This is a genomic window from Paenibacillus wynnii, from assembly GCF_000757885.1.
Taxonomy (GTDB): Bacteria; Bacillota; Bacilli; order Paenibacillales; family Paenibacillaceae; genus Paenibacillus_AQ; species Paenibacillus_AQ wynnii.
Genome location: NZ_JQCR01000001.1, coordinates 1 through 112281, shown reverse-complemented (window position 1 = coordinate 112281; position 112281 = coordinate 1). Strand labels below are relative to the sequence as shown.

Here is a 112281-nt window from a genome sequence, read left to right as displayed (position 1 = left end):
TAAGCTGGCCGAAGGGGCAGTTGGCTCATTCCAGCTTGCACCTGGCAGTGTGTATGGAGGTCATCTGGCGGCGGAGTCGGTCGACAGCCGCCACGTTCGTTCGGGGGGCATTAAGCTTAATCATCTAGCGTCAGAGGTAAGGACACCTGATTTACTCCCGGACGGTAGTATTACCGGAAATAAGCTGGCGGAGGGAGCCATCGGCTCGTTCCAGCTTGCGCCGGGAAGTGTATATGGCGGCCATCTGACACCTAAGGCTGTAGGCAGCCGTCATATCAGCACTGGAAGTATTACCTTTGAACATCTTGCTGAAGATACCAAGACCTCGGAACTGCTTCCGGACGGTAGTATTACCGGTTCGAAGCTGGCGGAAGGATCTGTACGTTCGGAACATCTGCTGTCTGAGAGTGTCCAGGGTGAACATTTAGCCGATGAATCCGTAGCAAGCCATCATTTGCAGCATGGAATCATTACCTTGGATCATCTTGCTAAAGAGACCCGTACCTCGGAACTGCTGCCGGACGGTAGTATTACCGGTGTGAAGCTGGCGGAAGGATCTGTACATTCGGAACATCTGCTGTCTGAGAGTGTCCAGGGTGAACATTTAGCCGATGAATCCGTAGCAAGCCATCATTTGCAGCATGGAATCATTACCTTGGATCATCTTGCTAAAGAGACACGTACCGCTGAATTGTTACCGGAAGGCAGTATTACCAGCGATAAGCTATCACCCGGATGTGTGCGTATGGAACATCTCTTTACTGGAGCAGTGGGAAATGCAGAACTCCAAGACGAAGCCGTAGATTCATCCAAAATCGCCTCATTCTCCATACAATCCCACCATTTGGAGGAAGAGAGTGTCCAAAACTTCCATATCGCTCCAGCAGCTGTTTGCAGAGAGCATTTGGCACTCGGTTCAGTGGATAGGGAGCATTTAGCTTTTAGTCCGGTCCAAAGTGCCGGGAATAGAGAGGCGCTGCAGCAGTTCGGGATGATGGCATTTATGTTCAATGGTGATGCTGAAAGTGTGGAGGTAACCGTAACATTCGATGAAAGCTTCGGTCATACAGGTTATGTACTTGTTGCTATGACTAACCAGCCTTTCTTCCATGCTTCATTAAAAAGCAGGGGGAACGGGAGCGCCGTTATAGAGGTTGTAAGATTGCTTGAAACGCAGCATTTCTACGGTGTGATCTCATGGATTGCCATTGGTACACCTCAATTTAAATTACCTGTAGATGATAGAGTATTTGACTAGAACCACTTTTCTTATATTTTAAATTAAGCGCAGCCTGAGGCTGCGCTCTTTTTTTGCGAATACGGCCATTTGTCCCATTTTCTATGAGAAGGAGACATTGGCCGTTACCCTGCTTGGCGAATTACATAAACTGTGGTGTACCCTCAGCCTGGGAAACATGCCCTGTAAGGAAGGTGGATGAGCTTGAAAACAAAAAGATCTCTTGCCCGCCGCACGGGGCGGCGGCTTTCCCGTAAATTAAGGCGCCCCGCTCGTCCTGCGCGAGAAACCGCAGCACTGGTGAATCACCCTGAGCCCTTGGTGTCCGTTATTATTCCGGCCATGAATGAAGCTGGGACCATAGCCAGAGCGATTGCCGGGGCAAGAGGTGTTCACCCTCGATGTGAGGTAATCGTAGTAGCTAACGGTTCTGCGGATAGGACAGTGGAAATTGCCCAATCCTGCGGAGCTCGGGTGATTTCCTATGCGGAACCGCTCGGACATGATGTCGGCCGCAGCATCGGGGCTGAAGTAGCAAAGGGTGAAATTCTGTTGTTTACCGATGGTGATCTTGTACTTTCCTCAGCCCAACTCCGTCCCTTTGTGATGGCTGTGAGCGGCGGGGTTGATGTAGCCTTGAATAATTATTCCGGACCGGTCCATCGATCCCGCCCACATCCAGTTGTACTCTCCAAGCATGTGCTGAATATTATTCTTCAACGTCCCGATTTGAAGGGCTGTTCTATGACTGCAGTTCCGCATGCTTTAAGCCGAAGGGCATTTCAAGTTCTAGGGAGTGACTTGCTGTCCAGACCCCCTGTTGCCTATGTTCATGCCGTCATGGAGGGGCTTCGGGTGGAACCTGTGCATATTGTGCCTGTAGGAAAAATAAATGCTGTCCGCCGCAAGAAGGGTGGAAGAGATCCCTTGCAGCAGCTTGTGATCGCTGATCATCTGGAGGCAATTGCTTTGTTGCTTAAAAGGCGGGGGAGTCGGGCCGGTTTCACTGACGGAATCCGGCGCCGCGAGATGGTGAGGTGATAATACGATGAGTAACAGCTCCAAGCTTTTCAAGCCTAGAATCGGGAAGGGTTCCTCTAAATCCGGCAAGTCGGCTAAATCCTCATCCTCTGCACCTCGTCGGTCGTCGCGAAAACCTAAGTCAGGTCGATCCCTTCGCTTGATTCCTGGCTTTCGCAGCAGCTTATCCGTCATAATCTCGGCGCGGGACGAAGAAGAGACGTTATTCCAAGTGCTTAAGCAGGTAATGCGTCTCCGACCGGTAGAGATTATTGTCGTTCTCAACGGATGCAAGGACAGAAGCTTTCAACGTGCCAGATTGTGCAAACAGGCGGTGGTTGTTCATTGTCCGGAATCTGCCGGGCATGATGTAGGCCGGGCTATAGGTGCGAAGCTGAGTCGCGGTGATATCCTGCTTTTTCTCGATGGTGATATGGTTATTCCTGCGCCTCAACTGATTTCGTTTCCGGCGGCGATAGATCGGGGAGGAGATGTAGCGCTTAATGATATAGATCCACTACTCCCAAATTTTGCTCACTGGGACGAAGTGACACGCTGCAAGCTTTTCCTAAATTCAGTTCTTGGGCGGACAGATTTGGGCACGAGTTCTATAACTGCAGTTCCGCATGCTCTTTCGCGGAGGGCGGTGGAGACGATTGGCTGTCAGTATTTGATGGTTCCTCCGAAAGCTCATGCCGTTGCGATAATGGAAAAGTTGAAGGTGGAAAAAGCAGGCACTGTGAATGTGATAAACCAAAATCGGCAGCGTAAAGCCAATACAGGTGAGGGTAATGCTATGGCGAGGCTGATATCCGGTGATCATGCCGAAGCTCTTCATGAGGTACTGGCGCGGGGAGGAAGCAAGGGGCTTGAGGGGAGCAACGGCGCTGAGAGCCGCCGGCAAACGGCAGTATGGAGGAATGGCATATGACGATGACCAGCATCATTATCCCAAACTATAATGGTCTTCATCAGCTTCGGGCCTGTGTGGATTCAATCAGAGAATATACGGCAAGTCCTTATGAGATCATTGTTGTAGATAACGGTTCCGAGGATGGCACAACAACCTATTGCCGCTCTGAAAAAATAACCTTCATCTCTTTGCCAGCCAATGCCGGTTTCCCGGTAGCCTGTAATTTGGGATTACAGTTAGCTTGCGGAGACGAGCTGCTGCTCCTGAATAATGATGTTATTGTATCCCGGAACTGGTTGACCAATCTAAAACGGGCCTTGTATAGCGCTCCTGACATCGGCATTGTTGGACCCATTACGAATTATGCCAGTGGAAGGCAGCAGGTGAAAACTTATTATGAGGATATCCCGGCTTTTCATAAAATTACGGAAACATCCAATGTTCCCGACCCGTCCAAATGGAGAGAGACTCACAGACTTGTGGGGATGTGCTTTCTCTTCAAGCGAGAAGTATTAGACGTTGTAGGCTTGCTTGACGAGCGATTCTCTCCCGGGCATTACGAGGATGATGATTATTGCTTCCGCGTACGATTGTTCGGATATCGGCTGCTTATTGCCGGCGATGCTCTGGTACACCATGAAGGAAGCGTAAGCTTCAAGCAGGTATACCATGGAGGATGGCAAGAGCTGGTTGAGCGGAATCGCAAGCTTTTTATAGAGAAGTGGAATACCGATCCTGCAGCTTTTATATAGCTTGAATTTATAACCCTCAGGCGGGTAGTGCAGGAGTCTGTGTTTGAAGTCAGTTTTACTAAATTAATTTGCTGGGAGCCCTAGGTTCCACAAAAGGTTGAGGAGGAAAGGTTGTGAAAGGAGTCATACTGGCGGGCGGAACAGGATCTAGGCTATATCCGCTGACCCGGCTTATGAACAAACATTTGCTTCCGGTCGGCAAATATCCAATGGTGTGCTACGGTATTGACCGGCTGCGCCGGTGTGGTATAACCGATATTCTTCTCGTCATCAGCAAACAGTCAGCTGGACTGTATATGGATTTTTTGGGTAGTGGTGCTTCATTCGGAGTAACGCTTACTTATAAAATCCAGGAGGCAGCCGGTGGGATTGCGGAGGCACTGGAACTGGCAAAAGGATTTGTACCCTCGGGTGAACGCTTCCTGGTACTGCTGGGAGACAACCTTTTTCTGGATGACTTAACGCCTTATGTCGATAGTTACCTTCGGCAGCCTGCGGGTACGGCTAAGGTGCTGCTCAAACCGGTTAATGACGCACGACGATACGGTGTCCCGGTGTTCGATAGTCAAAATTCTGCTTGGATCGCCTACATTGAAGAAAAGCCGCAGCATCCGAAGACGGGGTATTGTGTGACTGGCATTTATATGTACGATGAGGCTGTGTTCGACATTATTAGGCGGGTGTCTCCTTCCAATAGAGGAGAGCTCGAAATCACCGATGTGAATAATATCTATGCCGCAGACCGCAAGCTCAGCTATGATATCTTGAAAGAGTGGTGGAGCGATGCGGGAACGTTTCAGTCTCTGCGTGAGGCTGGGGAGAAACTGAGAGATGCGCTGCCTTAAGGGCAGCGTATTTTTTTATTGTAAATTTCTTGCATCAGGTATATTACCCTTTTCGGTATCGACAAGTACATAGAGAGTTCCAGGCTGCTTAAACATCCATTGAGTAATGGCTTGAAGCTTAATCCTATTGAAAAAAACGGTAATCATTCTCTCCAAATTTCTTTCCTCTACATATTCTCCGAACGTTATCACCAGCACCGTACAGGCTTATGCCGCATATGCTGTAGCAGGGCGTTTGAGCAAAGGAGACATGAAGGTGCAGAATAAAATAACAAAAGTGCTGCAGCACATGGCCCATACGCATGAGCAGATGGCAAGAATTCTGGATGCCGAACGCCACGTGGCTGTCCGGATGTCGCAAATTGTTCACGATCTGCCGGATGCGGACCCGGATTTGGGTGATACCAGCGGTTTGATCGAAAGCTCGAGTCAGGTTAACAAGAGCATTATTGCTTACTTGAACGCACTTGCCGATCTGGAGGAAGCTATGGCTGAAGGGGTAGGCAGGGTGATCAAGGAATTAAACGGGCAGGAAGAAGAGTAACGCTTAAGAAGCAGGAGGTGGATGATGAGCAGAGAAAAGGCTTATCTGCAAATGCTGGAGTCGACCGCCGCCATCCAGTGGAACATCGCAATGATTCTGGAAGCCAAGGCGGTGGAAGCGGAGAAGGTGAAGCAGTGGACACAGCACCATATCCACGCAAAAGCGTTCGATAATCACGAAGAGCAGCTGAAGGAATCCCTTTCCATACATGAACAAATCGTTGAGTTGGTGGAGGGGCTGACTAAGCTGGAAAACGGTCTATACAGTAACCTTAAGGCTGTGCTTGGTAGCGGTGAAGAAGAGGGGGGCGGGGAAGGTTTTGGCGGAATGGGCGACGGGTTTGGAGAGGGAAGCTAATGAGTCCCCGGAATCTTTCGGAACGAGCCGTCAAGCTGGAAATGATCCGCTCTATTGCCCGTAGTCAAGCGGCTTTAGCTACCATTCTGGAGAGTATCGCTGAATTAACAGGTCATTCTGAGCTGACTGCCCGCAAGCTATGTGACAATGTCAGGATATTAAGCCAATACCAGAGCTCGATGTGCCGGATGATGTCCGGTATTTCACTTCACCGGCACAAGACAGGAACTCCGGCTGCACCCTGGCTGAGCAAAACCTGTGTCGGAGGGAGCCGTAAGAGTCATGGAGTACAGGAGGAGTAGAGTGATGAAGAGAAAGAAGATCCGTAGAGCGCTGCGTTTAGGGAAATCCTCGAGAACAAGAATTCTGTTGCGCTCGCGGAAAGCCAAGGTTCGCAGAGGCCTTGTTCGCAGAGGTCTTGTTCGTAAAGTCCGCAGAGGACTTACTCGGAAGGCAGTTCGATATGGTAAGAGCAAGAAAGGGCTTCTGTTGCGTCGAAAGAGAAGACTTCGCCGCCGGATTGTCCGAAGAGCACGAGTCGTTCATCCACCGGTAAATGTAATTCCCGCAGCTGTACCGCTCCCGGTAGCTGAGGTTGTTGCGCTCCCCCCGGATCTCGGCGTCCCGCCGGAAACTCCGCCGGCAGACGCCTTTCAGCAGGGATACACCGAAGCATACAACGTGGGATTCGATGCCGGTTTCGCCAAGGGCTTCGAGGACGGGCATAAACTGGAGTTCGGCTGAGGCATCATACGCCAATTAACAGCGTAGGAGACAGAGAATTTATAATAGGCAAAACGGGAGAGTGTCTCAGTCTTATAAGAATGAGACACTCTCTTTTGTATGGGTAAAATTAAGGATGTATTTCTGCTTTACCTGTTCATATGATAGACTTCTTACAGAAATGATAGGGGTTCAAAATATGATGATGAAAGCAGGTGCACAGGGTGACAAGTACTATTCGAGCAGGACGCCAAGTTGAGAGTGAACAGATTATGGAACTGATTGCCCGGTGCGTCCAGGTGATGCAGGACGGTGGAAGTGATCAGTGGGATGAAAGCTATCCTAATAGGGAAGTGATCCAGGAGGATCTGGAGCAGAGTAATTTGTATGTATGTGAAGTAGAAGGTGCCATCGCAGGCATAGTCGTATTGGATGAAAATCAGGCAGAAGAGTATGGGGCTATCCACTGGGTGCAGAATCAAGGGCCTCATCTAAGCATGCACAGACTGGCTGTGCATCCGGAAGCTCAGGGTAAGGGGATCGCTCGCAGACTGATCGCTTTCGCGGAAGATCATGCCGTACGCGGCGGTTATACCAGCATCCGTCTAGATACTTATGCGAAGAATTCTTCTGCATTGAGGTTATATAAAAGCTTGGAATATGACCTTAGGGGGGAAGTGAACTTCCCGGGAAGAACAGCGAGCTTTCCGGTGTTTGAGAAAGTAATAGGTTAGGTAGAAGAGTCTGATTGATAGAGATTAATCTAGTGATGTTATTATATATTACGCATAAGAGTCAAATACAGGTGAAGAGGGGTATTTACGCTCTTGTATTGTTAAGTTGTGTTATTTTATATAACTTTTATTGACAAGTAAGCTGTCCTTGAATTAAAATTTGACTATTCAATCGAAAATTGAATAGTCCTTTTTTCGTATATCCTTAATAATTGGTTTAAGGGTCTCTACCGGGAACCGTAAATTTCTGGCTACGAAAATATGCTCAGGCATATTTTTGTGGCCTTTTTGTGCTATACAAATTGAACTTTAAATTAGAGAAAAGGGAACGGAGTGACGAAGGGGAATTTTGGAACTGTAGGAGCGATAGCGACCGCCCGAAAGCTTTCCGTAGGAAAGCTCGCTTCGAAAGCATAAGCTGTATCCGGATTTCAACCGCTAAAAGCGGGTTAAATCAAAGAAAGTCTTACTACAACAGCGGCCGGAAGTCCAAACATTCACCGCAGTGCGACTAATCCTTTATTCTAAAATCTTAAGTTCAATTTATATAGAGGAAACATAAAGATGATCTACGATAAAGGGGGAGAAGGCCATGAGAAATATACTGATCAAGAATGCGGAAATCATAACGATGAATAAGCAGGAGGAAATCATTCAGGGTGACATTAGAATCAAGGACGGCATAATCATTGAAATAGGTAGCGGGCTGACTCCCCGTGGTGACGAGAAGATCATAGACGCTACCAACCGTACGGTCATTCCGGGTTTTATACAAACGCACATCCATTTATGCCAAACGTTGTTCAGAGGCAAAGGGGATGATCTGGAGCTTATGGATTGGCTGCGCAATCGGATCTGGCCCCTGGAGGCTGCGCATGATGAGGAGTCCATCTATTATTCCGCTATGCTGGGAATTGGAGAGCTAATTACCAGCGGAACTACAACAATTGTTGATATGGAGACGGTACATCATACAGATTATGCCTTTCAGGCTATTGCCCAGAGCGGGATAAGAGCCTTGTCAGGAAAGGTGATGATGGATCAAAAGAATACAGATATTCCTCAAGCCCTTCAGGAGGATACCTTATCCTCTCTGCAAGAGAGTGTAGATTTGCTGGAAAAGTGGAACGGCTACGGGGAGGGCCGCATTCAATACGCATTTTCACCGCGGTTTGTAATCTCCTGTACGGAACCCTTGCTAACGGAAGTGAGGGATTTGTCAGCCCGTTATGGAGTGAAGGTTCATACTCATGCTTCCGAGAATCTGGGGGAAATTGAAATTGTAAAGGCTATGACCGGTATGCGCAATGTGGTCTATCTAGATCATTTGGGGTTGGCCAATGACCGTTTGATTCTGGCTCACTGTGTCTGGCTGGATGAGGAGGAACATCGAATTCTACATGACCGGGGTGTTCATGTGAGCCACTGCCCAGGTTCCAATCTGAAGCTGGCTTCAGGTGTGGCAGACATACCTGGAATGCTGCATGAGCATATTTCATTAAGTCTTGGTGCGGATGGAGCACCTTGCAACAATAATCTGGATATGTTTAACGAAATGAGGCTGGCGGCACTCATCCAAAAGCCGTTGCACGGACCAACAACGATGGATGCGAGAAGCGTATTCCGTATGGCGACGATAGGCGGAGCGCGGGCAGTGGGCATGGAGGACCTAATTGGTAGTATTGAAGTGGGCAAGAAGGCAGATCTTGCTATTCTTAATCTATATAATTTCCACACCTTTCCTTCCTATGATGTTGACCCTATCTCCCGTATTGTCTATTCAGCCACTCGGGCGGATGTGGAGACAACCATCGTCGACGGCAAGATCTTAATGGAGAGAGGGATACATCAAACGGTTGATAAAGAGATTGTTCTCCGTGAAGCAAATCGTTCTATCAAAAGACTGCTAAGAACCACATCTTTGGTTTAAAAGGGTATCTATTATGAAATATAAGACACAGCTGATGTAGTAAATGCTGTGTTCTTTTTTTTCAATTTTTGATAAAAAAATAAAGTATTGATATACTAGAAAGATGTGATATTTCACAAAAGACAAGGATGGTTTTTACAAATGAGGGATATAGAGGGAGGAAGCATGAGAAATAAAATGCTTGGGCTCGGTAGAGTTCAATTTTATAGGGTTACGTGTTTACTATTCCTTAAGCTGCTATTGCTCAGAATGTTATTCTTTAATCGCATTGCCTTGGGGTGGGTCGCATCGGATGCGGCATCTATACTGCTATTGATGGGGATTTTATATCTCATTACCCCGCACCGGATGAAAACTGCGGTATTCTGGGGATTTAATGCACTGCTGTCTCTGGTACTCTTCGCGGCTAGTGTTTATTTTAATCATTTCGGATCTGTTCCGACCTACCTAGCGCTGTCTGAATTGGATCAGGTCTTCGAGATCAGGGAAAGTGTGGGTTCCACGATAGAGCTTGTTGATTATTTGTTTTTCGCAGATATTGTAATTTTCCTTGGAGCTGCCATGTATCGTAAATGGAGCCGGGGTTCGGGCCTAAGCCGGAATGCTTATGTCTCACCCACTGCACACCGAGTTCATCTCGTAGTACTTATGATAGCTATCGTTGGAGGGCTTTCCTTATCTACCTACTCTATTCATTCAACGAAAGGAATTACGAATGAGTTGGTTCAGGCAGAAAGCACCGGTTTCTTGAATTATGAGTTCGTTGCTGCGGTAGAAAGTAAAGAGGATAAAAGCCTTATCGGTACCGGCGACATTAGTGAGACAGTTGCGAAGGTTGCAGCGTTGGAGACTACGTTCAACTATAAGGATGAAACTGCAGCAGGAGCGGCTCCGGCCTATTTTGGATCGCAAAAAGGTAAAAATGTAATTGTAATCCAGATGGAAGCCCTTCAAAATTTCGCTATGTTTCAATCTCTTGGGGGTCAGGAATTAACACCGGTGCTGAACAAGCTTGCCAAAGAGAGCATGTACTTTCCTCATGTCTTTCAACAGATTGGTCCGGGTAATACCTCAGATGCAGAATTTATGAGTAATACGTCTATATATCCCATCGGATCACAGGCTATGTCTACCTCATTTGGAGACAGGGTGCTTCCGAGTCTGCCGCGTTTACTTCGAGATAAAGGCTATGAGGCCTATACTTTCCACGTGAACAAAGTAGGGTTCTGGAACCGCAAGGAGCTCTATCCTGCCTTGGGGTTTACCAGTTATTTTGATCAGCCTTACTTCACTAATGACCACTTGAATGCATTTGGAGCTTCAGATGAGCAGCTGTACATCACGGGTTTAAACAAACTTTCCGAGCTGAAGAAGCAAGAAAAACCTTTTTATGCTCAGTTTATTACCGTTTCTGGCCACCACCCTTTCAAGATTCCTAAATCCTTCAAAAAAATAACGGTTCCTGAGAATATGAAGGGAGGGGTACTAGGTGATTATCTGACGGCGGTCAACTATACGGACTATGCTGTTGGCACATTGATTGAAGGTTTGAAGAAAAATGGATTATGGGATAACTCTGTAGTTGTGTTGTATGGAGACCACTTCGGCTTACAGCCCAAGGTTGTAAGTTCGGAACAAATTCATGAAGCCCTCGGCATCAAGTATGATAACCGGATCAGTCGCTACAACATTCCGCTGATTGTACATGCGCCCGGCATGAAGCAAGGTAGGGTCGTAGATACAACAGGCGGACAGGTCGATATTATGCCGACCATATCCAACCTGCTAGGCGTTTCACTTCAACAGGAGGGTTTTACAGCCTTCGGTCATGATCTCCTTAACATTGACCGCAATATTATCGGTATGCGATATTATTTGCCGACAGGATCTTTTTTTAATAATGATATCCTGTTTGTTCCTGGCAAGGCCTTTAATGATGGAGTGGCGATGTCGCTGAAAACACTTGAGCCTGTAGGGGACTTCTCCAAATATGAAGATGATTACAAATATATAATGAAGCTAATGCGTTTGTCGGACGAATATGTGAAACGGTTGCCGCAGCGTTAAGAAAGGGAGGAATAATGAAAAAGCTTTTAAAACCAGAAATAATTATAGTGCTTGCTGGACTGGGGCTCGCCCTTTATCTCCTGTTCGGCTCACCGTTTGTTGGAGTCGCCGATAACGGCGACTTCCTGCGGATGATGAATACGATAGGACTGAATTACTACAATGCCGCCGAGTCGTATGCAGACCGGTTTTTCAGTTTCAGCCATTCCAGATTTGCTTATGACACTCTATTCAAGGGGTTCTATCCTTCAAGTCAAATCTTTCTTGTGCTGCTGCCGAGACTGATCGGGGGATTGTTCCACGGAAGTTATTTTGATATCCGTTTACTCGCTGCAGTGTATATATCCCTGCTATTGGCGGCTACTTGGCTGCTTGTTAGGACTAATGCTCGCGGTTCCTATGTGACAGGTTTGCTGCTGGGCGGGAGCTTGTTGTTTATTTTTTATGACATCGGATACTTGGCTTATTTCAATTCCTTGTTCGGAGAACCGGTATCCATGGTGTTTATGCTGCTGACCTTCGCGCTGGGACTTCGTTTAACAGGCCAGGAAAGACCGACTGTGAAGGGGCTTATCTTGTTTTTTATATCGGTGCTCTTTCTCACTTCTTCCAAAATTCAGAATGCGCCAATTGGTATTGCCTTTGCTCTAATTTTTTTGCGCTTTGCAGCCTTGAAAGGTCAAGGAAGTTGGAAGAAGGTTTCTCTATGGTTTTCAGCCGCTATATTCTTAATATCTGTCCTTCTGTACGCAACGGCCCCCAAGGATCTCAAGCATATCAATTTGTATCAGACCGTTTTTTTCGGAATTCTGAATCAATCCCCCGATGTGAGGGGAGATTTGAAGCAGCTTGGCCTGCCTGATAGGCTGGAAGTTTTAGCAGGGACGAATTTTTTTCAGGGGAATACAGTCATTAAGCAGAATGATCCTTCACTTCAACCTGACTTCTATGCTCGTATATCTCATAAGGATGTATTGTTCTTTTATATTAAGAATCCAGATCGTTTGATAGATAACATGAAGTATGCGGCTGCGAACGGTATGTCTATCCGTCCCTATTATCTAGGAAACTATGAAATCGGGGAGGGTAATCCGAAAGTGGCCTTATCCTATACATACAGTACATGGAGCCAGTTCAAGAACAAGCATATCCCGCACAGTCTGGGCTTCCTGAGTATATTTTATCTGCTGTATTTTACAGGAATATTGTTTCAGTATTTCCGCAGTAAGAACATACGGGAGAGAGTGACCGGAGAACTGCTGATGCTGGTTGGACTCATCGGAATCTTCTCGTTTTTGGTACCCATACTGGGGGATGGACGAGCCGATATCGGCAAGCATTTGTTCATGTTCAATGTCAGCTTTGATATGATGGTGGTTGTTATGTTCGGTTGGATAGTCCACAAGCTGGTGGGTTTAAAAAATCGATAGACTCTTCACGGACGGAATGTTGCGTAAGTAACTGTTGGTGTTGTGTAAGGACGCTCCGCGAACGGAACGTTGTGTAAGTAAAGTAGCTGGTTGTCTCCAGATGTATTGACTTACACTTAGCGGTGTACATCTGGAGAAAGCTTATGCTTCGGATCTAGTTTTCCTTCGGAAAAATTTCGGGCTAACGTTGCCGCTTTTTCGCAATCGTCCTGTCCTCTACACTGGTATTAACGGGAAAATGGACTTAAAGTCTACTTTAAAACCACAAACTAGAATCGCTCTTTGGTAAATGGAAGAATCAGCAGCCATTTCCATAGGAGCGATTTTTTTGTGCATCGGAGATGGATTTCCATGCATTATATTCGTCCTAAACGAGATGTTTGATGCGCGATGTCTGGTGCAGGAAGGGCAGGAGGACTCCATAATTAGGGGGTCCAACCGTTTACACATACTTCTTGACCCAGTCAGTGAAATAGATGTATTTTATACACTTATTTCTAGCTTTTGGCGCTGTGATGTATGGATAGATGTACTTTGTGCAACTAAAAACACGAATAAGCCGCTTAAACCCCGGAATACCCAAAAATAAGTGTATAAAGTGCAATTAAACCCCCTAAAGTGTGCTAAGGGAGAACTATAAGTGTAAGTTGTGCAACTATATATATGGAAACCTATGTAGGTAGACGATTTGATTGCTATACTTATCGGGGATACTTGGGGAGATACTTATACCCTCATACACAAACTTCTTGACGCTACCTGTAACACAGACTTGCAGCCGCAAACTGGAACCCAAACAAACTTGTGATTTATCGGTTACTGGAGCGTAATCAATCGAAGCTAATAGTTACTGGAAATAATTAAAAACGTTCGAGTGGTTCAGTCTATCAATAAATCTAAGGTACAATTCAAATAGCCAGTCTCCCAATCACCCGGAGACTGGCTATTGTTGTGTCTGCGGGTAACCGTACTTACTCCGGGCTCAGCAGCTCGTTCAGCATGCCTTCGCGGTCATTCATAAATGCTTTGGTAACGGTGTAATGCTCGGTTTCTTCCAGAGCAACTTGGCGGATGCCTTCACCCTCCAGCAGAAGTATATCCGCATTCGGATAGGACATCAGAATGGGGGAATGAGTAGCGATAATAAACTGCGAGTTCTGCTGAACGAGTTCATGTAAACGCACCAGCAGTGACATTTGCCGAAGGGGAGAAAGAGCGGCTTCAGGTTCATCAAGGATGTATAGGCCCCGTCCTCTGAAGCGATGAATGAACGCAGCGAAGAAAGATTCACCATGGGATTGCTCGTGCAAGGACTTGCCTCCGTAGGAGTTCCTGATAGGGGGACCCCCGGGCTCCTCATCCAACTGATCAATATAGGATGCCACATTATAGTAACTTGCCGCCCTTAGAAAAAAGCCGTCCTTAGGTCGCTGAGTCCCTCTGGCAATTCTTATGAACTCATGCAGGATTGAATGAGAGGGTCGGGTGTTAAACGAGAAATTAAGTGTTCCACCTTCAGGGTTAAAGCCCCAGGCGGCAGCGATGCTCTCCAGCAGGGTTGATTTCCCTGTCCCGTTTTCTCCTACTAAAAAGGTGACCTGCTTCTCAAAAACGAGTCGCTCCAGTGTACGCACCGCAGGCAAATGGAATGGATAGTTATGAAATGATGAGACCTTATCACGGAGCAGTTCCGCATGACGCAGGTACAGCAAGCTGTTATTCATGGGTTTCCTCCCTGTTATTTCTTGGAACAACGGCAAGATTACTATTGTCCGAGAAAGTAGATGTACTGAAATTATAACAGCTTATTGCTTGCCAAAACACTTCGATCACTCGAGTGACGGACCGGGCGAAAGACAGGGGACAGGTGCCAATTTCCTCGTCCTACAGACAAATGACCATGAGGCGAGTGCTGACTCCGCATATAGTTATATTGTCTTGAACAGATGACAGGGCCAAGTGAAGGGCGTGAAGTTTAAATGAAAAAAGAGCACAAGCGGGAATACCGCAGTGGCTATCAGGAAGGGTACCATCTCGGAATGTGCGAGGCAGTGCGCAAGCTTAATCCTGGTCAGGTAGAGCCATGCAGGCCATTTAAGCTAATGTATGTTCCCCAAGGGTTCGAAGCGATTGATACGGGGGTAACGGAGGCGTTGAGTCTTCTGGTAAGCGAGCTAATACTTAGCACCCCGGAAGCAATGCTGGAGACTGCGGCAAGGGAACGGCCGGGGGCCGTACTCGTGATGAATGGACTGCATGTATTTCCAGAGAATCATCTAGATCAAATCACAGAGATACGCAATCTGGGTATCCCTACTGCAATATGGTTTGTCGATGATCCTTATTTCACGGAGGATACCTCAGTCATTTGCAGATTTTATGATCATGTGTTTACGCACGAACTGGGTTGTGTCGATTTCTACCGCTCTCTCGGTGTAGCTTCGGTTCATTACTTACCGCTATGTGTTAACACGAAAATGTTCTACCCCCGACGGACGGGGCCCAAATACCAATATGACATTGTATTTATTGGGAATGCCTTCTTTAATCGAACGGAGCTGTTTGATCGGCTGGCTCCTTATTTAAGTCGTAAAAAGACGCTAATAGCCGGCGGGTTTTGGGAGAGGTTAACCACCTATGACAAGCTGTCTCCTTTTATTAGTCATGGATTTATCCCTCCGGAGGAAACAGCCAATTACTACAGCGGAGCGAAGCTTGTCATCAATATTCACCGGCCGTGGGAAGCGGGGCAGGATAACCGGAATACATTTCAGCTGCCCTCGAGGTCGATTAATCCCCGCACCTATGAGATTAACGCATGCGGAACCATGCAGCTTACAGATATTCGGGATGATCTGGGTAATTTCTACCGTCCCGGCTATGACCTCGATACCTTCGGTTCTGCCGAAGAGCTGCAAGCTAAAATGGAACACTATTTGACCCATGAAAAGGAACGTCGACAGTTCGCCTTAAGAGGCCTGCATACAACGCTGAGGAGGCATACCTTCACTTCGCGTATGCCGCAGCTTCTCGATGTTATTGCCAAGCGCGTGTAAGTAAAAGATTCGTACAAAAGGAGCGACAACCCATGGATAACAACTTTATTATGCCTATTCCACCGTACCCGCTGACGGTTGCGGAAGAAGAAAAACTTAGAGGAAGATTGACTGGCTTCAAAGGCGGTTACGATGAGGGTTACCTCAGAGGAAGATTAGCTATACTGAATGGCCGTGTAGAAGAACCGCTTCCTGTGCGAAATATTCATGTCATGTATGTAGCATCCGGTAAAGGTTATCCTTATTCTCCTTTGGATGACGCTGTTCTTTCATCGTTGCAAAGCCTGACGACGGAAGTAACGGTAACGGATGTACGTCAGAATCTGGTTGAGCTTGCAGCTGTTAAACGGCCGGACTTAGTGCTTGTACTGGATGGTATGGATTTGCCCTTAGATCAGATTGCTACCCTCCGGGAATCCGGTATCCGTACCGCCATATGGCTCACGGATGATCCGTATTATACGGATTTTACGGTGAAAATTGTAAACCACTATGATTATGTGTTCACGCTGGAACGGAATTGTATCGATTTTTACAAAGGTTTGGGCTGTGCGGAGGTACACTATTTGCCTTTTGGCGCTCACCGGGATCACTATCGCCCAACGATAACACGTTCACCTGTGGTCCGTGATATCAGTTTTATTGGCTCCGCTTATTGGAACAGAGTGGATTTCTTCCGTCCCCTTATGCCGGAGTTGATGGAATTCAATACCGTCATTAACGGGATTTGGTGGGATCGTCTTCCTGAAGCGCCGATGTATGGTGAACGGATCGAGATTGGTAAATGGATGACTCCTCAAGAAACTGCAACAGCGTACAGCGGATCCAAGATCGTAATTAACCTGCACAGATCCCATATTGATGATGTCGTTAATAACAATACCCTTCTAATCCCAGCGGCTTCGCCCAATCCGCGGACCTTCGAGATTGCTGCCTCTGGAACGTTGCAGTTATGCGATGCCAGAGAAGATTTGGGATCCTTCTATAAGCCGGGTGAAGAAATTGAGACCTTCAGCAACCCGCAGGAATTGATGGATAAAATCCGTTTTTATCTGTCTCATGAGGAGGAACGTCGAGCTATTGCGCTGCGTGCCTTGGAGCGTACGATTAAGGATCATACGTATAATAAACGCCTGAATCAGCTTTTGACCGTTATCTTTGGATAGATTTGTGCGAATACCGGGGGGACAGGTGTCGTGCCAGCATCTGTTCCCTGTGCAATATACTGTAGTACCGGTTGGTGTACGAAGTGCTTTCGAAGTTAGTTTTGCTTCGCAAAACGTTAAGGAGGTGAATGGCGGCTCCGAATCCCTTATTGGGAGCGCCAAGAATTCATGGCTGACAAAGCTACGATAGTCCTCTTTTCTCATGTATCCAATACACGGAGTATTACCGGCGCTGAGAAGCTGCTGCTTTTCTTCGCCCGGGAGCTCTCCCTATACTTTAACTGTCTGCTTGTTGCTCCCCATGAGGGTAAGCTGACGCGTCAGGCTCGTCATTACGGTATTGGGGTTCAAGTGCTGGCTATTCCGCTCTTATACGGAATGTATACCCCGTATGCAGGTCTAGAAGCGGATGCCCGAACACTCCAAGAAAGCAAGGAATTTACGGATTTGGCGCAGTGGCTGTGGAATCTTAAACCAGCCTTTATCATTACGAGCACTTGTGTACATGTACTTCCGGCGATGGCAGCGAAATTGTTAGGCATCCCAGTAGTTTGGAAAATCTCCGAGACGATTACAGACAATGAATTTACCTCCATCAGCGTGGACCTGATCCACCGTTACAGTGATGAAATTCTGGCTATCTCTCAGACGGCAGCTGCCCCATTTCCGGAAGGGATTCGCGAAGCGAAGATAACGCTGCTCCCTCCATCCTGGAATGATGCGGAGATGATGCCGGAGGCTTGGAGCAAGCTGCGGGGTGAACGGCGGAGGGAACTGCGTGTCGCACCAGAAAAACCGCTGATCGGCTATGTTTCATCTTTTATTAATAAGGAAAAGGGTCTGGAGCATTTTGTGAATATGGCCGTGTTAGTGTCGGCTCGACATCCTTCCAGTCATTTTCTAGTGGTAGGCATTCCAGGCGATAAAAGCTTCTATGATCGTTGTGTACGTAAGGTGAAGCTGGAGGGATTAACTTCCCGTTTCCGGTTTGTAGGTTATGAGGAGTGCATGCCCGCTGCTTACTGTGCGCTCGATATATTGGTCATTCCGAGCTTGATCCGCGAGGGGTTTGGAATGACCGCCCTGGAGGGGATGGCTTTCGGTAAGCCCGTAGTCGCCTACAATTCAGGAGGTCTGGGAGAAATTCTTCATACCGCGGACTGCAGCAACTATCTTGTTCCAGTGGAGGATATCGACGCGTTGGCGGAAGCGGTTTGTGCTCTGCTGGCGGAGCCGGTAGTGGCCGCAGGAGTTGGTGCTCAGGCGCGTGAGCGCGTGGGTATCGTATACGGACCAGCCGCCTACCGCGCACGCCTGCTGGGACTTGCGGAGGTGTGGAACCTCCGCTATGCCTTGCCGAGCGCGGCGCGTTACGCCGCCGCGCTGCTGGAGCCGCCTGCGCCGGGTACGCCCGTGCCCGTGCCCGAGCCGCAGGCCGGCCCCGCAGCGGCGTCAGCACCGCGCCGCACGGGCCGTAAGCGCCGCGCCCGGCTCCGGCGCGGCAAGGTCCGGCGCGGCAGGCTGCGCCGCGCCAACAAGACCCGGGCGCGCAGACGTACGCGCCCGGCAGTGAAGCCGCGCCGCACCGGGCGGAAGCGGCGCGCTGGCTCTGCCCGGCGGCATTCAGCCGGGCTTCGCAAGAGTAAGAAGCGCAGCCGCAGCCGCCGTAAAACGGCCTAAGATCTAGATCACATACAAAAAATAGGCAGGGGAGTGAACCCATGAAGATCATGACGATTTTGGGCACAAGGCCCGAGATCATCCGTTTAAGTGTGATCATCCCGCTTCTCGATCAGCATGCGGACCGACATGTACTTGTGCACACAGGACAGAATTTCACCGCTAGTCTAAGCGGCATCTTTTTTGCCGAATTGGGTCTGCGGGCTCCGGATTATGTCCTGCAGGAGAGGCAGTCAGGACTGGGAGGTCAGCTTGCCGCCATGTTTGGCGGACTGGAGCCCATCCTGCAGAAAGAACAACCGGACCGAATTCTGCTGCTAGGCGATACGAACAGCGCACTCTGCGCCGTTCTTGCCGAGCGCATGGGTATTCCTGTCATGCATATGGAGGCCGGGAACCGATGTTATGATCTGTTGGTGCCGGAGGAGAAAAACCGCCGGGTTATAGATGCCGTCTCTACGATTAATATGCCCTACACTCAGCAGAGCAAAAGGCATTTGCTCAGCGAAGGATTTCCTTCAGCACGTATTATCCTGACGGGGAATCCAATCCATGAGGTGATGTCCCATTATAAGCCTCAAATACAGGCCAGCCATATTCTAGACCAGCTTCAGCTGACTCCGGGTCAATACTTTCTAGTAACGGCACACCGGGCCGAGAATGTAGATGATCCGCAATCCCTTATGCAAATTATGTCCGGTCTGAATGCAGTGGCTGAACATTTTGGAATCCGCTTGATCTGCAGCACTCATCCTCGTACACGCTCCAAACTTACGGAGCAACTCTCCCTGCAAATGAACCCGCTTGTTGAATTCCATGAGCCCTTTGGATTTTTTGACTTTGTAGCCTTAGAGCAGCATGCCTTTTGCGCGATTACGGACAGCGGTACGGTTCAGGAGGAATGCTGCCTGATGGGCGTACCTACTGTGACCATACGAAGAACAACTGAACGGCCGGAAACAGTGGATTGCGGCAGCAATGTGGTATCCGGGGTGGATGCTGACAGCATTATGCGCTGCGTTAAACTGATGACGGCGTTAAGCCGAGAATGGGAGATCCCTGAAGGTTACTTGACCCCGGATGTCTCGATAAAAGTAGCTAAATTTCTACTTGGAGGGAACCTGCATGTTTAATAATCAACGGATATTGGTCACAGGCGGCACCGGTTCCTGGGGGCATGAATTGATCAGGCAGCTTCTGCCGCAAGGCCCTAAGGAAATTATTATATTCTCGCGCAGTGAGTCAGCCCAGGTGGCCATGAGCCGGGAATTCGAGGATAACCGTCTTAGCTTCATCATCGGGGATATCCGCGACAAGGACGCCTTGACTGCGACTTGCCGGGGTGTGGATTATGTCTTTCATTTAGCGGCATTAAAGCATGTTCCTGTCTGTGAAGATCAGCCCTATGAAGCATTGAAAACAAATGTTGTCGGGACGCAAAACGTAATTGAAGCCTCTATTGCCTGCAATGTTAAAAAGGTAATTTATATTTCAACCGACAAAGCAGCCAACCCATCCAACTTTTACGGCATGACCAAGGCTATCGGTGAAAAACTGATCGTGTACGCTAATTTGCTGGGGTCCAATACCCGCTTTGTCACTGTACGCGGAGGTAATGTGCTCGGAACCAACGGCAGCGTGGTCCATTTGTTCATGAAGCAGATTAAGGATAAAGGCCAAGTACGTATTACGGATATGAAAATGACTCGCTTTTTCCTGACCCTTCGCGATGCCATTACGCTGCTGTTCAAGGCCTCTGAGGTTAGCATTGGCGGGGAGATCTTTGTTATGACCATGCCTACCTGCAAAATAGTCGATCTGGCCGAGGTGTTGATCGAGGCTTCAGGAAAAGAGCATGTAAGTATTGTGGAAGCAGGTATCCGTCCCGGAGAAAAGATCCACGAAATCCTGATGAGTGACTTCGAAAGCCAAACTACCGTTGTATACGATGAACAGTATTTAGTGATATTGCCCACCTTGGATATGCCTGAACTGAAGGAGCATTACAGTCAGTACATCCCGGTTTCCTTCAACAGCTTCAGCTCCGAGACCAACCTTATGAACCAGAAGGAAATCAAGGATATTCTGATTCGAGGAGGTTTTCTGGAATGAAGCTTCTTATCCTCGGAGGGAACGGAATGGCAGGTCATATGCTGGTGGATTACTTTCGCCGCCAGGGCAAGCATCACGTTTTCTATACAACCCGGGATAAGAGCGATCTCGGAGGGCTGCATGTTGACGCAGATGATATTGCCGGGATGGAAAAGCTGGTTGATATCGTCTCCCCCGGTTGCATCATTAACGCGATGGGTGTTCTGAATCATTTTGCGGAGCATGACAAAATAGGTGCCTACCATATAAACGGGTTTCTACCCCATCGGCTTCGGCGGGCCGCAGACACGATCCATGCCCGGTTGATTCATATCAGCACCGACTGCGTGTTCGAAGGAACACGCGGCGGTTACACCGAGGAGGATACACCGGACGGAACCACCGTCTATTCCATTACGAAATGTCTAGGAGAAGTAAGAGATCCGGGACATTTAACGATTCGCACCTCAATCATCGGTCCTGAAATTCGCACCGGTGGCATTGGCCTGATGGAGTGGTTTCTGGGGCAAACGGGAAAAGTATCCGGTTACCGCAGCGTAATGTGGAATGGGGTAACTACGCTTGAACTGGCTAAAGCGGTGGATGCCATGCTGGAATCCTCTGTCGATGGGCTGATTCATTTGGCGCATCCCCAGCCTGTAAGTAAATATGAGCTGCTGCAATATATTCAAACCTCCTTCGACAAAAATGATGTCGAGGTTGTCCCGGAGGAGCAACCTGTGCAGGATCGAACACTAACCAACACTCGCCCGGATGTCCACTTTCAGTTGCCATCCTATCCGGTTATGCTGGCGGAGTTGGCAGAATGGATGAAGCATTCTGAGTTTACCCTATGAGCCGGCGTAGGATATTGATCACCGGTGCTGCCGGATTTACTGGAAGGCATGCTGTGAATTATTTTGCGGCACAAGGGGCAGAGGTTATCGCAGTTCTGCGTAATCCGGTTGCTATGAAGTCCCCTGCCTTTGATTTTCCTCAGGGTATACAGACTTATGTCTGCGACCTCAGCGACCGAAAGGCTGTTGCAGAGATGATCAAAACGGTTATACCGGAGGACGTGCTGCATCTGGCTGGTAAAAACTCTGTACCGGAGTCTTGGCAGAACCCGTTGCTTTATATGGAAACCAATGTAATGGCTACTCTATATTTGTTGGAGGCTTTACGCATTTTACCGTCCTGCCGCATACTGGTTGCAGGCTCCCGGTTGAAGTACAGGATTGGAGCTGTACTCCCGCCTCATCCTTATAGTCTAAGCAAGACATTAGAGGAGCTGGTGTCTCTGGCTTGGAGAACATTGTTCCAGCAACAGGTTCTTCTGGCGGAACCCTGCAACCTGATGGGTCCGGGATCTTCAACCGGATTCTGCTCACTGCTGGCAGGCCATATTGCGCGCAGTGAGAACGGGGTGCAACAAGCTCCGTTCAAAGTATCTTCCCGCTCTGCCCTGCGTGACTTCCTGGATGTACGTGATGCAGTAAGAGCTTACGAATATATTTTAGACAAGGGTGCTAACGGCACCATCTACCGTATTGAATCAGGTAAGGAACGCAAGCTTGGAGATATTGCAGAGCAGCTGTTGAAGCTGACCCAAGCCGCTGTTCCCATGGTTTGGGGAAGTGAGACTGCGGAGAAACCGGTGGTTTATTCGGAGCCTCCTTTTACACCTGAAGAAGAAGCGACGGCGTTGGGGTGGAGTGCGGATATTTCGTTCGAACAGTCACTGTCAGATATTATGGACTATTTTCGTGTGGGCAGGGAAGGTGGATGGGCATGAATCCTAAAGTATCGATAGTTATTCCTTTTTATAATGACCCCTATATTGGGCACGCGCTGCAAAGTGCCGTGACTCAATCCATGAAAGCCCATGAAATTATTGTGGTTGATGATGGCTCCAGCGTATTTTCGGAACGACTCACGCCGTATCATTCCCAGATTCATTATTTAGGTAAAACGAACGGAGGCACAGCAACCGCGTTAAATCACGGTATTCGGCATGCCTCAGGGGATTACATTGCTTGGCTAAGTTCGGACGATATCTTTTATCATGACAAAATTAATAATCAGGCGCTGTTCATGGAACAGAATAACCTGCTGATTTCCTATACAAATTTCAACTACATTAACGGGTTTTCTCAGTTAACAGAGCTTAATGCAGCTGTGGTATTTCCTAGCCAACTTGAATTTTTACGATGCTTTCTGCAAGGTAACCCTATAAATGGATGCACCGTTATGTTTAAGAAGGAGGTGTTCGGAGCCATCGGGCTTTTTGATGAGCAACTTCCCTACACACATGACTTTGACTTGTGGTTCCGGGCCATTCTTAACGGTTATATCCCCGTTATGTTGAATCAGTCGCTGACAGGGTACCGTCGTCATGATGGAATGGGGACACTCAAACACTACGACCAAATTATGACTGAAGCGGCCGCAACAGCGAACCGGTATCAGGCTTCGTTACGCAGTCTGATTTCATCAATGGGAGGGTGAAATGAGAAATGGTTCAGGAAATCTCAGTGAAAGACTTCCTCCCCGTATTACTCGAGCAATTAAGATTTGTTGACAGTATTCTGGATATCGGCTGCGGTATCGGTACGTTGCTCGATTCTTACGAGGCGGGGCTTGTAGTAGGCCTTGAGATCCATCGCCCCTATCTCCTTCACCGTGATGTGAAGTCGCCTCATATTATTCCTATCAATGCAGATGCAAGGCAAATGGATAAACTCTTTTTACCTGAGTCATTCTCAGCCGTCACTTTCATTGACTCTCTGGAGCACTTCTCCATGGAGGAAGGGAAGAAGTTATTAGAAGCGGCTGAGAAAATTGCCATAAACCGAGTGGTTGTATTTACACCAAGAGGTTTTTTTCCGCAGTCAGGTATTGATCATTACCATTTAAACGGGGAGCTGTTCCAAAAACACAGGAGCGGATGGGAGCCCGAGGATTTTCTGGAAATGGGTTATGAAGTGTTGGTGCTCAAGGGGTTTCATCATGCGGAGAATCCATCCTTTCGTGAATCATTTGGTGAAGACCACCCCCCTTTGGATGCAATCATGGCATGCAAAATCGTATAAGAACCGGTCATTGCTTGAGGAGGTGAGACCATGTATGTGAGGTCTAAGGTATCGATAGTTATTCCATTCTACAACTGTCAATTCGTCCATTTGGCCGTAGAAAGTGCTCTGGCACAGAGCTATAAAGACATTGAAATTATCGTTGTGGATGACGGCTCCACCAGACATATAGAAAAGCTAACACCCTATATGAAAGATATTATCTATATTCGAAAAACTAACGGTGGGACCGCCTCAGCATTGAATTGTGGAATCATGGCCGCTACCGGTTCTTATTTTGCCTGGTTAAGCTCTGATGATCAATTCCATCCGGATAAAATCAAACGGCAGATAGAGCTTATCCAAAACGCGGGTACGTTTTTTTGCCATACGGCCTTCTTTTATATAAATGAATTTGGGGAACGGTTATCCGAAGTAGTGGCTGCACCTTTAGATAGAATTCAGCTTATTGAGACCCTGATGAAGGGCTGTCCAGTGAATGGCAGCTCTGTTCTGCTGGACATGAACATTTTTTACAAAGTAGGCATTTTTGATGAGTCGTTTTTATACACACATGATTATGAGTTGTGGCTGCGAATTCTACCGCACTATGAATGGTCTTATATTAAGGAACCCCTTCTTGATTATAGAGTGCATGAGGCTATGGGCTCCGTAATTCATGGCAAGGAGCAGACGCAGGAAATTAAAAAGGTTCAGGCCAAACACTTCCAAGCCCTTTCACGTTTGCTTCGAAAGGAGCCGAGATCATGAAAATAACATTTCCAGTTCTAACGTTGTGCCGGGGGGGAGCACAGCGAATGCTTGCTGAGCTTGCCAACCGTCTGTCGGCCATGGGGCACGAAATCACTATCATTATGCCATTGGGCGGTACTGTGGAATATGAGATGGGATGTAATATATTTTTAACGGGCAAGAAGAAACTTGAAGAGAGCGATTTTCCGGTTGCTGACGTGATTGTTTCCAACTATTATACGACCGTGGCGGTTTCCCAGCAGGCCAGTGAAAGAGGGAAAGGGATTCATATCCGACTGGCGTTATGTTACGAGCCGAGCTTCTTACCGGATAACAACCAGTCCTTCGCTTCGTATCATAGCTCCCGAAATTTGTTTGTTCTGTCACGTTGGCAGCAGGAGATTGTTCGTCTAAACCATGGGGTTAAAGGGCGTATTGTACCCATTGGCGTGAACCCGGATTTCTATAACCAGAGGCTTCGTGAGAGGGAGGGGCGCAGGCTCGTCGTTTCTGCAATTATGCGTAAGCCGGAAGGCGGGTTTTCTGGGCATCGGGAACAGGATTATCTGCTTCAGCAGCTGAATCATGTGAAGGAGGTTCACCCGGAGGTAGATATTTATCTGATGACTCCGCCGGGAGAGTTCTCAGAATCCATCATTCTCCAAGAACTTCAAAACGACGGGAAATACCATATCAGGACGCCTGGAAATGATACCGAGCTCTGTTTCCACTATAATGAAAGTGATATATTCGTAAGCTCCAGTACGTATGATACCGGTTCTTTGCCGGGACTGGAGGCCATGCGCTGCGGGGCGGCTCTGGTTACCACTTATGCAGGTGGAAATATGGAATACTGTGTGCATGGGCATAACTGCTTAATGTCTTATCGGCATGAGAATCGTCTGGCGGTAGATATTATTCGGCTGATTGAGGACCGTGAGCTGCGGCTCCGACTTGCCAGTAGAGGGGAGATCGATTCGCTGCCTTTTACGTGGGTGAGAAGTACAGCAATATTTCAGAAGGAATTATTCAACATTGTATCGAGACAAAAAAATTAGATTTCATAAGTGAAGAACCTTCAATGCCACAGCTAAGGTGGGTTGAAGGTTCTTAGATATTTGTTATTAACTATTTTCTAAAAGATAGCAAAGGAGTTCAGCATTTCCCGAAAAGATCGGGCATAAGGACCCGTTCCGAAGTTAGCAACCATATGTGCCCTTCCTTGCTGCCGAATATTGCTCCTGACAGCTGGATTGTCCATTACCTCCAGGCCTTCTGCTACAGCAGCCTCAATATTTCCGAGCGGATAAAATTTACCTGAACCATTATGAATGATGAAGGACCGAACGCCGTCGGAGTCGGTACTGACCACAGGACAAGTGCAGCATAGAGCCTCAGCAACAGCATACCCGAAACCTTCTGTAACGGAGGTGGAAAGAAGAAATCCGCCGGAACTGGCAATAGATGAATAATAAACGGGCATCACTTCATTTGGAATATTAGTGAATACATTCAAGCGGTCATGTAATCCTAATCTGTGGAGTGAAATATTAAATTGTTCCGCTTCACCTTCTGCTGCCAAATCCGGATCATGGAACATCCAAAGATGAAGATTAGGCTTACTCCTACGGATACGTGCTGCAATTTCCAAATACTCGGGCCAGTTCTTATTGCGTTCAAGACGGCCCACCCACGCTATCACCGGATCTTTGGGAGGTTCAGCAGGAATATACCGGAAGGAATTCACATCAACGATATTGGGTATTACATAACGGTGCAGCCAGGGGCACATGGTAATAAACAATTCCAGTAAATGATCTGTAGGCGGAATCAGTACTGCATTACAGTAAGTTTGCAGATAGGGAATTGCATCTTTTATAAGTTTTTCGGCGTAATCACGTGTGCCGAGTCCCTGTGATTCATATAGAAGAATTCCGTTGTAGCCGAGTTCACGTAAATGCTCCAGCATTAAATAATCTGACGTAACGATGATTGCGTCATATTGTTCATTCATTAATATTTCTTTGATTTTATGATCCTCTGATGTAATGAACACCGGAAAGTTTGCTTGATTATGGCCACCAGAACCCGGTTTGAGATACAGGACATGGCATTCAATGCCGTTCTGTTGCAGACTTTCGCATCGCAGCCTGTTCAATGTTTCTACACCGCCGCTCGGCAGATAAAATGTGAATAAGACCTTCATTCTTACCCCTCCTGAGAAATTTCACGGAGCAAAACCGGCTTCGGAAATTGTTGCTTATTGTTAACATGATACGCCAATATACATGAACCGGTGACGGTGCAGAAGTCCGATTGCCAAATCCTTTCAAGGATAGCTTGCCTGATGATAACACAGTCTAATTAGTGTTACCGATCAAACATCACAACTTTAGAGACGGAGGATGAATACATGTTGCGATCTACAATCAGCAGGTCCCTTGCAGTGGCGCTTCTACTCGGTATGGTTGGGGTTACAGGCTGCGGGACTAATGATGCGGCTGGAAATAATGATGTCCGTACAAACAATGTTCAGAATGCCAAAAACGGTCGATTGAATGCAAACTCAGTTAACGGTAGAACTGGAACACATAACGTCACCAGACTCCAAATGAGTCAGGACTTGGCTGACCGAATTACAGCAATGAAAGATGTTCGTTCAGCTAATGTTTTGGTATCCGGGAATAGAGCGTATGTTGCTTTAACACTGGACGAGGCCGGTACCGGTACGCATAGCGGAGGAACAACAAATACTTCGCCGCGAACCTTGGCAACGGGTAGAAACAGTGGCGGCATGCTGGGAACCGGTGGTGGAACATTGACTGGTAGAGGTGGCACAACATCCGGTATGGATGGAACAACTTACGGCATGGACGGAACAATGACCGGTAGAAGTGGAACAATGACAGGAATTGGTGGATCTATGCCGGGTACCGGCGGAGGAATGAACGGTACTGCAGGCGGTAGCGGTGCTGCCGGCAATATGGGTATGGGTATGGGTAGTACGGGAGCTAGAGGTTTCGGTGCCGGTGGGCTGGGAACGGGGACCACAGGAACTGGCGGTACGGGTACTGACGGCATGGGAACCGGCAGCGTAGGGAATGGCGGTATGGGTACCTATGGTATGGGAACCGGCGGCATGGGTACGAGAGGTATGGGTACTGGCGGCATGGGAACCAATGGTACGGGAACCGGCGGCATGGGATCTAGAGGTATGGGTACGGGCGGAATGGGAACCGGTATGGGAACTGGTGGCCTAGGAACCTATGGTGCGGGAACCGGCGGTATGGGAACTCGAGGTATGGGAACCAACGGAATGGGCACTGGAGGCGGAATGGGAACTGGTGGTACTGGAACTGGCGGCATGGGGAACATGGGCGCTGGTAATGCCGATACTTTGCCTAGAGAAATTAAGGATAAAGTTACCGCGGAGATTAAAAGAAATGCACCGCAAATTCAAACGGTGTATGTTTCTGACAATCCAGAATTCGTACAACGTGTAAACGGCTATGCAGATAATGCTCGTGGAGGATACCCTCTTCAAGGTTTTGTACAAGAATTCGGATCGATGGTGGAGCGTATTTTCCCTGGTAACAACACAAACCGCTAACAGTTTTAATTCTTGGAAATAAATCTTTAAATCATATGGAATTTATCGTTTATATCGGATAACACTAATAACGCAGCCACTTTAACGCCTTAGGCGTATGGCTGCGTTATTTTTAATGAAATATGGCTTATCCTAAATCTGAATAAAGTACACTGACGCTTCATGCGGACACGGATGACTCTAATGAGCAGAAAATTGGCTAAAACAACCCCTATATCCACGAATAGGGGCACCTGAGTCCGTTTGTGCTTTCATTTTAACATTTGCACGTTAATAAGGGCTCTGTAGTCCGTATAGCTATTCACTTTTTTCACAACACTATGTTTTGTCAAGTACTGATGACTGAAATGGGCGAACAAAGCGGAGGATCGGGTTGGGGGATTCTGGAGAAATGGTAGTGATCGCTAGAACACTCTGAGAACCCTTAGTGGCTTGTTTCCAAACGGCTAACCAATGATTTTGGTTTGAGCCCATTTAAAAGGCAACTTTTTTCCCCTGAACCCAAACGTCACGTAGATTAAGCTCGGCGTCGAGAAGGAGAATATCTCCCTGCTTACCAGCTTCCAAAGACCCGATGGTCCGTTCAAGGCCTAAGGAAACAGCAGGTGTAAGACTTGCAGCCCGAGATGCAGCTTCAAGGGATAAACCGACTTCTTGAACCAGGAAGCGAAAGCCCTTTATCATGGTCAAAGTGCTACCTGCGAGGGATTCGGGATGATCTTTAAGAGTAGCTATACCTTGTTGCACTAAAACAGGCAAATCCCCAATCTTATACTCGCCATCACTTAGTCCTGCAGCCGACATGGCATCTGTAATAAGCAGCAGTTGATCACCCTTCAATCGGGCCAGTAAAGAGACCACAGCCGGATGTACGTGGATACCGTCTCCGATAATTTCCGCACGTATGCGATGGTCACCCAGTACCGCTCCGACTGTACCCGGTTTACGGTGGTGCAGTGCCGTCATTGCATTGAATGCATGTACTGCTTGATTTAACCCGGCCTCTGCTGCTGTAATGACCTCATCATAGGTGGCGTCAGTATGCCCAAGGGCCGCAGTAATGCTGTGTCTGCGCAGCCATGAAATCGCGGTCAATGCGCCTTCACGTTCAGGAGCAAGAGTGACCTGACGAATGAGTCCGGGATATTGGGTCTCCCACTCCTCCAGCCATTCGATATTAGCCAGAACAATGTGCTCGGGATTTTGAGCTCCAGGCCACTTGGGACTAATAAAGGGTCCTTCCAGATGGACACCTGCCAACTGGGCATAAGGCATAGTTCGAGATCTATAGGCGTCAACCTCGGATAATACTCGATCAATTTCAGCTTTCGGAGCGGTCATAGTCGTAGCAAGCATGGTTGTAGTTCCTTGCGAGCAATGAAATTTGGTGATGGAGTTCAGCGCCTCAGAGTTGCTATACATGAAGTCATGACCGGCTCCGCCATGAACATGCACGTCAACAAAGCCGGGAATGAACAGACCCTTTTTTTCCAAAGTGGAAGGCCACTCTGCATAGGCAGCCGGTAGCCATTCTGCTTCGCCGACATAATGAATCTGCTCTGCAGATACTGCAATTACTCCATGCTCTAATATCCCGCCGGGAGTAAGCACTTTTCCGAATAACAGCTCACCTGTAAGGGTATTTATTTCAGCCATTTTCCTGCTCCTTTATCCAGCAGCACAACAACATTGGGATGGCTTTGCAGCAGGGATGCGGGGCATTGGGTAGTGATAGGGCCTTCAAGTGCGTTTTTAACAGCCTCAGCCTTTTCTTCACCGCGTACGAGCAGAACAATTTGTTTAGCTTTTAGAATACTGGCAATACCCATGGTTACGGCTTGACGAGGTACTTCAGCAAGAGTAGGGAAGAATCGGGCATTAGCTTCGAGCGTTTCTTCCAGCAAATCTACCACATGTGTACCGCTGCTAAGACTGGCATCAGGCTCATTAAACCCAATATGTCCATTGCTTCCTATGCCCAAAATCTGCAGATCGACAGGCCCGTGTTCCTCCAGCATTTTATCGTAAGCAAGACATTCAGCATCTAGATCATCTGCGTTTCCGTTAGGAACATGTGTCCGGCTGAGGTCGATATCCACGTGATTAAACAGATGTTCGTTCATAAAACTACGGTAGCTTTGAGGATGGTCTACAGGTAACCCAACATATTCATCAAGGTTGTAAGATGAAGCTTTGGAGAAGCTTACGAGGCCTTTATTGTACATTTCAACCACACGCGCATACACACCTACAGGTGAGCTGCCGGTAGCCAGACCTAGTACAGCTTTTGGGTTGCTTTGCAGCAGGCTGACAATTAGGTTAGCCCCGGTTTGTACGAAATCCTCGTCATTTTGAAATTTGAAAATATTCATTTCGTTTGACCTCCTCGTTTATGGCGATACTGTTGAACATTCAGATAAGATTGTTCGAGCTTCGGAATGTAATCTTTAAAGCGTGTGCTGACCATTCCAGTAAATAAAATATCAATAATGTGAAGCTGGGCAATTCGTGAAGCCATATCACCTCGACGCATACCCTGCTCAAGTGATGAGGAAAAGAGCGGAATATCGGCTTTTGTGGCTAACGTACTGCTTCCATAAGAAGTAAGGGCAATGGTGCTCGCTCCGCTAGCCCCGGCGCAGGCCAGAGCATCAATCGTTTCCGGTGTTTCTCCCGAATAGGATATGGCAAAAGCTACATCCCCTTTAGACAAAGTGGAGGCTGAGGTAATCTGCATATGTGAGTCTGCAAAAGCGGTGCAGTTCACACCGATGCGAATTAGCTTTTGGTAGAAGTCCTGAGCTACAATCGATGAAGTCGCCATCCCGTATAGGTCGATCCGTCTGGCTTTACATAACAAATCTACGACTCCTTCAAGTCTTTCAATATTCAGCAGTGACGTAGTATCTCTTATGGAAGCCAGATGGTTCGCCTGCATAGCCTCCACAATAACCGAGAGGGGATTGCCTGCCACGATATCCTGATAGGACGAACTGCCGTCCTGAAGTCCATGATCACTTTGGGCAATTTCAGCAGCAAGTTTCACTTTGAAATCGGGAAAGCCTTTGAAATGAAAAACCTTGCAGAAACGTGTGACTGTAGCCGGGCTGGTACCGCATTGCTCTGCCAGCTCTCGTATTCCCATATGAATAACCTCACCGGGGGAGGCTAAAATGCGTTCCGCCAGCTTACGTTCCATATGTGAAAGCTTGGACATTTCATGGTCCAGCGCATTTAGGATCGGAGCCATAACTCACCTCATCTTGAAAATAATAAGTGGATGTAAATTAACGGTACTGAAATTATTTTTATTATTATGAACTAAAACAAGAAAATTATTTTCATACTTAGAATAAAATAAAATCACTACAGATGCAATAGCAAATTTATCCGGGATGATCAATATTTGCGAAAAATTAATTAGAATTAAGAAGATAGACAAACGAATGCGTTAAAAACTGATGGGAGATGGGGAGATGCTGAAAGGTGAGTGGCGGATGGGGTGAGGGATGTATACTCTCGGCTAGCTTCTGATTTTCATTACTGCTCTATCCGACTTCACTGTGCTTTCACTCCGTTTTTATTCATTCTTTACTCAATTGCTCATTCTTAACATGATTACTCATTCTTTACTCGATTTTCACACATTTTCTACTCTAGAAAATGCCTGTTTCGAACGATGCGGTAATCAGAAATCCTGCGTGTTGTGCAGGAATTAGAGTGAGAGGGGCTGGATACGGTTGAAATCCTGCACGTTGTGCAGGAATTTAGAGTGAGAGGGGCTGGATACGGTTGAAATCCTGCACGTTGTGCAGGAATTTAGAGTGAAAGGGGTTGAATACGGTTGAAATCCTGCACGTTGTGCAGGAATTTAGAGTGAAAGGGGCTGGATATGGCTGAAATCCTGCACGTTGTGCAGGAATTTAGAGTGAAAGGGGCTGGATACGGTTGAAATCCTGCACGTTGTGCAGGAATTTAGAGTGAAAAGAGCTGGATATGGCTGAAATCCTGCACGTTGTGCAGGAATTTAGAGTGAAAGGAGCTCTAAAAAAGGCAAGTATCCAATACAGGAGACTTGCCCGAATTATAGTTTTACTTTAATGAACGGTTTGTGATTTACTGGGTGTTTTTCGACGCAGCAGCTCCCATCCGATGAAGAGCAGCAGAAGCAGCTGAGGTAGGACAGTTTCCAGAGTTGGATACAACCCAAGCCAGCTTACCGAGGGCCAACCGCTCTGCACATGTGCCGGTAATTTACCTGCGACTTGCAGAGAGTGAAGGCTTTCACCCAGAAAACGAAATACCAAGTAGTAAATCAGAACTGTAGCCGTGCGGAAAAATGCCGCAATCGGAAGTCGCGCACTAAGCGCAATAATGGCATAGCCCATAATGATTAGAACAAACAGTGCGCCTGCAATGCCAATCAGAAGCTGTGAAGTTTCAATAGAAGGGGCCATTCCGACGTAAAAAATAGTCGTCTCCGCTCCCTCTCGTAAAATAGCTAAGGCAGAGATAGAGAATAATGACCATAGACTACCCTTGGCTAAAGCTCCATCGACCTGGCGACCCACGTAGCTGTTCCATGCGGCGGTGTTCGACTTTTCATGAAGCCAGCGACCGATGGTCAGCATCATAACAACAGCCATTAGGCCTGTAATTCCCTCAATCATTTCTCGTGCTCCACCGGAGGCCGCGCGTGAGATGCTATAGGTTAGAACAACGGCTAGCCCAATACTTCCGATCAGACCGGAAGCGGCACCGGACCATACCCATTTTTGGGCATTGCGGCTATCGTTCCGCTTCAGATAAGCGAGGAGGGCAGCCAAGACGAGGATAGCTTCTAAACCCTCACGCAGTAGAATAAGTGCGGCATCCCAAGCTGTATAACTGGACTCCCCAGCCAAAGGTGTTAATTCTGAAAGCATATTATCCAGAGCAGCCAAGGCTTGATCCAGTTTCGGCGGGTCAGATAATAGGTAACCGCTGACGGCTGAACTCTCGTTTTCAATATTGTTATAGACCGTAGGGGAAGCAATTTGAACCTGTCCTTCGGCAGAAGGCCACGCGATAATAAATTGCTCCATAACCCCTGCGGCTGTCGCACTGTCACCGTTAGCCGCATTGGTACGCGCTTCCTTCAGGTAACGGATTAGTCCTTCTATTGAAACGGATTCATCGATCGCCGCTGGTGTAGTTTGGTTGACTTTACCTGTGCTGTAATCAGCTAGAAGTGTATACAGAGCCTCGGCTTCTGACTTCGCCGATTCCTCGCGGAGCGGCTCTGCCTGCAGCGCAATGCGCAACAGGCTCAGCTTCGTCTCCAGCTGGCCGTAGACGGCGGAATTGTCTTGGCGGATGGCGCTTTCGGCAGGCTTCCAGCCATTTATAATGGCGCTGTATGCCTCTTTTGCCGCCGCCCAATCGGCGCGAAGCGCCGCATCCCGCGTGCGTTCCACCGCGGGCAGCAGCTGCGCCGCCGTTTCACGGCCGGCGGCAGCGCCCTTGCCTTCGCCGCCCGTGCTGGAGGCGGCGCTGACGTACGCGTCCACGGCTCTGGCGAGCGTGGACAGCGCGGACTTGGCGGGCGCGGGCGTATCGCCGCCCGCCGCAAGCTTGGCCGCCGCGTCTGCGAGCGCGGCGTCAACGGCAGCAGCCGGACCGGCGAATGCCGGGTCCGGAGTGCCAGCCTGCGCGGCGCGCCATAGCGCCGCGAACGTCTCTACATCCGCGGCTGCGGCGTCCCACTGGCTCTGGCCGGCTTCGACGAGCGCGCTGCCAAGAGGCGGCAGCAGCTCATCATGCCGGCTCGCCCCCTCCGCCGCAAGCACTGGCGCGCACAGTAGAAGCGCGCAGAGAAAACCAAGCAGCGCTGTAGCTTTCAGCGTACGAAATCTATTTTGTCGCATCCGGTAATCCTCCTTCAATAATAAGCATGTTGCAAATACAGCAATCAACCAAGCAAAGATTGGCCGATATAACCGCCTTCCCGGGCCCCCGGGAAACAGGCAAAAACAGCGCTGCCCGTGTGGGTCATATACTCGTTCAGCTTATCGTTCTTGGATAGGCGCTGTTGAATGGATACGAACTGCTTAACCAGATCACGCTGGAAGCTGATGAAAAGAAGGCCGGCGTCCAACTGCCCGGTCTTTAGATTCATACCGCTTGAATAAGAGTACGCTCGGCGCAGCATTTTAACGGTTCCATCCCCGTGTGCAAGTGCGGAATGAGAATTTTCTGGAATAATAAGTTTCCCGGATGCGTCTGTTGCTTTCAAATCAAGGTCGTCGAACTCATCCTTAGATCCGATCGGAGCACCAGTTTGGCGATGCCGTCCAAAGGTCGCTTCCTGATCACTTAAGTTAGAACGGTCCCACACCTCGATGCGAAGCATTACACGGCGTACAGCCATATAGGTGCCGCCGTTCATCCAAGAAGGGCCATCCCCGTTATTATTCCATACCACGGTGTCCATCTCTTTGCGGTCAGTGACATCCGGATTTCCTGTACCGTCTTTGAAGCCAAGCAGGTTGCGCGGGGTTGCTCCCTTAGGGTCAGCTCCGCTTGAACGCTGGAAGCCTTCCTGAGTCCAGCGGAGAACAGCGGTCCCACGGGCGATCCTCGCCAGATTGCGGATGGCATGAAAAGCCACCTGCATATCATCGGCACACGCCTGCACACAGAGATCTCCACCACACCATTGAGGTTCAAGATTGTCTCCAGTGAATACCGGCAGGTCTTGGAATGAAGCAGGCCGCTGTGAGCCTAAACCTAATCTTCCGTCAAAAAAGGACGGCCCAACTCCGAAGGTAAGTGTACAGCGGGAAGGAGATAATCCGTCTGCTTCACCTGTGTCTGTGGGCGGTAGATTGGGGTTGTCATTTACATTTCCAATCAATTGGCCGGAAGTGAGAGAGGCTGCGGTACTTGTCCACGCCTGAAAGAGCTTCTTAACATCTGACAGCTTGGTAGTTGTTAAATCAAAGGCGGCAAAGCATAAGAAATTTTGTGCAGGAGTAAGAATTCCTGCCTGATGCTCACCGAAGAATGGAATGGAGTCGGCAAGCGCCGAAGAGGCTTGGGCTGCACGGCTTGGTGCTGCTGCGCTTCTTGCAGCAATAATACTTCCAATGCCGCCTCCCCCTAGCAGGAGACCCAATCCGCCGACACCAGTAAGCCGCAGCATTTCGCGGCGGCTTAGTTTTTTTCCTATAAATCCAGTCGAAGAATCATCTTCTTTGCTATTGAGTTTAGGAGAATTAGACTCTTGCTTTGACAGGTTTTCATCTTTCATGTCGATCACACTCCTAAAATAGTTCCCATATTGGATAAAGGCTCAGCCAATGCATCCAAGTTTTGGCTTAATTTGCGCACTTCTTCTTCTTTGAGCTCTTCATAGGAAACGTAACCTTCCCCGGCTTTGAACGGTGCAAGCTCAGCCTTTAATGCAGCAAATCTTTCACCGATCGTTTGCTCAAGCGTGGGATCTATTTTGGCCAGCTCGGGTTTGAGCAGCTCGTATATTTTTTCGGCACCTTCAACATTAGCAACAAAATCGTACAGATCGGTGTGTGAATAACGTTCTTCTTCACCGGTTACCTTAGAGGAGGATACCTCATTAAGGAGTTCCACAGCTCCGGTTACAAGCAGGTTCGCATCTATATCTGCCGTTTCAACTTTGGCCCGAAGCAGCTGAGCATCCTTTAATAAAATGTCGGCCGTAGCTTCCATCCCTTTTGTTGTTTTGTCCTCCCAAAGTGATTTTTCAATCCGGTGGAACCCGCGCCATTCGGCCGCATCTACATCATTCTCTCGGGCATCAATGTTGGGATCCAGATCGCCCAAAGCCTCTGCAATTGGCTCGATTCGCTCATAATACATGCGTGCGGGAGCGTAAAGGGCTTTGGCTTCCTCCAGTTTTCCTTCCTTTACAGCGTTGGTGAAGTTTTCTGTTTCCTTCACAAATGCATCACATTGCTCAATTACATAAGTCCGATATTTATCGATCGCTGATGTAAAATCAGCTGCAGTCCCTGTAGTTCCGGCGTCCGTTGTAGCAACCTGAGCATCTGCTGTAGTGTTACTGTTAGAGGTAATGTTGCCATTTACAGCTTCGGCAGTATTGCCGTTATTTCCATTACTGCTACAACCTGCAAATAGAATGGATGCCGCCAGCAGACCAGTGGGAACAACATAACTAAATTTCAAAATAAACACCCCTTTTATATGTATAGTTGATAATGATTATCAATTACGCTGAATTCATCATAAGTGCCTAGTCTTTTACTGTCAATATAAAAATGTGATATTTCTCACATTTCCAATCAGAGGTGCAAGAATCATCATGCAGTAAGCCATTCTAGAGTTGTGTGTTTTAGGCGATAAGGAGGATCGGGGATGGTGTAAAAACAGCATAAGGCGAGGCTCAACTGTAGGCAGTTGCTATTATTTCAATGGATAAAGAAGGCGGTGTTCCAATCCGGGGCCTTCTCCTTTGGAAAGTTAGTTTTTTAATTGCACAATGTGCAGTTATTTGGAGCGTAGGAGGTACCCTATGAGGAATAACTGCAGTTTGTGCAACTAAAAACAGCAGAGAAGCCTCATTTGGCAGATAAACGGCTTTTTAGTTGCAGAATATGCACTTAAATCGCTGCAACTCGGCTAAAAGTCCACTATAGTTGCACTTTCTACAATTAAACTTAGGGTGATCCTCACATTTCCCAATGGATAATGAAGTTTGACCTATCCTATCCCCATTGGGATATTTTTTTCTCTGCTTGCAGACACTATACCTAAATAAAACGGTAAGGGAGCCCTAAGTCAAAATGGAAATCAAAAAATTAACGCCAGCGGAGACAGCAAGTCTGTGGAGTTCATATTTAACAAACTCAATGGCAATGTGGGTTACCAGGTATTTCATCGGAAAAACACAAGATAAAGAACTACACGATATCCTTAAGTATGCTGAAGAGATTGCAACGATTGAAACGGAAAAATCGAAAGCTTTTTTAGAGAATGCCAACCATCCCTTACCCCAAAAGTTCGATAATTCAGATGTGGATCTAAATGCACCGGCAATCTGTACCGATAACTTTACCCTATTGATCAAATTGGGATTGGTGCAAGCAGCACAAGTTGTATATTCAATGGCTTTAAACACTTCCATTCGTAAAGATATCCGCTTGTTTTATCAAGAATGTCAAAAAAACACAACGGAGCTATTTATCAGATTATCAGACTTGTCCATAAAAAAAGGACTGAACCTGCCTGATCTCCATATCCCCATTCCCAATCATGTGGAGAAGGTAAGCAAACAAAGTTTCTTAGCAGGGTGGTTTGCAGATCGCCGGCCAATCAATGCGATTGAAATTGCCTTGCTGGAATTTAATTTCAGATCCACTGAATTTCATAAAACGTTTTTAAAAAGCTTCGCTCAAATTACGAATACCCCTGAGTTGAAGGAACATTTCGTTCGCGGTGCTGATATATATGAGAAACATTTGGAGATTTTCCAATCTATACTCACAGAAAATGACCTGCCTAAATTACCGACCTGGGAGAGTGAACTAACGGATACCACCATATCTCCATTCTCGGAGAGACTGATGTTATTTAAAATGTCTTTACTAGTTGCGTCTTCATCGGGTCAATATGGAAGCAGTCTTTCCAGTATTCAAAGGAGGGATTTAGGCGTACACTTTATGCGATTAATGGCGGAAACTCTAAAATACGGGGAAGACAGTATCAATCTTATGATTGATTACGGGTTTCTGGATCAACTTCCAATGGCTAAAGAAAATCCAACAGTACCAACCTCCATGTGATGCATTATGGATAAATCAAGTCCGTGGGAGAAAGCGCTTTGGTGTATTGCCTTGCCAGGGTTTGGGCAGCTGTTAAATCAAAAATATATTAAAGGGATTACGTTTATTATTTTAGAAATCCTAGTGAATGTTCAGGCGAATTTTAATACAGTAATCATTTTGAGCTTTCAGGGTCAAATCCATAAATCTATTGAACAAACCAACTATCAATACTTGATGTTTTATCCCTGCCTTTATTTTTTTGCGATATGGGATGCCTACAGAGATGCGGGTGGGGGGAGAAAACCCTTTGCTTTTCTTCCTTTTGTAACCAGCGCTTATATGGTGACGGTTGGATTGATTTATTCCAACACCCTTCGGATTTTTGGAGTATTGCTTGGTCCTGTATGGTTGCCTATGGCTTTTACCATTCCGGGGATATTAGTGGGTTTAATTGCTCGTAAAGCCCTTAGTCATGGCATTAAAGTGTCGCAATAATGAAGGAGCGTGCGGTTAGCAGGCTCCTTTTCACTTGTTATCTTTTTACACTGTAGTGCGCTCTATAATGCGGTAACTGAGCTTTTGGTACACAGGCTCGGTGCTAACGTCCCCGTTAATCTGTCCAAGGATAATCCGAAAAGCAGCGGCACCCATCTCAAAGAGTTGATTATCTATGGTGGTCAGACCCAGCAGTCTGCCGATCGGCTGATTATCGAATCCGATAATCGCTAAATCCTCAGGAATCCGGATGTTGTATTTTCCAGCTTCTATAATAAGACCCGCAGCAACATGGTCCCCTGTAATAATGAGGGCATCAGGCCGTTCCTTCATGTTCAGCAGTCTGTGGAGTACAGCCGCTCCGTCTTCTTCGGTCAAACAATCAAATAACATCCATTCACTATGAACAGCAAGTCCTCTCTCTGTAAAAAAATCTTTGTATGCAGATTGTCTGATAGATCCGCTGCTGCCATTCCTTCTGCCCTCACAATACCCTATATTGCGATAACCTTTATCTACCAAATACTGCAGGCCGTGACGGAAGGCTGAGTAATGTTCAATATATACGGAAGAGAAGCTGCGTTTACCGCTATCCTGGCAGGTTACGATAGGGCCATATTCGGTATATTCCTCAATCGTTGCGGGATCTAAGGCGGTAGATACGATTACAACACCGTCAATTTCCTTATTGCGGAGCATGTCCAAAACTTTGAGTTCCTCTTCAGGCCGGTAGTTGGTTTGGCATAGAATAAGCCGGTACTGAGCTAGCAGCGCTTCCTTAGCCAGTCCGTCCATGATCACGGAAAAATAAAAAAAATGAATATGAGGCAGGACCACCGCGATTGCTTTGGTACGCCCAGTGATCAAATGTACGGCATTCATATTACGCGAATAGTTTAATTGCTCTATCGTTTTGAGCACGGCGGCCCGTTTATCCGAACTTACATAGGGATGATGGTTGAGTACACGCGAGACGGTAGTCACGGATACGCCGGACATTCGAGCGATTTCTTTAATGTTTGCCATCGGTGTGCAGCCTCCCGTGGGGTGGTATCATGTTCCTATTTTACCATATCAGACCGATTCGGACTCCCCAATAAAAGACTTGCTATGGAATGCATTTCATACTTTACAATAAGTTTTGTAACCACTACCGGACAAAATCGGCGTGACCGAAAGGGCGTGACGGACCGGTAACATTCTACTCCCCCACACCACCGCCGTAGGCGGTATTTTTGGTTCCGCTTTCGCCCATTTTAGACCTTACACAGCACCATTAAGTTCCCCAATACATAATATGTGTTGACTGTATCCCTTTACCTTGTTATACCAAACAAACCCGAGCAAGGAGGGGTGACACCATTGAAAGGTATACACATGCACTTATGAACCCTTTGTAAATAAAGGTTTTTTGAATTAATTATTTGCTAAAATGCGCTTTTGGTGTTAATTTGGTGTTAAGAGCCTAAATTAATGAATGAGGTGCACTTATGACTGTCCATAAGAATGAAAAAGCTAAGAAAAATAAATGGTATTACGTGTTTTATACTGGTGAGATTATAAATGGTGTTCGGATACGCGCAAAGGCCGGAGGATTTAAGACTCAGAAAGAAGCTGTAGCAGCTGAGGCCGAAAGAAGGAACAGCCTTAATAAGGGCACGTACTTCGAACCAACTAAAACTCTGTTCAAGGATTATATTGCCGATTGGCTGAAAAACAGAAGAAGCATATCAGAGGAAACGGTAGAGCTCTATGAAAACAATCTACGGCTCTACATTAATCCAGTACTGGGCCACATTCCACTTTCAAAGATAAATGCTCAGCATGTAGAGGATTTCCTTACGTCTATGGAAGAGAAAGGTTTGGGGGAATGGTCGATCAAGAGGGCTTTCTCGATTCTGAATGCTGCTCTTAATTCAGCTGTAACTAAAGACCTTATATTGAAAAACCCAGCATCTAAGGTTGAAAAGCCAAAGGTTACTCGTAAGAGCATGGCGGTATGGGAGCCTGATTTCACATTTGAATTCTTGGAGAAAACAAAGGGCAAAAGTCGTTACTGGATTTCTATTTACCTGGCGATTATGACGGGTATGCGACAAGGTGAAATATTGGGTCTCCGGTGGTCAGATATTGATTTTGAGAATAAGTCACTTCATATACAGCAGACTGTGACGAAGCGCAGACGGATCAAGGACGGGGCAAAGACAGCAAGTAGTATTAGATCAGTGGCCTTATCTACTGATACTGTGGAGAAGCTTAAGGAACATCGCAAGATGATACTGCAGGATCGGCTCTTTGTCGGTCAGGATTATCAGAATTATGATTTAGTAGTTTGTACTGCAACAGGTGGACCGGCAACCACTAGGAGCGTGTATCGAGCGTGGGAAAGGTTTCTCGTTAAATATGAGGCGCCACATATCACCTTTCACGATCTGCGGCACACGCATGTTGCCATGATGATTAAACAAGGTGTTCATATGAAGGTTATTTCCGAACGACTGGGTCATTCCTCAATCTCCGTAACTATGGACATATATGGACACCTTCTCCCTAACATGCAATCGGATGCTGCAGAGTTAATGGATAAGCTCAACACCAGACTAGACGGAACAAACAAGTAATAACGGGTACTATCGGACTCCACCAGAACCAGCGGAATAATAGAAGTAAACACAAAGGATCACCGATGAGCATTAGGAATTAACGGTGGTATATTTATAGCATAGAAAATAAAGAGAGCAGCAGCCGACACAAACAATTGCTCAGCCACGGACATGATCCGCAGGGGCAACACAACGGCTGGCTGCTCTCTCTTGCAACTATAAAACCCCATGCCCCGCAAGGCTTTGAGGGTGATAGCAACCAGCAGAATTTTTCCGAGCAACCAGCACAGCAACCAGCAAACTGCTTGGCAGAGGGTGTGAATGGTACAAATCGACGTTCTTTCACTCAATAACAATTTGGATAAGTCCAAATAACAGAGCATACATTCGTAATAACGAGCATTCGTGAAAAATATCTGCCAAAATGGACGATTTTGGGATTAGGACGTTTTCTCATATCCCGTTATAATGATCTTGTTCTTACACCAAAGTAACTAGGGAGTAAGATCTTAATACGGAGCGTAGCGTACGTATGATTTTGATCCTAAAGCCTGAAGAAAGAGATCGTTTAAAACACACAGCGATGAATCGATTTTTATTCAGGGCTAGCGTGGGGAATGCCGTAGGCAGGGCGAGGCAATGTCGCCTTCTTTATCCCTTCTTTCTTTAATCTTGTAAGGTCTTAATACGCGACAACGTAACTTTAGTGCTATAAATAGACTACGAGGTATCAGATCCGACCCCTCAAACATATAGAACGTCGAGGTCACTGCTATTAAAGAGTGGCCTTTTTGTATTCACACAGAGAGTAAGCCCATAATCTAAACCCCAAAAGCTGATGAGGTGAAGGCGAAGTAAGGTACATGGGGATGTAGTTCTACTTACAACCGTGGTTTTAAATAGAGAGGGGTAAAGACAATGGAAGAACAGTTAACTGAGAACCAACTGTATGAGCAACAGATGACAGCGTGGTTTGAAGAACATGACAGATTAGGAAAGCAGATTGAGAGAGCGATTGAGCACCACACTGAGATAGCAGAGCTTAATCGGCAACAGTTAGACCTGCACAATAGACGCATGGATATTGCTCTTGCAGAGTACAACGGATGGGCTAAAGATAATGGATTAGAGTTACAACCCTTAAAGAGTTAAGCGGTACAACAATAAAGATAACGTGTTATGTCGTGCGCTTGCCAGTCCTTAGCTGTCGTGTTGCCGTTGCAATGATTAGATAGAGTTAATAGATTAATCAGGCGTTCGATGGCTGTATCGGGCTTATAGAAGCCGTGAGAGTGTGTGAATAAATAAAAAGCTCAGGATATTTGGGTCCTTCTGGAGCTTCCAGATAGGTGCGGGTGCGCGTGAGCCCGAAATCCAAACAGTTTTTATTTTTAAAATTTACTTTCGCTTTCCCTTTCTGAGTGACCAAGGGATGGTGTTTTTATTTTTCACTTCAAATTAATCAATAAAAAATACTTATAGAGCTGCTGCGGTTCAAAGCGAAAGTGAGGCGGGTTAATTGGCGAAAGCGAAACAAAAGGAAATCAAAAAACAAGTGGACGAGGTTTCAACTGCGGAGCTGGCTGCGATCATTGGTAAAACTCCTCAGTGGGTACGCCAATTAACCCGCGATAGGATACTTTTTCAGATAGGAAGAGGCAAATACATCCTCTCCGATTCTGTTCAAGCATACATTTTACACGTATCCGGTGGCGCTAAAGACGATGGAAAGCCGACATATACGGACTACAAGACGGAGCATGAACGCATAAAGTCCGAAAAAGCAGCGTTGGAGCTGGCTGAAATACAGGGAAATATGCACTCTTCAGATGATGTGAAGATCTTAATGGGCAATATGATCATCACAGCTAAGACGAAATTGCTTGCGATCCCATCAAGAGTAAGTCCACAGCTTGACGGTGAACCTTCATCAAAGGTTGAACAGGTTCTGAATCACGAGATAGCTTCTGTACTGAAAGGTTTGACTGAGTACAACCCCGCGTTGTTTGATCGAAAGGCGGGTGACGGTGATGATTTCGAAGAAGACGGAGATGCTGTTTAAACAAATCGCCCGTATGTGGGAACCCAAGCCGCCTATGACAGTGTCGGAGTGGGCGGAAGAGCATAGGGTGCTGAGTAAAGAGGCCAGCGCCGAACCGGGTCCGTGGAGAACTGAACGATCACCATATACCAAAGAGATTATGAACTGCATGAACGATCCAACCGTGGAAGAGGTAGCGATAATGGCCTCTGCTCAGGTGGGTAAATCTGAAATTCTGCTGAACATAGCGGGATTTTTTGCTGACCAGGAACCTTACCCTATGATCTACATGTTACCGGATAAGCAACTGATCAAGTCGGTATCTCAAGAGCGGATCACTCCAATGATCAACGCCAGTCCTCGGCTTCGGAGTGTGTTCGCCGCAGCAAAGGGACGTTCTGCCAGTAACACCATTGCTAAAAAGAGTTTCCCGGGAGGTTACCTGCAATTGGTTGGTGCTAATTCACCAGCCCAGTTATCCTCTCGTTCGGTCAGAGTCATACTCGCCGATGAAGTGGATCGCTTCCCGACATCAGCCGGTACTGAGGGAGATCCGGTTGACCTGGTTAAAAAGCGAACGACAACTTTCTATAACCGTAAGCACGTTTTTGTTTCTACGCCGCTGGTGGAAGAGACCTCACGTATCAACCGTCTATACTTGGACAGCACTCAAGAACAATGGCGGCTCCCATGTCCGTGTTGCAGTGAACTGCAGGCACTGGATTTCGGCAACCTGAAATTTACTCGTGACGAAACTGGAGAAGTCATTCAGGTAAACGGGGCGTGTCGAGAGTGTGGTGGTATCTCTTCCGAAAAAGAATGGAAGTCCGGCACAGGCCAATGGGTAGCTAGACAGAAACATCCGTTCCGCCGTGGCTTCCACCTTTCACAAATAGTGAGTCCATGGGTAACTTGGAAGAAAATCGTTTCAGGATTTTTGGAAGCCAAGGACGATCCTGAAATGCTTCAGGTTTGGACGAACACAGTCATGGGCGAAACGTGGCGAGCAACTGGAGAGAAGCTGGATGAGAATGAACTAATGCATCGCGGTGAGGAATACGAGGCTGACGTTCCGGAAGGCGTGAAGATCTTAACGGCTACAGTAGATACTCAGGACAATCGTTTCGAAATCGAGGTCAAGGGTTGGGGATCAGGTCGTGAGTCTTGGGGAATTAGGTATCATGTTATTCATGGAGACCTGGAACAGTCACGAGTATGGGAAGAGCTTGATGAGTTTCTTAAACGGAAGTGGAAAGATACTCATGGCCGTTCCTTTGGGATCGTAGGATCCTTTATAGATTCAGGCGGTCACTATACAGGTAGTGTGTACAAGTTTTGCGCTGCTCGGTTAGGAAGACGCATTTACGCCATCAAAGGCGAAGGTAAGGAGAATGGTGGTTACGTCCCTTTGTACAATGGATACACCAACAACAACCGCTACAAAGCAACGGTTATTCGAATCGGGGTAGACGAGGGAAAGTACCGCGTGACAAATGATTTAAAGCGTAAACGTTATGGACCAGGCTACTGCCATTACCCGGCGAATAAGCCTGGTCATGATAACCGAGGGTACAACGAGGAGTATTATCTCGGGCTTACAGCTGAGACGCTCGTCACTAAAAAGAAGATGGGTGTCACGTATCAGATTTGGCAGCCAATCCGAAAGCGCAATGAACCTTTTGACTTACACGTTTATCACCTTGCTCTGATTGAGCTTCTGAGTCCTGATCTGGATGAGATGTTGCCGATGGCAGTTGGGGAAGGTGCGCAAAAGGTCCATCCGAAGACATCGAGACGCCGAGGTACGCCGAGTAGTGTTTAAAATTTGAAAGGAGGTGAAAAGGAAATGCCTTTATATACACATGAAGTAGCACAAGCCCATCTTGAATCGTGGCTCGCCGCAGAACTTGCGCTATCAACTGGCCAGTCATACACCATCGGTACACGGTCCTTGACGCGCGTTGACATCACTGATGTCATGGATCAAATAAAATATTGGCAGAAGCAAGTAAACGAATGTGTGAGAGAGGCTTCGGGTTTGAGTAAGCGAAGCAGGGTGCGCAGGTATGTTCCCACTGACCTATGAGTTGGCTAGATCAAGTAATTGGATCGGTAGCTCCGGGATACGCCTTAAAACGCGAACAAGCGCGGACTGACATTGCCAGGCATCAAGCGGTACAACAAGTTTTTAACCAAGGTTACGGTGATCACGGTGCAAGCCGCCGTAAAAAGTCACTTACCGCTTGGAATCCAGTGGCCGGAGACGCCGAAGAGGACATCCACGAGAACCTCGAATCACTCAGGCCTCGGGCCCGCGACCTTTACATGGGTGGGTCTTTGGCAAACGGCGCAATCAAAACGATGAGAACAAGCATAATCGGCACGGGGCTGAAAGTTAAACCATCCTTCGATGCCGATTTTTTGCGCCTGAATGATGATCAATCTCGGCAACTCCGGAGGCAGATTGAGCGCGAATTTGCGCTATGGGCCGACTCCAAGGACTGCGATGCGGCAGGGATGCACAATTTTTACGAGCTTCAGCAATTAGCATTCCTAAGCTGGATGATGTCGGGTGACGCATTTGTTCTACTGCCACTATTGCCGCGAAAACATTCGACCTATGATCTGCGGGTCCGGTTAATTGAGGCCGACCGTTGTAATAGTCCGCTGAATGAGAGTCTTAACGATAAGATCAGCAGTGGGGTTGAGGTTGATAATGATGGGATGGTAGTTGCATACCACTTTTCCGACAAGCATCCGGGGTCGACGAGACTTACGAACACCAAATGGACACGCGTTGAGGTCATAGGACAACAGAGTGGACGCCGCAATGTACTCCATCTCATGGAGGCGGAGCGGCCAGAGCAGCGGCGTGGTGTGCCACTACTGGCCCCGGTCATTGAGTCGCTTAAACAGTTGGACCGATACACCGAGGCTGAACTTATGGCTGCCGTGATTTCAGCAATGTTTACGGTGTTTGTGGAAACCCCTAACCCGGAGGATGCTGATCAATTCGGCTTGGGTTCAAGTGGTGATCCTATCGACAATCCAACTGGCGAGCCATTGCCGCCCTCTGATGGCGGGGACCTGCGACTAGGCAATGGAGCTGTTCAATTTTTGGAGCCTGGCGAAAAGGCCGTATTTGCAGATCCCAGCCGACCAAACGCGGGTTTTGATCCGTTCGTTACAGCGATTCTGAGACAGGTAGGGGCATCTTTAGAAATTCCTTACGAACTGTTGCTGAAACACTTTACCTCGTCCTATTCAGCGTCGAGAGCCGCCCTGCTTGAAGCATGGAAGATGTTCAGGATGCGCCGGGCTTGGATGTCCGCAGACTTTTGTCAGCCAATCTACGAGGAGTGGTTTGCAGAGGCAGTAATAAAAGGCCGGATTGATGCGCCGGGTATATTCGATGATCCATTGTTGTTTAAGGCTTATACAAAGGCCGAATGGAATGGACCGTCACAAGGACAGCTTGATCCGGTCAAAGAAGTTAATGCAGCTGTTACCCGTATTGATAACGGACTGAGCACTCGCCAGCGTGAAGCAGCGGAGCTAACGGGAACTGAATATGAAAGTAATGTTCGACAACTGGTCTATGAGCAGAAGATCCGTGATGAATACGGCCTAGCTACTCCGTTACCGAAAGGAGGTGAAAAAGAAATTGTCGAAGAAGATCAAGCTTAATGGTCCTGTTGTTAGCGGCGGGAACTCATGGATTTATGATTGGTTAGGCATGGAAACAATATCGCCACAACGTGTCATAAGCGAGCTTGAAAAGGCTGGTGGTGATGATGTTGAGTTGTACATTAATAGTGGCGGCGGATCTGTATTCGCAGGGAGTGAAATTTACACAGCTTTGAAGGAATACAGAGGGAAAATTAAATCTAAAGTTACAGGGGTTGCAGCTTCGGCGGCGACTTTTTTTGTGCTTGCTTCTGATGAAGTTTATGTATCTCCGCTGGGACAACTGATGATTCATAATGCTGCAGCTGGTACAGATGGAGACAAAGTAGCCCACGCCTCTACTTTGGAATTGTTGGAGGGTGTAGACAAAGCTATTGCTAAGGTCTACCAATCAAAAACGAAACTTCCGGACAACGAAATACTAGACTTGATGCAAAAAACAACTTGGATGAATGCTGAAAAAGCAGTCCAATTAGGTTTTGCGAACGGAGTTTTGTTTGATGAAGAAGTAGATGCAAGCAATAGCTTTAGTTTAGGAAGCGAACTCCCGCAAGATGTAATAGACAAACTCAAAAATGAGTTACTGAGAAGTGCTCTTAAAAATGATTCGATTTATGATGCCCAAGCCAGCATCGAGCCAGTCAATCAAGTTATGCAGACAAGCGAAAGGAATGATAAGTCGATGAAATTAGAAGAATTGAAGGCACAGTATCCTGACCTTTACAACGAGGTTTTGAATGCTGGGAAAACTGAAGGTGTTACAGCTGAACGTCAGCGCATTACCGACCTTAACGATCTAGCCGGAGCGCCTGGAGCAGCAGCGATTGTGGCAAAGGCCATTACTGATGGCGGCACGGCGGCGACTGCAGCTATTGAGATTGTCAAAGCTTCCACGGAGCGAATATCCGTTGAAGGGCAACGGCGTGCTGCTGACTCTAACAACAGTGGAGTGGATGCAGTGGCTCCAGACGAGGCGCCGAACGACAAACCGAATCCTCAAGCAGCCTATGATGTCGAGGCAGATGGTCTCCTAGCGGAAATTAAGAATATGACGGGAGGTAAAAAATAATGACAGCATACGAAAGCATTCCACACGACAATCTCATTGCCGGAATGGTCCAGCCGATTGTAACTCAATCAATAATCATTAATCAGGCAGCAGGTGCGCTCTTTACTCGAGGAACTGTTCTGGCTAGAACTGGGTTTACTGCCGATGGTACCTGGATTTGCACAGTTGTTAACTCGGCCGCCGTCCCTGCTCTTGAAAAAGTTCCTGTCGCGGTGCTCGCTGATGTTGAGGTGGATGCCAGAACTGTTCTGCAGAGAGCAACTGCTTATACATCCGGGGAATTCAACCGCAATGCCCTGAAATTTGGCGGCGCTGATACTATCGCCACACATGAGGCCGCACTGAACAACGCAAAACTTTACACAAAACGGGTTGTAGAATAGGGGGATTTTACTAATGGCCATCAAAGATCTTTATGCATTTCCTACTCTTTTGAAAGTGATTGGGCAGTTACCGGGACCAAGCACGTACATTCTGGACAAGTTTTTTCAAGATGGTGAGGCTTTCGAAACGGAGAACGTCGAAATTCAAACGATGAATGGGAATAAGCCTATTGCTCCTTATGTATCTGAACTGCAGCCAGGCAAGGTTATCCTGCGTACTGGATTTACTGCTAAGCAATATAAGCCGGCTCTAATCAAACCAGCGAGACCAATCACAGCAATTGATCTCAAGACACGGGCAGCAGGCGAGAGTTTGTTTAATCCGGATCAACCAGAGGTTAGAGCTCGTAAACTGCTGGCAAAGGACATCATCGAACTACAAGATACAATTACTCGTCGGCTTGTTCAACAGGCTGCTGAGCTCATGTTCACTGGTAAGGTTACTCAGGTTGGTGAAGGTGTGAGTCAGGTCATCGATTATGACTTCACGAATATTGCAACTCTGTCAGGAACTGATTTATTCAGCAATGCCGCATCTGATCCGATCGCCTTCTTGGCTGCCCAACGTAAGGTTATTATGGATGCTAATGCACCTACTCCAGATATGGTCCTTGCTGATTATGATGTGGCTGTTGCTATTATGCGTCACCCTAAAGTGCTAGAGCTCGCGAACAACAAAGGACTCGACATCGGGACCATTGACACTACTCTATTGCCGGATGGAGTAACCTATCACGGACGCCTGCGTGATGTTGGTCTGGATATTTACAGTTATTCTGGCTCGTATACAAACGATGCTGGGGCCGATGTTCCGTTCATTCCAGTGGGAACACTGGCTCTGTTGTCCAGCCGTGACAAGTTCACTTTCCACTACGGTGCGAACGTGATCATGGATCCTAAATCAGAACAATTTGTTCGTGTGATGGGTAAAATCACACCTCAATCGTGGGTGACAATTGAACCGGCTCAACGCTGGTTGCAAATGATGTCCCGTCCGTTGGCTGTTCCTGCGAATGTAGCGGGTTGGGTAGTTGCTAAAGTTCTTTAATCTAAAGGAGGAAATTATAAATGGCTATTATTGCAAAAGGTAAAGTGCGGCATAACGGCAAGGATTATGTAAAAGGTGATGAAATCATTGATTTGACTGAAAAAGAAGCGAATCGTTTGATTGATTTGGCGGTAGCTGAGGCAGAGGGTAAGACAGTGTTTAAAGCTGAACCAGCGTCTGATAAAAAGGACGAAAAGTCTGAAACAAAATCAACTAAAGACGCAGATAAGGAATAAAGGGGGCGAGGTTATGAACCTCCGCGACCAGATCCGACTAGACACACAGAACACATTTCTCAACTTGAATGAATTCGCAGATGTCCATATCATCGACGGCCAGTCGGTTAAAGCAGTACTTGACCAGGCTACAGATGACCAACACCCCCTAGCTTATGCTGAGGGGATATCGCTCGTTAAGGCGGTTTTGTATGTTGATTCCGCCGAACTCGGGTATATTCCCAAACAAGACCAGCGAATGACCATTGATGGTAAGGGTTACTTTGCAGTTCGGGTCGCGACTGATCTAGGGATGATGGTTATTAGTCTGGAGGCGAACACGGATTGAGAGTAGATGGACTGAGCCAGGCTATCAAAGGAACCAAGGCCCTTAAGGATCGCATGCAGCCAGCGGCGTCGATGGCGCTTAACCGAGTGGGTAAAGGCGTAGTAACCGAGGCGGCACGTAAGGTTAAAGAGACTTACAACGTCAAAGCAGCTGACGTCAAGGGCGCCATGCGACTGGTGTTGTCGTCTCCTGATGCGGGCGAGGTCTTCATTAACTCAAAGGGTCGAAACCTTCCAGTGACTAGCTTCAAAGTCACGCCTAAATCGCCAACAAAGAAGCGGCAAAAGATGGTCAAAGTTGCTATCAAACGTGGTGATGCTAAAAAGGTGGGTAATGCGTTCGTTGCACTCCGTCGTGGAAAAGTCGGAGTTATGAAGAGACAAAAACCGACAGGTCAAAGTGGCCGCCCCCGTGTCTTAAATGCTAAGGGGTTTAAACCAGAGTTGCCAGTCGAGGAACTACATGGTCCGGCCATTCCGCGTATGCTCAACGAGCCTCAAGTCCTGGAACATATCCAAGAAGAGGCGCGGGATCGCATGGATAAGCGCCTTGAGCATGAGATTAAACGTATTTTGAAATGAGGTGATGGCTATTTCAACACCGATATTGCTTTTGCGAGCTATCAAAGAGTTTATCCAACAAACGGTCGAGGGCGACGTACAAATGTCGCCTTCGATCCATGTGGGGTACTTGCCGCAAAGAAATAAAGACAATCTTCAAGATAGCGAGTTTCCTTTTATCCTTGTTCGGCCTGGAGTTGGCGAAGATCAGCAGGACAATTCAAAAGTCACAATAAAACTGATATTCGGTGCAAAGGCTGAGGATGATGAAGGGTTTATGGATCTGTTGAACACTATGGAACAGATCCGGATTGCTCTATTGCGCAAACGGATTATCAATAATAGATTCAAGCTCGAACTTCCGTACAAATGGGAGTTTTTTGACGAGCAGCCATACCCGGAATGGTACGGGATAGCGACAACAGTCTGGACATTACCATCAATACAAGAGGAGGTCGAAGGTCTGTGAGTATTAAAAAAGATGAAATAAAGGCAGGGCAATTGGAACAATTGGAAACTGGAGAGAAAGTCGTTCCCTTATCGGTTCCTAACGCTATAGAACAGCCAAAAGAACCGTTGATTTACCTCGGACCCAACATTTCAGGCGGTGTATTATCTGGAAACACAGTGTTTAAGGGTGGTAAGCCAGCACACATTGACCTGCTGATCGCAGAGCAACCAGAGATTGGCGACCTTATCGTCCCAGTCAAAAGTATCAATGACACATTAGCTAAGATCAACAAGGTTGGCACCGCCGAACATCAAGCTTATCAAGCACTCATCAAGCGCGGAACGGGGGTTAAATAATGGCTTTTAATCACGGTGTTACCACCTCTGAGAGATCGACATCTGTAATCTCTACAGCAAGCGTCAGCGCGGGCATCCCGATTGTATTCGGCACGTCACCAGTTAATATGAGTGCCTTGGCCGCGGCTCCGGTGAATAAACCGATCTTAGCCTATTCTTACTCGGAGGCTGCACAGGCACTTGGATACAGCGACAACTGGGAGGCATATACTCTATGCGAGTTTATGGACGTTTACTTTAGGTTGAACGCACTTAAGCCTGCCATTTTCGTTAATGTTCTGGATCCTTCGATCCATAAAACGGCCGTAACTACAACGTCGATGAACCTTGTTGACAAGGCGGTGAAAATTAGCGTCACGGGAATCATGCACGACGCTGCACTGGTTGTTAAATCAGCTGATGCAGTTACAACATACGTCAAAAACACTGATTACACTGTTGCTTTTGACAGTGACGGAAATACTGTAGTCTCAGTTAAAACGGGAGGCACGATTCCAACGAACGCCACCGCGCTAAGCATCGCTTATACAAAACTGGATCCGACCGCTGTTGATGTCAACGACATTATTGGCGGACTGGACGCCGTAACGGGCGCGATGACTGGACTTGAATTGGTTAACGGCGTGTTCCCTCGCTTCGGTTTGGTTCCAGGTCTCATTTTAGCGCCGGGTTATTCTCAAGATCCTACAGTCGCTGCTGTGATGGTTGCCAAAGCGGGTAATATCAACAGCACATTTACTGCATTGGCGTTGACTGACATACCGACTGATACTGTCAAGGTTTACACCGGAGTGCCTGCTTGGAAAAACACAAACGGATATACCTCTCCGTTGCAGGTTGCGCTCTGGCCGAAAGTATCCAAGGGCGGGAAACAATACCACATGTCAACTCACATTGCTTGTGCAATCGGGGTAGCTGATGCGGCAAATGAGGGCGTTCCTGTGGCTTCTCCATCCAACAAGGCACTGGTGATTGATGCGGCGGTACTTGCAGACGGTACTGAGGTGTTCCTCGGACCCGACCAGGCTAATTACCTGAACAGTCAGGGCATTATGACCGCCCTTAATTTCGTTGGTGGCTTCAAGGGATGGGGCAACTATACGGGTGCTTATCCGGTATCTACTGATCCAAAAGATGTGTTTATCTCTATCCGTAGAATGTTTATCTGGGCTAAGAACAGTATCGTATTGACGTACTGGAACCAGGTGGACAATCCAGCAACGCCGCGACTGATCGAGACAATCACCGACAGCATAAATATCTGGCTCAACGGGTTGACAGCGAGCGGTTATTTACTCGGCGGTCGAGTGGAATTTAACTGGGCAGATAATCCAGTGACGGACCTGATGGCTGGTAAGTTTAAATTTCAGCTTTTCATCACACCACCGGGACCGGCTCAGGAGTTGGCGTTTGTGCTTGAGTATGACGCCACATATCTGCAGACGCTGTTCGGATAAGGGGGAAAATAGATAATGGCAATTATTCCAGAACGGTTAACAGGCTATAGTGTGTTTAGGAATGGTACAGAAAGAGTCGGCACATCCGATGTAGAGCTTCCAAGTCTCGAGGCTCTCACGGATACTGTTAGTGGAGCCGGGATTGCAGGCGAGGTAGATTCTCCAACGATTGGACACTTTGGCAGCATGCGGGCTACGCTCAATTTTCGGACACTGGACATCCCGATGTTCAAACTCTCCGGTCCCAAGTCACAAGCTCTCGACTTCCGAGGAGCTCAGCAAGTGTATGACTCTTCGGCGAGTGAATATAAGAGCATTCCTGTACGGGTATCAGTTCGCGGGATCCCTGTTAACACCACTCTGGGTACTTTCGAGACGAACGCGTCAACAGGAAGCTCGATTGAGTTGGAATGCACCTATCTGATGGTTATGGTAGATGGCGTTAAAGTTATTGAGATCGACAAATACAACTACATCTGCTTTATCGATGGCGTGGATCATCTCGCTGTCGTTAAACAGCAGCTGGGACTGTGAGGATAGCGACGATGGAAAAACAAAATATAACTACTGAGGTCGATGAGCGCATTTTTACGCTCAGTCGGCCTTTTACTTTTGAGGAAAAAGAATACACCGAATTGCTGTTAGATTTCGAATCGCTACTTGGAAGCGACTTGCTTCAGATTAATTCGCAATTTGACGCTGAACAAAAGAGTCCAGTATTCGTAAAAGCCCTGTCACTTTCTTACCAATTAAGTGTTGCAGCGGCAGCGGCAAAATTACCGAAAGAGTTTTTCAATTCACTCCCGGCGAAAGATGTATCCAAAGTGGGGCTGCAGGCACAGAATTTTTTGCTCATCTAGGATTGGCCGACAAAGAAGGGCCGCGCAAGCTGATGAAGCTGGCTGCGGCCCTTTCTTCTGCATATTATACGCCGATCCCACACTGGTTAGGTATGTCACCGCGAGAAATGTACAACTGGATTGAAACTGCAAATGAAATGTCTAAGGAACGCGAACAACAGCCACGGCAGAAAAAGAGGTGATGTAACTAATGGCCGGTAAAGAGTACAAAATAGCGTTTGAGCTACAAGCAAAGTTGGATTCCAGCTATAACACCGGTATGCGTAAGGTGTTGGATAACCTCAATGATCTGGAAACTAAGGCACGATCTATCGAGGCAATCCGGATCTCTGGAGATTTAATCCGTCCGCTGAGGGAAGGACTCCAAGCAACACTACGTGAGTTCGATGAATTGCGCCGAATGCCAAGCTTTACGGGTTTGTTCACAGAAATGGTGAAGGAGCTGAAGGAGGCCGTTCAGCAATCAACACTATTGCAAAGGAGCCTGCAAGAGATAGCCCGTATTCGGATGCCGAGTAACATGTTCGGTAACGATATCCAACGCTACACCCGTGACATGCAGGATCTCGAGCGCCGTATGCGTGAGATCAATGACATTCAAGGCCCGCAACCTGGAGACTCGGGAAGTGGCGGAGGTGGTGAGGACGCAGGCGGGAGTTCTGGAGCTTGGGCGCTTGGTGGTGCTGCTCTCGCTGGTGGCGTGGGAGTTGCTGCTGTGGCAGGGCTTGCGTTGGCTGGTCACGCGGTGTTTTCGTTCTCGGAAGATTATAAGGTGGCGATGAACCAAATCTCAGCATCCACCGGAGCATCTGAAAAAGAGATGGAAGGTTTCAGCGATATCGCTGAAAATCTTTATAACTCTAATATGGGTGAAAATTTTTATGATATTGCCGAAAGCCTTAGTGTCGTACGACAAGTGACAAAACAATCTGGTCAAGCGCTTCAGGATGCAACAATGAATGGCATGGTTTACGCTGACGTATTTGGTGAAGAGATTGCCGAATCAACAAAAGCGGCCGACACAATGATGAAAAATTTCGGAATTACTTCAACTGAGGCTTACAACTTGCTTGCTCAAGGTGCCCAAAAAGGACTCAACAAGTCCGGAGAATTACTGGACACGGCAAATGAGTACAGTGGGTATTTTAGTAAATTGGGTTTCTCGGCAGATGGCATGTTCGACACCTTCGCAGCAGGCTTAGATGCAGGGGCGTTTAACCTTGATAAGGTCGGCGATGGGATTAAGGAGTTTGGTATCCGGACTAAAGACGGATCAAAGTCTTCTCTGGAAGCTTATAAGACCATTGGACTAAACGGAGCTAAAATGACTGCCGAGTTTGCAACAGGCGGCAAAACTGCGCAGCAGGCATTCCTAAAAACAGCAAAGTCCATTTCATCCATCAAAGACCCCGTTGTACAGAATGCCGTGGCTGTTCAGTTGTTCGGTACGCAAGCGGAAGATCTGGAGTCACGTGTTATAAATGCATATAGTAATGTCGAAAGTCAGTTCGACAAGACTAAAAATACAATGGAAGAGATCGGCAAGGTAAAATACGACTCGATCGGTCAGGCATTCGGGGGTATGGGTAGAACACTACAAACCAGCTTGATCCTCCCTATATCGAAGACGCTATTACCTCTTTTTTCTGGAATGGCTAACAAAATGACAACTTGGGTTCCTGCGGTGGTTGGGGCTTTTGGAAAAGTTGGTGGAGCAGTTAAAGAAGCATACACGAACGTTCAACGGCTCTTCAAAAATGGTTTTGACGGTGAAATGGAAGGCGTAACTGTCAATTATCTAACTGCTTTCGGGATGGATAAAGGGACTGCCGAAAAGATAGCCTCTACAATTAGCTCTGTTTATGAATCTGTAGCTGGAGTGGTAGACAAAATTAAAGGAATGTTCTCCGGTGGCGGGATGGATATTGCTGCTATGTTTGGCATCAAAGGCAGTGACATGAAGGAAATTACCTCTGGATTCAAGGATATATTCGGTGAGCTCGTAAAATATTGGTCTGACTTCATTGGGAACTTGGTGGGGCTATGGCCGTCCATTCAAAAGATGATCGGATCGGTGCTGTCTATTATCCCTAAACTGCTGCCCGTATTTGGGAAGATCGGGACAGCAGCAGTGACTGGTTTTCAAGCTATATATAAAGCGATCATTCCAATTGTGTCCTACCTATCCAGTAATCTCTGGCCGATCATCAGTAAAGTATTCACCTTTCTAAGTACTCAGGTTTTTCCGAAAGTTACATCAATGATCTCGGGTCTGATACCGCCTATAATGATGGTTGTCGGAAAAGCTGGAGATCTTTTTAAATCCATTGGCACGGCGATAACATTTGCTTTTAGTGTAGTCAAACCTATACTTGACACGGTATTTGCAGCCTTCAACTTTGCATGGCCTGCCATACAGGTGGTCGTCACGAATGCAATTGATATGATCGGTGGAGTGATCAAAGGACTGTTGAAATCTCTTGGAGGGATCATCGACTTTGTGACAGGAGTTTTCTCGGGTGATTGGGGTAAAGCTTGGGGCGGGATCAGGGATACTTTTTCAGGTATTTTTGACGGATTAGGAGCTATTTTAACATTCCCGATTAATGTGGCGGTTGATGCGATAAACGCAGCTATCCGTGGTATTAATAAAGTTAGTTTCGACATACCTGATTGGGTTCCGAAGCTTGGTGGTGAGCATTTCGGCATTAGCATCCCCGAAATCCCTAAGCTCGGTGGATATGCAAAGGGCGGTTACGTGGACAGTCCAGAGGTAGCTTGGGTAGGTGAAGGTAATTCTCCAGAGTGGATTATTCCAGAGAATAACTCGGCACGATCACAGGGACTGCTACAGGCTGCTAATCGGAGCATGGGCGGGGGAAATGCTGGTGGTAACACCGTTGGTGATTTCGTGTACAATCCGACATTTATCATTCAAGGCAACGCTAATGAAAATGCTATTCGGCAGATGGATCAACGAAATCAGCAGGAATTTGGTAAACAGTTCTCAGATTATAAACGTCAGGCTATGAGGGTGAGCTTATCGACATGATCTATACAACGATACAAGGCGATACTTGGGATGGTATCGCCTATAAGGTGTACGAACAATCCCATTTAATGACCTTGCTCATGAACGCAAACCCTGATCATACTAAAACGGTTATATTCTCAGGTAATATTGTTCTGAAAGTTCCAGATAAGCCTGCCAATGCCTCTGAGACACTACCACCTTGGCGAAGGGAGGATGGATAAGCTTTGGAATTAATGCAGGATGCCCGCAGAGCAGTGCTGGTTATCAATTATAACGGTAAGGATATCTCTACAGATCTGACAAAGTCGCTTATTGATTTTTCATATAACGATGCAGCTTCGGGAGCTTTGGACGATATTACTTTAAACCTAGAAGACCGCGCTCAAAACTGGCAGGGTCCATGGGAGCCGACAGCTGGCGACAAGATCAAAGCGGAGATACGTACAATTAACTGGGATAAGCCCGGGGAGATAAAAAAATTACCACTCGGCACGTTCGAGGTAGATACCTTTGATTTTGCGGGGCCGCCTGATGCTGTAGCTATCAAAGCGGTATCATTGCCGGTCAGCTCGAACGTACGACAAGAGCGTAGAACAAAGGCTTGGGAAAAGGTTAATCTCCGAACGCTGGCGGATGAAGTAGCTAAGAGAGCCGGATTGAAATTATTATATGAAGCAACAGATAATCCATCTTATGATCGGCTTGAACAGGCGGGGGTATCTGACCTCGCCTTTTTGCTTGAAACAGCCACAAAAGAAGCGATAGCGATCAAGGTATCTGGTGGAAACTTGATATTATTCGATGAATTTGAGTATGAAAAAAAGGCTCCTATCACTTCGATAACTCGCGGGGAAAGTAATGTAATTAATTATAACTTTAACTGGAGCACAACTCTGGTGGCTTATCGAGCCTGTGAAGTTGTATACACGAACTCTAAGAAGAAGAAAACCTATAGAGCCGCCTATACTCCACCAAGAGCGCCAAAGACGGGGCCTATCCTAAAGATCAATGAACAGGTAGATTCACAAGCAGCAGCGATCCGACTTGCACGTAAGAGTCTCAGAGAGAAGAACAAGGAAGCTGGTAAAGGCAGTTTAACACTCATGGGCGATATTAGGATGGCGACCGGCCTCACAATTACTATAAAAGGGTGGAAACGATTTGATGGTAAGTACATCATCGAGTCCTGTACTCAATCAGTCGGCAGCGGAGGTTATACAACATCAATTGGAATTCGGAAAGTATTGGGGTGGTGAAGATGCTAAGAACTGGTATTGTATCGACAGTTAATGAATCTACAAGATCGGTAAGAGTGACATTTCCAGACAAGGATGATCTCGTATCTGGCGAGCTTCCAGTCATAGGACCAACAATGATCGGGCTGAACATCGTAGAGCTGCCAGAGGTTGGTGAAACAGTCCTAGTGGTCTACCCCGACAATAGCTCTGATGGTTTCTGCATCGGAGTTATTCCGGGAGGTGGAACTTAGTGGCTATGAGTAAAATAGGTAGTCTCGGTACGGTTGTGTTTGTGGTATCTCCAGAAGCCATTCGCACATTTCAAGATTTTTCCCGGTCAAGTGCGAGTCGATTTGCAAAGCACGACATAATCGGCCAAAAACCCAAAACTCAATGGCTCGGGCCGGGGCTTGATACGATCACGTTCACGATGTGGTTTGACGCGCGGTATGGTCTCAATCCCCGAAAAGAGTTGGATAAACTATCGATTCTTGAACGCGGCGGCAAGGCTATACCGTTGGTATTAGGTAAGAAAGGCTTAGGTACTGGATTATGGATTATTACCGGGTTAGGGCAAGCATGGACTGACATCGATAATGCAGGAAACGTGATCAGAGCTACAGTCAGCGTGAGTTTGGAGGAATACGTGAAATGAGTACATTTACAGTGGACATGACTCAGCCATCAGACATAAATTTCGCTCCGGCTACAGTTGTAGAAGAGATAAATCAAAATATTCGAACGATTCTCTCTACACCAATCGGAAGCTGCCCTTTCGCACGAGACATTGGAATTGATTACACCATTGTGGATGAGCCCTATCAAATCGCTGAAGCTCGTTTCACAGGGGAAATATACACGGCTATAAGCGCACAAGAGCCCAGAGCTTTGGTAGTGGGTGTATCTTTTAACAAAACGATAACAGATGCCATGACAGGACGTGTAGCGGCTATAGTGACGTATACACTGGCAGAGGGGGTTGAGTGATTTGGTTCAGTACGCGGATTTACCCGACATACTGTTTGTTCAGGAAGATGCTTCAGCAATAATACAAAACGTCATAACAGTATATGAAGGTCTAACAGACCGAACACTGCAGCCCGCCGATCCGGTGAGGCTGTTTTTATCTTCTTTGGCAACAATTATTGTCCAGCAGCGCATTCTTATCAATCAGACAGCTAAGGGAAATAAGCTTCGCTTTGCATCTGGAATTGTACTTGATCACGAAGCGGCTGCTTTTGGACTTGAACGCTTGGAGGCTTCGGCGGCGATTACTACGTTACAGTTTACATTGTCTATTTCTCTGGCATCTGCTACATCAATTCCAATAGGGACTCGGGTAGGGGCTCAAGGAGGTGATGGGTCCATTTACTTCATAACAACTGAATACCTGGAGATTCCGGCGGGGGTTACAACCGGAACAATGACAGCTAAATGTTCAGTGGTTGGTGCAGCGGGCAATGGATTTTTACCGGGGCAAGTCAATGTCCTGATGGACCCTTTGCCTTTTGTGCAATTTGTAACCAATCTGACAGAGAGCTCAGGAGGAGCTGCTGAAGAGTCTGATGAAGCGTTTAGAGATCGAATCCGAACAGCGCCGGAATCCTATTCCACAGCTGGACCGGAGGGGGCATATGAATTTTGGGCGAAATCAACGAGTCCGGCTATTATTGATGTGGTCGCCTACTCTCCAACAGAAGGTGAAGTTACGATCGTTCCATTAGTGGTAGGCGGTGAGCTGCCGAGTACTGATGTTCTAGAAGCTGTAACCGAGACGCTTGAAAACAGAGGCATTCGTCCGTTGACGGACCACGTGACGGTTATTGCACCTTCGGCAGTGCTTTATAACACTACAATTACCTATTACATTAGTCGCAGTCGAGCGGCTGAATCAGCGGTTATACAAGTAGCGGTAACCGAAGCATTGTCCGCTTATCAGCTGTGGCAAAAGTCCAAGTTAGGGAGGGATATCAATCCTTCTGAGTTAATTGCTCGGGTAATGGCGGCAGGAGCTTCTAGGGTGGTTGTTACAGCTCCAGTATATACCGCGCTGACACAGACTCAGATCGCCCAAAATGGTACTACAACGGCCACATATGGGGGGCTGGTAGATGATTAACCTACAAACAGTAAGCCTCCTGGATCTGCTGCCTCAAAGTATAAAAAATGATCCGATTATGGCAGCAGCGGCAGCGTCAATAGATGCTGAACTGCAAATGACCACGGCCATGATTGCCAAGCTAGATATTTTTGGCCGGACTGAAGAGTGGACTGACGAGGAAACAGATGAGTTAGCTTGGCAATATCACGTGGATTACTATGATCCAGACTTATCGATTGAACAAAAGAGGTTGCTAGTTAAAAACGCAATCCCGTTTCACAGGCGAAAAGGCACTCCGTCAGCTGTCGAGGATCTGATTTCCATCTTATTTGGCGAGGGTAAGGTTGAGGAATGGTTTGAGTATGGTGGTGACCCCCATCACTTCCAAGTAATCACTAATAACTCGGATGTCACAAACGCTCGAGCAGAGGAATTTATACAAGCTGTGGACTCGGTAAAACGTCTCTCATCAGTCCTTGATCGGGTAACAATATCGCAAGTGGAGGATCTAAATATTTATTTTGGCGGCGCTCTGCATATGGGTGAAGTTATGAAAGTGGGTGTATAAATGGGTGCATTTGGAGGATTTACGTTAACAAATAAAGGTCGAACATTACAGTCTAAGGCACAGTCAGGCGTACAACTGAGTTACACGAGGATAGCGGTAGGAAGTGGTCAACTCGGTGGGCAGTCGATTTTATTACTTAACACTTTAATTGATCAAAAGAAATCATTGCCTGTTACTCGACTAAGAATGCAACCGCCAAACAAAGCGATAATCGGGGCAGTCCTTTCCAATCAGGATGTTACCACCGGGTTTTATTTTCGGGAGATTGGCGTTTTTGCCACAGATCCAGATGAAGGAGAAATTTTGTATTGCTATGCCAATTCAGGGACGGACGCTGAATATATACCTGTAGTAGGCGGCGCCGACATTATTGAAAAAACGATTGATTGTACTGTCATTATCGGAACAGCTTCTAATGTAACAGCTACGATTAATGAATCACTCGTACTGACAAGCCTTGAAACATTTAATGAGCACACCGATGCCGCAGTGCTTGACCATCCAGACGGATCGGTCACTACGGCAAAACTCGGAGCAAAAGTTGTAACATCCGCTAAATTAGGGGATGGTTCAGCAACAGATACGGTTATAGGGAATCGTACGTTATCGGACACTGCCGCACCAGTTTCAGATACGGGATCAATTCCAACTCTGTTATCCGGTTTAGCTTATCAAATTAAATCAATAACCGGCGCATCTTGGAAAACGGCTTCGAGCATGACAATTTCCGCAATTAAAACGATACTTGATGCAGCAGTAAGTATTGCTACTCCCTCAACCTTAATTAAACGGGACTCTTCGGGTCGCGCTCAGGTCGTGGCTCCTTCCGCAGCAGGGGATATTGCCATTAAATCCACAGTAGATGCAGCCATTACAACAGCAGCGACCGATGCAACGACAAAAGCCAATACAGTTCAGACCAACCTAAATACACATGCGGCAACAGCAACAGTCGGAGTACATGGTTCTGCATCTGTAGTAACGGTAAATACATTGATGCACCGCGATGCTTCCGGACGTGCACAAGTTGCCTCACCATCTGCAGCTGCTGATATTGCTCGAAAAGATACTGTGGATGCTGTTCAAACAAACCTAGACAATCATAAAAATGCTACTGGTGGAGTTCACGGTGCAACTTCTGCTGCTACCATAAACGCTCTAATTCAACGAGATAGCGCGGGACGGGCGCAAGTTGCAGCGCCTTTAGCAGCTGCGGATATCGCCCGAAAGGATACAGTAGACAACGCAATTACTGGACTGTCGTATACCGCAGCTGACGTACTAGCGAAGCTGTTAACCGTAGACGGTGCAGGCAGCGGCGTAGACGCGGACATGCTAGAAGGGCAACACGGATCATACTACACACCTAAAACAGTTACGCTTACTTCGGGAACTAACCTAAATACTGTAGTTAATTCAGGGTTTTATAGATTAACCACAGCGCACGCCAATGACCCGGGAGCGCAAGACGGGCAGCTAATAGTATCAGGAGGACTAGATACCATAATTCAGATAGCTATCTCATACACCTCTGGAAATAATATGTATGTGCGCGGAGGCACTCCTGCAGAAGTAGGCGGTACCGGGTCATGGGGTGCTTGGACGTCTATCGCAAAATTGGCAAGCCCCGCATTTACTGGGATGCCAACAGCACCTACAGCAGCAGCGGGGACGAACACAACCCAGCTAGCTACTACCGCTTTTGTGGAAGCTGTACGGGTCATCCTTGCAACTGCGGACGCACTAAAAGCGCCGCTAGCATCCCCGGCGTTAACCGGAGTACCTACAGCGCCTACCGCTGCGCTAGGTACGAATACTACGCAAATTGCGACCATGGCAGCGATTCAGGCCGCAATAGCTGCATTAATCAACGCAGCACCTGGAGCGCTGGATACCCTGGACGAATTAGCCTTAGCCATGGGGGACGATGCAAATTTTGCTACGACCATGACCAACGCCCTAGCGCTGAAGGCCCCGCTGGCATCCCCAGCGTTTTCAGGTTCGCCAACCGTACCAACGGCGGCACCAGCAACGAATTCGACACAGGCCGCAAGTACGCAGTTTGTACAAACGGTGGTGGCGGCGGCAACGCCAGCAAAGGCAAAGGTCAGTAACTCATTAGTAGCAACTACGTCAGCGGTAACGGTCACTACGTACACAGCACCCGCCGTAGGTAACTACCTTGTCGGCGTATACTTGCGGGTAATTACTGCAACGACTACGGTAACGGTAGCGGTAACCTACACGGATGCTGGCGGGGCGCAAACGACCACCATAGCCAACGCGCAGGCTTTTCCTGTAGGTAGTTGGAGCTTGCTTCCTGTGTTCTTAGCTTCAACAGCTACGGCGATAAACGTAGTAGTAACTACCGCTACAGCTAACCAAGTGTACGCTTCGGCGTCGATTGTGGGGGTGTAATTATGGCACAGATTTTTACGCCGGGAACGGCTACAGCGTCCGATGTTATGGCCGGGAAGAACTTTAATGCCGGGGTAATATGGGACGGCGCGGGGGCGATTGTAGAAAGGGGCGCAGGTGGTACAGTAACGCCGACCTCGTCCGCACAGACGAAGCTTGCAGGGCGCTACACTTCGGATATCACCATTTCAGGTGTTACCGTCCCTGCTGCAAAAGTTGTAAATGACACAACTATAGCGGGGGTAACGGGTACCTTACCAAAAATAACAACGCATCAAGCTGCCCAGATCATAGACGCTACCTCTGTAGCAGGTAGAATCTATCAAAGACCGTCAGCGTCTGCCTGGGACGGAGTATCTTCGGTATATTCAGACGACCCGGATTGGGTAGCGGCGAACATTCGAAGCGGTACGAGTATCTTCGGATTGATGGGTACTTTGATACCGGGTAAACGATCCGCTACCGGGACTGTTCAATCGGGAAGCGGCGTCGTTAATCTTGGAGTATCTTTTGTTCCTACAGTCTTGCTGGCTTCCATGCTACCTATTGTTAGTGGTAGGTGGGCGAAATCGTGGATAAACGGGCAATGGGTAACATATGACGGATACTCACAGGATGCCTGGGGCATGCACACGACGAAACCTACAACTACCACTATATATCTTGATACAGGAACGCTACCGTCCGAATATTTTTATTATTGGATGGTCATAGAATGATGGGGGTGTACTTATGCAGATAGGCAGAAAAATTTATTTCGACAAAGGAACAGGCGTGGTTATTCAGATTACTAGCGAACGTGCCGGGAGTATTGTAGAGTTCACAGAGGATCAAGACTTTGAAATGTATGCCCGGCTTGCAGAGCGTGTAAAAGAAACCGTAGACGTTATTGCACTGGAATACGGAGATTATGCCCAAGACTTCATAGAAGGTCGCCTAACAGGTGTTAACCCTACCACCAAAGAGTTGCTATTCAGCTACCCCGACCCACAAGCGCCAGGAGAGGTAACGCCGCCACAACCCGCATTGTCTGTAGAAGTAGCAGCTCTAAAAGAAAGACAAGAAGCTTCTGAAGCGGCTATCTTGATGCTTATGGATTTCGGAATGATGTAATACAAAACGCTTGAAAGGAGGTGAAAATACTATGTATACATTTATACTGAACCAGTATGTAATGGGTAAAATAACCGAAGCCAAAGTACGATCCTATGCCCCAAGGTACATTTCAGAAACAGAGGCTAACATGATTTTACTAACACCCCAATTATAGTTTTAACTGGTAGCGCCCATAGAGGCGTTTTTATTTTGCCCTCGGAACCCCGGGGGCTATCTTTTTACAAGGAGGCCTACGATGGCTGACCTAACCATAAAACGTGGAGACACCTTTATATATACGGCTACGTGGGATGGAGCCACTCTGTCGGAGTTACGGAGTCAAGTCCGTAATAGTCTTGGGCAACTGACCTCTGAGGTGACCATAAACAATGCTGGCACACCGTATACGTTTGTGTTGTCCGTGGTAGATACCAGTAAATGGCCGATAGGCGTCCTACAGACCGATATCCAGCGGACAGTCGGCGGGCTAATCATCAGTAGCGAGACCATAACGATTAACGTGTTAAGGGATGTGACGCAATGAGCGATGTGCCGATTAATGTAACACCTGGACCGGGACCTGCAACAATTATCATTAGTACAGGCATCGGTGGCGGTGGTGCTGGAATACCTGGACCTCAAGGACCTAAAGGAGATAAAGGCGATCCGGGCGGTATAGGTTCTACTGGTCCTCAAGGTCCGCAAGGTCTACTAGGAGAGCAAGGTCCTAAAGGTGACAAAGGAGATATCGGAGCACAAGGCCCTTCTGGACCCAAGGGTGATACAGGCAGTGTGGGTCCTGCTGGGCCGACAGGTGCGCAGGGGATACAAGGTCCTATCGGGTTGACGGGCAGTAAGGGAGATACCGGCGCAGTTGGAGCACAAGGCCCTCAAGGTCCTACTGGATTGACGGGGGCAAAGGGAGATACAGGTGATATCGGAGCCACAGGACCACAAGGACCGCAGGGCACCCAGGGTTTGACTGGACCTAAAGGTGATACAGGGTTGCAGGGTCTAAAAGGAGATACTGGAGATACCGGCTTACAGGGATTGCAAGGTTTACAGGGCCCTGCTGGTCCAGGAGTACCGACAGGCGGTGTATTAGGTCAGGTATTGACCAAAGCGAGCGCATCCGATTATGACACGGCATGGACGACTCCAACGGTGGGTGGTGGTGCGAATGGGCCTGCATTATTGGCATCCTACGCCTACACCGGCAATCCTGTTATCCAACCCACAAGCATAAACATCAGCACTGATACTTTTACGGCGGTTGCCCATGGCTTAATAAACGGGCAGATTATATTCCCGGCGTGGACACCATCATCTGGCTTTAACACAAAAGGTGCTGTTTATCCTACAGGGATGTCGCAGGTGCATTATTACGTGATTAACACCACAGCGGACACTTTCCAGATATCGTTGACATCCGGCGGCGCGGCAGTGGATATAACAGCACTGGGGGCTAATCCGTATAAGTTTCATTTCCAAAGAGCCATCATAAAATCTTTTGTTATCTCCGGTCTCGGAACGTTGCTAAAGGCACGGGTAAAGGCGTTTATGCTATCTAGTTTGGATGATAAGACCTACGGTTGGGATATACGACCAAATGAGTGGGCTCTGAACGGAGATCTGGTTTATAACCCACTCGGCGGGGCTAATTTTAATGTCGGCAGGCTAGGTAGTATTGGGTCACGGCTTGTCTTGGACTTTGAAGGGGGCACACCGCGTAAATGTGCTGATGTCTCATGGTCCGCCTATTACTATGACAATACGGTAGCCAGCGGCGCAGAAGGTAGACAAGGGTCATTATATAACGGTACTCCTGAGCCATTTACAGCTATTTATGCAGGAATTTATGCATCCAGTCCTGCCTATATCGCAAACGGATCTATCGTGGAGGTGTACAGCATATGATGCAGGTAATCTATAACGCACAAAACGGAGAGTCCGAGCTGATTGAGTTGCCGGATGAGCCTATTGCAGATCCAGAGCCCACGCCAATCATAGAGCCATCAGATGCCGAGAGGATCGCCGCATTAGAGGCAGCGGTATTTACACTTATGGATCAGTTGGCTGGGCAGTAATAATGATTTACTAAGTCACCAATAAACCAATGGAGGCAGGACATGAACGTTAGACTTTTAGAACATATTGTTGGTACGTCATCATCATCCGCAGAAGTTACCCCGGATGGTGTTCAAGACATTGCAGCTAGTGCTATGTGGGATCGCGGATATGACGGATCAGAGGTAGTTGTGGCTGTGTTAGATACAGGTTGTAACAATCACCCAGACCTTGCAGGACAGATCAAAGGTGGTAAGAACTTTACTACAGATTACGGTGGGGATTCAGATAATTTTTCAGACAACCACTTTCACGGTACCCATGTAGCCGGGACGATTGCTGCAGTGCGGGGTAATGGGATCGGAGTTGTCGGTGTGGCACCGGATGTGAAGTTATTGGTGTTAAAAGTATTGAGTTCTGATGGAAGTGGCGGCGTGTATAACATTATCGAGGCAATCGATTATGCCATAGCTTGGCGAGGGCCACAGGGGCAACGTGTGCGGGTTATATCGATGTCACTAGGTACGATCTGGGCACCACAGGATTTCCACGATGCTATTAAGCGTGCGGATGCTGCCGATATAGCTATCGTTTGCGCATCCGGCAACATAGGAGACGGTAATAGTGAAACGAACGAAGTTAATTATCCAGCCTATTACCCAGAGTGCATCGCTGTCGGTGCTTACGATATGTGGGGTGGAGTGGCCTACTTTAGCAACTCCAATAACCAAATCGATATTTGTGCTCCTGGTGTAAATGTACTCAGCACGAGTAATAGCGGCGGATATGTATACTCCTCGGGTACCAGCATGGCTGCTCCTCATGTGGCAGGTGCCTTGGCGCTGATCGCTAACAAATTAGATAAGGCGTTTGGTAGACATGCAACTTCACGGGAGTTGTATGAAGAGCTTATTAACCGAAACACCATCCTTTTGGATGTGGCAAGTACCTTACAAGGTTATGGAGCATTGCGATTTGTGGGAGCCGCCACGATGCCGGTCAAAAAGGTTAGGATCTCGGATGTGGATTTTGAGGCGGCACTGTCCTGGCTTAAAGATCATGGGATGTTTAACACTCCAGCCTATTGGCGCAACAATGCCGTGGTGGGTAAAACGATACGTGGCGATTACATGCGAGAAGCACTTATTAAAATTTATATTGTGCAAGGCCTTGGTGCACAAGTAGAAAAGTAATTAGAGAGAGAGAAGGGAGCTAGGGAATGCTCTATCATATCAAGCAATTGTCGACAATCATATATACGGCTGCTGTCGGCTCTGGGAGCCGCGAGGTTGCCACGGGGGGCATTACATCTATGGCGGGATTGCTGGCAACCATTGCGGGTCTGCTGGGAGGCTGGGATAAAGCTCTGCAAGTGTTGGTGGCCTTTATGGTTGCTGATTATATTACCGGGCTGCTGGGCGCAATCAAGACCAAAACGGTGAGCAGTGACGTTATGTTCTGGGGCGGCATCCGCAAAGGGGTCGTCCTTTTTGTTGTCGGCCTGTCTGCACTGATGGATGACTGGCTGCAACCAGGAGCCCCGATCTTTCGCACGGCCGCCATTTATTTTTATGCGGGACGCGAGGGTTTAAGCGTCATTGAAAACATAGGTGTCCTGGGCGTGTATATGCCGCCTGTGGTCAAGGATTTTTTACTGCAACTCAGTGAGGATAAGGCCAAGAATAATCCGGCCAAACCGGATCACCCGGATAATGATCAATCAGCATAAGGAGGACTTAGAGTGTCATTAACATTGGAGCAAGTAAAGAGTAAATCAAATAAACGATTGGTAGGATTACAACCGGTTGTCTTAGCTGCTACTCTCGCACTGATAGAGCGGTGCTATAAACGTGGTGTACCTATTGTTATTACTCAGGGGCTAAGGACAATTGAAGAACAGGAGGCCCTCTATGCGCAGGGTCGCACCAAGCCAGGATCAATTGTTACCAATGCTAAGGGCGGTACCAGCTATCATAATTATGGCCTTGCAGTAGACTTTGCATTGTTACTTCCGAATGGATCAGCAGTATCTTGGGATCTCAAACGTGACGGTGATTGTGATAAGGCAACTGATTGGGGAGAAGTAGTTGATGAGGCTAAGGAACTAGGATTTGAATGGGGTGGGGATTTCACCAGTATCAAGGATGCACCACATTTTCAAATGTCCTTTGGTTTAACTATTTCTCAGTTACGTGCAGGCATCAAACCATCTGAAACAGCACTCGCAAAAGCACAAGCAAAAATCGAAATATACATGAAGGAGTGTAATGACGTGAAAGCAGAGAAAGCAAACTTTATTGTGAACGGTGTGAAACAGAAGGACGGACTCTTTATTGATGGAACAGTGTACGTGCCATTGAGAACAGCTGGTGAGGCATTAGATGCGACTGTTGGATGGAATAAAGATACTAAGACAGCAACACTAACTCGTAAGGTGTAGTATGAGATCTCAATCATTCGATAATGGATTACAGGTTAGGTTTTACTGCCTTGGTTGTAACATGAATCATGCGGTTCCGAAAGACAAATGGTCTTTCAACGAGGACTATGAACGCCCAACGTTGTCGCCGTCTCTACTGGTTACTATGGAGTGGGGCGCACTACGTTAAAAGCGGGTATGCCATAGCTTTGTAACAGACGGTAAGATTCAATATCTGCAGGACTCTACGCATCATTTAGCTGGTCAAACCATTGACTTGCCAGATTTAGAGTCAATTTATGAGGTGTGGTAATTCGAAGATATCAACTTCATATTCCCAAACGCTTACGAAAAAGCCCACTGGCTTAGGCGGGGCCACTGAAAAAGTGATTTTAAAAAAGGTGCAGTTACTCCTTACAAAAAGGAGGAACTGCACCTTTTTCCTGTATACTTAAGTATCATGGGGGAAATAGGTGAGCCGGAATGATTCAGAAACAACAGACCTTGGTGTTGAGTCCATACATCGAACTCTACAATATGGTAGTGCCGAAGGATAACTTGCTTCGGCAAATCAACGAACTTGTAGATTTTTCATTTATCTACGAAGAACTTCAAGTGAACTATTGCCTCGATAACGGGCGTAATGCCATCGACCCGATTCGGATGTTTAAATACTTGCTCCTTAAAGCAATATTTGAATTGTCTGACGTGGACATCGTGGAACGGTCCCGGTATGACCTGTCCTTTAAGTATTTTCTGGGGATGGCGCCAGAGGACCCGGTTATGGATCCCAGCTCCTTAACCAAGTTCCGCAAGCTACGCCTGAAAAACATGAATAGCTGGACTTACTCATTGGGAAAACCGTGACACTCGCCATTGAGATAGGAATCCTGAAGAGCACTGCAATTATTGTGGACGCAACCCATACCAAAGCGCGCTACAACCAGAAGTCTCCGCAAGAGATCCTTCAGGACCGGGCCCGGAAAGTACGCAAAGCTCTCTATGCGATGGACGAATCCGTCAAGACTAAGCTGCCGACGAAGAATACCAGCACAGTGTTGGAAGACGAGATCTCCTACTGCAACAAACTCATACATACCGTCGAAAACGAATTGGGCCTACCATTGGTACCGAAACTGCAAGAACCGCTAAACCTGCTAAAGGAAACCGTGGAGGATGATGTGGAGCAGCTTCGAATCGCAGAAGACGCGGATGCGCGGGTCGGGCACAAAAGTGCGGACTCGTCCTTTTTCGGATACAAAACTCACTTGGCTATGACAGAGGAACGCATTATTACAGCGGCCATTGTTACAACGGGCGAAAAGAATGACGGTAAACAACTGCAAGATCTGATTGAAAAAAGTAAAGCCACGGGGATGGACGTCCGAACGGTAATTGGAGATACGGCTTATTCGGAGAAGGACAATCTCATCTATACAAAGACGAACGACATGGAACTGGTGGCCAAATTAAACCCGATGATTACGCAAGGGAACCGCAAGAAAGAAGATGAGTTTGAGTTCAACAAAGACGCTGACCTGTATGTCTGCAAGGCCGGCCACATGGCGATCCGCAAAGCACGGCAAGGAAAGAAGGGTGTCGGTAAAAACCAGGTGGTCACGTATTATTTTGACGTAGAGAAGTGCAAGCGATGTCCATTCAAAGAAGGGTGCTACAAGGAAGGATCCAAGACGAAAACCTATTCCGTGAGCATAAAGTCCGACGAGCATTCGGAGCAAATGGCTTTCCAAGAGAGCGACTATTTCAAAGACAAGTCAAAAGAACGGTACAAGATTGAAGCCAAGAATAGCGAACTGAAACACAGACACGGGTACGATGTAGCCATATCCTCGGGTCTCTTAGGCATGGAGCTACAAGGAGCAATGGCGATATTCGCAGTTAATCTGAAGAGGATTTTGAAGCTACACGACTAATAAGGATTATGGTTGTGCAGCCAAATACAGCAAAAAGAAGACATCTTCCCTGAGGGGGTGATGCTTCTTTTTGAATGTGACGAAGCACTTAATCCAAAATGGTTAGTTCTTCAGTGGCCTCGGCTTAGGCTGGTGGGCTTTTTTTATTTTATTGTTAGCAAAACGTATACATTTTATAAAAAAATGGTTACAAAATAGCCATGATCGTATACAAATTACACACTAAGTGGCATAATGTGTGTAATTGGAGGCGAGAATTATGGATATTTTCAGCGCCGCTAAATACTTCTTGAGCAAAGTTGATGAAGAAGAGGGAGTTTTGATTACGCATCTGAAACTCCAAAAGATCGTCTATTATGCGCAGGCGTGGTACTTGGCTATTTACGGACGAAGATTGTTCGAAGACAAGCAATTTGAAGCATGGGCACACGGCCCAGTAAACCCCGAATTATTCCAAGTGTACAGGGGGTACGGATACCAGCCGATACCTTTCCCGGAGGATTTTGACCCTACTGACTACAGTAGAGGTGAAAAGGACTATCTTGATCAAATATGGTCCTTGTACGGTAGATTTGATGCTAAATATTTAGAAGCACTAACCCACAAAGAAGAACCTTGGTTAAGTACAAGAGGTGATCTTCCAGAGGGAGCTCGCTGTGATACCCCGATATCGGATGATCTGATGACGGAGTATTATGGAGGGCTAGTAGAGGATGAGTAGTAAGAAAAAGAAAAAGCCGGTACTAGGCCATCAACCGAAGTCTCAACTTGGCGGCAAAACGATATCACCTGAGGCTTTCAACGTTCCGGACGAAGGGTCTACGGATCACTTGAGTCCGGTTTTTTCTTTTATCGATTGCTGCCCGAATCATTTCCAGTTATCGGACTGGCAGTTTGATGAATTAAAAGCTTTAATGGCTACTTTACGTGATCTTAGCGGTAAGCAGTGGTCGGAGTTGAGAAAAATCAAAGGGTTTAAAAGTGTGGATAGTTCTACGTTCTCTTGTGATTTGCCGGCATACATATCTCCTGAAGTGACAATATGGGAATGTAGAGTTTCAGGAAGAGCAAGGATATTTGGTCATAGAAGTCGAAATGTATTTAAGATTGTTTGGTTTGATCGCAATCATGAAGTCTATCCAATGTCATAATTTTAATATTTACAGATTGTCCCATACGTGATAATGTGTAATTACACGAAACGGAAGCACCGAGCGTGCAATCCGATAGAATCGGTAAATACCCCGCTAACCTTAATTGGTCGGCGGGGTATTTTTGTTTCACTTAAATATTTTCTTAATCAAACTGAAAATATCAAATGAGGTCTTATTATACACCTTGTTATAGGCGGCCTTTTTAGGATTGCGTAACCATCCATATCCACGAGGCATCTTGATCCCCGCACGCTGGACAATCTGACGCTTAACACTAGTACGCGCTGCTATACGTTTCTTTATGCTAGGCATCCGCATTCCGAATTTCACTATGGTTCATCCTCCTCAGACTTTACGTCTATCCAATCCGAGAGCTTCCTTAAGCCCACTTTGCAGGACTTGAGAAAAATTTAAGCCAGCTTCATCAGCAGCATCGCGCAGCCATTTCGGTAATGTACAATTCTTTGTTACGGCTTTGTTGGCTTCCACATTTCGAAAGGGTGGCATAAACACTTCCACGTAAACTATAAGGTCGCTCGAGTCCTCTAAAGTAATTTGATTAGGTTCGGAAGGTTGAGGCAAGTTTTGTCTAGACTCTTCCAGTTCCAAAGCACGAAAGGATAGCATCTCTTTTGCCCGTGTTAGACCTTCTGTGATGTCAGCAGCCGTCACGGCTGTTCCAGGAAAGTCTGGGAAATACATGCTTAAATTGGTGTCTGTACGCTCAACAACAAGGGGATAAACGTAATGGTTCTTCAATTCATTCACGCTCCTTTATCGTTAGGATGGTCAGGATAGGGAAACTCCGGGCTAAAATTTCAGCCCGGATTGGCGTTCAATGCTGCTTAGAGTCCCTTTTGCCAGCGTATCACCCATGCTATGGACAGCAATGTCAGCGAACTTCGTTGGGTCTTTCGGGTTTATGTAGCGTCTATGGCTTCCTTTGCCATGATTTGGCGATTCTACAAACCCGGCTCTCTTTAGGGCTTGAAGCACTTCCCGTACTGTTCGCTGTTTCCCCACCACTTGACCTCCTTTCTATATCCTTATTATAACACGCGTTATTAATGCGTGTCAATAACTAAATGTGCGTTAATTATGCGTGTTCTAGATTGTGGAGACATAGCAAAACCCCGAGGGATTCCCGGGGCCATTTCATTTATTTTATAATTTCAAACTCAATATCTTTGGTATCCTTCAAACCAGTTTGCATAACACCCTTTTCAGTTAATGCTATCTTACCTACAGCAATGTTAACCTTATCGTCATTAGGATGTTGAATGTCCGTAAATACACAGGTAGCGCCGTTGTCTCTTTCGAGAGCAAGGAGACGTCCATTCTCGACTAATGCTTTTAATTGAGCCTCATCTGTTGATTCAGTAGATAAGGTGAGATACCACATTCCCGATTTATCTAAGCGTTCATCAATAATTTCGTATGAAGGTACTACAGCCTGTGACTCCGCAATAACTGGTGCTTCTATTGGTGCTTCTGTAGGCTCGGTTGTGGCTTCCGCTGTAGGTTCGCTTATTACCTCAGCAACGACATCCTGTGCAGGTTCTACGGTAGCTGTAGGAGTTGCTACTTCAACTGGATCATCATCCCCATTAAATATTCCTATAATACCTCCGACCACAAGTACAACAACCCAAAAGCCCCAGCGTTTATATATCGGTTTCTTCATGATGCTCCCCCTATAAATGATAATAAATGCTATGGACAGTTTATCAGAATTTGGTGAAATTTACTATATAATTGTATGATCTTGGATATTACGTGGCAACCTAACCCCGAGGTGATGAGCATGGACATTCCAGTCGTGCATATACAAACGGGTAAAGACCAGGTAATTGATTCAAGAAACATCCTGTACATCCAATCTGAGGGCTCTCAGACGCTGATACACACGACGGATCAAGTATACCGACCTGTTGTATCCCTGAGAGACTTCGCGGCTCTGTTGCTCCCTGAGGGATTCGATACGCTGGATAAATCCAATGTAACCAACGTGGACAAAGTTAAATATTATGACAAAATTTCGAAGCAGGCGTATTTCGACAAAACGGGAAAAGGGAAGTATGTGAAGGTTTCACGCCGGAATCAGGATAAAATTAGGGATTGACTACCGTTCGGCGTCCGTCAACGGTCGATAATTCGTGACATGAAACGACAGCATTTGTTAGTGCGATGGTGTATGCTTTTTTTATGAACATGATGTAACCTTATTGGGTGACGTATAGCTCGTGGGAGAGTAGAAAATCTACTCACTCCTGTTCCGAACGACTTCAAGGATGTACAGATCGGCGGTGTGACAACCGAGTATATGAGCTGCGTTTATCGCAAATTCGAATGACATCTTGCGCTCTCCACTAATGATCTTGTTTACATACTGTCGAGAGACGTTCATTCTTTTGGCAAAGTACGCTTGTGTCCATCCTTTATCTTTGAGTCGTTCCAGCAGGAGACAATCCCCGAGCCGGAAACCCATGGGTTACTCCTTTCTTTGTGTAATTCTGTAAAAAAGTGTTCGTATTTTGTTCGTATTTATGATATGCTTGTTTTACTTATCGCGGCGGACTATATTACACCAGGAGTGGATGACCTATTGAAACAAACGAATTGGACACTTACCTTCAAAAATTGAAAGACAAGGGAGCAAATGTTACAGTATTAATAGATTTTTTAGAAGGATTGATCAGCCAAGAAGATCCGCAATCCCCTCGGCAAGCTTACCAAATTTAATTTTTTGTTCCTCAGTTAGTTCATATCCTTTATAGGTAAGTCGTCTTTTTATCAATTCCTCAATCGGTAAAATATCGTCAGACTCAAACCCTTGCTCATTAGAATAGCTAGGGTTTTTTGTTGCATTCATTTCCTCTTCTTCCTTTGGTGAAGGAAGCCAGTCATACAGGTTAACATCTGTCTTTCCTAAGATGTAATCAGTAGTAGCGTCCAAAACTTCAGCTAACTTTGAAACCATCTCCATAGATGGGTTTTTAACTCCCCCATTCAAGAAAGTGCTTAAAGTAGAGTGGGGAATCCCCGATAACTGCGCTAGTCTGTATTGTGTTAACCCTCTGTTTTCCATAACTCGCCTTACATTTTCATGGACTTCCATTGCAATTCCTCCAATTTATATTACTGTACACAGGAATATTATTTCAAAATATAAGAATAGTCAAGATATTGAGAGATAAAAGGAGAAAAGTCCCACTTTTATTACTAAATCAGGACATTTCGGTATTATGATATTTCCTTATTATGAAATACTATGTGTTCAGGAGGTGAACGAACGATGGCAAATGTCGAAAATAAAAGCACGGATTCCCGTAGAGAGAAAGCTTTGAAAATCATGGTTAAGGATTCTGACAAACTTAACTCTCTAATTATTATGAATGGATTTAGCAAAACTGACTTCGCGAAAGAAATTAAAATATCACAACCAACTGCTACTCAAATAACGAATGGCGAACGAAATCCATCGCCACGTACCGCGAAACGTATTTGCGAAGTGTTGGAATGTGAGTGGACTGAATTGTTTGAGATTATAAAATATCCTCAGATAAGCACCCCTGGTTCATAAATTAATTTCAGAAAGGAGAATGAGCATGAACCAACTAGCGCTATCAACTGACCTGCAGGTTATCACAGCCGAGATCAACAGCTACAAGCAGGTAGCCGGCCAATCACTTTTTGAAATTGGAAAGCGATTGAAACATGTGAAAGATAATGACTTGGCACATGGAGAGTTTGGGAAATGGCTCCAATCAGTTGAAATTGAAGAGTCCCAAGCAAGGCGCTTCATGAAAGTGGCAAGTGAACTCGAAGAACGTGGCACGTTCCACGGTTTGGGATTACGTGCTTTATATGAAATAGCTACAATGCCTCCAGATGAACGCGAAAAGCCGCATTTTATAGAATCAAGCAGCGAGACGAAAAAACCTGTGGATATGACAACTCGTGAACTACAGGAAGTCAAAAAGACGCTCAAGGAGACACAGCAAGAAAAGGACGCTGCTGAACTCAGAGCCAAGCAAGCAGAGACAGCCAGACAGTTGTCTATCCAGCAGCATACTGAGCAGCAGGAGAAGCTGCAGCAGGAGATAGCGATACTTAAAAAGCGCAAAGGTCGCTCTAAGGAAGATGAAGAAACACTCCAACAGATGACCGAGGAAATCAATCAATTGTCCATAGCCAAACGCCAAATGGAAGAAGAATTTCAGGAACGGTACTCGGCATTGGAGAAGAAGCAATACGATCTCCGAAAGATGAAGGAGGCACTTAGTAAGACTCGTGCTTATGTGGAAGTAGACCTTTCAACAGCCCTGGTACATTTTATGCCTATTCACGAACAGCGCGAAGCCATTCAAGCAGCAGTATTGTTTTGGGCAGAGCTGGACGAAACAGTCAATCATCAACGAGCCAAATGGTTGAAGGCAATGGAAAACCAAGTGATTGAGGAGGTTGGCGAGGATGCAAGAAAAGCTGTTGTTATCGAGGGATGAAAAACAATTGCAGATACGTGTGGCGCAGGCAGAGGAGGAAAACGCACGGCTGATCAAGGAGAACAACTCTTTAAAAAAGCGGGTTATCTGTCGGCGTAAGGAACAGGACGCACTTCAGTTGCGAGGTAAGGTAAGGCTGCAGGAATTACTCGGATTAGCAGTTACAGATAACTTCAAACTTCACAAACGAAGAGCATTCAGTCTCTTATGGAGTGATTATCGAAACCGTTTTGGTGTTCGGTCTTATAGGGATACGTTGGAGATTAATTATGACGAAGGGATTCGATTCATTGGAGAGTGGAAACCAAAAAATTCAGGTGATTCCTATCTGATCGGCGTATGTACCCTATAGAAAGGTGGTATTCCTGTGGATTCAAGCACAATCAAAATTGAGAGATCAGACAAATTCAATGAGATTGCTTTTGAGTTAAGTAACTTGATCAGTTCGTTGCCTACATCAAGTGAACAAAATAACAAATTGATCTTGTTGATGATAGAGCAGATTGAACAAGCCGAAAAGGACGCATTCGAACAAGGAATGTTGTTAGGGATAAAACTTAAGGAGGTATCACTTGTATGATCAACTCAAAAAAAGAAACCACCGTTAGAGCGGCAGTTTCTGAAGAAAACCATGTGGTCTTTAACGCTTGTGACTTACCCGAGATCGATATGGTCGCTACAAAGAAAACAGTTGAGCGGTCTCTGTCGGATTACCAGAGTTATAAATCTAATCAAGAATCTTGATTGAGTTGCTGCTCCAGTATCTTAACCGAAATCGCAACAGCCTGTCGAACAGCTTCAACGGAAACAGTATTAATCAAAGCGAATAAAAAATCATCATTCCTTGGATCAAGGTCTTTCTCCTTTAAAGCTGAAATAGCGATTATTGTCGAATTAGAAAGTCTATCTCTTACCTTATCGTAAATTCCACTCTCGTCTAAATCTTTAATGATTTTTTGATAGTTTTCCAATCTGTTCACTCCTTCATTCGGATTCGAGTAATCTCAACTACCAATTCGACAGAGAGGGAAATATTCCTACAAAGAAAGGAGAATCCTTATGATCGCCATCCACAAGGTACACCGCCAACTTGCAGTTATAACAGCGATGAACCTAAACAATAGGGGGGAACTTGATATTAGCCGCCTTGAATTGGAATTTATGAAGCCTTTGCTTATGAAGAATCTAGAACTTGTTGCAAGGTTGGACGAACTTAAGCAACTCTCCCAGCTTGCATATGAAAAGAACGAAGTTGATTGGCATCATGATCTTTGCAAACAAATCGAAGAACTGGAGGCACAGCTGATATGACCGCAGAACAGCAAATACAGTATCATCGCGTACAGATGGCCGAATGGCTCAGAGTACTCTATGCAGCCCGTGAAGTTGGTGACAGCAACATGGAGCGTCAAGCAATCCGCGAACGCCGCATTCATAGAGAAGCGTTGCTTTGCTTATGGGCTTCTCCTTTAGAACAACTAGCGGCGTGTGTATGACAATCATCATCCGTAGCACAGTCAAATGTCCTTATCCTAATTGCGGTCATACAGGCGATGTAATTACTAATCTACATTGCCGTACAGCTCACGATATGGAGCGCAAAGAACTGTTTGGGAAGTACGGCAAGCCATGCGGTGTAGGATTCGATATGACAGCCGCTAAAAAGAACCTGGAGGGACATGTGACAGCTCAGCCGTTGAATATATCCTATCCTAGCGATTCTACAACAGCTAAGGATATGAGGTCATCAAGGAACAATCGTAAATAATTATTACTACTGGAAGGGAGGTGAAAACATTGGGTAAACAACGGGAGGATTTAATCGGAAAGACAGGAACAGTAACTCATCAAATCACAGTGGTTGACGTGATGGTAGCACCAGATGGAACTGTGGATGTCATGGTAAATGACAACGTCGGGAACGAATATTGGGTTGAATTTGACGGGAGTCTTTCCTTGAATTAAACGGTGGAGGTGAGCGCACTGAAAAACAAATTTTGGATCAGAGGCAATGTCACTGAAATAATTTTGAATAGTCCCAAGTTCGGAAGGATGGTAACGTTCATTAGCACTGAAAATCTTGAAATGGTTCAGTCTTATGAAGGAACTTGGTATGCAAATTGGAGCCCTATCACAAAAAGCTTCTACTGTGCCGGTAGGGTGATACTTCCAAATGGAAAGATATCTGTGATGTATCTTCATAGATGGGTGACGAAATGTCCGAAAGACATGGTCGTTGATCACTTTAACAACAATACCCTTGATAACTTAGATTCAAATCTCAGAGTCACAACGCGATCAGGAAATCAGCAGAACAGAGGAAGGAATCAAAAAAATAACACCTCTGGTATGCGAGGAGTTTCGCAGGATAAACAATCCGGAAAATGGGTCGCACATCTTGGCGTAAACGGTACTAAGCTTCGTCTCGGACTGTATAAAAGCAAGGAAGAGGCTGAACAGGCTGTTAAAAGAGGACGCGCAAAACACATGCCATTTTCCAAGGAGGCAAGCCTCAAAATGAGCAGGCCATAATTTTTTTTGCCAAAAACGGGGTTTTGAGCACAAATTCAGCTGAAAGCGAGGTAAATAACGCATGCCACACATCAAATTATTATCCGTCAACGCACACTGCTTTAAAGCTCACCGCGATCTCGTAGTTACCTTTGGCGAGAGAACAGAGATCACGGGAGACAATGCAAAAGGCAAGTCAAGCATTCTCGAAATGCCCTCATGGGTATTGTACGGCACGGATACGCTGGGCAGCAAGCTTGATCCAACACCTACCAACTATAAATTTGATCTGGTGAAGGCTGAAATACTCCTTCAGGTGGACGACAAGCAATTTATGCTAGGACGCGGCATCGAGAAAGGCAAGAACACTTTCTACATTAACGAGGTCCCTACCAAATCCGGTGAATTCGATGAGCTTGTGAAATCCCTATTCGAGAAAGACCTGTTCTTATCCCTTTATAACCCTACTTACTTCTTCACTCTTCATTGGAGCAAGCAACGTGAACTAATGATGAGATTCACCACAGCCCCAGCTGCTAAGGAAGTATTTGCGGAAATGAGTCGGTTAACTCCTGACCAGAAGCAAAAGGACATCGTACTTAATCCCCAAGCCTCAAAGCTGCAGGAGCTCACCAAGAAGCATACACGGCCTCAACTGAAAGACATTCACACCAAGAATAAGAACGATAAGGACACGGCCTTTAAACGGGCTCAGGGTAAGGTTGAAGCACTGGAAGGTCAGTTACTTAAGCTCCCAGAAGCTCCTGCTGATATTGAGGCTGTGAGAGCTGAAGACTCCGCCCTTCTATTACAAATCAGAACACTTCAAGAAAAGATAGAGCTTGCATATGAGCCTAAGCGGAAACGGATGGTACTGGAAAGTAAGCTCGAAGCAGCCCGGGCAAAGGTAGCGGCAGCAAAGGCGCGGTACTTCAAAGTTCACGGGGAAGAAATCGCAGAGGAATGCCCGACATGCAAACGTCCACTTGATCCTGAGTCTGTGGAGGCTGTCACGGCCAGCAAAGAAGCTCGAAAACTACCATTACGTACCGAGCATGGGCAGGCAGTAACGGAGCGCGAAGCAGTAGAGGCAGAACTGGCTGCAGTGGAACTGATTGATGTTACGGAGCTGATCGCTGAACGTAACTCACTCGAATTGAAACGAGACGCAACAGCAGACACAATCCATGCGCACAATGTCCGCAATCCTCTTATAGCTGATCTGGACAAAGCCCGTACTGAAGAGCTAGACACACTCTCCAGCCGTAACGACAGCATCTTTATCCTTGACGCTCTGAAAGCTTACGAGGCCAAGGAAGCAGAATTACAAGCTGCTAAGGTTCAAGACATGTTCACCACACTGACCATTAGCCTATTCAAAGAGCTTAAAGGCGGCGGTGATCCACAGCCTAACTTTGAAATCGAACGCGATGGCAAGCCTTACAGCAAACTCTCACGTTCCGAACGTGCTCATGCTGGTATTGAGCTGGCGGCAGTCCTCAGTAAGATGGGCGACATTATTGCACCACTGGCTGTAGATGACTCGGAGAGTGTATTCCGAATCGGTCAGCCTGCAGGACAGTTGATCCTTGTCAGAGCTGTTGAGAATCAAAAATTAGGTATCAAATTGGAGGAGTCTTCCCATGACAATTAAATTCCGTATCACCAATAAACACTCTGCTCTTATCGCTGCACTTCAAGCTGGTGCTGCCCGTGATTTCGCTGTTGCTAAGTCCCGCCGCCAGTTCAAGCATGAAAAGTCCACGAAGAAAGCTTATGTACCTGGCAATCTTGGTCCTTCCGTTGTTGCTACTGCCATCAAGAAAGAGTTTGGGACTATCCTCTCCCGTAAAGAGCGCAAGGCGCTGCCGATCTTTATCGCCTTTCTGAGCCATCAATAAACTGCACTTATACCTTGAATGGAGGCAATCATCATATGAAACCCAAATCATACACCGTTATTCAGTCCGATCCAGGAAACAAGCTCTTTGAAGGTCAGACAGTAACTCCTTACTTCGAAGATGAGAAAGAGATCATCATCACAGTTCCCGGTGCTTATTATGACCACCACATCCTTAAGGATGGATCTTACTTCGCAGCTCACTTAAAACCGACAGGAGGCAAATAATAGATGACTAAACCAAATACGCAGATCCAAGCAGTACAAGATGAGGTGGCTGTTGTAGGCTCCTACACTCAAAAACACCTCGATACCCTCAAATCCACGATCGCAAAAGGCACTAGCAATGAGCAATTCGCATTATTCGTACAAACCTGTGTCCGTACTGGCCTTGACCCTTTCCTTAATCAAATTTACTGCATTGTATACAACGGCAAAGACGGCCCGGTAATGAGTATGCAAATTGCAGTAGAAGGCATTGTGTCACTCGCAAAGTCTCACCCGCAATATAAAGGATTTATTGCTTCCGAAGTTAGAGAGAACGACATGTTTAAAGCTAATGTTGCCACTGGAGAAGTTGAACACGAACCCAACATAATGAGTCCTGGTAAGACAGTGGGGGCATATTGTATCGCTTACCGTGAAGGAATGCCAAATATTCTAGTGATTGTTAGAAGTGATCAGGTCGAACATCTACTCAAAGGTCGAAACGGTCAAATGTGGAAGGATTATTTCGATGACATGATTGTAAAACATGCAATTAAACGAGCCTTCAAGCGTCAATACGGTATTGAAGTGTCTGAGGATGAATTTGTTAACTCGGGTCCTAGTGTAGAGAATATAGCGAGTTACGAGCGGAAGGATATCACTCCGACTGCAAAAGATCCGGAAGTTATTAGCCCTGGTGGGAATCAGGGAGTTACAACTCCCAACGAAGAAGATCGTATAAAGCAAGCCCGTGCTGATATGAAAATAAAATTCTCCCAGTTAGGAATCACAGAACCTGAGGAAATGGCTGCTTATATTGCAGAAAACGTTAAGACGAAGGGTGATAAACCTAACCTTAAGGAACTGACGGGCCTGCTGAAAATCATGGACATTCACATTGCTGAGCGGCTAGCGGCACAAGCCCAAGACGATGACCTCCCACTCTGATATACCAGTTGTTGAGATTTACACTCTCTCCCCGGACTGTATGGTCTGTGGGAGCGAGATAAATCCAGACCGCGAGGAATATCTTGGACGCTTAAGAGTATGCCCTCGCTGTTATGGAGAACTGACAGGGGGCGGTGGTAATCGCAAAGCAAAGCGAAAAAGAGCAACTAGATCTGTTCGGCGGCGCTGATCTTATCTCCTTGGAAGCACCAAAAGTTGAAGTTCTAAACGGTGCCTACTACGAGAAGGCTACAGGGTTGTTTGTAACTTTCGTGCTTGGTCGCCGGCATTACGAATGGCCTGCTAAGAAATGCACCTTTGATAAGGAATGGCGTGAGAAAACAATGAAGGAGCGTGCGATATGAAGCTTAATGTAACAGTAGATATCGATTGGATTGATGAGGAAGAATCGCTAGATCAAAAGATACAGGAAAAAATTGTTGATTCAATCGTCCAAAAAATCTCACATAAAGCTGTTGGTAGTCTTGAATCAGACGCATTAAAGCAACTTTCCACTAAGGTGGACGCGTTGGTTGAAAAAACCTACACCGAATTCCTCCAGAGAGGTGTAACAATTACTGACCAGTGGGGCGATGTGAAAAAGAAAGACGTTACCATATACGACTTGATCAAGGAAAAGTGCGATACATGGCTTCTCAAAAAGGTCGATAATGAAGGCCGTGAGAGCAGCTACGGGAACAACTGGACACGAATGGATTGGTTGATTAATAAACAATTGGATCAACAGACAAAACGTATGTCAGACGACATCGTGAAAAAGGTCAGCGAGACAATAAAGAAGCACATCAACGACTCCGTAAAGGATGCCATAGGTGAGAAATTGGTGAAGGAGATTGGTTTGGAAAACATTATTAACTCGCATAAATCTAAGGGGTGAGTGAAATGAAAGTTGATATTCTCGCCTCTGGATCCGCAGGTAACTGCATCGCTCTTACAACATCAGGCAAGACCATCCTCATCGACGCTGGAATAGCCAAGACCAAGATCGAGAAGCGCCTGCTGGAAGTAGGGATTAGACCGGATAAGGTCGCCGCAATCTTCATAACCCACGCTCACGGGGATCACATCAAGGGGCTCCCAATGGCGAATAAGTACGGCATTCCCGTATGGGCAACAGATGGTGAATGGAAAGGGATTTCGGGTGTTGAATCAGATCTCCAACGGGTGGCAGAAACAAAGTACGGCAAGTACGAAATGATTGATCTAGGCGGTGTACACCTTTATCCATTCCAAACTCACCATGACGCATATGAGCCGGTAGGCTACGCGATTGAGCCGGATGATGGACCGCGTACCTGTGTAGTCTTCGACACCGGAAAGGTAGACTCCGAAATGCTAGAAATGATGGAGGGCTCCATCTACATCATTGAAGCCAATCATGACCCAGATATGGTTGTTGAGTCGAATTATCCTGATAGCGTCAAGGCTCGGGTGCTGAGTGACTTAGGGCACTTAAGCAATCAGCAGACTGCAGAAGCCTTACAAAAGCTAATTAAAGGCCGTGGTGAACACATCTACCTCACACACTTATCAGGCAGTAACAATCTCCCCAAGCTGGCAGAAATGACCGTCAAGGCGGCTCTACGGCAGCGAGGTTTTATAGCAGGACAACATTATCACTTGGAGGTGGTTTGAAATGACAATTATATTTTCTCATAACAAAAAATTGCTGGACCAGTTAACCATCGCAAAGCTTCAGCTTGATGACTACAAGCGCCGGGAACATGAAATGCTCGCTCATCTCGGGCGTGCTGGGCAGGGGATTTGCAAACTTAATCATGAGATCGGCAGGCTACGGGAAGAAAATGAACAGTTACAGGATGAGCGGAAGATGTTGTTGGAACACATTGAGCGGACCATTGATGAGCAGAAGGCACCCGAGTTAGACCAGGCAGCGCAGGTGCTAAAGGAAGTATCTAAGCTTGTTCATCAATGGGGTGACGAAACTCAGTTTATGAGTTTTCGCCAAGCCAAGTTCGGACTAATTGAACGTATCTGTGTCTTTATCCAAAAGCGTGAGAGCTTACCCTCTTAAAGCAGGTGAATGGAATGGCAGGACTGGATCTGGACAACGGCTACACCCGAATAGCGCATGGAATTTTGGAAGAGGTGGCAAAGCGAAGATTCAACGGCACGCAGCTCCGCATCATCATGATAGTCTGGCGCTACACCTACGGGTTTGGCCGTAAATCACATGCGCTGTCTGTTGGGTTCCTATCTGAAGCCATTCAATGCGATCAGCGAACTGTGAAAGCTGAGCTGAGGAAATTGCTGGACTGCAAAATACTTAAAGTGGCGGAACCTTTTCACGGTAGCAGCTCCCGGAAATTATCCTTCAATAAATACGTTAATCAGTGGTTAGAGGTGGGGAAAACCTCACCCCCCAGTAAGAAGATTAGGGGTGAGCAATCCACCACCAGTGAGGGGAGTAAATCCTCACCACTCTTGGGGGGCAATTCATCACCCAAGATAGAAAGAAAGAAAACTCTAAAGAAAGAAGAGATAAGAGATATGGACATCCCTTCTGAAAAGATTAAATTTCATGACACCGTTTTTCTAACTCAAGAACAGTACGGCAAGCTGTGCGAGGACTTCGGTAAAAAGATTGTAGACAATACTATCGAAGCCTTGGACGAATGGCAAACCAACAAGAAGCCGAGCCAGCATAAGAAGGACCACAACAAGACGCTGCGTGTCTGGATTAAGAAGGATCAGGCGAAGGCCGGTTATAAAAACAAACAGCAGCAGAACCAAGAGCAGATGGATCTGCTGAAGCAGTTCAGCCAAGGAGGAGGGAAACCGCATGAACAACGAGGAGACCTCCAGCTTACTCGCGGTAATCAAAACGGCATTTCCTGAATTCGAGATTACCCAAGAAGTGATTCAGTTATGGCACTTATTCCTTCAAGAGATACCTTATGCTCGAGCGCAGCTCAATTTAAGAGACCACATCGCTATCTCACGATTTGCTCCACGAATAGCGGATGTGATCCGAGAGGATCGGTTGCAGCCACAGTCGGTATACGACATACAACGCCTTGAGAACCAGATGGATATGTTGGAGCTTGAAGAATATCACTTAACGGAGAATGCGAAACCGATGCCCGATTATGTCAGAGAGCAACTGCAGGCGACCTTCTCAAAATTGAAGGTGAACCCTGATGAGTCTTGAGGCACAAAGGGCGGTACTCGGATCTCTGCTGAAAGATCACACCTTGATGGATGACTGCTTTTTAAATAAGGAGGACTTTAGCGAAGAAGAGTACAACCAAAAAGTATTCAATGTACTCAGCTATGCACACAGACATTTTAGTGGCGAGGTGTCCAATCCATTTGATCCAGTGTTCCTTGCTACAAAGTGGGGTGCAAAGCTGGCTCAGATCGGCGGGATGGCGCACTTTATGGCCCTCCGTGATTCGGTACCTACTACAGACGGGTTCGGCTATTACCAAAAGGCAGTGCGAATCGAAAGAGTACAGCGGCAGCTAGTTGAACTCGGATTACAAATTGCTACTAATGGCGGTGGGGACCTTGCAGAGCTGAGACAACATATAGATGCCCTGACAGAACTGCAAAAAGGCGATGACGAGGGCGGACCTGTTCATATGGCTTCCATCCTCGATGGGCATAGTCAGACGATTATTAATCGAGCTTCTAGTTCTGGGGTCACCGGGGCCAAGACAGCCAATGACGATATCAACCAAATGAGCGGTGGACATCAGAAAGGTGATCTTGAGATATTGGCAGCTCGCCCGAGTATGGGTAAGACCCAGTACGTTCTTAACGACATGGACGCTGTTACAAAGGACGGATGGGCAGCGGTAATATTCTCACTTGAAATGAAGGACTTGAAGGTCGTGGAGCGCCTAGTTTCTACTATCGGCGGGATCAAGAACAAGAGAATTAAGTCAGGCATGATGTCGGATAACGATTGGGATTCCTACAGTAAGGCCGTTGCTATCATAGTAAGCCGCAATCTTTATATCGATGACACTCCAGGAGCTACAGTGGAATACATCCGCCGGCAGGTCAAGGCTTTACGTAAAGAATTCCCTAACCTAGTCGTTTATGTGGATTACCTTCAGTTCTTAAACACTGAAAAGAAGTTCACCAAGAATAACGAGAAGGTAGGTTACATCACGAAAGCACTTAAAGGTATAGCTCGGGAGTTCGATGTCTGTATGGTGGCTATCTCGGCTGTTGGCCGTGATTGTGAAAAACGTCCGGATAAGCGACCTATGATGTCTGATCTCCGTGAGAGCGGTGATATTGAGTCAGACGCTGACATTGTCACATTCCTTTATCGGGATGATTACTACAACGCTGATACTCCTAAGAAGAACATCGTAGAACTGATTATTGCAAAAGGTCGAGATATTGGTACTGGTGTTTTTGAAATGGTCTTCAGGCGTGACACAGGCCGCTTCATCAACCTTACCAAGGATGAGAAATATGAGCTTGATAAGAAGGTGAAGGAGCATGCGCAGCAAGCTAATTCAAGACGATGAGCAGTATGACAAAGCTCAGGCTGCACTGTTGGATATGGCCGCTAAGTTGGACGATCCGTTGTCTGATATGCCGCAAGCTGAACGGGATAAGATCAACAGGATCTATGACAAAACAGCCGATTTGATGAGGTATTATCGCAGGGGTAGATTGGTTGAAGAGTTTCCGGGGTTGGGTGAGAAGTACGCCATTCTTGGACAGGACTTCCAAGAGTTCGAGCCACAGAATAGCAAATCTGAGCCTGTTATAGAGCCAGTAGAAGATAAGGTTACAAATACACCACGTAAGCCTGAAACGCTCCCTGTAAAGCCAGTAGCCGCTAAAACTGATACACCAAAGGCTACGGTTAATCTTTCAAATTGGCTTTGATGGTGATAGAAAGCAGGTGAATGACATGATAGCTGTTAATCCCCACCTCGGGGAGTTAGATGACTTCATCGGAAAACACAAGGGTTTGGTATACAGCATTGCCATTCGTTGTTCATACAAGACTAAACTACCGGTTGAACTGGATGATCTAGTTCAAGAAGGATATATCGGACTCATAAAGACTTATCGCTTCTATGACCCTTCTAAGGGCGCAATGCAGACGCTGGCATACAGTTTAATCCGGAATGAAGTAATGGATTATATCCGTGACAAACTACCGATTGTTCGTCCACCGACACGAGAGTATGCATTATCAGGGAAAATCCTTAAAGCACGAATGCAGGATGCGTCAGCCGAAGAAATTTCTCTTTATTTTAACTCAACACTGGCGGCAGCTGAGAAAGCTTTATGGAGAGTCAATCACAACGTATCAGTTTCCTTGAATGCAACAGTACATGACCATTCAGGTCGTGCAGTCGAATACTGGGAACTTTTTGAGCATGAAGATGATCTGAGCGATGTTGAAGTAAACGAATTTATAAATAAGCTAACTCCCCAACAAATTAAAGTGATCAAGCTATTGATGGAGTTTAATACGAAGGCTGAAACAGCAAGAGAAATAGGAGTAACCCGTACTCGGGTAGGTGCGATAGTTCACCAGATCGAGGATAGGTACCTGAAGTATCGGAGGCGGTGGGCATGAGATTTGTCGGCATTGACCCAGCCACTCAGACCGGATTTGTCGCTTTGGATGAGGACGGCAGGCCCTTGGTAGAAGTGGAGTTAGTGGGTAAGGGTCGGAAGGAAAAAGGTGGAATTACTACACAACAACTCGTCTCACTAGAGAATCAACTCTATCAATTGCTGAAACCCGGTGACATCATCGCCATTGAACAGCCGGCCATGGGTACGCAGAGCGGAGTTACCACGGGAATGATACACGGTGGGTTGAGGAGTATGATCTATCGGAAGGGCCTTACGTATGTGGATGTTAATCCGCAACGTACAAAGAAGTACGTTAATGAAAATAGGCGATTAGCTGAAGATGACGACAAAAAAGCTATCATCGCGACTGCAGTTCTTGAACACTATAATTATTCTCACAGTAGCCACAATGTGACGGATGCCTATATCATCGCCAAGATTGCAGAGGCGGTACAAAGAGTAAAAAACGGTCAGTCATTGGAGTCATACACACCGTATCAACAGGACGTCATACAGGCCATAATCAGCCCAGCAGCTAAGACAACAAAGAAGAAAAAGGATAAATCAGTTCCAAGTAAACGCCGAGGGAAGCCTGCGGCGGCGGACAGTCACATGCCTGAGACGGAACGCCAGTTCCTATTTTAAGGAGGAATGGATTTGAAAGTGCATATTGAAGGTGGCTTTTATATCGAATCGGATGATAGGGAATTCACTCTGAAAGAATACTCTGGAGCAATTGGAAAACCAGCGAAAGGCGAAACAGAGGGGAAACCAATATTCAAAACTCATGGACATTATCCTACCGTGTTAGGCGCTGCTCGTAAGTTTCTTAACCTCAAGATCGACTCCAGCGAAGCCACTAACCTCCGTGAGCTCATTGCAGACGTTGAAGCTATCAGGGAATACATTAAAAGCCAAATTGATTTCTAAGAAATGGGGGCCGCATATGAAAACAGTCATTCGATTTAGGGACGATTCAGGTCGAATCATAGGGTCAGTAAGAGAAGAACGGCTGCCAGAACCAATAGTGGTATTACGGAATTTCAGCCTAGCACTGCTGCTACTCGGCATGTTGCTAGCATGGCTGCAATAGAAAGGACGGATATCATGACCGAAGAACAGCGCCGCAGAGCTTTCCAAAAAGTTAAATCGATGTCGAACAAAATCTTCTGGGAATGGATGAACATGATCCACTCCCGGGCTTATGCCAAAGCTCAGCAGCATTACGAGGAGGCTATGAGCATTGTTCTCCAGCCAAAACAGGCAGCAGCTGTCAAAGCCAAGGCTCAAGAAATAAGAGAGCATTGGGACGGGATGGCAACAATCACAATGAATGATACCGAGGCAGCGGAATTAAAACAGGTGGGGGTGTAATCAATGGGTTGCGCCAAAAATTGGACAAAAGAAGAGATTGATTACCTCCAGGATAAATGGGGATCGATTAGTTTGAAATCAATCTCTCAAAACTTGGGACGGAGCATCGATGCAGTAAAATTGAAAGCTGGCAGAATGGGGCTCGGAGACTCACGGATGAACTTTGACGGAATCACAGTCAATCAATTAGCTCTTGCTCTTGATAAATCATATGGGCAAATCGTGAATTATTGGGTACCAGATTACGGGCTGCCAGTCAGAAGGAAACTCTTTGCAAATACGGCCAGAGTTCTGGTCATCGGCTATGAAGAATTTTGGAAATGGGCTGAGCAGCACAAAGAACTCCTTAACCTTGCGAAGATGGAACCTAACACCTTGGGAGCAGAGCCGGCTTGGACAAAGGTCAAACGAAAAGCAGATCAGATGCGATCTCAAAAGACCTTTCAGGCAGTGAATTGGACTCCGGAAGAAGATCAGCGGTTAGTACAGGTCCTCGGAACAAAAGGAATGACTTATCCAGAGGTTGCCAGGCTCTTTGATCGATCGGAGGCATCAGTTAAGCGGCGGCTGCATGATCTAGGCGTTAAGGTACGACCAGAAAGATTGGATAACCATACCAAGTACACACCCAATGAAGTGCAGACGTTGCTTCGGATGGCCCAGGAAGGATACAGCTATGAAACGATAGCCCAGACCTTAAGAAAGAGTGCATTGGGTGTGCGCGGAAAGTTGGAGAGAATGGGATTTGATTTTAAACGGAGATGTTTGAAAGAAAAGACAATCAGCATATAAGGGGGCATAACAGCTGCGAAGAGCATAGGAAGCGGGTCCGGTGATATCATGCGGGCTTGCAACGGTACCTATCGACAATAGAAAGGTTACGAATGGCGATACGCCCAAAATCAAGCCCAATAACTTTTAAGGAGAGATAAACCATGAAAAAATATACGCTGACTGAAACAACCAAAGAATGGTGCGGAATCACCCTTTATCAAATCAAGGCGACTCGCAGCTTTGGGGACGTAGAGGCTGATGAGTTGGGCGGCTGGATCGAAAGTGAAGAAAACCTGAATCAAGACGGCGATGCTTGGGTCACCGGCAATGCTCGGGTCACCGGCAATGCTCGGGTCTACGGCAATGCTCGGGTCTACGGCGATGCTTGGGTCACCGGCGATGCTTGGGTCACCGGCAATGCTCGGGTCTACGGCGATGCTTGGGTCACCGGCGATGCTTGGGTCACCGGCAATGCTCGGGTCACCGGCAATGCTCGGGTCACCGGCGATGCTTGGGTCACCGGCAATGCTCGGGTCACCGGCAATGCTCGGGTCTACGGCAATGCTCGGGTCTACGGCGATGCTTGGGTCACCGGCGATGCTTGGGTCACCGGCAATGCTCGGGTCTACGGCGATGCTCGGGTCACCGGCAATGCTCGGGTGGAGAGCAATAAGCATGTATTTTGGGCGACGTCTGTTGGCTCAGAGGGTGGAACATTAACAGCGTATACGATCAAAACAGGAGAGATCGAGGTTACTCGCGGGTGCTTCAGGGGGACGATTGGTGAGTTTGAAGAGGCAGTCAGCAACCGACACGATAGTAATAGGTACGCTGAGGAATATTTGGTGTTGATCAAATTTATCAAACTTAGGTTTAGAGAGGTCACGGTAACTATAGTGGACGATACAACGGATAACGAGGGTTAACCCATTCCCCCTATAAAGGAGCTGAAAGCTTTGAACCCTATGGAAGAGATCGGAAAGATAGCTCATTTGCTACCTTTGAAAGTATTGCAGGACATAAATACACGAATTGGTGATTGGTTAGCCTTTGGAGGCAACGAGACTGATCCATATATCCACCAGCAGTTGAGATTTGCGAAAAGATTTATTGGAGAGGCGGCGAAAGCATGACTCCAGAACGTGAATTAAGAGCAATCCTGCTGGACGGATCGGAAGTAATCATGAATACCGGTGACAAAGTATTGTTCCAGGCTTCTCGGCCCGGAGCTATCCCGTTATCCGTGGACGCTGACACAATCATTGACGATGTGCTTGCTGCTCTAAAAGAGGCACAACAAGATGTCGAGGAATGGCAAGAGGAAGCTAAGCAATGGCGAGATGAATTTGTAGACAAGAACAACACTTTGGGAGAGGCACAGCAGACCATAGCCCGGCAACAAGCAAAAATACTAGTACTTGAACGCGATAATGAAATGTTGGAATCCATCGTTAACAGTAAAGGAGCTAAGGAGTCATGAGTTACCGATCTGAAGAAATCACAAAGTACAAAACAATCGTCAAATGTGATGACTGCGGCAGGGAAAGGGAGATTTCGACAACACCGACTCCGTTGGGATTTGATAACCGGATGAATGGGGCATTGCAAAATAGATACTCCTTCACGCAGGAAGGTGGCGTATTTAAAAACTACTGTTCCCGATGCCAAGAGATACGTAGGGAGGCGAAGGAGTCATGACACAGTTACAGACAATGAGTGACCAGCAGCTTAACCGGGCGCTGGCGGAGTTGATGGGGCACAGGGTAGTGTGTACGGGCAACTGCTACTGGATCGTAGAACCAAAAGGAAAATAATGGGCAGATCCCTTCAGCAAAAATTCAGAGGATATTGCGTGGACTTGGGCACCCGACTACTGTACTGACCCTGCCGCCTCTCTAGAGGTACAGTCAGCAGCGTGTAAATGTGATGAGCCATTGTACGTTAAGCATCTCAAATCAATCGTATACACCGAAAAGGTGAATCAAACGATCGGCGCGCTACTCACCGCCACTCCCAGAGAGAGGGCAGAGGCTGCTTATATGGTACTAAGCCAAGTGAATGAGTAGTAGACGCATACAGCGTAGGAAGGGAATGATGCGAATTGACATATGAAAAACCGAAATGTGACTGTTCCAACGATTTGACGCTGACTCTTCACGAAATGAATAGCATGGATTTTCGTATTAGCGACAAAGGAAAGATTGTTAAATCCTCAATTAAGTCGAATAAAGAGTTGCATGCGCAGGAGTTCGGTTGCACCAAATGCGGAAACACCTATGTTGTTAAGTTGGACGAAAGACAAAGGTATGTGCGTGGCGAGGTAACGAGAGAGGGTTTTGATTAATAGGTATTGATGCGCAGTACGAAAAAACACCACGGTAACAGTAAAATCAACAGAAATTATTCCAAATATTATTCCCAAATTCGAGAGGAGCAATTATAAATGAAAACCACAATGAACGTACTTTTTAAGTCTATGCAGAAAGATGATAAGAAGGAAATCCTGAAATTCGAAATCAAAGGTACTGAGGATGCTAGCGATGAGATGGACCTGTTTGAACTATCTGGAAGTATTGTAGTGCTTAACCTAGAAGTGGGCGGTGACGATGTGTGCGGCGATCTATCGGCTGAATTCATCTCCATGCAGCGTGATAGCAAAAAAACGGTTATGAAGTTTGGTGTCAAGGGTGACAAGGACGATAAGGCACAGCTGCTATACAAATTCGCAGGTCGTAACGTGACTCTGGGTGTTGCTCCTTCGCAGATGAGCATTGAGGAGTTCAATGAGCCGCGTGAGGGCATTAAAGGGACTGTTAATCCTGACGGAACGATAGATCTGGAAGATAAGGATCAGCTTACTATTGAGGAGATAGCCGCCGCTGAAGAGGAGAAGGAAACAGAGGAGCCGGAAGGTGGACCAGTAATTCCTGAAAGCGAAGATGACCTGCCGTTTTAATGAACCGTACGATCTCCCCGGCTTCGGTCGGGGAACCTTTACAAACTGAGGTGATGATGTGACACAGATGTCGTTTGAGTTGCCAGAGCTGGATAGAAAGTTGACGCAGGCAGCGGTAGAGGCGGCGTTAGAGAAGTACAGGCTCTATAAAACTATAACCTCTGATGAAAGAGAAGCACAGACCACAGCAGCATGGTCTGACTCTCCTAAGGGTGACACAGGAACTACCAGTGACCAGACTTCCAACATTGCTATCCATAATGTAGATAGCCAGGAGTACCGGAGAAGATACTGCGAAAGAATAGAAAAAGCCGTCAAGAGGCTGCCTATGAAGGAACGTATTTTAATTACTGAGCGATACCTTAACATAGATTGCGACTTTGATTATGTCGTTTACAACCATGTACTTGATCCTCCGATTGGTGAGACGACTTACTATAAGCGGAAGTGGAAGGCGTTCTATAAGATTGCCCTTACTCTTAACATACAAGTGGTTAAGGAAGAACGGGGAGTAGAAAGTAATAGAGGTAATTAAAAGTAATAAGACAATCATTTTAAACAGTATGATAAATCGAGGTGATGTAATGAGCTCGCTACAAGTAGATGACCTGCCACCTGTCCTTAAGGTAGAGGATATTCAGAAGTTCCTACAGATAGGCAAGAACCAAGCGTATGATCTATGTAACTCCGGCCAGTTTCATGTGGTGCGTGTGGGTCGCTCAATAAAGATTCCTAGAGAGCCATTCATTAGTTGGTTTAAGGGGGATACAGCCGAAGGAAAGCAGGGTAAGTGACCTGCTTTTTTTCTTTGTTCATAGCTAATAAATTGGTGTTAAATTTGGTGTTAAACTCGCAATGATTTGTAGTGATAAGCAAAGAATAGAAGGTAATGAATAGGTTAGCAGATGCCTACATAGACCATAAAAAAGACTAATAAAAGGTGCGATAAGTGACAGTTAGGGAATATGGGTGATACGGTACTTATACCATTGAAAGGTATACACATGCACTTATGAACCCTTTGTAAATAAAGGTTTTTTGAATTAATTATTTGCTAAAATGCGCTTTTGGTGTTAATTTGGTGTTAAGAGCCTAAATTAATGAATGAGGTGCACTTATGACTGTCCATAAGAATGAAAAAGCTAAGAAAAATAAATGGTATTACGTGTTTTATACTGGTGAGATTATAAATGGTGTTCGGATACGCGCAAAGGCCGGAGGATTTAAGACTCAGAAAGAAGCTGTAGCAGCTGAGGCCGAAAGAAGGAACAGCCTTAATAAGGGCACGTACTTCGAACCAACTAAAACTCTGTTCAAGGATTATATTGCCGATTGGCTGAAAAACAGAAGAAGCATATCAGAGGAAACGGTAGAGCTCTATGAAAACAATCTACGGCTCTACATTAATCCAGTACTGGGCCACATTCCACTTTCAAAGATAAATGCTCAGCATGTAGAGGATTTCCTTACGTCTATGGAAGAGAAAGGTTTGGGGGAATGGTCGATCAAGAGGGCTTTCTCGATTCTGAATGCTGCTCTTAATTCAGCTGTAACTAAAGACCTTATATTGAAAAACCCAGCATCTAAGGTTGAAAAGCCAAAGGTTACTCGTAAGAGCATGGCGGTATGGGAGCCTGATTTCACATTTGAATTCTTGGAGAAAACAAAGGGCAAAAGTCGTTACTGGATTTCTATTTACCTGGCGATTATGACGGGTATGCGACAAGGTGAAATATTGGGTCTCCGGTGGTCAGATATTGATTTTGAGAATAAGTCACTTCATATACAGCAGACTGTGACGAAGCGCAGACGGATCAAGGACGGGGCAAAGACAGCAAGTAGTATTAGATCAGTGGCCTTATCTACTGATACTGTGGAGAAGCTTAAGGAACATCGCAAGATGATACTGCAGGATCGGCTCTTTGTCGGTCAGGATTATCAGAATTATGATTTAGTAGTTTGTACTGCAACAGGTGGACCGGCAACCACTAGGAGCGTGTATCGAGCGTGGGAAAGGTTTCTCGTTAAATATGAGGCGCCACATATCACCTTTCACGATCTGCGGCACACGCATGTTGCCATGATGATTAAACAAGGTGTTCATATGAAGGTTATTTCCGAACGACTGGGTCATTCCTCAATCTCCGTAACTATGGACATATATGGACACCTTCTCCCTAACATGCAATCGGATGCTGCAGAGTTAATGGATAAGCTCAACACCAGACTAGACGGAACAAACAAGTAATAACGGGTACTATCGGACTCCACCAGAACCAGCGGAATAATAGAAGTAAACACAAAGGATCACCGATGAGCATTAGGAATTAACGGTGGTATATTTATAGCATAGAAAATAAAGAGAGCAGCAGCCGACACAAACAATTGCTCAGCCACGGACATGATCCGCAGGGGCAACACAACGGCTGGCTGCTCTCTCTTGCAACTATAAAACCCCATGCCCCGCAAGGCTTTGAGGGTGATAGCAACCAGCAGAATTTTTCCGAGCAACCAGCACAGCAACCAGCAAACTGCTTGGCAGAGGGTGTGAATGGTACAAATCGACGTTCTTTCACTCAATAACAATTTGGATAAGTCCAAATAACAGAGCATACATTCGTAATAACGAGCATTCGTGAAAAATATCTGCCAAAATGGACGATTTTGGGATTAGGACGTTTTCTCATATCCCGTTATAATGATCTTGTTCTTACACCAAAGTAACTAGGGAGTAAGATCTTAATACGGAGCGTAGCGTACGTATGATTTTGATCCTAAAGCCTGAAGAAAGAGATCGTTTAAAACACACAGCGATGAATCGATTTTTATTCAGGGCTAGCGTGGGGAATGCCGTAGGCAGGGCGAGGCAATGTCGCCTTCTTTATCCCTTCTTTCTTTAATCTTGTAAGGTCTTAATACGCGACAACGTAACTTTAGTGCTATAAATAGACTACGAGGTATCAGATCCGACCCCTCAAACATATAGAACGTCGAGGTCACTGCTATTAAAGAGTGGCCTTTTTGTATTCACACAGAGAGTAAGCCCATAATCTAAACCCCAAAAGCTGATGAGGTGAAGGCGAAGTAAGGTACATGGGGATGTAGTTCTACTTACAACCGTGGTTTTAAATAGAGAGGGGTAAAGACAATGGAAGAACAGTTAACTGAGAACCAACTGTATGAGCAACAGATGACAGCGTGGTTTGAAGAACATGACAGATTAGGAAAGCAGATTGAGAGAGCGATTGAGCACCACACTGAGATAGCAGAGCTTAATCGGCAACAGTTAGACCTGCACAATAGACGCATGGATATTGCTCTTGCAGAGTACAACGGATGGGCTAAAGATAATGGATTAGAGTTACAACCCTTAAAGAGTTAAGCGGTACAACAATAAAGATAACGTGTTATGTCGTGCGCTTGCCAGTCCTTAGCTGTCGTGTTGCCGTTGCAATGATTAGATAGAGTTAATAGATTAATCAGGCGTTCGATGGCTGTATCGGGCTTATAGAAGCCGTGAGAGTGTGTGAATAAATAAAAAGCTCAGGATATTTGGGTCCTTCTGGAGCTTCCAGATAGGTGCGGGTGCGCGTGAGCCCGAAATCCAAACAGTTTTTATTTTTAAAATTTACTTTCGCTTTCCCTTTCTGAGTGACCAAGGGATGGTGTTTTTATTTTTCACTTCAAATTAATCAATAAAAAATACTTATAGAGCTGCTGCGGTTCAAAGCGAAAGTGAGGCGGGTTAATTGGCGAAAGCGAAACAAAAGGAAATCAAAAAACAAGTGGACGAGGTTTCAACTGCGGAGCTGGCTGCGATCATTGGTAAAACTCCTCAGTGGGTACGCCAATTAACCCGCGATAGGATACTTTTTCAGATAGGAAGAGGCAAATACATCCTCTCCGATTCTGTTCAAGCATACATTTTACACGTATCCGGTGGCGCTAAAGACGATGGAAAGCCGACATATACGGACTACAAGACGGAGCATGAACGCATAAAGTCCGAAAAAGCAGCGTTGGAGCTGGCTGAAATACAGGGAAATATGCACTCTTCAGATGATGTGAAGATCTTAATGGGCAATATGATCATCACAGCTAAGACGAAATTGCTTGCGATCCCATCAAGAGTAAGTCCACAGCTTGACGGTGAACCTTCATCAAAGGTTGAACAGGTTCTGAATCACGAGATAGCTTCTGTACTGAAAGGTTTGACTGAGTACAACCCCGCGTTGTTTGATCGAAAGGCGGGTGACGGTGATGATTTCGAAGAAGACGGAGATGCTGTTTAAACAAATCGCCCGTATGTGGGAACCCAAGCCGCCTATGACAGTGTCGGAGTGGGCGGAAGAGCATAGGGTGCTGAGTAAAGAGGCCAGCGCCGAACCGGGTCCGTGGAGAACTGAACGATCACCATATACCAAAGAGATTATGAACTGCATGAACGATCCAACCGTGGAAGAGGTAGCGATAATGGCCTCTGCTCAGGTGGGTAAATCTGAAATTCTGCTGAACATAGCGGGATTTTTTGCTGACCAGGAACCTTACCCTATGATCTACATGTTACCGGATAAGCAACTGATCAAGTCGGTATCTCAAGAGCGGATCACTCCAATGATCAACGCCAGTCCTCGGCTTCGGAGTGTGTTCGCCGCAGCAAAGGGACGTTCTGCCAGTAACACCATTGCTAAAAAGAGTTTCCCGGGAGGTTACCTGCAATTGGTTGGTGCTAATTCACCAGCCCAGTTATCCTCTCGTTCGGTCAGAGTCATACTCGCCGATGAAGTGGATCGCTTCCCGACATCAGCCGGTACTGAGGGAGATCCGGTTGACCTGGTTAAAAAGCGAACGACAACTTTCTATAACCGTAAGCACGTTTTTGTTTCTACGCCGCTGGTGGAAGAGACCTCACGTATCAACCGTCTATACTTGGACAGCACTCAAGAACAATGGCGGCTCCCATGTCCGTGTTGCAGTGAACTGCAGGCACTGGATTTCGGCAACCTGAAATTTACTCGTGACGAAACTGGAGAAGTCATTCAGGTAAACGGGGCGTGTCGAGAGTGTGGTGGTATCTCTTCCGAAAAAGAATGGAAGTCCGGCACAGGCCAATGGGTAGCTAGACAGAAACATCCGTTCCGCCGTGGCTTCCACCTTTCACAAATAGTGAGTCCATGGGTAACTTGGAAGAAAATCGTTTCAGGATTTTTGGAAGCCAAGGACGATCCTGAAATGCTTCAGGTTTGGACGAACACAGTCATGGGCGAAACGTGGCGAGCAACTGGAGAGAAGCTGGATGAGAATGAACTAATGCATCGCGGTGAGGAATACGAGGCTGACGTTCCGGAAGGCGTGAAGATCTTAACGGCTACAGTAGATACTCAGGACAATCGTTTCGAAATCGAGGTCAAGGGTTGGGGATCAGGTCGTGAGTCTTGGGGAATTAGGTATCATGTTATTCATGGAGACCTGGAACAGTCACGAGTATGGGAAGAGCTTGATGAGTTTCTTAAACGGAAGTGGAAAGATACTCATGGCCGTTCCTTTGGGATCGTAGGATCCTTTATAGATTCAGGCGGTCACTATACAGGTAGTGTGTACAAGTTTTGCGCTGCTCGGTTAGGAAGACGCATTTACGCCATCAAAGGCGAAGGTAAGGAGAATGGTGGTTACGTCCCTTTGTACAATGGATACACCAACAACAACCGCTACAAAGCAACGGTTATTCGAATCGGGGTAGACGAGGGAAAGTACCGCGTGACAAATGATTTAAAGCGTAAACGTTATGGACCAGGCTACTGCCATTACCCGGCGAATAAGCCTGGTCATGATAACCGAGGGTACAACGAGGAGTATTATCTCGGGCTTACAGCTGAGACGCTCGTCACTAAAAAGAAGATGGGTGTCACGTATCAGATTTGGCAGCCAATCCGAAAGCGCAATGAACCTTTTGACTTACACGTTTATCACCTTGCTCTGATTGAGCTTCTGAGTCCTGATCTGGATGAGATGTTGCCGATGGCAGTTGGGGAAGGTGCGCAAAAGGTCCATCCGAAGACATCGAGACGCCGAGGTACGCCGAGTAGTGTTTAAAATTTGAAAGGAGGTGAAAAGGAAATGCCTTTATATACACATGAAGTAGCACAAGCCCATCTTGAATCGTGGCTCGCCGCAGAACTTGCGCTATCAACTGGCCAGTCATACACCATCGGTACACGGTCCTTGACGCGCGTTGACATCACTGATGTCATGGATCAAATAAAATATTGGCAGAAGCAAGTAAACGAATGTGTGAGAGAGGCTTCGGGTTTGAGTAAGCGAAGCAGGGTGCGCAGGTATGTTCCCACTGACCTATGAGTTGGCTAGATCAAGTAATTGGATCGGTAGCTCCGGGATACGCCTTAAAACGCGAACAAGCGCGGACTGACATTGCCAGGCATCAAGCGGTACAACAAGTTTTTAACCAAGGTTACGGTGATCACGGTGCAAGCCGCCGTAAAAAGTCACTTACCGCTTGGAATCCAGTGGCCGGAGACGCCGAAGAGGACATCCACGAGAACCTCGAATCACTCAGGCCTCGGGCCCGCGACCTTTACATGGGTGGGTCTTTGGCAAACGGCGCAATCAAAACGATGAGAACAAGCATAATCGGCACGGGGCTGAAAGTTAAACCATCCTTCGATGCCGATTTTTTGCGCCTGAATGATGATCAATCTCGGCAACTCCGGAGGCAGATTGAGCGCGAATTTGCGCTATGGGCCGACTCCAAGGACTGCGATGCGGCAGGGATGCACAATTTTTACGAGCTTCAGCAATTAGCATTCCTAAGCTGGATGATGTCGGGTGACGCATTTGTTCTACTGCCACTATTGCCGCGAAAACATTCGACCTATGATCTGCGGGTCCGGTTAATTGAGGCCGACCGTTGTAATAGTCCGCTGAATGAGAGTCTTAACGATAAGATCAGCAGTGGGGTTGAGGTTGATAATGATGGGATGGTAGTTGCATACCACTTTTCCGACAAGCATCCGGGGTCGACGAGACTTACGAACACCAAATGGACACGCGTTGAGGTCATAGGACAACAGAGTGGACGCCGCAATGTACTCCATCTCATGGAGGCGGAGCGGCCAGAGCAGCGGCGTGGTGTGCCACTACTGGCCCCGGTCATTGAGTCGCTTAAACAGTTGGACCGATACACCGAGGCTGAACTTATGGCTGCCGTGATTTCAGCAATGTTTACGGTGTTTGTGGAAACCCCTAACCCGGAGGATGCTGATCAATTCGGCTTGGGTTCAAGTGGTGATCCTATCGACAATCCAACTGGCGAGCCATTGCCGCCCTCTGATGGCGGGGACCTGCGACTAGGCAATGGAGCTGTTCAATTTTTGGAGCCTGGCGAAAAGGCCGTATTTGCAGATCCCAGCCGACCAAACGCGGGTTTTGATCCGTTCGTTACAGCGATTCTGAGACAGGTAGGGGCATCTTTAGAAATTCCTTACGAACTGTTGCTGAAACACTTTACCTCGTCCTATTCAGCGTCGAGAGCCGCCCTGCTTGAAGCATGGAAGATGTTCAGGATGCGCCGGGCTTGGATGTCCGCAGACTTTTGTCAGCCAATCTACGAGGAGTGGTTTGCAGAGGCAGTAATAAAAGGCCGGATTGATGCGCCGGGTATATTCGATGATCCATTGTTGTTTAAGGCTTATACAAAGGCCGAATGGAATGGACCGTCACAAGGACAGCTTGATCCGGTCAAAGAAGTTAATGCAGCTGTTACCCGTATTGATAACGGACTGAGCACTCGCCAGCGTGAAGCAGCGGAGCTAACGGGAACTGAATATGAAAGTAATGTTCGACAACTGGTCTATGAGCAGAAGATCCGTGATGAATACGGCCTAGCTACTCCGTTACCGAAAGGAGGTGAAAAAGAAATTGTCGAAGAAGATCAAGCTTAATGGTCCTGTTGTTAGCGGCGGGAACTCATGGATTTATGATTGGTTAGGCATGGAAACAATATCGCCACAACGTGTCATAAGCGAGCTTGAAAAGGCTGGTGGTGATGATGTTGAGTTGTACATTAATAGTGGCGGCGGATCTGTATTCGCAGGGAGTGAAATTTACACAGCTTTGAAGGAATACAGAGGGAAAATTAAATCTAAAGTTACAGGGGTTGCAGCTTCGGCGGCGACTTTTTTTGTGCTTGCTTCTGATGAAGTTTATGTATCTCCGCTGGGACAACTGATGATTCATAATGCTGCAGCTGGTACAGATGGAGACAAAGTAGCCCACGCCTCTACTTTGGAATTGTTGGAGGGTGTAGACAAAGCTATTGCTAAGGTCTACCAATCAAAAACGAAACTTCCGGACAACGAAATACTAGACTTGATGCAAAAAACAACTTGGATGAATGCTGAAAAAGCAGTCCAATTAGGTTTTGCGAACGGAGTTTTGTTTGATGAAGAAGTAGATGCAAGCAATAGCTTTAGTTTAGGAAGCGAACTCCCGCAAGATGTAATAGACAAACTCAAAAATGAGTTACTGAGAAGTGCTCTTAAAAATGATTCGATTTATGATGCCCAAGCCAGCATCGAGCCAGTCAATCAAGTTATGCAGACAAGCGAAAGGAATGATAAGTCGATGAAATTAGAAGAATTGAAGGCACAGTATCCTGACCTTTACAACGAGGTTTTGAATGCTGGGAAAACTGAAGGTGTTACAGCTGAACGTCAGCGCATTACCGACCTTAACGATCTAGCCGGAGCGCCTGGAGCAGCAGCGATTGTGGCAAAGGCCATTACTGATGGCGGCACGGCGGCGACTGCAGCTATTGAGATTGTCAAAGCTTCCACGGAGCGAATATCCGTTGAAGGGCAACGGCGTGCTGCTGACTCTAACAACAGTGGAGTGGATGCAGTGGCTCCAGACGAGGCGCCGAACGACAAACCGAATCCTCAAGCAGCCTATGATGTCGAGGCAGATGGTCTCCTAGCGGAAATTAAGAATATGACGGGAGGTAAAAAATAATGACAGCATACGAAAGCATTCCACACGACAATCTCATTGCCGGAATGGTCCAGCCGATTGTAACTCAATCAATAATCATTAATCAGGCAGCAGGTGCGCTCTTTACTCGAGGAACTGTTCTGGCTAGAACTGGGTTTACTGCCGATGGTACCTGGATTTGCACAGTTGTTAACTCGGCCGCCGTCCCTGCTCTTGAAAAAGTTCCTGTCGCGGTGCTCGCTGATGTTGAGGTGGATGCCAGAACTGTTCTGCAGAGAGCAACTGCTTATACATCCGGGGAATTCAACCGCAATGCCCTGAAATTTGGCGGCGCTGATACTATCGCCACACATGAGGCCGCACTGAACAACGCAAAACTTTACACAAAACGGGTTGTAGAATAGGGGGATTTTACTAATGGCCATCAAAGATCTTTATGCATTTCCTACTCTTTTGAAAGTGATTGGGCAGTTACCGGGACCAAGCACGTACATTCTGGACAAGTTTTTTCAAGATGGTGAGGCTTTCGAAACGGAGAACGTCGAAATTCAAACGATGAATGGGAATAAGCCTATTGCTCCTTATGTATCTGAACTGCAGCCAGGCAAGGTTATCCTGCGTACTGGATTTACTGCTAAGCAATATAAGCCGGCTCTAATCAAACCAGCGAGACCAATCACAGCAATTGATCTCAAGACACGGGCAGCAGGCGAGAGTTTGTTTAATCCGGATCAACCAGAGGTTAGAGCTCGTAAACTGCTGGCAAAGGACATCATCGAACTACAAGATACAATTACTCGTCGGCTTGTTCAACAGGCTGCTGAGCTCATGTTCACTGGTAAGGTTACTCAGGTTGGTGAAGGTGTGAGTCAGGTCATCGATTATGACTTCACGAATATTGCAACTCTGTCAGGAACTGATTTATTCAGCAATGCCGCATCTGATCCGATCGCCTTCTTGGCTGCCCAACGTAAGGTTATTATGGATGCTAATGCACCTACTCCAGATATGGTCCTTGCTGATTATGATGTGGCTGTTGCTATTATGCGTCACCCTAAAGTGCTAGAGCTCGCGAACAACAAAGGACTCGACATCGGGACCATTGACACTACTCTATTGCCGGATGGAGTAACCTATCACGGACGCCTGCGTGATGTTGGTCTGGATATTTACAGTTATTCTGGCTCGTATACAAACGATGCTGGGGCCGATGTTCCGTTCATTCCAGTGGGAACACTGGCTCTGTTGTCCAGCCGTGACAAGTTCACTTTCCACTACGGTGCGAACGTGATCATGGATCCTAAATCAGAACAATTTGTTCGTGTGATGGGTAAAATCACACCTCAATCGTGGGTGACAATTGAACCGGCTCAACGCTGGTTGCAAATGATGTCCCGTCCGTTGGCTGTTCCTGCGAATGTAGCGGGTTGGGTAGTTGCTAAAGTTCTTTAATCTAAAGGAGGAAATTATAAATGGCTATTATTGCAAAAGGTAAAGTGCGGCATAACGGCAAGGATTATGTAAAAGGTGATGAAATCATTGATTTGACTGAAAAAGAAGCGAATCGTTTGATTGATTTGGCGGTAGCTGAGGCAGAGGGTAAGACAGTGTTTAAAGCTGAACCAGCGTCTGATAAAAAGGACGAAAAGTCTGAAACAAAATCAACTAAAGACGCAGATAAGGAATAAAGGGGGGCGAGGTTATGAACCTCCGCGACCAGATCCGACTAGACACACAGAACACATTTCTCAACTTGAATGAATTCGCAGATGTCCATATCATCGACGGCCAGTCGGTTAAAGCAGTACTTGACCAGGCTACAGATGACCAACACCCCCTAGCTTATGCTGAGGGGATATCGCTCGTTAAGGCGGTTTTGTATGTTGATTCCGCCGAACTCGGGTATATTCCCAAACAAGACCAGCGAATGACCATTGATGGTAAGGGTTACTTTGCAGTTCGGGTCGCGACTGATCTAGGGATGATGGTTATTAGTCTGGAGGCGAACACGGATTGAGAGTAGATGGACTGAGCCAGGCTATCAAAGGAACCAAGGCCCTTAAGGATCGCATGCAGCCAGCGGCGTCGATGGCGCTTAACCGAGTGGGTAAAGGCGTAGTAACCGAGGCGGCACGTAAGGTTAAAGAGACTTACAACGTCAAAGCAGCTGACGTCAAGGGCGCCATGCGACTGGTGTTGTCGTCTCCTGATGCGGGCGAGGTCTTCATTAACTCAAAGGGTCGAAACCTTCCAGTGACTAGCTTCAAAGTCACGCCTAAATCGCCAACAAAGAAGCGGCAAAAGATGGTCAAAGTTGCTATCAAACGTGGTGATGCTAAAAAGGTGGGTAATGCGTTCGTTGCACTCCGTCGTGGAAAAGTCGGAGTTATGAAGAGACAAAAACCGACAGGTCAAAGTGGCCGCCCCCGTGTCTTAAATGCTAAGGGGTTTAAACCAGAGTTGCCAGTCGAGGAACTACATGGTCCGGCCATTCCGCGTATGCTCAACGAGCCTCAAGTCCTGGAACATATCCAAGAAGAGGCGCGGGATCGCATGGATAAGCGCCTTGAGCATGAGATTAAACGTATTTTGAAATGAGGTGATGGCTATTTCAACACCGATATTGCTTTTGCGAGCTATCAAAGAGTTTATCCAACAAACGGTCGAGGGCGACGTACAAATGTCGCCTTCGATCCATGTGGGGTACTTGCCGCAAAGAAATAAAGACAATCTTCAAGATAGCGAGTTTCCTTTTATCCTTGTTCGGCCTGGAGTTGGCGAAGATCAGCAGGACAATTCAAAAGTCACAATAAAACTGATATTCGGTGCAAAGGCTGAGGATGATGAAGGGTTTATGGATCTGTTGAACACTATGGAACAGATCCGGATTGCTCTATTGCGCAAACGGATTATCAATAATAGATTCAAGCTCGAACTTCCGTACAAATGGGAGTTTTTTGACGAGCAGCCATACCCGGAATGGTACGGGATAGCGACAACAGTCTGGACATTACCATCAATACAAGAGGAGGTCGAAGGTCTGTGAGTATTAAAAAAGATGAAATAAAGGCAGGGCAATTGGAACAATTGGAAACTGGAGAGAAAGTCGTTCCCTTATCGGTTCCTAACGCTATAGAACAGCCAAAAGAACCGTTGATTTACCTCGGACCCAACATTTCAGGCGGTGTATTATCTGGAAACACAGTGTTTAAGGGTGGTAAGCCAGCACACATTGACCTGCTGATCGCAGAGCAACCAGAGATTGGCGACCTTATCGTCCCAGTCAAAAGTATCAATGACACATTAGCTAAGATCAACAAGGTTGGCACCGCCGAACATCAAGCTTATCAAGCACTCATCAAGCGCGGAACGGGGGTTAAATAATGGCTTTTAATCACGGTGTTACCACCTCTGAGAGATCGACATCTGTAATCTCTACAGCAAGCGTCAGCGCGGGCATCCCGATTGTATTCGGCACGTCACCAGTTAATATGAGTGCCTTGGCCGCGGCTCCGGTGAATAAACCGATCTTAGCCTATTCTTACTCGGAGGCTGCACAGGCACTTGGATACAGCGACAACTGGGAGGCATATACTCTATGCGAGTTTATGGACGTTTACTTTAGGTTGAACGCACTTAAGCCTGCCATTTTCGTTAATGTTCTGGATCCTTCGATCCATAAAACGGCCGTAACTACAACGTCGATGAACCTTGTTGACAAGGCGGTGAAAATTAGCGTCACGGGAATCATGCACGACGCTGCACTGGTTGTTAAATCAGCTGATGCAGTTACAACATACGTCAAAAACACTGATTACACTGTTGCTTTTGACAGTGACGGAAATACTGTAGTCTCAGTTAAAACGGGAGGCACGATTCCAACGAACGCCACCGCGCTAAGCATCGCTTATACAAAACTGGATCCGACCGCTGTTGATGTCAACGACATTATTGGCGGACTGGACGCCGTAACGGGCGCGATGACTGGACTTGAATTGGTTAACGGCGTGTTCCCTCGCTTCGGTTTGGTTCCAGGTCTCATTTTAGCGCCGGGTTATTCTCAAGATCCTACAGTCGCTGCTGTGATGGTTGCCAAAGCGGGTAATATCAACAGCACATTTACTGCATTGGCGTTGACTGACATACCGACTGATACTGTCAAGGTTTACACCGGAGTGCCTGCTTGGAAAAACACAAACGGATATACCTCTCCGTTGCAGGTTGCGCTCTGGCCGAAAGTATCCAAGGGCGGGAAACAATACCACATGTCAACTCACATTGCTTGTGCAATCGGGGTAGCTGATGCGGCAAATGAGGGCGTTCCTGTGGCTTCTCCATCCAACAAGGCACTGGTGATTGATGCGGCGGTACTTGCAGACGGTACTGAGGTGTTCCTCGGACCCGACCAGGCTAATTACCTGAACAGTCAGGGCATTATGACCGCCCTTAATTTCGTTGGTGGCTTCAAGGGATGGGGCAACTATACGGGTGCTTATCCGGTATCTACTGATCCAAAAGATGTGTTTATCTCTATCCGTAGAATGTTTATCTGGGCTAAGAACAGTATCGTATTGACGTACTGGAACCAGGTGGACAATCCAGCAACGCCGCGACTGATCGAGACAATCACCGACAGCATAAATATCTGGCTCAACGGGTTGACAGCGAGCGGTTATTTACTCGGCGGTCGAGTGGAATTTAACTGGGCAGATAATCCAGTGACGGACCTGATGGCTGGTAAGTTTAAATTTCAGCTTTTCATCACACCACCGGGACCGGCTCAGGAGTTGGCGTTTGTGCTTGAGTATGACGCCACATATCTGCAGACGCTGTTCGGATAAGGGGGAAAATAGATAATGGCAATTATTCCAGAACGGTTAACAGGCTATAGTGTGTTTAGGAATGGTACAGAAAGAGTCGGCACATCCGATGTAGAGCTTCCAAGTCTCGAGGCTCTCACGGATACTGTTAGTGGAGCCGGGATTGCAGGCGAGGTAGATTCTCCAACGATTGGACACTTTGGCAGCATGCGGGCTACGCTCAATTTTCGGACACTGGACATCCCGATGTTCAAACTCTCCGGTCCCAAGTCACAAGCTCTCGACTTCCGAGGAGCTCAGCAAGTGTATGACTCTTCGGCGAGTGAATATAAGAGCATTCCTGTACGGGTATCAGTTCGCGGGATCCCTGTTAACACCACTCTGGGTACTTTCGAGACGAACGCGTCAACAGGAAGCTCGATTGAGTTGGAATGCACCTATCTGATGGTTATGGTAGATGGCGTTAAAGTTATTGAGATCGACAAATACAACTACATCTGCTTTATCGATGGCGTGGATCATCTCGCTGTCGTTAAACAGCAGCTGGGACTGTGAGGATAGCGACGATGGAAAAACAAAATATAACTACTGAGGTCGATGAGCGCATTTTTACGCTCAGTCGGCCTTTTACTTTTGAGGAAAAAGAATACACCGAATTGCTGTTAGATTTCGAATCGCTACTTGGAAGCGACTTGCTTCAGATTAATTCGCAATTTGACGCTGAACAAAAGAGTCCAGTATTCGTAAAAGCCCTGTCACTTTCTTACCAATTAAGTGTTGCAGCGGCAGCGGCAAAATTACCGAAAGAGTTTTTCAATTCACTCCCGGCGAAAGATGTATCCAAAGTGGGGCTGCAGGCACAGAATTTTTTGCTCATCTAGGATTGGCCGACAAAGAAGGGCCGCGCAAGCTGATGAAGCTGGCTGCGGCCCTTTCTTCTGCATATTATACGCCGATCCCACACTGGTTAGGTATGTCACCGCGAGAAATGTACAACTGGATTGAAACTGCAAATGAAATGTCTAAGGAACGCGAACAACAGCCACGGCAGAAAAAGAGGTGATGTAACTAATGGCCGGTAAAGAGTACAAAATAGCGTTTGAGCTACAAGCAAAGTTGGATTCCAGCTATAACACCGGTATGCGTAAGGTGTTGGATAACCTCAATGATCTGGAAACTAAGGCACGATCTATCGAGGCAATCCGGATCTCTGGAGATTTAATCCGTCCGCTGAGGGAAGGACTCCAAGCAACACTACGTGAGTTCGATGAATTGCGCCGAATGCCAAGCTTTACGGGTTTGTTCACAGAAATGGTGAAGGAGCTGAAGGAGGCCGTTCAGCAATCAACACTATTGCAAAGGAGCCTGCAAGAGATAGCCCGTATTCGGATGCCGAGTAACATGTTCGGTAACGATATCCAACGCTACACCCGTGACATGCAGGATCTCGAGCGCCGTATGCGTGAGATCAATGACATTCAAGGCCCGCAACCTGGAGACTCGGGAAGTGGCGGAGGTGGTGAGGACGCAGGCGGGAGTTCTGGAGCTTGGGCGCTTGGTGGTGCTGCTCTCGCTGGTGGCGTGGGAGTTGCTGCTGTGGCAGGGCTTGCGTTGGCTGGTCACGCGGTGTTTTCGTTCTCGGAAGATTATAAGGTGGCGATGAACCAAATCTCAGCATCCACCGGAGCATCTGAAAAAGAGATGGAAGGTTTCAGCGATATCGCTGAAAATCTTTATAACTCTAATATGGGTGAAAATTTTTATGATATTGCCGAAAGCCTTAGTGTCGTACGACAAGTGACAAAACAATCTGGTCAAGCGCTTCAGGATGCAACAATGAATGGCATGGTTTACGCTGACGTATTTGGTGAAGAGATTGCCGAATCAACAAAAGCGGCCGACACAATGATGAAAAATTTCGGAATTACTTCAACTGAGGCTTACAACTTGCTTGCTCAAGGTGCCCAAAAAGGACTCAACAAGTCCGGAGAATTACTGGACACGGCAAATGAGTACAGTGGGTATTTTAGTAAATTGGGTTTCTCGGCAGATGGCATGTTCGACACCTTCGCAGCAGGCTTAGATGCAGGGGCGTTTAACCTTGATAAGGTCGGCGATGGGATTAAGGAGTTTGGTATCCGGACTAAAGACGGATCAAAGTCTTCTCTGGAAGCTTATAAGACCATTGGACTAAACGGAGCTAAAATGACTGCCGAGTTTGCAACAGGCGGCAAAACTGCGCAGCAGGCATTCCTAAAAACAGCAAAGTCCATTTCATCCATCAAAGACCCCGTTGTACAGAATGCCGTGGCTGTTCAGTTGTTCGGTACGCAAGCGGAAGATCTGGAGTCACGTGTTATAAATGCATATAGTAATGTCGAAAGTCAGTTCGACAAGACTAAAAATACAATGGAAGAGATCGGCAAGGTAAAATACGACTCGATCGGTCAGGCATTCGGGGGTATGGGTAGAACACTACAAACCAGCTTGATCCTCCCTATATCGAAGACGCTATTACCTCTTTTTTCTGGAATGGCTAACAAAATGACAACTTGGGTTCCTGCGGTGGTTGGGGCTTTTGGAAAAGTTGGTGGAGCAGTTAAAGAAGCATACACGAACGTTCAACGGCTCTTCAAAAATGGTTTTGACGGTGAAATGGAAGGCGTAACTGTCAATTATCTAACTGCTTTCGGGATGGATAAAGGGACTGCCGAAAAGATAGCCTCTACAATTAGCTCTGTTTATGAATCTGTAGCTGGAGTGGTAGACAAAATTAAAGGAATGTTCTCCGGTGGCGGGATGGATATTGCTGCTATGTTTGGCATCAAAGGCAGTGACATGAAGGAAATTACCTCTGGATTCAAGGATATATTCGGTGAGCTCGTAAAATATTGGTCTGACTTCATTGGGAACTTGGTGGGGCTATGGCCGTCCATTCAAAAGATGATCGGATCGGTGCTGTCTATTATCCCTAAACTGCTGCCCGTATTTGGGAAGATCGGGACAGCAGCAGTGACTGGTTTTCAAGCTATATATAAAGCGATCATTCCAATTGTGTCCTACCTATCCAGTAATCTCTGGCCGATCATCAGTAAAGTATTCACCTTTCTAAGTACTCAGGTTTTTCCGAAAGTTACATCAATGATCTCGGGTCTGATACCGCCTATAATGATGGTTGTCGGAAAAGCTGGAGATCTTTTTAAATCCATTGGCACGGCGATAACATTTGCTTTTAGTGTAGTCAAACCTATACTTGACACGGTATTTGCAGCCTTCAACTTTGCATGGCCTGCCATACAGGTGGTCGTCACGAATGCAATTGATATGATCGGTGGAGTGATCAAAGGACTGTTGAAATCTCTTGGAGGGATCATCGACTTTGTGACAGGAGTTTTCTCGGGTGATTGGGGTAAAGCTTGGGGCGGGATCAGGGATACTTTTTCAGGTATTTTTGACGGATTAGGAGCTATTTTAACATTCCCGATTAATGTGGCGGTTGATGCGATAAACGCAGCTATCCGTGGTATTAATAAAGTTAGTTTCGACATACCTGATTGGGTTCCGAAGCTTGGTGGTGAGCATTTCGGCATTAGCATCCCCGAAATCCCTAAGCTCGGTGGATATGCAAAGGGCGGTTACGTGGACAGTCCAGAGGTAGCTTGGGTAGGTGAAGGTAATTCTCCAGAGTGGATTATTCCAGAGAATAACTCGGCACGATCACAGGGACTGCTACAGGCTGCTAATCGGAGCATGGGCGGGGGAAATGCTGGTGGTAACACCGTTGGTGATTTCGTGTACAATCCGACATTTATCATTCAAGGCAACGCTAATGAAAATGCTATTCGGCAGATGGATCAACGAAATCAGCAGGAATTTGGTAAACAGTTCTCAGATTATAAACGTCAGGCTATGAGGGTGAGCTTATCGACATGATCTATACAACGATACAAGGCGATACTTGGGATGGTATCGCCTATAAGGTGTACGAACAATCCCATTTAATGACCTTGCTCATGAACGCAAACCCTGATCATACTAAAACGGTTATATTCTCAGGTAATATTGTTCTGAAAGTTCCAGATAAGCCTGCCAATGCCTCTGAGACACTACCACCTTGGCGAAGGGAGGATGGATAAGCTTTGGAATTAATGCAGGATGCCCGCAGAGCAGTGCTGGTTATCAATTATAACGGTAAGGATATCTCTACAGATCTGACAAAGTCGCTTATTGATTTTTCATATAACGATGCAGCTTCGGGAGCTTTGGACGATATTACTTTAAACCTAGAAGACCGCGCTCAAAACTGGCAGGGTCCATGGGAGCCGACAGCTGGCGACAAGATCAAAGCGGAGATACGTACAATTAACTGGGATAAGCCCGGGGAGATAAAAAAATTACCACTCGGCACGTTCGAGGTAGATACCTTTGATTTTGCGGGGCCGCCTGATGCTGTAGCTATCAAAGCGGTATCATTGCCGGTCAGCTCGAACGTACGACAAGAGCGTAGAACAAAGGCTTGGGAAAAGGTTAATCTCCGAACGCTGGCGGATGAAGTAGCTAAGAGAGCCGGATTGAAATTATTATATGAAGCAACAGATAATCCATCTTATGATCGGCTTGAACAGGCGGGGGTATCTGACCTCGCCTTTTTGCTTGAAACAGCCACAAAAGAAGCGATAGCGATCAAGGTATCTGGTGGAAACTTGATATTATTCGATGAATTTGAGTATGAAAAAAAGGCTCCTATCACTTCGATAACTCGCGGGGAAAGTAATGTAATTAATTATAACTTTAACTGGAGCACAACTCTGGTGGCTTATCGAGCCTGTGAAGTTGTATACACGAACTCTAAGAAGAAGAAAACCTATAGAGCCGCCTATACTCCACCAAGAGCGCCAAAGACGGGGCCTATCCTAAAGATCAATGAACAGGTAGATTCACAAGCAGCAGCGATCCGACTTGCACGTAAGAGTCTCAGAGAGAAGAACAAGGAAGCTGGTAAAGGCAGTTTAACACTCATGGGCGATATTAGGATGGCGACCGGCCTCACAATTACTATAAAAGGGTGGAAACGATTTGATGGTAAGTACATCATCGAGTCCTGTACTCAATCAGTCGGCAGCGGAGGTTATACAACATCAATTGGAATTCGGAAAGTATTGGGGTGGTGAAGATGCTAAGAACTGGTATTGTATCGACAGTTAATGAATCTACAAGATCGGTAAGAGTGACATTTCCAGACAAGGATGATCTCGTATCTGGCGAGCTTCCAGTCATAGGACCAACAATGATCGGGCTGAACATCGTAGAGCTGCCAGAGGTTGGTGAAACAGTCCTAGTGGTCTACCCCGACAATAGCTCTGATGGTTTCTGCATCGGAGTTATTCCGGGAGGTGGAACTTAGTGGCTATGAGTAAAATAGGTAGTCTCGGTACGGTTGTGTTTGTGGTATCTCCAGAAGCCATTCGCACATTTCAAGATTTTTCCCGGTCAAGTGCGAGTCGATTTGCCAAAGCACGACATAATCGGCCAAAAACCCAAAACTCAATGGCTCGGGCCGGGGCTTGATACGATCACGTTCACGATGTGGTTTGACGCGCGGTATGGTCTCAATCCCGAAAAGAGTTGGATAAACTATCGATTCTTGAACGCGGCGGCAAGGCTATACCGTTGGTATTAGGTAAGAAAGGCTTAGGTACTGGATTATGGATTATTACCGGGTTAGGGCAAGCATGGACTGACATCGATAATGCAGGAAACGTGATCAGAGCTACAGTCAGCGTGAGTTTGGAGGAATACGTGAAATGAGTACATTTACAGTGGACATGACTCAGCCATCAGACATAAATTTCGCTCCGGCTACAGTTGTAGAAGAGATAAATCAAAATATTCGAACGATTCTCTCTACACCAATCGGAAGCTGCCCTTTCGCACGAGACATTGGAATTGATTACACCATTGTGGATGAGCCCTATCAAATCGCTGAAGCTCGTTTCACAGGGGAAATATACACGGCTATAAGCGCACAAGAGCCCAGAGCTTTGGTAGTGGGTGTATCTTTTAACAAAACGATAACAGATGCCATGACAGGACGTGTAGCGGGCTATAGTGACGTATACACTGGCAGAGGGGTTTGAGTGATTTGGTTCAGTACGCGGATTTACCCGACATACTGTTTGTTCAGGAAGATGCTTCAGCAATAATACAAACGTCATAACAGTATATGAAGGTCTAACAGACCGAACACTGCAGCCCGCCGATCCGGTGAGGCTGTTTTATCTTCTTTGGCAACAAT

At 46.7% G+C, this 112281-nt stretch carries 140 protein-coding genes, 2 pseudogenes and 1 riboswitch (1 of these 143 only partly in view); of the genes and pseudogenes, 126 read left to right on the top strand and 16 right to left on the bottom strand.

Annotated features, from left to right (window positions below):
- From PWYN_RS27700 to wsfD, 13 genes are all read left to right on the top strand, one after another.
- Positions 1 to 1258, top strand: partial view of a WIAG-tail domain gene (locus PWYN_RS27700; RefSeq protein ID WP_052087667.1) — the 3' portion only. It extends 3998 nt beyond the left edge of the window; 1258 of the gene's 5256 nt are visible here — the last part of the coding sequence; the start codon falls outside the window, past its left edge; the stop codon is at positions 1256 to 1258.
- Positions 1259 to 1435: 177 nt separating this feature from the next.
- Positions 1436 to 2278 (top strand): glycosyltransferase family 2 protein, encoded by an 843-nt coding sequence (locus PWYN_RS00680; RefSeq protein ID WP_036647345.1) that lies wholly within the window; start codon positions 1436 to 1438, stop codon positions 2276 to 2278.
- A 7-nt stretch (positions 2279 to 2285) separates the two neighbouring features.
- Positions 2286 to 3188 (top strand): glycosyltransferase family 2 protein, encoded by a 903-nt coding sequence (locus PWYN_RS00675; protein WP_084146543.1) that lies wholly within the window; start codon positions 2286 to 2288, stop codon positions 3186 to 3188.
- Positions 3185 to 3922 (top strand): glycosyltransferase family 2 protein, encoded by a 738-nt coding sequence (locus PWYN_RS00670; RefSeq protein WP_036647344.1) that lies wholly within the window; start codon positions 3185 to 3187, stop codon positions 3920 to 3922. The genes PWYN_RS00675 and PWYN_RS00670 overlap by 4 nt, the downstream gene beginning before the upstream one ends.
- 113 nt (positions 3923 to 4035) lie before the next feature.
- On the top strand, positions 4036 to 4767 hold the full coding sequence (locus PWYN_RS00665; RefSeq protein WP_036647342.1) for a sugar phosphate nucleotidyltransferase: 732 nt from the start codon (positions 4036 to 4038) through the stop codon (positions 4765 to 4767).
- Between the two features lie 127 nt (positions 4768 to 4894).
- Positions 4895 to 5311, top strand: coding sequence for a nucleoside-diphosphate sugar epimerase (locus tag PWYN_RS00660; RefSeq protein ID WP_338049161.1), 417 nt, complete (start codon positions 4895 to 4897; stop codon positions 5309 to 5311).
- Between the two features lie 24 nt (positions 5312 to 5335).
- The gene (locus tag PWYN_RS00655) at positions 5336 to 5668 is read left to right on the top strand and encodes an alpha-helical endospore appendage domain-containing protein (RefSeq protein WP_036647340.1); all 333 of its coding nucleotides are present in this window, start codon (positions 5336 to 5338) and stop codon (positions 5666 to 5668) included.
- Positions 5668 to 5970 carry a hypothetical protein gene (locus PWYN_RS00650; protein ID WP_052087666.1) on the top strand — a complete coding sequence of 101 codons (303 nt, stop codon included), beginning with the start codon at positions 5668 to 5670 and terminating at the stop codon, positions 5968 to 5970. Before PWYN_RS00655 ends, PWYN_RS00650 begins: the two co-directional genes overlap by 1 nt.
- Positions 5971 to 5974: 4 nt before the next feature.
- Complete coding sequence (locus PWYN_RS00645) at positions 5975 to 6412, top strand: FliH/SctL family protein (RefSeq protein ID WP_036647338.1); 438 nt, start codon at positions 5975 to 5977, stop codon at positions 6410 to 6412.
- A gap of 203 nt (positions 6413 to 6615) precedes the next feature.
- Complete coding sequence (locus PWYN_RS00640) at positions 6616 to 7125, top strand: GNAT family N-acetyltransferase (RefSeq protein WP_157261053.1); 510 nt, start codon at positions 6616 to 6618, stop codon at positions 7123 to 7125.
- Positions 7126 to 7300: 175 nt separating this feature from the next.
- A riboswitch (purine riboswitch) is annotated at positions 7301 to 7399 on the top strand.
- A gap of 318 nt (positions 7400 to 7717) precedes the next feature.
- Positions 7718 to 9055: a 5'-deoxyadenosine deaminase gene (locus PWYN_RS00635; RefSeq protein ID WP_036647337.1), complete on the top strand. Its 1338-nt coding sequence runs from the start codon at positions 7718 to 7720 to the stop codon at positions 9053 to 9055.
- A 165-nt stretch (positions 9056 to 9220) separates the two neighbouring features.
- Positions 9221 to 11122, top strand: a complete 1902-nt coding sequence (locus PWYN_RS00630; RefSeq protein ID WP_084146563.1) for an LTA synthase family protein — start codon at positions 9221 to 9223, stop codon at positions 11120 to 11122.
- Positions 11123 to 11136: 14 nt separating this feature from the next.
- Entirely contained in the window at positions 11137 to 12552 is a 1416-nt protein-coding gene (wsfD, locus tag PWYN_RS00625) for a glycan biosynthesis hexose transferase WsfD (protein WP_052087665.1), read from the top strand.
- 971 nt (positions 12553 to 13523) lie between these two features.
- Here the strand turns inward: wsfD and PWYN_RS00615 are convergent.
- Positions 13524 to 14276, bottom strand: coding sequence for an AAA family ATPase (locus PWYN_RS00615; protein WP_036647334.1), 753 nt, complete (start codon positions 14274 to 14276; stop codon positions 13524 to 13526).
- Between the two features lie 255 nt (positions 14277 to 14531).
- On the opposite strand from PWYN_RS00615, the gene PWYN_RS00610 reads away from it, so the two are divergent.
- The 11 genes from PWYN_RS00610 to PWYN_RS00560 all read left to right on the top strand — a co-directional run bounded on the left by PWYN_RS00610 (position 14532) and on the right by PWYN_RS00560 (position 25427).
- A complete protein-coding gene (locus tag PWYN_RS00610; RefSeq protein WP_084146542.1) occupies positions 14532 to 15608 on the top strand; it encodes a CgeB family protein in 1077 nt (358 codons plus the stop codon).
- Between the two features lie 50 nt (positions 15609 to 15658).
- The gene (locus PWYN_RS00605) at positions 15659 to 16774 is read left to right on the top strand and encodes a CgeB family protein (protein ID WP_036648154.1); all 1116 of its coding nucleotides are present in this window, start codon (positions 15659 to 15661) and stop codon (positions 16772 to 16774) included.
- A gap of 168 nt (positions 16775 to 16942) precedes the next feature.
- On the top strand, positions 16943 to 18454 hold the full coding sequence (locus PWYN_RS00600) for a glycosyltransferase family 4 protein (RefSeq protein WP_052087663.1): 1512 nt from the start codon (positions 16943 to 16945) through the stop codon (positions 18452 to 18454).
- 41 nt (positions 18455 to 18495) lie between these two features.
- The gene (gene wecB, locus PWYN_RS00595; RefSeq protein WP_036647332.1) at positions 18496 to 19587 is read left to right on the top strand and encodes a non-hydrolyzing UDP-N-acetylglucosamine 2-epimerase; all 1092 of its coding nucleotides are present in this window, start codon (positions 18496 to 18498) and stop codon (positions 19585 to 19587) included.
- Positions 19580 to 20566 carry a polysaccharide biosynthesis protein gene (locus tag PWYN_RS00590; protein ID WP_036647330.1) on the top strand — a complete coding sequence of 329 codons (987 nt, stop codon included), beginning with the start codon at positions 19580 to 19582 and terminating at the stop codon, positions 20564 to 20566. Before wecB ends, PWYN_RS00590 begins: the two co-directional genes overlap by 8 nt.
- Positions 20563 to 21402 (top strand): dTDP-4-dehydrorhamnose reductase family protein, encoded by an 840-nt coding sequence (locus tag PWYN_RS00585; protein ID WP_036647329.1) that lies wholly within the window; start codon positions 20563 to 20565, stop codon positions 21400 to 21402. The genes PWYN_RS00590 and PWYN_RS00585 overlap by 4 nt, the downstream gene beginning before the upstream one ends.
- Complete coding sequence (locus PWYN_RS00580; RefSeq protein ID WP_036647327.1) at positions 21399 to 22340, top strand: NAD-dependent epimerase/dehydratase family protein; 942 nt, start codon at positions 21399 to 21401, stop codon at positions 22338 to 22340. The genes PWYN_RS00585 and PWYN_RS00580 overlap by 4 nt, the downstream gene beginning before the upstream one ends.
- The gene (locus PWYN_RS00575) at positions 22337 to 23053 is read left to right on the top strand and encodes a glycosyltransferase family 2 protein (protein ID WP_036647326.1); all 717 of its coding nucleotides are present in this window, start codon (positions 22337 to 22339) and stop codon (positions 23051 to 23053) included. The genes PWYN_RS00580 and PWYN_RS00575 overlap by 4 nt, the downstream gene beginning before the upstream one ends.
- 8 nt (positions 23054 to 23061) lie before the next feature.
- A complete protein-coding gene (locus PWYN_RS00570; protein ID WP_036647323.1) occupies positions 23062 to 23637 on the top strand; it encodes a class I SAM-dependent methyltransferase in 576 nt (191 codons plus the stop codon).
- Positions 23638 to 23667: 30 nt separating this feature from the next.
- Positions 23668 to 24387, top strand: a complete 720-nt coding sequence (locus tag PWYN_RS00565) for a glycosyltransferase family 2 protein (RefSeq protein WP_036647321.1) — start codon at positions 23668 to 23670, stop codon at positions 24385 to 24387.
- The gene (locus PWYN_RS00560; protein ID WP_036647320.1) at positions 24384 to 25427 is read left to right on the top strand and encodes a glycosyltransferase family 4 protein; all 1044 of its coding nucleotides are present in this window, start codon (positions 24384 to 24386) and stop codon (positions 25425 to 25427) included. Before PWYN_RS00565 ends, PWYN_RS00560 begins: the two co-directional genes overlap by 4 nt.
- Positions 25428 to 25504: 77 nt before the next feature.
- On the opposite strand, the gene PWYN_RS00555 is transcribed toward PWYN_RS00560, so the two are convergent.
- On the bottom strand, positions 25505 to 26575 hold the full coding sequence (locus tag PWYN_RS00555; protein WP_036647319.1) for a glycosyltransferase family 4 protein: 1071 nt from the start codon (positions 26573 to 26575) through the stop codon (positions 25505 to 25507).
- A 207-nt stretch (positions 26576 to 26782) separates the two neighbouring features.
- Between PWYN_RS00555 and PWYN_RS27695 the strand changes: the two genes are divergently transcribed.
- Positions 26783 to 27979: a YhcN/YlaJ family sporulation lipoprotein gene (locus tag PWYN_RS27695; RefSeq protein ID WP_052087662.1), complete on the top strand. Its 1197-nt coding sequence runs from the start codon at positions 26783 to 26785 to the stop codon at positions 27977 to 27979.
- A gap of 474 nt (positions 27980 to 28453) precedes the next feature.
- Here PWYN_RS27695 and nagA read toward each other — a convergent pair whose 3' ends face one another.
- The 6 genes from nagA to efeO form a co-directional block, all read right to left on the bottom strand.
- Complete coding sequence (gene nagA, locus PWYN_RS00545) at positions 28454 to 29635, bottom strand: N-acetylglucosamine-6-phosphate deacetylase (RefSeq protein ID WP_036647317.1); 1182 nt, start codon at positions 29633 to 29635, stop codon at positions 28454 to 28456.
- Entirely contained in the window at positions 29623 to 30351 is a 729-nt protein-coding gene (nagB, locus tag PWYN_RS00540; RefSeq protein WP_036648147.1) for a glucosamine-6-phosphate deaminase, read from the bottom strand. The genes nagA and nagB overlap by 13 nt, the downstream gene beginning before the upstream one ends.
- A complete protein-coding gene (locus PWYN_RS00535; protein WP_036647316.1) occupies positions 30348 to 31229 on the bottom strand; it encodes a MurR/RpiR family transcriptional regulator in 882 nt (293 codons plus the stop codon). The genes nagB and PWYN_RS00535 overlap by 4 nt, the downstream gene beginning before the upstream one ends.
- An 847-nt stretch (positions 31230 to 32076) precedes the next feature.
- Positions 32077 to 33885, bottom strand: coding sequence for an FTR1 family iron permease (locus tag PWYN_RS00530; RefSeq protein WP_036647314.1), 1809 nt, complete (start codon positions 33883 to 33885; stop codon positions 32077 to 32079).
- A gap of 44 nt (positions 33886 to 33929) precedes the next feature.
- Positions 33930 to 35270: an iron uptake transporter deferrochelatase/peroxidase subunit gene (gene efeB, locus PWYN_RS00525; protein ID WP_052087661.1), complete on the bottom strand. Its 1341-nt coding sequence runs from the start codon at positions 35268 to 35270 to the stop codon at positions 33930 to 33932.
- A gap of 5 nt (positions 35271 to 35275) precedes the next feature.
- A complete protein-coding gene (gene efeO / locus PWYN_RS00520; protein ID WP_036647312.1) occupies positions 35276 to 36184 on the bottom strand; it encodes an iron uptake system protein EfeO in 909 nt (302 codons plus the stop codon).
- 617 nt (positions 36185 to 36801) lie between these two features.
- On the opposite strand from efeO, the gene PWYN_RS00515 reads away from it, so the two are divergent.
- The gene (locus PWYN_RS00515; protein ID WP_036647310.1) at positions 36802 to 37800 is read left to right on the top strand and encodes a DUF3231 family protein; all 999 of its coding nucleotides are present in this window, start codon (positions 36802 to 36804) and stop codon (positions 37798 to 37800) included.
- 6 nt (positions 37801 to 37806) lie between these two features.
- Positions 37807 to 38277, top strand: coding sequence for a hypothetical protein (locus PWYN_RS00510; RefSeq protein ID WP_036647308.1), 471 nt, complete (start codon positions 37807 to 37809; stop codon positions 38275 to 38277).
- A 45-nt stretch (positions 38278 to 38322) separates the two neighbouring features.
- Here the strand turns inward: PWYN_RS00510 and PWYN_RS00505 are convergent, their stop codons facing one another.
- Positions 38323 to 39303: a LacI family DNA-binding transcriptional regulator gene (locus PWYN_RS00505; protein ID WP_036647306.1), complete on the bottom strand. Its 981-nt coding sequence runs from the start codon at positions 39301 to 39303 to the stop codon at positions 38323 to 38325.
- A gap of 464 nt (positions 39304 to 39767) precedes the next feature.
- Here PWYN_RS00505 and PWYN_RS00500 point away from each other — a divergent pair, with 464 nt between their 5' ends.
- The 39 genes and pseudogenes from PWYN_RS00500 (at position 39768) to PWYN_RS00320 (ending at position 71381) form a co-directional block, all read left to right on the top strand.
- Positions 39768 to 40898 carry a site-specific integrase gene (locus tag PWYN_RS00500; protein ID WP_036647229.1) on the top strand — a complete coding sequence of 377 codons (1131 nt, stop codon included), beginning with the start codon at positions 39768 to 39770 and terminating at the stop codon, positions 40896 to 40898.
- A gap of 900 nt (positions 40899 to 41798) precedes the next feature.
- On the top strand, positions 41799 to 42032 hold the full coding sequence (locus PWYN_RS00495; RefSeq protein WP_036647227.1) for a hypothetical protein: 234 nt from the start codon (positions 41799 to 41801) through the stop codon (positions 42030 to 42032).
- 367 nt (positions 42033 to 42399) lie between these two features.
- On the top strand, positions 42400 to 42942 hold the full coding sequence (locus PWYN_RS00490) for a hypothetical protein (RefSeq protein WP_036647225.1): 543 nt from the start codon (positions 42400 to 42402) through the stop codon (positions 42940 to 42942).
- Positions 42911 to 44743, top strand: coding sequence for a phage terminase large subunit family protein (locus PWYN_RS00485; protein WP_036647222.1), 1833 nt, complete (start codon positions 42911 to 42913; stop codon positions 44741 to 44743). Before PWYN_RS00490 ends, PWYN_RS00485 begins: the two co-directional genes overlap by 32 nt.
- A 24-nt stretch (positions 44744 to 44767) precedes the next feature.
- Positions 44768 to 45007 (top strand): DUF6148 family protein, encoded by a 240-nt coding sequence (locus tag PWYN_RS30520; RefSeq protein WP_036647220.1) that lies wholly within the window; start codon positions 44768 to 44770, stop codon positions 45005 to 45007.
- Positions 45004 to 46608 (top strand): phage portal protein, encoded by a 1605-nt coding sequence (locus PWYN_RS00475; RefSeq protein ID WP_036647219.1) that lies wholly within the window; start codon positions 45004 to 45006, stop codon positions 46606 to 46608. The genes PWYN_RS30520 and PWYN_RS00475 overlap by 4 nt, the downstream gene beginning before the upstream one ends.
- Positions 46586 to 47677 (top strand): head maturation protease, ClpP-related, encoded by a 1092-nt coding sequence (locus PWYN_RS27690; RefSeq protein ID WP_052087649.1) that lies wholly within the window; start codon positions 46586 to 46588, stop codon positions 47675 to 47677. The genes PWYN_RS00475 and PWYN_RS27690 overlap by 23 nt, the downstream gene beginning before the upstream one ends.
- Positions 47677 to 48060 (top strand): hypothetical protein, encoded by a 384-nt coding sequence (locus tag PWYN_RS00465; protein ID WP_052087648.1) that lies wholly within the window; start codon positions 47677 to 47679, stop codon positions 48058 to 48060. Before PWYN_RS27690 ends, PWYN_RS00465 begins: the two co-directional genes overlap by 1 nt.
- A 13-nt stretch (positions 48061 to 48073) precedes the next feature.
- Positions 48074 to 49108: a major capsid protein gene (locus PWYN_RS00460; RefSeq protein ID WP_036647217.1), complete on the top strand. Its 1035-nt coding sequence runs from the start codon at positions 48074 to 48076 to the stop codon at positions 49106 to 49108.
- Positions 49109 to 49128: 20 nt separating this feature from the next.
- Positions 49129 to 49344 (top strand): DUF7210 family protein, encoded by a 216-nt coding sequence (locus PWYN_RS00455; protein WP_036647215.1) that lies wholly within the window; start codon positions 49129 to 49131, stop codon positions 49342 to 49344.
- Positions 49345 to 49357: 13 nt separating this feature from the next.
- The gene (locus PWYN_RS00450) at positions 49358 to 49672 is read left to right on the top strand and encodes a hypothetical protein (protein ID WP_036647213.1); all 315 of its coding nucleotides are present in this window, start codon (positions 49358 to 49360) and stop codon (positions 49670 to 49672) included.
- Entirely contained in the window at positions 49669 to 50253 is a 585-nt protein-coding gene (locus PWYN_RS00445; RefSeq protein ID WP_036647211.1) for a phage tail protein, read from the top strand. Before PWYN_RS00450 ends, PWYN_RS00445 begins: the two co-directional genes overlap by 4 nt.
- 4 nt (positions 50254 to 50257) lie before the next feature.
- Positions 50258 to 50701: a hypothetical protein gene (locus PWYN_RS27685; protein WP_052087647.1), complete on the top strand. Its 444-nt coding sequence runs from the start codon at positions 50258 to 50260 to the stop codon at positions 50699 to 50701.
- Positions 50698 to 51039, top strand: coding sequence for a hypothetical protein (locus tag PWYN_RS00435; RefSeq protein WP_052087646.1), 342 nt, complete (start codon positions 50698 to 50700; stop codon positions 51037 to 51039). The genes PWYN_RS27685 and PWYN_RS00435 overlap by 4 nt, the downstream gene beginning before the upstream one ends.
- Positions 51040 to 51146: 107 nt before the next feature.
- Complete coding sequence (locus PWYN_RS00430; RefSeq protein ID WP_240479647.1) at positions 51147 to 52496, top strand: phage tail sheath family protein; 1350 nt, start codon at positions 51147 to 51149, stop codon at positions 52494 to 52496.
- Positions 52497 to 52511: 15 nt separating this feature from the next.
- Positions 52512 to 53030 carry a phage major tail tube protein gene (locus PWYN_RS00425; RefSeq protein ID WP_036647207.1) on the top strand — a complete coding sequence of 173 codons (519 nt, stop codon included), beginning with the start codon at positions 52512 to 52514 and terminating at the stop codon, positions 53028 to 53030.
- A gap of 11 nt (positions 53031 to 53041) precedes the next feature.
- Positions 53042 to 53356 carry a hypothetical protein gene (locus PWYN_RS00420; protein ID WP_052087645.1) on the top strand — a complete coding sequence of 105 codons (315 nt, stop codon included), beginning with the start codon at positions 53042 to 53044 and terminating at the stop codon, positions 53354 to 53356.
- A gap of 190 nt (positions 53357 to 53546) precedes the next feature.
- Positions 53547 to 56408, top strand: a complete 2862-nt coding sequence (locus PWYN_RS27680; RefSeq protein ID WP_052087644.1) for a phage tail tape measure protein — start codon at positions 53547 to 53549, stop codon at positions 56406 to 56408.
- Positions 56405 to 56611, top strand: a complete 207-nt coding sequence (locus tag PWYN_RS00410) for a tail protein X (protein ID WP_036647205.1) — start codon at positions 56405 to 56407, stop codon at positions 56609 to 56611. Before PWYN_RS27680 ends, PWYN_RS00410 begins: the two co-directional genes overlap by 4 nt.
- Before the next feature lie 12 nt (positions 56612 to 56623).
- Positions 56624 to 57646, top strand: a complete 1023-nt coding sequence (locus PWYN_RS00405; protein ID WP_036648095.1) for a phage late control D family protein — start codon at positions 56624 to 56626, stop codon at positions 57644 to 57646.
- 2 nt (positions 57647 to 57648) lie between these two features.
- Positions 57649 to 57879: a hypothetical protein gene (locus PWYN_RS00400; protein WP_052087643.1), complete on the top strand. Its 231-nt coding sequence runs from the start codon at positions 57649 to 57651 to the stop codon at positions 57877 to 57879.
- A gap of 5 nt (positions 57880 to 57884) precedes the next feature.
- Positions 57885 to 58283: a phage tail protein gene (locus tag PWYN_RS00395; RefSeq protein ID WP_036648143.1), complete on the top strand. Its 399-nt coding sequence runs from the start codon at positions 57885 to 57887 to the stop codon at positions 58281 to 58283.
- Positions 58280 to 58615: a GPW/gp25 family protein gene (locus tag PWYN_RS00390; RefSeq protein ID WP_052087660.1), complete on the top strand. Its 336-nt coding sequence runs from the start codon at positions 58280 to 58282 to the stop codon at positions 58613 to 58615. The genes PWYN_RS00395 and PWYN_RS00390 overlap by 4 nt, the downstream gene beginning before the upstream one ends.
- A 1-nt stretch (position 58616) precedes the next feature.
- Complete coding sequence (locus PWYN_RS00385) at positions 58617 to 59747, top strand: baseplate assembly protein (RefSeq protein WP_036647304.1); 1131 nt, start codon at positions 58617 to 58619, stop codon at positions 59745 to 59747.
- Positions 59740 to 60297 (top strand): phage tail protein I, encoded by a 558-nt coding sequence (locus tag PWYN_RS00380; protein WP_036647302.1) that lies wholly within the window; start codon positions 59740 to 59742, stop codon positions 60295 to 60297. The genes PWYN_RS00385 and PWYN_RS00380 overlap by 8 nt, the downstream gene beginning before the upstream one ends.
- A complete protein-coding gene (locus tag PWYN_RS00375; RefSeq protein ID WP_036647300.1) occupies positions 60298 to 62715 on the top strand; it encodes a phage tail-collar fiber domain-containing protein in 2418 nt (805 codons plus the stop codon). It abuts the gene before it with no gap.
- A 2-nt stretch (positions 62716 to 62717) separates the two neighbouring features.
- A complete protein-coding gene (locus PWYN_RS00370) occupies positions 62718 to 63434 on the top strand; it encodes a hypothetical protein (protein WP_036647299.1) in 717 nt (238 codons plus the stop codon).
- 13 nt (positions 63435 to 63447) lie between these two features.
- Positions 63448 to 63828 (top strand): hypothetical protein, encoded by a 381-nt coding sequence (locus PWYN_RS00365; RefSeq protein WP_036647297.1) that lies wholly within the window; start codon positions 63448 to 63450, stop codon positions 63826 to 63828.
- A gap of 31 nt (positions 63829 to 63859) precedes the next feature.
- Entirely contained in the window at positions 63860 to 63985 is a 126-nt protein-coding gene (locus tag PWYN_RS30245) for a hypothetical protein (RefSeq protein ID WP_276203395.1), read from the top strand.
- Between the two features lie 81 nt (positions 63986 to 64066).
- Positions 64067 to 64354 carry a hypothetical protein gene (locus PWYN_RS00360; RefSeq protein WP_036647295.1) on the top strand — a complete coding sequence of 96 codons (288 nt, stop codon included), beginning with the start codon at positions 64067 to 64069 and terminating at the stop codon, positions 64352 to 64354.
- Positions 64351 to 65727 carry a collagen-like domain-containing protein gene (locus tag PWYN_RS27675; RefSeq protein ID WP_052087659.1) on the top strand — a complete coding sequence of 459 codons (1377 nt, stop codon included), beginning with the start codon at positions 64351 to 64353 and terminating at the stop codon, positions 65725 to 65727. The genes PWYN_RS00360 and PWYN_RS27675 overlap by 4 nt, the downstream gene beginning before the upstream one ends.
- Positions 65724 to 65897 carry a hypothetical protein gene (locus tag PWYN_RS28990; RefSeq protein ID WP_157261052.1) on the top strand — a complete coding sequence of 58 codons (174 nt, stop codon included), beginning with the start codon at positions 65724 to 65726 and terminating at the stop codon, positions 65895 to 65897. Before PWYN_RS27675 ends, PWYN_RS28990 begins: the two co-directional genes overlap by 4 nt.
- 42 nt (positions 65898 to 65939) lie before the next feature.
- Complete coding sequence (locus PWYN_RS00350; RefSeq protein ID WP_084146541.1) at positions 65940 to 67070, top strand: S8 family peptidase; 1131 nt, start codon at positions 65940 to 65942, stop codon at positions 67068 to 67070.
- 26 nt (positions 67071 to 67096) lie between these two features.
- Positions 67097 to 67606, top strand: a complete 510-nt coding sequence (locus tag PWYN_RS00345; protein ID WP_084146540.1) for a phage holin family protein — start codon at positions 67097 to 67099, stop codon at positions 67604 to 67606.
- Positions 67607 to 67618: 12 nt separating this feature from the next.
- The gene (locus PWYN_RS00340; RefSeq protein ID WP_036647293.1) at positions 67619 to 68317 is read left to right on the top strand and encodes a M15 family metallopeptidase; all 699 of its coding nucleotides are present in this window, start codon (positions 67619 to 67621) and stop codon (positions 68315 to 68317) included.
- 1 nt (position 68318) lies between these two features.
- The gene (locus tag PWYN_RS30795) at positions 68319 to 68486 is read left to right on the top strand and encodes a ubiquitination-like system serine protease family protein (protein ID WP_476703794.1); all 168 of its coding nucleotides are present in this window, start codon (positions 68319 to 68321) and stop codon (positions 68484 to 68486) included.
- A gap of 293 nt (positions 68487 to 68779) precedes the next feature.
- Positions 68780 to 70230, top strand: a pseudogene (locus PWYN_RS00335) (IS1182 family transposase).
- Between the two features lie 259 nt (positions 70231 to 70489).
- Positions 70490 to 70951: a Panacea domain-containing protein gene (locus tag PWYN_RS00325; protein ID WP_036647289.1), complete on the top strand. Its 462-nt coding sequence runs from the start codon at positions 70490 to 70492 to the stop codon at positions 70949 to 70951.
- Positions 70944 to 71381, top strand: a complete 438-nt coding sequence (locus tag PWYN_RS00320) for an MAG6450 family protein (RefSeq protein WP_036647287.1) — start codon at positions 70944 to 70946, stop codon at positions 71379 to 71381. Before PWYN_RS00325 ends, PWYN_RS00320 begins: the two co-directional genes overlap by 8 nt.
- Before the next feature lie 129 nt (positions 71382 to 71510).
- Here the strand turns inward: PWYN_RS00320 and PWYN_RS00315 are convergent, their stop codons facing one another.
- From PWYN_RS00315 to PWYN_RS27670, 4 genes are all read right to left on the bottom strand, one after another.
- Positions 71511 to 71714, bottom strand: coding sequence for a hypothetical protein (locus PWYN_RS00315; protein WP_036647285.1), 204 nt, complete (start codon positions 71712 to 71714; stop codon positions 71511 to 71513).
- Positions 71715 to 71729: 15 nt separating this feature from the next.
- Entirely contained in the window at positions 71730 to 72143 is a 414-nt protein-coding gene (locus PWYN_RS00310) for a type II toxin-antitoxin system HicB family antitoxin (RefSeq protein WP_036647283.1), read from the bottom strand.
- 51 nt (positions 72144 to 72194) lie between these two features.
- Positions 72195 to 72407 (bottom strand): type II toxin-antitoxin system HicA family toxin, encoded by a 213-nt coding sequence (locus tag PWYN_RS00305; protein WP_036647281.1) that lies wholly within the window; start codon positions 72405 to 72407, stop codon positions 72195 to 72197.
- A gap of 136 nt (positions 72408 to 72543) precedes the next feature.
- The gene (locus PWYN_RS27670) at positions 72544 to 73068 is read right to left on the bottom strand and encodes a hypothetical protein (RefSeq protein ID WP_052087658.1); all 525 of its coding nucleotides are present in this window, start codon (positions 73066 to 73068) and stop codon (positions 72544 to 72546) included.
- A 120-nt stretch (positions 73069 to 73188) separates the two neighbouring features.
- Between PWYN_RS27670 and PWYN_RS00295 the strand changes: the two genes are divergently transcribed.
- Positions 73189 to 73506: a LytTR family DNA-binding domain-containing protein gene (locus tag PWYN_RS00295; protein WP_036647279.1), complete on the top strand. Its 318-nt coding sequence runs from the start codon at positions 73189 to 73191 to the stop codon at positions 73504 to 73506.
- A 138-nt stretch (positions 73507 to 73644) separates the two neighbouring features.
- On the opposite strand, the gene PWYN_RS00290 is transcribed toward PWYN_RS00295, so the two are convergent.
- Together PWYN_RS00290 and PWYN_RS27665 are read right to left on the bottom strand one after the other, a co-directional pair.
- Positions 73645 to 73872, bottom strand: coding sequence for a helix-turn-helix transcriptional regulator (locus PWYN_RS00290; RefSeq protein WP_036647277.1), 228 nt, complete (start codon positions 73870 to 73872; stop codon positions 73645 to 73647).
- 207 nt (positions 73873 to 74079) lie between these two features.
- Complete coding sequence (locus PWYN_RS27665) at positions 74080 to 74502, bottom strand: helix-turn-helix domain-containing protein (protein ID WP_052087657.1); 423 nt, start codon at positions 74500 to 74502, stop codon at positions 74080 to 74082.
- Positions 74503 to 74679: 177 nt separating this feature from the next.
- On the opposite strand from PWYN_RS27665, the gene PWYN_RS00280 reads away from it, so the two are divergent.
- From PWYN_RS00280 to PWYN_RS28985, 5 genes are read left to right on the top strand one after another with little or no spacing between them, the layout of a single operon-like run.
- On the top strand, positions 74680 to 74967 hold the full coding sequence (locus tag PWYN_RS00280; protein ID WP_052087656.1) for a helix-turn-helix transcriptional regulator: 288 nt from the start codon (positions 74680 to 74682) through the stop codon (positions 74965 to 74967).
- A 25-nt stretch (positions 74968 to 74992) separates the two neighbouring features.
- Positions 74993 to 75889, top strand: a complete 897-nt coding sequence (locus PWYN_RS27660; RefSeq protein ID WP_052087655.1) for a hypothetical protein — start codon at positions 74993 to 74995, stop codon at positions 75887 to 75889.
- Positions 75858 to 76241 (top strand): ORF6C domain-containing protein, encoded by a 384-nt coding sequence (locus tag PWYN_RS00270; protein ID WP_036647275.1) that lies wholly within the window; start codon positions 75858 to 75860, stop codon positions 76239 to 76241. Before PWYN_RS27660 ends, PWYN_RS00270 begins: the two co-directional genes overlap by 32 nt.
- Before the next feature lie 15 nt (positions 76242 to 76256).
- Entirely contained in the window at positions 76257 to 76469 is a 213-nt protein-coding gene (locus PWYN_RS00265; protein WP_036647274.1) for a hypothetical protein, read from the top strand.
- Entirely contained in the window at positions 76466 to 76633 is a 168-nt protein-coding gene (locus tag PWYN_RS28985) for a hypothetical protein (RefSeq protein ID WP_157261051.1), read from the top strand. The genes PWYN_RS00265 and PWYN_RS28985 overlap by 4 nt, the downstream gene beginning before the upstream one ends.
- Here PWYN_RS28985 and PWYN_RS00260 read toward each other — a convergent pair.
- Positions 76621 to 76860, bottom strand: a complete 240-nt coding sequence (locus PWYN_RS00260) for a hypothetical protein (RefSeq protein ID WP_036647271.1) — start codon at positions 76858 to 76860, stop codon at positions 76621 to 76623. The genes PWYN_RS28985 and PWYN_RS00260 overlap by 13 nt on opposite strands.
- An 88-nt stretch (positions 76861 to 76948) precedes the next feature.
- On the opposite strand from PWYN_RS00260, the gene PWYN_RS00255 reads away from it, so the two are divergent.
- The 54 genes and pseudogenes from PWYN_RS00255 to PWYN_RS00005 all read left to right on the top strand — a co-directional run bounded on the left by PWYN_RS00255 (position 76949) and on the right by PWYN_RS00005 (position 112123).
- A complete protein-coding gene (locus PWYN_RS00255; RefSeq protein WP_036647270.1) occupies positions 76949 to 77200 on the top strand; it encodes a DUF7667 family protein in 252 nt (83 codons plus the stop codon).
- Positions 77197 to 77385, top strand: a complete 189-nt coding sequence (locus tag PWYN_RS00250; RefSeq protein ID WP_036647268.1) for a hypothetical protein — start codon at positions 77197 to 77199, stop codon at positions 77383 to 77385. The genes PWYN_RS00255 and PWYN_RS00250 overlap by 4 nt, the downstream gene beginning before the upstream one ends.
- Complete coding sequence (locus PWYN_RS00245; protein ID WP_036647266.1) at positions 77382 to 77657, top strand: hypothetical protein; 276 nt, start codon at positions 77382 to 77384, stop codon at positions 77655 to 77657. The genes PWYN_RS00250 and PWYN_RS00245 overlap by 4 nt, the downstream gene beginning before the upstream one ends.
- Positions 77658 to 77686: 29 nt before the next feature.
- A complete protein-coding gene (locus PWYN_RS29495) occupies positions 77687 to 77854 on the top strand; it encodes a hypothetical protein (protein WP_169744077.1) in 168 nt (55 codons plus the stop codon).
- A 9-nt stretch (positions 77855 to 77863) separates the two neighbouring features.
- Positions 77864 to 78421 carry an HNH endonuclease gene (locus PWYN_RS27655; protein ID WP_157261050.1) on the top strand — a complete coding sequence of 186 codons (558 nt, stop codon included), beginning with the start codon at positions 77864 to 77866 and terminating at the stop codon, positions 78419 to 78421.
- A gap of 61 nt (positions 78422 to 78482) precedes the next feature.
- Complete coding sequence (locus tag PWYN_RS00235) at positions 78483 to 80054, top strand: AAA family ATPase (protein WP_036647264.1); 1572 nt, start codon at positions 78483 to 78485, stop codon at positions 80052 to 80054.
- Entirely contained in the window at positions 80044 to 80301 is a 258-nt protein-coding gene (locus PWYN_RS00230) for a hypothetical protein (RefSeq protein WP_036647262.1), read from the top strand. Before PWYN_RS00235 ends, PWYN_RS00230 begins: the two co-directional genes overlap by 11 nt.
- Positions 80302 to 80336: 35 nt before the next feature.
- Entirely contained in the window at positions 80337 to 80528 is a 192-nt protein-coding gene (locus PWYN_RS00225) for a hypothetical protein (protein ID WP_036647261.1), read from the top strand.
- 3 nt (positions 80529 to 80531) lie between these two features.
- Positions 80532 to 81455, top strand: coding sequence for a RecT family recombinase (locus tag PWYN_RS00220; protein WP_036647259.1), 924 nt, complete (start codon positions 80532 to 80534; stop codon positions 81453 to 81455).
- A gap of 134 nt (positions 81456 to 81589) precedes the next feature.
- Positions 81590 to 81820, top strand: a complete 231-nt coding sequence (locus PWYN_RS00215; protein WP_240479649.1) for a hypothetical protein — start codon at positions 81590 to 81592, stop codon at positions 81818 to 81820.
- Positions 81817 to 82353 carry a hypothetical protein gene (locus tag PWYN_RS00210; RefSeq protein ID WP_036647257.1) on the top strand — a complete coding sequence of 179 codons (537 nt, stop codon included), beginning with the start codon at positions 81817 to 81819 and terminating at the stop codon, positions 82351 to 82353. Before PWYN_RS00215 ends, PWYN_RS00210 begins: the two co-directional genes overlap by 4 nt.
- 5 nt (positions 82354 to 82358) lie before the next feature.
- Positions 82359 to 83111 carry an MBL fold metallo-hydrolase gene (locus tag PWYN_RS00205; protein WP_036647255.1) on the top strand — a complete coding sequence of 251 codons (753 nt, stop codon included), beginning with the start codon at positions 82359 to 82361 and terminating at the stop codon, positions 83109 to 83111.
- A gap of 1 nt (position 83112) precedes the next feature.
- The gene (locus PWYN_RS00200; RefSeq protein WP_036647253.1) at positions 83113 to 83511 is read left to right on the top strand and encodes a hypothetical protein; all 399 of its coding nucleotides are present in this window, start codon (positions 83113 to 83115) and stop codon (positions 83509 to 83511) included.
- 14 nt (positions 83512 to 83525) lie between these two features.
- On the top strand, positions 83526 to 84335 hold the full coding sequence (locus tag PWYN_RS27650) for a replication protein (protein WP_052087653.1): 810 nt from the start codon (positions 83526 to 83528) through the stop codon (positions 84333 to 84335).
- Complete coding sequence (locus tag PWYN_RS00190; protein ID WP_036647251.1) at positions 84280 to 84648, top strand: replicative helicase loader/inhibitor; 369 nt, start codon at positions 84280 to 84282, stop codon at positions 84646 to 84648. Before PWYN_RS27650 ends, PWYN_RS00190 begins: the two co-directional genes overlap by 56 nt.
- Complete coding sequence (locus tag PWYN_RS00185; protein WP_036647248.1) at positions 84638 to 85984, top strand: replicative DNA helicase; 1347 nt, start codon at positions 84638 to 84640, stop codon at positions 85982 to 85984. Before PWYN_RS00190 ends, PWYN_RS00185 begins: the two co-directional genes overlap by 11 nt.
- Complete coding sequence (locus tag PWYN_RS00180; RefSeq protein ID WP_036647246.1) at positions 85956 to 86351, top strand: hypothetical protein; 396 nt, start codon at positions 85956 to 85958, stop codon at positions 86349 to 86351. Before PWYN_RS00185 ends, PWYN_RS00180 begins: the two co-directional genes overlap by 29 nt.
- A 25-nt stretch (positions 86352 to 86376) precedes the next feature.
- Positions 86377 to 87054, top strand: a complete 678-nt coding sequence (locus PWYN_RS27645; RefSeq protein WP_052087652.1) for a sigma-70 family RNA polymerase sigma factor — start codon at positions 86377 to 86379, stop codon at positions 87052 to 87054.
- Complete coding sequence (locus PWYN_RS00170) at positions 87051 to 87701, top strand: RuvC family protein (protein ID WP_036647244.1); 651 nt, start codon at positions 87051 to 87053, stop codon at positions 87699 to 87701. The genes PWYN_RS27645 and PWYN_RS00170 overlap by 4 nt, the downstream gene beginning before the upstream one ends.
- 12 nt (positions 87702 to 87713) lie before the next feature.
- Positions 87714 to 87986 (top strand): hypothetical protein, encoded by a 273-nt coding sequence (locus PWYN_RS00165; protein WP_052087651.1) that lies wholly within the window; start codon positions 87714 to 87716, stop codon positions 87984 to 87986.
- A gap of 16 nt (positions 87987 to 88002) precedes the next feature.
- Positions 88003 to 88149, top strand: coding sequence for a hypothetical protein (locus PWYN_RS28980; protein ID WP_157261049.1), 147 nt, complete (start codon positions 88003 to 88005; stop codon positions 88147 to 88149).
- Between the two features lie 14 nt (positions 88150 to 88163).
- A complete protein-coding gene (locus tag PWYN_RS00160; RefSeq protein ID WP_036647243.1) occupies positions 88164 to 88430 on the top strand; it encodes a hypothetical protein in 267 nt (88 codons plus the stop codon).
- 3 nt (positions 88431 to 88433) lie between these two features.
- A complete protein-coding gene (locus PWYN_RS00155) occupies positions 88434 to 89222 on the top strand; it encodes an RNA polymerase sigma factor sigma-70 region 4 domain-containing protein (RefSeq protein WP_036647241.1) in 789 nt (262 codons plus the stop codon).
- Positions 89223 to 89365: 143 nt separating this feature from the next.
- Positions 89366 to 90130, top strand: a complete 765-nt coding sequence (locus PWYN_RS00150) for a bactofilin family protein (protein WP_052087650.1) — start codon at positions 89366 to 89368, stop codon at positions 90128 to 90130.
- A gap of 39 nt (positions 90131 to 90169) precedes the next feature.
- Positions 90170 to 90337 carry a DUF6877 family protein gene (locus tag PWYN_RS29490; protein ID WP_338049172.1) on the top strand — a complete coding sequence of 56 codons (168 nt, stop codon included), beginning with the start codon at positions 90170 to 90172 and terminating at the stop codon, positions 90335 to 90337.
- The gene (locus PWYN_RS00145) at positions 90334 to 90684 is read left to right on the top strand and encodes a hypothetical protein (RefSeq protein ID WP_036647239.1); all 351 of its coding nucleotides are present in this window, start codon (positions 90334 to 90336) and stop codon (positions 90682 to 90684) included. The genes PWYN_RS29490 and PWYN_RS00145 overlap by 4 nt, the downstream gene beginning before the upstream one ends.
- The gene (locus PWYN_RS00140) at positions 90681 to 90902 is read left to right on the top strand and encodes a hypothetical protein (protein WP_036647238.1); all 222 of its coding nucleotides are present in this window, start codon (positions 90681 to 90683) and stop codon (positions 90900 to 90902) included. The genes PWYN_RS00145 and PWYN_RS00140 overlap by 4 nt, the downstream gene beginning before the upstream one ends.
- A 745-nt stretch (positions 90903 to 91647) precedes the next feature.
- Positions 91648 to 92160: a hypothetical protein gene (locus PWYN_RS00130; RefSeq protein WP_240479648.1), complete on the top strand. Its 513-nt coding sequence runs from the start codon at positions 91648 to 91650 to the stop codon at positions 92158 to 92160.
- 67 nt (positions 92161 to 92227) lie between these two features.
- Entirely contained in the window at positions 92228 to 92695 is a 468-nt protein-coding gene (locus PWYN_RS00125; RefSeq protein WP_036647233.1) for an ArpU family phage packaging/lysis transcriptional regulator, read from the top strand.
- 49 nt (positions 92696 to 92744) lie between these two features.
- The gene (locus PWYN_RS00120; protein ID WP_036647231.1) at positions 92745 to 92954 is read left to right on the top strand and encodes a helix-turn-helix domain-containing protein; all 210 of its coding nucleotides are present in this window, start codon (positions 92745 to 92747) and stop codon (positions 92952 to 92954) included.
- A gap of 323 nt (positions 92955 to 93277) precedes the next feature.
- Entirely contained in the window at positions 93278 to 94408 is a 1131-nt protein-coding gene (locus tag PWYN_RS00115) for a site-specific integrase (protein ID WP_036647229.1), read from the top strand.
- A 900-nt stretch (positions 94409 to 95308) separates the two neighbouring features.
- Positions 95309 to 95542: a hypothetical protein gene (locus PWYN_RS00110; protein ID WP_036647227.1), complete on the top strand. Its 234-nt coding sequence runs from the start codon at positions 95309 to 95311 to the stop codon at positions 95540 to 95542.
- 367 nt (positions 95543 to 95909) lie between these two features.
- Positions 95910 to 96452, top strand: a complete 543-nt coding sequence (locus PWYN_RS00105; protein WP_036647225.1) for a hypothetical protein — start codon at positions 95910 to 95912, stop codon at positions 96450 to 96452.
- Entirely contained in the window at positions 96421 to 98253 is a 1833-nt protein-coding gene (locus PWYN_RS00100; RefSeq protein ID WP_036647222.1) for a phage terminase large subunit family protein, read from the top strand. Before PWYN_RS00105 ends, PWYN_RS00100 begins: the two co-directional genes overlap by 32 nt.
- 24 nt (positions 98254 to 98277) lie before the next feature.
- A complete protein-coding gene (locus PWYN_RS30515; RefSeq protein WP_036647220.1) occupies positions 98278 to 98517 on the top strand; it encodes a DUF6148 family protein in 240 nt (79 codons plus the stop codon).
- Positions 98514 to 100118: a phage portal protein gene (locus PWYN_RS00090; protein ID WP_036647219.1), complete on the top strand. Its 1605-nt coding sequence runs from the start codon at positions 98514 to 98516 to the stop codon at positions 100116 to 100118. Before PWYN_RS30515 ends, PWYN_RS00090 begins: the two co-directional genes overlap by 4 nt.
- On the top strand, positions 100096 to 101187 hold the full coding sequence (locus PWYN_RS27640; RefSeq protein ID WP_052087649.1) for a head maturation protease, ClpP-related: 1092 nt from the start codon (positions 100096 to 100098) through the stop codon (positions 101185 to 101187). Before PWYN_RS00090 ends, PWYN_RS27640 begins: the two co-directional genes overlap by 23 nt.
- Positions 101187 to 101570: a hypothetical protein gene (locus tag PWYN_RS00080; protein WP_052087648.1), complete on the top strand. Its 384-nt coding sequence runs from the start codon at positions 101187 to 101189 to the stop codon at positions 101568 to 101570. Before PWYN_RS27640 ends, PWYN_RS00080 begins: the two co-directional genes overlap by 1 nt.
- A 13-nt stretch (positions 101571 to 101583) precedes the next feature.
- A complete protein-coding gene (locus PWYN_RS00075; protein WP_036647217.1) occupies positions 101584 to 102618 on the top strand; it encodes a major capsid protein in 1035 nt (344 codons plus the stop codon).
- Positions 102619 to 102638: 20 nt separating this feature from the next.
- Positions 102639 to 102854: a DUF7210 family protein gene (locus tag PWYN_RS00070; protein WP_036647215.1), complete on the top strand. Its 216-nt coding sequence runs from the start codon at positions 102639 to 102641 to the stop codon at positions 102852 to 102854.
- Between the two features lie 14 nt (positions 102855 to 102868).
- Positions 102869 to 103183, top strand: a complete 315-nt coding sequence (locus tag PWYN_RS00065) for a hypothetical protein (protein WP_036647213.1) — start codon at positions 102869 to 102871, stop codon at positions 103181 to 103183.
- Positions 103180 to 103764, top strand: coding sequence for a phage tail protein (locus tag PWYN_RS00060; protein ID WP_036647211.1), 585 nt, complete (start codon positions 103180 to 103182; stop codon positions 103762 to 103764). The genes PWYN_RS00065 and PWYN_RS00060 overlap by 4 nt, the downstream gene beginning before the upstream one ends.
- Positions 103765 to 103768: 4 nt before the next feature.
- Complete coding sequence (locus PWYN_RS27635) at positions 103769 to 104212, top strand: hypothetical protein (RefSeq protein ID WP_052087647.1); 444 nt, start codon at positions 103769 to 103771, stop codon at positions 104210 to 104212.
- A complete protein-coding gene (locus PWYN_RS00050; protein ID WP_052087646.1) occupies positions 104209 to 104550 on the top strand; it encodes a hypothetical protein in 342 nt (113 codons plus the stop codon). The genes PWYN_RS27635 and PWYN_RS00050 overlap by 4 nt, the downstream gene beginning before the upstream one ends.
- 107 nt (positions 104551 to 104657) lie before the next feature.
- Positions 104658 to 106007, top strand: a complete 1350-nt coding sequence (locus PWYN_RS00045; RefSeq protein WP_240479647.1) for a phage tail sheath family protein — start codon at positions 104658 to 104660, stop codon at positions 106005 to 106007.
- Positions 106008 to 106022: 15 nt separating this feature from the next.
- Positions 106023 to 106541, top strand: a complete 519-nt coding sequence (locus PWYN_RS00040) for a phage major tail tube protein (protein WP_036647207.1) — start codon at positions 106023 to 106025, stop codon at positions 106539 to 106541.
- 11 nt (positions 106542 to 106552) lie between these two features.
- Positions 106553 to 106867, top strand: a complete 315-nt coding sequence (locus PWYN_RS00035) for a hypothetical protein (protein ID WP_052087645.1) — start codon at positions 106553 to 106555, stop codon at positions 106865 to 106867.
- A 190-nt stretch (positions 106868 to 107057) separates the two neighbouring features.
- Positions 107058 to 109919, top strand: coding sequence for a phage tail tape measure protein (locus tag PWYN_RS27630; RefSeq protein ID WP_052087644.1), 2862 nt, complete (start codon positions 107058 to 107060; stop codon positions 109917 to 109919).
- Entirely contained in the window at positions 109916 to 110122 is a 207-nt protein-coding gene (locus tag PWYN_RS00025) for a tail protein X (RefSeq protein WP_036647205.1), read from the top strand. Before PWYN_RS27630 ends, PWYN_RS00025 begins: the two co-directional genes overlap by 4 nt.
- A gap of 12 nt (positions 110123 to 110134) precedes the next feature.
- The gene (locus PWYN_RS00020; RefSeq protein ID WP_036648095.1) at positions 110135 to 111157 is read left to right on the top strand and encodes a phage late control D family protein; all 1023 of its coding nucleotides are present in this window, start codon (positions 110135 to 110137) and stop codon (positions 111155 to 111157) included.
- 2 nt (positions 111158 to 111159) lie between these two features.
- Positions 111160 to 111390, top strand: coding sequence for a hypothetical protein (locus tag PWYN_RS00015; protein ID WP_052087643.1), 231 nt, complete (start codon positions 111160 to 111162; stop codon positions 111388 to 111390).
- Entirely contained in the window at positions 111390 to 111554 is a 165-nt protein-coding gene (locus tag PWYN_RS29830) for a hypothetical protein (protein WP_240479666.1), read from the top strand. The genes PWYN_RS00015 and PWYN_RS29830 overlap by 1 nt, the downstream gene beginning before the upstream one ends.
- Positions 111481 to 111794 (top strand): annotated as a pseudogene (locus tag PWYN_RS30510) (phage tail protein). Before PWYN_RS29830 ends, PWYN_RS30510 begins: the two are co-directional and overlap by 74 nt.
- Positions 111791 to 112123 (top strand): GPW/gp25 family protein, encoded by a 333-nt coding sequence (locus PWYN_RS00005; protein ID WP_052087642.1) that lies wholly within the window; start codon positions 111791 to 111793, stop codon positions 112121 to 112123. Before PWYN_RS30510 ends, PWYN_RS00005 begins: the two are co-directional and overlap by 4 nt.
- Positions 112124 to 112281: the final 158 nt, after the last annotated feature.

Excerpts from the sequence above, each read along its gene's own strand:
- PWYN_RS00680 (WP_036647345.1), top strand. The coding sequence starts at position 1,436 with ATGAGCTTGAAAACAAAAAGATCTCTTGCCCGCCGCACGGGGCGGCGG.
- PWYN_RS00675 (WP_084146543.1), top strand. The coding sequence starts at position 2,286 with ATGAGTAACAGCTCCAAGCTTTTCAAGCCTAGAATCGGGAAGGGTTCC.
- PWYN_RS00670 (WP_036647344.1), top strand. The coding sequence starts at position 3,185 with ATGACGATGACCAGCATCATTATCCCAAACTATAATGGTCTTCATCAG.
- PWYN_RS00655 (WP_036647340.1), top strand. The coding sequence starts at position 5,336 with ATGAGCAGAGAAAAGGCTTATCTGCAAATGCTGGAGTCGACCGCCGCC.
- PWYN_RS00650 (WP_052087666.1), top strand. The coding sequence starts at position 5,668 with ATGAGTCCCCGGAATCTTTCGGAACGAGCCGTCAAGCTGGAAATGATC.
- PWYN_RS00645 (WP_036647338.1), top strand. The coding sequence starts at position 5,975 with ATGAAGAGAAAGAAGATCCGTAGAGCGCTGCGTTTAGGGAAATCCTCG.
- PWYN_RS00635 (WP_036647337.1), top strand. The coding sequence starts at position 7,718 with ATGAGAAATATACTGATCAAGAATGCGGAAATCATAACGATGAATAAG.
- PWYN_RS00630 (WP_084146563.1), top strand. The coding sequence starts at position 9,221 with ATGAGAAATAAAATGCTTGGGCTCGGTAGAGTTCAATTTTATAGGGTT.
- wsfD (WP_052087665.1), top strand. The coding sequence starts at position 11,137 with ATGAAAAAGCTTTTAAAACCAGAAATAATTATAGTGCTTGCTGGACTG.
- PWYN_RS00615 (WP_036647334.1), bottom strand. The coding sequence starts at position 14,276 with ATGAATAACAGCTTGCTGTACCTGCGTCATGCGGAACTGCTCCGTGAT.
- PWYN_RS00610 (WP_084146542.1), top strand. The coding sequence starts at position 14,532 with ATGAAAAAAGAGCACAAGCGGGAATACCGCAGTGGCTATCAGGAAGGG.
- PWYN_RS00605 (WP_036648154.1), top strand. The coding sequence starts at position 15,659 with ATGCCTATTCCACCGTACCCGCTGACGGTTGCGGAAGAAGAAAAACTT.
- PWYN_RS00600 (WP_052087663.1), top strand. The coding sequence starts at position 16,943 with ATGGCTGACAAAGCTACGATAGTCCTCTTTTCTCATGTATCCAATACA.
- wecB (WP_036647332.1), top strand. The coding sequence starts at position 18,496 with ATGAAGATCATGACGATTTTGGGCACAAGGCCCGAGATCATCCGTTTA.
- PWYN_RS00590 (WP_036647330.1), top strand. The coding sequence starts at position 19,580 with ATGTTTAATAATCAACGGATATTGGTCACAGGCGGCACCGGTTCCTGG.
- PWYN_RS00585 (WP_036647329.1), top strand. The coding sequence starts at position 20,563 with ATGAAGCTTCTTATCCTCGGAGGGAACGGAATGGCAGGTCATATGCTG.
- PWYN_RS00580 (WP_036647327.1), top strand. The coding sequence starts at position 21,399 with ATGAGCCGGCGTAGGATATTGATCACCGGTGCTGCCGGATTTACTGGA.
- PWYN_RS00575 (WP_036647326.1), top strand. The coding sequence starts at position 22,337 with ATGAATCCTAAAGTATCGATAGTTATTCCTTTTTATAATGACCCCTAT.
- PWYN_RS00570 (WP_036647323.1), top strand. The coding sequence starts at position 23,062 with ATGGTTCAGGAAATCTCAGTGAAAGACTTCCTCCCCGTATTACTCGAG.
- PWYN_RS00565 (WP_036647321.1), top strand. The coding sequence starts at position 23,668 with ATGTATGTGAGGTCTAAGGTATCGATAGTTATTCCATTCTACAACTGT.
- PWYN_RS00560 (WP_036647320.1), top strand. The coding sequence starts at position 24,384 with ATGAAAATAACATTTCCAGTTCTAACGTTGTGCCGGGGGGGAGCACAG.
- PWYN_RS00555 (WP_036647319.1), bottom strand. The coding sequence starts at position 26,575 with ATGAAGGTCTTATTCACATTTTATCTGCCGAGCGGCGGTGTAGAAACA.
- PWYN_RS27695 (WP_052087662.1), top strand. The coding sequence starts at position 26,783 with ATGTTGCGATCTACAATCAGCAGGTCCCTTGCAGTGGCGCTTCTACTC.
- nagA (WP_036647317.1), bottom strand. The coding sequence starts at position 29,635 with ATGGCTGAAATAAATACCCTTACAGGTGAGCTGTTATTCGGAAAAGTG.
- nagB (WP_036648147.1), bottom strand. The coding sequence starts at position 30,351 with ATGAATATTTTCAAATTTCAAAATGACGAGGATTTCGTACAAACCGGG.
- PWYN_RS00535 (WP_036647316.1), bottom strand. The coding sequence starts at position 31,229 with ATGGCTCCGATCCTAAATGCGCTGGACCATGAAATGTCCAAGCTTTCA.
- PWYN_RS00530 (WP_036647314.1), bottom strand. The coding sequence starts at position 33,885 with ATGCGACAAAATAGATTTCGTACGCTGAAAGCTACAGCGCTGCTTGGT.
- efeB (WP_052087661.1), bottom strand. The coding sequence starts at position 35,270 with ATGAAAGATGAAAACCTGTCAAAGCAAGAGTCTAATTCTCCTAAACTC.
- PWYN_RS00515 (WP_036647310.1), top strand. The coding sequence starts at position 36,802 with ATGGAAATCAAAAAATTAACGCCAGCGGAGACAGCAAGTCTGTGGAGT.
- PWYN_RS00510 (WP_036647308.1), top strand. The coding sequence starts at position 37,807 with ATGGATAAATCAAGTCCGTGGGAGAAAGCGCTTTGGTGTATTGCCTTG.
- PWYN_RS00505 (WP_036647306.1), bottom strand. The coding sequence starts at position 39,303 with ATGGCAAACATTAAAGAAATCGCTCGAATGTCCGGCGTATCCGTGACT.
- PWYN_RS00500 (WP_036647229.1), top strand. The coding sequence starts at position 39,768 with ATGACTGTCCATAAGAATGAAAAAGCTAAGAAAAATAAATGGTATTAC.
- PWYN_RS00495 (WP_036647227.1), top strand. The coding sequence starts at position 41,799 with ATGGAAGAACAGTTAACTGAGAACCAACTGTATGAGCAACAGATGACA.
- PWYN_RS00485 (WP_036647222.1), top strand. The coding sequence starts at position 42,911 with ATGATTTCGAAGAAGACGGAGATGCTGTTTAAACAAATCGCCCGTATG.
- PWYN_RS30520 (WP_036647220.1), top strand. The coding sequence starts at position 44,768 with ATGCCTTTATATACACATGAAGTAGCACAAGCCCATCTTGAATCGTGG.
- PWYN_RS00475 (WP_036647219.1), top strand. The coding sequence starts at position 45,004 with ATGAGTTGGCTAGATCAAGTAATTGGATCGGTAGCTCCGGGATACGCC.
- PWYN_RS00465 (WP_052087648.1), top strand. The coding sequence starts at position 47,677 with ATGACAGCATACGAAAGCATTCCACACGACAATCTCATTGCCGGAATG.
- PWYN_RS00460 (WP_036647217.1), top strand. The coding sequence starts at position 48,074 with ATGGCCATCAAAGATCTTTATGCATTTCCTACTCTTTTGAAAGTGATT.
- PWYN_RS00455 (WP_036647215.1), top strand. The coding sequence starts at position 49,129 with ATGGCTATTATTGCAAAAGGTAAAGTGCGGCATAACGGCAAGGATTAT.
- PWYN_RS00450 (WP_036647213.1), top strand. The coding sequence starts at position 49,358 with ATGAACCTCCGCGACCAGATCCGACTAGACACACAGAACACATTTCTC.
- PWYN_RS27685 (WP_052087647.1), top strand. The coding sequence starts at position 50,258 with ATGGCTATTTCAACACCGATATTGCTTTTGCGAGCTATCAAAGAGTTT.
- PWYN_RS00430 (WP_240479647.1), top strand. The coding sequence starts at position 51,147 with ATGAGTGCCTTGGCCGCGGCTCCGGTGAATAAACCGATCTTAGCCTAT.
- PWYN_RS00425 (WP_036647207.1), top strand. The coding sequence starts at position 52,512 with ATGGCAATTATTCCAGAACGGTTAACAGGCTATAGTGTGTTTAGGAAT.
- PWYN_RS00420 (WP_052087645.1), top strand. The coding sequence starts at position 53,042 with ATGGAAAAACAAAATATAACTACTGAGGTCGATGAGCGCATTTTTACG.
- PWYN_RS27680 (WP_052087644.1), top strand. The coding sequence starts at position 53,547 with ATGGCCGGTAAAGAGTACAAAATAGCGTTTGAGCTACAAGCAAAGTTG.
- PWYN_RS00410 (WP_036647205.1), top strand. The coding sequence starts at position 56,405 with ATGATCTATACAACGATACAAGGCGATACTTGGGATGGTATCGCCTAT.
- PWYN_RS00405 (WP_036648095.1), top strand. The coding sequence starts at position 56,624 with ATGCAGGATGCCCGCAGAGCAGTGCTGGTTATCAATTATAACGGTAAG.
- PWYN_RS00400 (WP_052087643.1), top strand. The coding sequence starts at position 57,649 with ATGCTAAGAACTGGTATTGTATCGACAGTTAATGAATCTACAAGATCG.
- PWYN_RS00395 (WP_036648143.1), top strand. The coding sequence starts at position 57,885 with ATGAGTAAAATAGGTAGTCTCGGTACGGTTGTGTTTGTGGTATCTCCA.
- PWYN_RS00390 (WP_052087660.1), top strand. The coding sequence starts at position 58,280 with ATGAGTACATTTACAGTGGACATGACTCAGCCATCAGACATAAATTTC.
- PWYN_RS00380 (WP_036647302.1), top strand. The coding sequence starts at position 59,740 with ATGATTAACCTACAAACAGTAAGCCTCCTGGATCTGCTGCCTCAAAGT.
- PWYN_RS00375 (WP_036647300.1), top strand. The coding sequence starts at position 60,298 with ATGGGTGCATTTGGAGGATTTACGTTAACAAATAAAGGTCGAACATTA.
- PWYN_RS00370 (WP_036647299.1), top strand. The coding sequence starts at position 62,718 with ATGGCACAGATTTTTACGCCGGGAACGGCTACAGCGTCCGATGTTATG.
- PWYN_RS00365 (WP_036647297.1), top strand. The coding sequence starts at position 63,448 with ATGCAGATAGGCAGAAAAATTTATTTCGACAAAGGAACAGGCGTGGTT.
- PWYN_RS30245 (WP_276203395.1), top strand. The coding sequence starts at position 63,860 with ATGTATACATTTATACTGAACCAGTATGTAATGGGTAAAATAACCGAA.
- PWYN_RS00360 (WP_036647295.1), top strand. The coding sequence starts at position 64,067 with ATGGCTGACCTAACCATAAAACGTGGAGACACCTTTATATATACGGCT.
- PWYN_RS27675 (WP_052087659.1), top strand. The coding sequence starts at position 64,351 with ATGAGCGATGTGCCGATTAATGTAACACCTGGACCGGGACCTGCAACA.
- PWYN_RS28990 (WP_157261052.1), top strand. The coding sequence starts at position 65,724 with ATGATGCAGGTAATCTATAACGCACAAAACGGAGAGTCCGAGCTGATT.
- PWYN_RS00350 (WP_084146541.1), top strand. The coding sequence starts at position 65,940 with ATGAACGTTAGACTTTTAGAACATATTGTTGGTACGTCATCATCATCC.
- PWYN_RS00345 (WP_084146540.1), top strand. The coding sequence starts at position 67,097 with ATGCTCTATCATATCAAGCAATTGTCGACAATCATATATACGGCTGCT.
- PWYN_RS30795 (WP_476703794.1), top strand. The coding sequence starts at position 68,319 with ATGAGATCTCAATCATTCGATAATGGATTACAGGTTAGGTTTTACTGC.
- PWYN_RS00325 (WP_036647289.1), top strand. The coding sequence starts at position 70,490 with ATGGATATTTTCAGCGCCGCTAAATACTTCTTGAGCAAAGTTGATGAA.
- PWYN_RS00320 (WP_036647287.1), top strand. The coding sequence starts at position 70,944 with ATGAGTAGTAAGAAAAAGAAAAAGCCGGTACTAGGCCATCAACCGAAG.
- PWYN_RS27670 (WP_052087658.1), bottom strand. The coding sequence starts at position 73,068 with ATGAAGAAACCGATATATAAACGCTGGGGCTTTTGGGTTGTTGTACTT.
- PWYN_RS00295 (WP_036647279.1), top strand. The coding sequence starts at position 73,189 with ATGGACATTCCAGTCGTGCATATACAAACGGGTAAAGACCAGGTAATT.
- PWYN_RS00290 (WP_036647277.1), bottom strand. The coding sequence starts at position 73,872 with ATGGGTTTCCGGCTCGGGGATTGTCTCCTGCTGGAACGACTCAAAGAT.
- PWYN_RS27665 (WP_052087657.1), bottom strand. The coding sequence starts at position 74,502 with ATGGAAGTCCATGAAAATGTAAGGCGAGTTATGGAAAACAGAGGGTTA.
- PWYN_RS00280 (WP_052087656.1), top strand. The coding sequence starts at position 74,680 with ATGGCAAATGTCGAAAATAAAAGCACGGATTCCCGTAGAGAGAAAGCT.
- PWYN_RS27660 (WP_052087655.1), top strand. The coding sequence starts at position 74,993 with ATGAACCAACTAGCGCTATCAACTGACCTGCAGGTTATCACAGCCGAG.
- PWYN_RS00270 (WP_036647275.1), top strand. The coding sequence starts at position 75,858 with ATGCAAGAAAAGCTGTTGTTATCGAGGGATGAAAAACAATTGCAGATA.
- PWYN_RS28985 (WP_157261051.1), top strand. The coding sequence starts at position 76,466 with ATGATCAACTCAAAAAAAGAAACCACCGTTAGAGCGGCAGTTTCTGAA.
- PWYN_RS00255 (WP_036647270.1), top strand. The coding sequence starts at position 76,949 with ATGATCGCCATCCACAAGGTACACCGCCAACTTGCAGTTATAACAGCG.
- PWYN_RS00250 (WP_036647268.1), top strand. The coding sequence starts at position 77,197 with ATGACCGCAGAACAGCAAATACAGTATCATCGCGTACAGATGGCCGAA.
- PWYN_RS00245 (WP_036647266.1), top strand. The coding sequence starts at position 77,382 with ATGACAATCATCATCCGTAGCACAGTCAAATGTCCTTATCCTAATTGC.
- PWYN_RS00235 (WP_036647264.1), top strand. The coding sequence starts at position 78,483 with ATGCCACACATCAAATTATTATCCGTCAACGCACACTGCTTTAAAGCT.
- PWYN_RS00230 (WP_036647262.1), top strand. The coding sequence starts at position 80,044 with ATGACAATTAAATTCCGTATCACCAATAAACACTCTGCTCTTATCGCT.
- PWYN_RS00225 (WP_036647261.1), top strand. The coding sequence starts at position 80,337 with ATGAAACCCAAATCATACACCGTTATTCAGTCCGATCCAGGAAACAAG.
- PWYN_RS00220 (WP_036647259.1), top strand. The coding sequence starts at position 80,532 with ATGACTAAACCAAATACGCAGATCCAAGCAGTACAAGATGAGGTGGCT.
- PWYN_RS00210 (WP_036647257.1), top strand. The coding sequence starts at position 81,817 with ATGAAGCTTAATGTAACAGTAGATATCGATTGGATTGATGAGGAAGAA.
- PWYN_RS00205 (WP_036647255.1), top strand. The coding sequence starts at position 82,359 with ATGAAAGTTGATATTCTCGCCTCTGGATCCGCAGGTAACTGCATCGCT.
- PWYN_RS00200 (WP_036647253.1), top strand. The coding sequence starts at position 83,113 with ATGACAATTATATTTTCTCATAACAAAAAATTGCTGGACCAGTTAACC.
- PWYN_RS27650 (WP_052087653.1), top strand. The coding sequence starts at position 83,526 with ATGGCAGGACTGGATCTGGACAACGGCTACACCCGAATAGCGCATGGA.
- PWYN_RS00190 (WP_036647251.1), top strand. The coding sequence starts at position 84,280 with ATGAACAACGAGGAGACCTCCAGCTTACTCGCGGTAATCAAAACGGCA.
- PWYN_RS00185 (WP_036647248.1), top strand. The coding sequence starts at position 84,638 with ATGAGTCTTGAGGCACAAAGGGCGGTACTCGGATCTCTGCTGAAAGAT.
- PWYN_RS00180 (WP_036647246.1), top strand. The coding sequence starts at position 85,956 with ATGCGCAGCAAGCTAATTCAAGACGATGAGCAGTATGACAAAGCTCAG.
- PWYN_RS27645 (WP_052087652.1), top strand. The coding sequence starts at position 86,377 with ATGATAGCTGTTAATCCCCACCTCGGGGAGTTAGATGACTTCATCGGA.
- PWYN_RS00170 (WP_036647244.1), top strand. The coding sequence starts at position 87,051 with ATGAGATTTGTCGGCATTGACCCAGCCACTCAGACCGGATTTGTCGCT.
- PWYN_RS28980 (WP_157261049.1), top strand. The coding sequence starts at position 88,003 with ATGAAAACAGTCATTCGATTTAGGGACGATTCAGGTCGAATCATAGGG.
- PWYN_RS00160 (WP_036647243.1), top strand. The coding sequence starts at position 88,164 with ATGACCGAAGAACAGCGCCGCAGAGCTTTCCAAAAAGTTAAATCGATG.
- PWYN_RS00155 (WP_036647241.1), top strand. The coding sequence starts at position 88,434 with ATGGGTTGCGCCAAAAATTGGACAAAAGAAGAGATTGATTACCTCCAG.
- PWYN_RS00150 (WP_052087650.1), top strand. The coding sequence starts at position 89,366 with ATGAAAAAATATACGCTGACTGAAACAACCAAAGAATGGTGCGGAATC.
- PWYN_RS29490 (WP_338049172.1), top strand. The coding sequence starts at position 90,170 with ATGGAAGAGATCGGAAAGATAGCTCATTTGCTACCTTTGAAAGTATTG.
- PWYN_RS00145 (WP_036647239.1), top strand. The coding sequence starts at position 90,334 with ATGACTCCAGAACGTGAATTAAGAGCAATCCTGCTGGACGGATCGGAA.
- PWYN_RS00140 (WP_036647238.1), top strand. The coding sequence starts at position 90,681 with ATGAGTTACCGATCTGAAGAAATCACAAAGTACAAAACAATCGTCAAA.
- PWYN_RS00130 (WP_240479648.1), top strand. The coding sequence starts at position 91,648 with ATGAAAACCACAATGAACGTACTTTTTAAGTCTATGCAGAAAGATGAT.
- PWYN_RS00125 (WP_036647233.1), top strand. The coding sequence starts at position 92,228 with ATGTCGTTTGAGTTGCCAGAGCTGGATAGAAAGTTGACGCAGGCAGCG.
- PWYN_RS00120 (WP_036647231.1), top strand. The coding sequence starts at position 92,745 with ATGAGCTCGCTACAAGTAGATGACCTGCCACCTGTCCTTAAGGTAGAG.
- PWYN_RS00115 (WP_036647229.1), top strand. The coding sequence starts at position 93,278 with ATGACTGTCCATAAGAATGAAAAAGCTAAGAAAAATAAATGGTATTAC.
- PWYN_RS00110 (WP_036647227.1), top strand. The coding sequence starts at position 95,309 with ATGGAAGAACAGTTAACTGAGAACCAACTGTATGAGCAACAGATGACA.
- PWYN_RS00100 (WP_036647222.1), top strand. The coding sequence starts at position 96,421 with ATGATTTCGAAGAAGACGGAGATGCTGTTTAAACAAATCGCCCGTATG.
- PWYN_RS30515 (WP_036647220.1), top strand. The coding sequence starts at position 98,278 with ATGCCTTTATATACACATGAAGTAGCACAAGCCCATCTTGAATCGTGG.
- PWYN_RS00090 (WP_036647219.1), top strand. The coding sequence starts at position 98,514 with ATGAGTTGGCTAGATCAAGTAATTGGATCGGTAGCTCCGGGATACGCC.
- PWYN_RS00080 (WP_052087648.1), top strand. The coding sequence starts at position 101,187 with ATGACAGCATACGAAAGCATTCCACACGACAATCTCATTGCCGGAATG.
- PWYN_RS00075 (WP_036647217.1), top strand. The coding sequence starts at position 101,584 with ATGGCCATCAAAGATCTTTATGCATTTCCTACTCTTTTGAAAGTGATT.
- PWYN_RS00070 (WP_036647215.1), top strand. The coding sequence starts at position 102,639 with ATGGCTATTATTGCAAAAGGTAAAGTGCGGCATAACGGCAAGGATTAT.
- PWYN_RS00065 (WP_036647213.1), top strand. The coding sequence starts at position 102,869 with ATGAACCTCCGCGACCAGATCCGACTAGACACACAGAACACATTTCTC.
- PWYN_RS27635 (WP_052087647.1), top strand. The coding sequence starts at position 103,769 with ATGGCTATTTCAACACCGATATTGCTTTTGCGAGCTATCAAAGAGTTT.
- PWYN_RS00045 (WP_240479647.1), top strand. The coding sequence starts at position 104,658 with ATGAGTGCCTTGGCCGCGGCTCCGGTGAATAAACCGATCTTAGCCTAT.
- PWYN_RS00040 (WP_036647207.1), top strand. The coding sequence starts at position 106,023 with ATGGCAATTATTCCAGAACGGTTAACAGGCTATAGTGTGTTTAGGAAT.
- PWYN_RS00035 (WP_052087645.1), top strand. The coding sequence starts at position 106,553 with ATGGAAAAACAAAATATAACTACTGAGGTCGATGAGCGCATTTTTACG.
- PWYN_RS27630 (WP_052087644.1), top strand. The coding sequence starts at position 107,058 with ATGGCCGGTAAAGAGTACAAAATAGCGTTTGAGCTACAAGCAAAGTTG.
- PWYN_RS00025 (WP_036647205.1), top strand. The coding sequence starts at position 109,916 with ATGATCTATACAACGATACAAGGCGATACTTGGGATGGTATCGCCTAT.
- PWYN_RS00020 (WP_036648095.1), top strand. The coding sequence starts at position 110,135 with ATGCAGGATGCCCGCAGAGCAGTGCTGGTTATCAATTATAACGGTAAG.
- PWYN_RS00015 (WP_052087643.1), top strand. The coding sequence starts at position 111,160 with ATGCTAAGAACTGGTATTGTATCGACAGTTAATGAATCTACAAGATCG.
- PWYN_RS00005 (WP_052087642.1), top strand. The coding sequence starts at position 111,791 with ATGAGTACATTTACAGTGGACATGACTCAGCCATCAGACATAAATTTC.